Genomic DNA, 115,343 nt, shown 5'->3' with positions numbered 1-115,343 from the left:
TTCCACCATCTCCACTAAAGAGTGCTACTCCTTCTGTTACTACATTTCCCGTATCATCTGTCAGATACTGGAAACTTCCGTCTTTGATTACCGTACGGGTTTTCTCAACACCATTGATCATATATGAAATATCCTGTGTTTCGTAAAATCCCTTTGGTACAAGAAATGTCATAAGTGCTGCGACAACAACTACTAAAAAGATGATAATGTAGGTATCAGGCACTTGGAACCCCTTGTTAAAAGACTTTAACCCTTTTCCTTCGTTTTTGCTCATTTTTGAATCTCCCTCCCATTTTTGATATACTATATCAGTGTACCACAAAATGCTTAAAATCCAACTAAAACTTTACATATTTTATCAAATTTATTTGTTTTATAAGAACCTGTCAAATTATCTTAACCAAATGCAGATCCACACCTTTTTGAAACATGAAATAATCCCAGTATTTCCTGTATTTATGACACCAATAGCTACATCATGTCAGATTTTCAAAAAAACTGCTCTTATTTCCTGCAGCGTCCAAGTCTGCCTTTAAAATCTTCATACCCAAAATCAGTAAGACGTTCCATGGTTTTATCGCCATGTCTCAGCCATATATCAGGCAAAGGCATTCCATTAAAGGTATTGTTTTTGCAGGTTGTATAAATGGCCATATCACCAAACATGAGGATATCTCCGTACTTCAACGGCTCTGAAAAGCTGTAATCTCCTATGATATCTCCTGACAGGCAGGTTGGTCCTCCGAGCCGGATTGTGACTGCATTTTCTCCCGGTTCATCTGCTCCAAGAAGAGGAGGACGATAAGGCATTTCCAGAACATCCGGCATATGACAGGCAGCACTTCCATCCAAAATCGCAAGCCGAGTATCACCATTTTGCAGCACATCCAGAACAGTTGTCAAAAAGAATCCTGCATTTAAGGCCCATGCCTCTCCAGGCTCCAGATAAACATCTACCTTCCATTCTTCCTTTGCTGCTCTAATGCACTTCTCAAGCCGTGCAATATCATAGCCTGGTCTTGTAATATGATGTCCTCCTCCCAGGTTCAGCCATTTCATCTGAGAAATCAGATCTCCGAATTTCGTCTTTACTGCTGTAAGAGTAGTTTCCAGATCAGAAGAGTCCTGCTCACAAAGGGTATGAAAATGAATACCATCCAATAATCCGATCAGCTCCGGATGCTTTCTCACCGCTGTCTCCCACTGCGCTCTTGTGGTACCCATGCGGCTGCCTGGAGCACAAGGATCATAAATAGCATGTCCCTCCTGGGTAGAGCATTCCGGATTGATCCGAAGCCCTGCACTTTTCCCGGCCTCCTTCACTCTTTTCCCAAAGCGAAGAAGCTGAGAAGGTGAGTTAAACACTATATGATCTGCAAAGCTAAGCAGCTCCTCAAATTCATCCTCACGATATCCGGCGCAAAATACATGTACCTCTTTTCCAGGCATCTCCTGGGCACCAAGCCTGGCTTCGTACAGTCCGCTTGCTTCTGTTCCTGTCAGATAAGGTTCCAAAAGCTGATAGCAGTCATAATTACTGAAAGCCTTCTGTGCCAGCAGCATTTTGCAGCCAGTTCTTTTGGCAATATTCCCCATTAATTCTGCATTTTTTATAAGCGCCGCTTCGTCGAGAACATAACAAGGTGTTTTGATCTTCCGCAACTCCGGCGGAATAACTCCGCCGGACGCTGCAAAGGGTGGTCTTGTATCTATTCTTTCCATTAATCCACCAGCTCCGGATCATGATTTTCGCTGCGTGGAAGTCCATATTTGTCAAGTGCTTCCAGGAACGGATCCGGATCAAATTCTTCTACTGTGTACACTCCCGGGCGGATCCATTTTCCGGTAAGCATCATTAATGCTCCGCACATAGCCGGAACGCCTGTCGTATAGCTGATCGCCTGACTTCCAACCTCTTTATAACATTCCTGGTGATCACAAACATTATAAATATAATAGGTTTTCTCTTTTCCATCCTTTACTCCGGTGAAAATGCAGCCAATATTAGTTTTTCCCTTAGTACGTGGACCCAGGCTGGCCGGATCCGGGAGAAGAGCCTTCAAAAACTGGATAGGAACGATTTCCTGTCCGTTATAGTTGATCGGAGTAGTAGAAAGCATTCCCACATCCTCCAGACAGCGCATGTGATCCAGATAGCTCTGTCCGAAGGTCATAAAGAAACGGATTCTCTTTACTCCCGGAATTGTCTGGGCAAGGGACTCAATCTCCTCGTGATGCAGAAGATACATATCTTTATCGCCGACCTGATCAAAATCATATTCCCTCTTGATTGCCATCGGAGGAATTTCCACCCAGTGTCCATTCTCCCAGTAGCTTCCGGGCGCACTTACCTCACGAAGATTGATTTCCGGATTAAAGTTGGTTGCAAATGCATATCCGTGGTCTCCTCCATTGCAGTCCAGAATATCAATGGTATCGATCTTGTCAAACTCATGCTTTAATGCATATGCACAATATGCCTGGGTAACACCCGGATCAAAGCCGCAGCCAAGAAGTGCTGTAAGTCCTGCCTCTTCAAATTTCTTCCGGTATGCCCACTGCCAGGAATAATCAAAATATGCGGAAAATCCCTCTTCCTTACAGCGTTTTTCGTAAATAGCACGCCATTTAGGGTCATCCGTATCCTCCGGCTCATAATTTGCCGTATCCATATAGTTTACACCACATGCCAGACATGCATCCATGATGGTCAGATCCTGGTACGGAAGCGCAATGTTCATTACCAGATCCGGTTTGTAACTATTGATCAGCTGGATCAGCTGGTTTACATCATCTGCATCCACCTTTGCGGTGGTGATAACTGTTTTTGTTTTTCCTTCCAGTTTCCGGGCAAGTGCATCACATTTTTCTTTTGTCCTGCTTGCTATACACAGTTCTGTAAATACAGTATCTGCCTGACAACACTTCTGAATTGCTACACTGGCTACTCCACCGCAGCCGATTACAAGTACTCTGCTCATGTTTTTTGTCTCCTTTTTTATACTCAATTCTCGTAACTGTTTTTATTTTGCCAACGCCAGCAGCAGTTCCCTGACCACCTTACATGCTGTAGCTGTGGAAACACCGCTTGGATCCAGCATAGGTGCCAGCTCATTGACATCTGCTCCCACAATATTTAATTCTGATACCTTCCGGATAGCATCGAGCAATTCAAGGAAGCTTACGCCTCCTGCCTCCGGTGTACCGGTTCCCGGAAATACAGATGGATCCAGACAGTCCAGATCAATGGTAAAATATACCGGAACCTGCTTCCTGGCCAATTCCTGTACGGTTTCTTCCAGGCATTCAAAGGTAAAGGGATGAAAATCTGTATGCTCTTTTGCAAACCGGAATTCTTCTCTTTCCCCGCTTCGGATACAAAACTGATGTATCCGTCCATCTCCCAGAATATCATAGCATCTGCGGATAACACACGCATGACTTAAATGGGCACCAAGATAATCGTCTCTTAAATCTGCGTGCGCATCAAAATGAATAATATGAAGTCCCGGATATCTCCCGGCGACAGCTCTCACAGCAGCCAGTGTCACCAAATGCTCTCCCCCCAGGAGCAGCGGCATTTTTCCCTCCTTCAGGATTTCCTCTGCACGATCCTGTATGTCAGCAAGCGCCTTTTCACTGCTGCCGAAGCAAAGCTCCAGATCTCCACTGTCAAATACCTGGATATCCATAAGGTCACGATCCTGATAAGGGCTGTAGGTTTCCAGTCCAAAGCTTTCATGACGAATGGCAGAAGGACCGAACCTGGCTCCCGGACGAAAGCTTGTGGTCGAATCAAAGGGAGCTCCGTAAAGAACAATTTCTGCTTCCTCAAAACTGCTGTCACAACCGATAAAATTTTCAATATTTGGTAAGATCATAAATCAGTCCTCCACCTCCTGAAGCATTTCCTCAAGAAAAGCCGGAAGATAAAATGCACCTTTGTGAAGCCTTGTAGTATAGTAACGGGTGCGAAGATTCAGTGAATTCCATGCCTTCGGATCCAGGTCATCCACCGGATGATATTTCTTACTTGCAAAGCCAAACAGCCAGTAACCGGCAGCAAAGGTAGGAATGTGAGCCTGGTAAACACGGCTGATCTGGAAAGTACTGGCAATTCTTTTGTGACTGCGCTGCATGGCATGCGCATCTTCGGAATAAAAAGGACTTCCCTGCTGATTAACCATAATTCCATCCGCCTTCAGCGCATTATAGCAGTTTCCGTAAAATTCACGGGTAAATAATCCCTCCGATGGGCCAAAGGGATCCGAGGAATCTACAATAATAAGATCATATTTATTTTCGCAGCGGCGTATATATTTCAACGCATTTTCATAATGAAGATGCACTCTCCTGTCATCCAGCCTGCAGGCATTTCCCGGAAGATATGCGCGACAGGCTTCTACTACCATAGGATCCATCTCCACCAGATCAATATGGCTGACACGATCATACCTGGTCAGTTCACGTACAACTCCTCCGTCTCCTGCTCCGATCACAAGAATATCCTTAGCTTCTTTGTGAACAGCCATAGGTACATGAGTGATCATTTCGTCATAAATAAATTCGTCACGCTCTGTGAGCATTACATTACCGTCCAGTGTGAGCACCCTGCCAAATTCCGGTGTCTCAAAAATATCAATTCTCTGATAGTCACTCTGCTTTGAGTAAAGCTGACGGTTTACCCGGATACTATGCTTCACATCCGGTGTATGAAATTCCGAAAACCACATTTCCATTTTCTTTACCTCCCTGCCAGCACGTTCAAACGCAATATATCCGGATCTTCAGGGCCTGTCATATTGCATCCTTTTGCCTTGGCATATTCAATATAATCCAGGATTTCCGGAGTGATTCGTTCCCCCGGAGCCAAAATCGGGATTCCCGGAGGATAACACATTACAAACTCGCTGCATACTTTGCCTTCGGTTTCTCTGAGAGGAAGGCTGCATTTTTCTGCATAAAAAGCTTCCTGAGGACTTGTCACTACCTGAGGATCGATATATTCCTGATCCAGCAATCCTGATTTATCCTTCTGGAATCGCCTGCGGATCTCCGCAAGAGCACTTACCAGCCGCTCTATTTCCTGGGCACGATCTCCGATTGACAGATAAGCCAGAATATTTCCAATATCACCAAATTCGATCTGAATATCATATTCATCTCTCAATATATCGTAAACCTCGATTCCTGCAAGTCCGATGTCCAGGGTATGTACACTTAATTTCGTAATGTCAAAATCAAAAACCGAATCTCCATTCACCAGTTCTTTTCCAAATGCGTAATAGCCGCCAATAGCATTGATCTCTTCCCTTGCATACTCTGCCATATCTGCTACCTGGTGAAAAATCTGGCGTCCTCGCTGTGCAAGATTCCGGCGCGAAATATCAAGACTTGACATCAGAAGATAGCTGCCTGAAGTAGTCTGAGTCAGATTGATGATCTGACGGACATAACCGGCATGAACACCCTGTCCTGTAAGAAGAAGGCTGGACTGGGTCAGGCTTCCGCCGCTTTTATGCATGGATACAGATGCCATATCTGCACCGGCTGCCATTGCCGAAACCGGCAGACCTCCGCCAAAATAAAAATGGGTTCCATGTGCCTCATCTGCCAGACACAGCATTCCTGCTTCATGAGCCATACGTACAATTGCGCGAAGATCACTGCAGATTCCATAATAGGTGGGATTATTCACCAGCACAGCCACCGCATTTGGGTGCTCCTTAATTGCCTTTGCCACCTGTTCACGTCGCATTCCAAGAGAAATTCCAAGTCTCTGATCCACCTCCGGATTCACATAGACCGGGATTGCTCCGCACAGAACCAGCGCATTCAGCACACTTCTGTGGACATTTCGGGGAAGAATGATCTCATCTCCCCTCTTACAAGCAGTTAGCACCATAGTCTGCACTGAGCTTGTAGTTCCTCCAACCATAAGAAATGCATGAGCTGCTCCAAAGGCATCTGCTGCCAGCTCTTCCGCCTCCCGGATCACAGATACGGGATGACAGAGATTATCAAGCGGCTTCATGCTGTTTACATCCACACCTACACATTTTTGTCCCAGAAATTCAGTAAGCTCCGGATTTCCTCTTCCTCTTTTATGTCCCGGCACATCGAAAGGTACTACTCTCATACGCAGGAATTTTTCCAGAGCTTCATGAATTGGAGCATGATTCTGGTCCAGTTTAAAACGACTTCTGTTCATTGCTTCTCCATTTCCAGTTCCTTTATCCGCACAAAAAAAAGCAGGCCGATACAAAACCGTAAACCTGCTTAGATCATTCTTCCAAATTTTATTTTCATCGCATATAAATATGAGAATCCTCATATTTACATGAGATCAAAATCCGGATGATATATGTCAGAGTCTATATAGCAATCATACTTTTACTACTCTTATTGACCGTTTCACAAGTCTGCGCAACAGGCGCATGACGGTTATCAAAGGAACCAACTTATAAAATTTGAGCTTCTAACTCAATCAATAAGGCAACCAAAGTTACCATCAGCGGCAGTGGACCCGGCTGTCCGTATGGCCTTGACTCCAAAATGGAGTGGTCCAAAATAATTGCTTTGAAAAGACTCTTTCTTGTCCTTCAAAATCTTCATAAGCATAGCATATCTGAAAATTCATGTCAACTATCAAAATCGTTTAAATATTTTTAGTATGAACCATTTATAATAATGTCAGAAGGATATTCTTCTCTTGAATCCCTCATATGTCTTTTTTATTGTTATTTATAGATCCGGTAGCCATTCCTTCCGGAGCGTTTTACCTGATAAAGAGCAAGATCTGCTTTTTGATACAGTTCCATAAAGGTATCTCCATCCTGTGGTGCAAAAGCAATTCCTGCACTAAAAGTGAATGTATGCTCTCCCATTCCTTCCATTCGGATCTCCCTGAGATTTTCATGAAGATTTTTTATTCTGCTCTCCATATTTTCCCTGGAACCGATATTACAGAGCAGGATCACAAACTCATCCCCGCCGATACGTCCGATCACATCCTGTTCCCGGAACTGCTCTTTAAGAAAACCTCCCAGCATCCTTAAGACATTATCTCCCATGACATGTCCGTAAACATCATTCACTTCTTTAAAATGATCCATATCCAGGATCAGAAAGCCATGAAAGCCTTCCGGAGCTTTTTCTCTCAGAATAGCATCGATCATCTTCTGCGTATTCTCTCTGTTATAAACGCCTGTAAGCGCATCATGCTGGACAGAACGTACCAATTCCGCTTTCTCCTGATTATTTCTTACAACAATGTACAGAAGCAGGATCAATACCAGAATACAGAAGCTTCCCATAAATATAATTTCATAACCGGAAATAAATTCATACGCCTGCTGTGCATTTTTTACAGGAATTGCATAACAGATCATCCAGTCATTGTACCCAAGAGGCATATATGCCAGATATCGGTCCTCTTCTTTTCTCTCTTTGAGGCTAAGCTTCACCAGACCTCTTTCGCCAACTTTAAAATCTTCCTGAATGTCCTGAAGAGCATGCTTCCCTTTAAGATTTTTTTCTCCGTAATATTTAAAAAGATTGATTCCATATGTGATCTCCGTACCGGACGCCGAACCAATGTCAAAGGCAATGAGCTCTCCATCACTTGTGGCCAGAAAACTGTTTCCCGTTCCGTCAAAAAGATCATTAAAAAGCATATGACTCAGCGCTGTAACATTACAGGATCCGCCCAGAACACCGATCACTTTATGATCTTTGTATATCGGCACGCCTAAAACCACCCTCACTTCATGGTCCACACTGCTCTCCAGGGGATCGCTGATGGTCTGCTCTCCGCTGATGGCCTCCTGAAAATATCTGCGATGAGAAACATTCTTGGTTACTCCATTGTCGTAGTATGCATCTCCATTCTTATCAATAAGAGCAGCCCTCTCCAGGTCTGTTTTTTCATAAATGGATACCAGTCGTTCTTTATTTTCTTCTGAAAAAAGTTCTTCTGATCTTCCCATTGCAGAGGCAATCTCATTCAGATATTGATAATTAATATCCAGTATGGTCCGCAAGTGTTCACTTTGTCTCTGCACATTTATCTTCAAAGTATTCTGAGAATTCACCTGTACAGACCTCTGCACACACTCGAAAAAAATAAGAATCCCTGCTACAACCGCCAAAATAAAAACACCGGTTGCCATAACATAATTTTTTAATTCAAAGTGATTCTTTTTCATATGTTTTCTCCTAATTTGACCTTTTGTGTTATGCATTTTTATTTTACCATGATTTTTGTTTTTTCTCTACAACAAAAAATCTGCAGATTCCAATCATAAGATTGAAAAATGCAGATTTTTTTACAACGATATCTGATTATTATGCCTTATTATGCCACCTTCCGCGACTCACGTCCGGCTTATCTTGCTGCAATAAGAACAAGTTATTTATTTTTCTTTGTGCTTACGATCAGCGGAACAATTTCGCCTTTTTTTACATCCACCAGTCCCTTATCAGTCAGCTTCAGTGCCGGACTTACCGGTAATCCAAGTGTTCCCACTGACATGATCGGATTATTATGCACATATCCCAGATCTGTAAGGCTTTTTCTCACCGCCTTCAATGCAAGGCCATTCTCCCTGATCGATTTTTCGGATAAAAGCCCACATACCGGAAGTGCAAGCTCAGAAAGGATCCTTCCATCTTTTACTGTCAGAAATCCCCCCTGCAGTTCCCGGATCCTGTTTACAGCAAATAACATATCATCCGGAGAGCTTCCTGCTACAAAGAGATTATGATGATCATGAAAATATGTTGTTGCCACAGTTCCCTTTTTCAAGCAGGAGCCTGTAAGAAATCCATAGCCGATATTTCCGTTCTTCCCATGACGTTCCACCACCATAGCCAGAAGACATCCGCTGTTTTCCCAGCAGATCTTTCCGTCTTTCACCGGCATTTCCACCAGTTTTTCAGTAGTATGGGTACGATCCGGATTGACCTCCATCACACGAACCGTTGCATATCCTTCCTGAAAAGGAACATTCACCTGAAAATCCTTCAGAAAAATCTCCGGAAGCTGTACACTCCGGTAAAAATCTGCCGGAAATTCATATGAGGAAGCAGACAGCGGCAACTGCGGTTCATCCTTTACATAAATCGAAACACCATTTTTGAATACAGCTTCCGGTTTAAGAACGGACGGATCTTTAAGCAGCATAAAGTCCGCAAGTTTTCCCGGTGCGATAGCTCCTCTGTCATAAAAATGCATCCGCTGACATGGTGTATATGTGGCACAGTAGATCGCCTGCTCCATCGGAAATCCCATATCGATAGCTTTCTGTACCACTGCATTCAGCGGCCCCTGCTCATACAAAGCATCCGCCATGGTATCATCTGTTACAAAAGAACAATACTCGTAGAGCTGGTTCTGGCAGATATACTCCAGGATTTCCGGTTTCAACATTTTATCCTGGATCTCAAAAAACATTCCGTTTTCGATCCGCTGCTTTACTTCCTCCAGAGTATGTTCCGTGTGATCACCATTGATACCCAGATAAAGAAATTTTGCAAGATCCAGGTCCAGCAATGACGGACAGTGTCCCTCGATCACATATCCCGGATGTTCTTTTTTCAGATATTCCAGAAACCGGCTGATCTCCAGATCATTTTCCCGGATGATCTGCCGGTAATTCATGATTTCGCCTACACATACCACATCTTTTTCTTCCAGCAGATGCTTCATTGCACTGCAGTCAATAATTCCACCTGTTGTTTCCAGCTTTTCACTGGTTGACGGAACGCTGCTTGGAATCCCGTAAAAAATATCGATAGGTGCATTCTTTGCCGCAGAGATCATTTCCAGAATCCCTCGGATACCTTTGACATTGGCCATTTCGTGAGGCTCTGAAACCACCGTCGTCACACCATTTTCTCCTGCACATTTTCCAAAAAAAGCCGGTGTGGTCATAGAACTTTCGATATGCATATGAATATCTGTCAGGCCTGGAATCATGTATGATCCCTTTGCATCGATCACATTGTCAGTCTGAAAATCCGTATCCTGTTTTCTGTCTATGTAATAAAATTTTCCATCTTTCACCGCAACATTGGCAGATATGAATTTCTTAAGATAGGAATTAAATACCTTTGCGTTTTTGATCAGCAGATGAACCTGCTCCATACCATTTCACCATCCTTAGATAATTGAATAAAAATACAACAGACAGACTGCTACCAATACATACATGACCGGTTCAATCTTTTTGATCTTTCCTGCTGCGATCTTCATAACGAGATAAGCCGGAAGCGCCACGCAGATACCATTTGCGATATTATTTGCAAAAATCGTAAAGGTTACACATAAAAATGCCGGAATATACTCTGTAATATCCGAATAATCAATATTTCTCATAGCACCAAGCATATTGATGCCGATATAGATCAGCACCGGACCGGTTGCCGCAGATGGGATCACAAGAGCCAGTGGTGCCAGAAACAGCGAAAGTCCGAAGAAAATGCTTGTAAAAATAACCGTAAGTCCCGTTTTTCCCCCTGCTTCTACGCCTGCAGATGACTCCAGATAAGTAGTAAGACTCGGCATTCCAAACAATGCTCCAAAGCTTGTTGCAATTGCATCTACCTTAAAGCATTTATCAATACCCGGAAGATTTCCATCCTTATCCAGATAGCCTGCCTTTGCTCCCACTCCCAGAACTGTTCCGAATGTAGAAAAGAAATCCGGCACAAACAGAGCGATCAGAAATGGAATATAAGCAAAATTCAGCGCTCCCAGAAAATCAACTTTCAGGAACTGATGGCCGATACCTGCCGGAAATGCAAAAATGGATTCCGGAGCATGTGTAACACCGAAAGGAATTCCTGCCAGAGTGGTCAGCAGGATCGCAAGGATCATACCGCCCGGAATGTTTCGTACCTTGATCACCAGAAGGATCAGAAATCCGATCACTGCTACGATCACAGATGGAGATGCAAGATTTCCGAAGGAAAGACAGTTTTTTGCATCATTTGCCACGATCAGTCCACAGTTTTTTGCACCAAGAAGTGCGATAAACAGACCAATACCGGCACTAACCGCCTGTTTCAGGCTTACCGGGATCACACGTACCACTGCTTCTCTCAGACCAAAGAATGAAATTATGATAAAAAGAACACCACTCCAGAATATCACACCTGCTGCGATCGGCATACTTACGCCTTCATTAGTGATCATAGACGCGATGATTCCCACACTTCCGAGTCCCGGTGCCAAAGCAAACGGACGATTAGTGACCAAAGCCATTGCACAGCTAGTCAAAATGATCAGAAGGATCATAGCTGTCAGAGTCGTATGTTTGTCATAACCGGCACCTGCCAGAATATTTGGAATCGTGGCCAGCACATATGCCATAGTTACAAAGGTTGTCAGTCCTGCCAGAAGTTCTGTTTTTATATTTGTATTGAACTCAGACAGTCTGAACTGTTTTTCCAACCAGTTTTTCATTTGTTTTCCCCCTTGATATGATGATAGGAAGTATTGTAAAATACACATATTAGGAAGTCAAATTCATATTATACATAAAAATTATGCCAAAATGGAATAGTTGGAGGAAAACATGAACTATCATGAACTGAAGTACATTCTCTGCATTGCTAAATATCAGAATCTTACAAAAGCCGCACAGGAGCTTTATATTTCCCAGCCAACCCTAACCAAGCATCTCCAGAAGCTGGAACGGGAAATGGGGACCAAGCTATTCAGCCGCAGCGGAAACAGCTATACACCTACCTTTGCAGGCCGCAAATATATGCAGTATGCCCGAAAGATCCTGCAGATACGACAGGACTGGGAAAAAGAGCTGAAAGATCTTACAGAAAATAATGAAGGAGAACTGAACGTTGCTTTCCCACTGATGAGGAGTACCTGTATGGTTCCTCAGATCATGACCTCTTTTTTTCAAAAATATCCTAAAGTAAAGGTCAATATCTTGGAAGAGGCATATTCCATCCAAGAAAAACTTCTTCTCAATGATCAGCTTGATTTTGGCATTTTCAATGAAGTACATAAACACCCTAAGCTGGAATACGAACTGCTGAAAAAGGAAGAGATCCTTCTGATCATGCATCCGGAGCACCCATTGGCTGCTGCCGGCAGTGTATCCACTCACAGCATATACCCGAAGCTTGATCTCTCACTTCTGGCAGAAGAGCCTTTTATCCTGCATTTTCCGGAACAGACTACCGGACAGCTTTCGCTGGAAGCATTGAAAGCTGCCCATATCAAGCCTTATGTGCCAATTCAGAGCCGCAACACAGAAACCTGCGTCAAGCTCTGCATGCAAGGACTTGGTATGTGTTTCACCCCGGAAACTTATGTCCAAAATATGGACCTCCCTGTAAAACCAGCCTGTTTTTCCATTGGTGAAGATGGGGTTTTCAGCACACTGACAATTGCGTACCGAAGAGGTACCTATCTTCCACAGTACGCCCGGGATTTTATATGTACTGCGAGGAATGTCCTGTAGGGTTTTGATCTACATATGTTGAAGCAAAAGATCTTCTGTTCAGAAGGAATGTTTTTGTTGCATTATTCTGAATATTCCTGTAAAATCAGCACAATAATCAAAACTTAAGAGCGTAACGTACAAGGGCGTACAGCACATGTTTCCTATGTCGGTACTGCCATTGCTCTTGGTGATCCCGGTACATTCCTTGGATGGGCATATTATGGCGAGCGATGCGTGGAGTATTTTTCCGGTAAAAAGGGACTCATCCCTTATCGTGTGCTGTTTATAATACATCCTGCGCTTTCATCTCTTCGGACACAGCAATATATTCTTTGCTGTTTTCCACGATGCCAAGCTTCTCTTCCCAGGTAAGGTTTCGTTTGATCCTGGCCGGACTTCCCATTACCAGAGAGCCATCCGGGATCACCGTATTCTTAGTCACAAGGCTTCCGGCTCCTATGATACAGTCATTTCCGATTCTTGCACCATCCAGGATCACGGATCCCATTCCAATCAGTGTCCGGTCTCCGATAGTACATCCATGGAGCACCGCATTATGCCCTACAGTAACATTGTTTCCGATATGGACCGGCATGTTGTGGCTCACATGAATAGTACAATTTTCCTGGATATTGGTTTCTTCTCCGATTACTATCGGAGCATCATCTCCGCGGAGCACCGCATAATATAATACACAGCTGTCACGGCCGATCGTTACATTTCCAAGGATCACAGACTGCTTTGCGATCCTGGCACCTTCTGCGATCTTTACATTTTTATAATTCATTTTACCTCCTGAATCTGCTTTCCCTGTACAGGATTCTGCCATATGATATTTCTGATCATGGGTTCTATACGCAACAGCAATTCCTTTTTATCCCATATTATATTTTGTCCGGATCACAATATCTGTATACTGATATTCCTTTTCCGGTGCCTTGCTGTCAAAGAGAAGCTGGAACAAAATAGTCACCGGGGAATGTCCCTGTACAGCTGCATCCTGACCGATAAGGAAATTGATCGTCCCCTCTTTCAGCCATTTCAGATTTTCTTCCAGGAAATCATTGGCGATCACATGCATGGTTTTATCCTTTCCAAGCTTCTGCAAGGTCTGGCAGACACCCTTTACACCATGACCTGTAATATAGATACCGGTCAGCTCCGGATAAAGTTCCAGAAGTTCTTCCACGATCTTGGATGCCACCCATTCGTCATCATAGGAATACCTTATATCCACGATCTCAGTTCCCGGAAAGCTTTCTTTGATTTCTGTTGAAAATCCCTTCTGCCTGCTGATCAGGCCAGGATTGGCAACCTGTCCGGAAATTATGGCAACCTGCCCGGTTCCGCCTGTCATCTCTCCCATCAGGCCTGCTGCCGTACGACCGGCCTGAAAGGTATCCTGTCCCACAAAGCATAACCTCTTTGTATCTTCCAGATCTGCATTAAAGGTAACTACCGGAATTCCATACTCTTCCTGATACTGATCGATCCTCGCTCTCAAAAGCTGATCCTCTGATGGAGTCAGCGCAATTCCATTAAAGCCCTTTTCCCGGAGCTCTTCCATTGCAGCCATTACTTTTTCCGGTTCCACGCCTTCGATCTCATAGATCTTTACTGTTCCGCCAAAACTCTCCACTTCTTCTTTTGCTTCCAGGACCCCCTTTAAAACCTGCTGCATAAAAGGAGTCTCCATATACTGAAGAATCACACCGATACGGATCTTCCTCTTTGCCATGGCAAGGGCACGACCGGCACGGCTGGGCTGATATCCCATCTCCCGGGCGATCCTTTTGATCCTTTCCTCTACTTCCGGACGGATACGGCCTCTGTTATTCAGTGCTCTGTCCACAGTGCCCCTCGAAACTCCTGCTGCTTCCGCAATCTGTTGTAATGTTACTGCCATATTTTACCCTCCAAAACCTCTCCTGTGTGATTTGTGTTCACGAGCACGCTCTTTTATCTCATTATACACATTTACACTTTCTCAGGCAATCCCTGATTTCATTATTTTTATAATTTCCCTTTACGATCAGACATGCCCGGCATAACCAGGTGCATTACCTCAGCCAAAAATGCTTCCGAAAAAATCTCCGGAAGCATTTTTATCATTGCAAAACGGATCCCTTTGTCAGTCCAGAAGCTCCTGTACCATCTCAGGGGTAAAGGTTACAGCCTTCACATGATCTACCTCGATCTGATACAGGGCATTGGCTGCAATATGCTCCGCAGCCTGCTCCAGATCACGGATTCCTGTGGTATCTTCAAATTTCTTAATTACTGCGTCCAGCGCCTCATCCGTTACGATACATTCTTCCTGTTTCAGGCTCATACGTTTCAAAACCTTGGGAAGCGCAAATCTAGAAAAGATGATCTTCTTTTCCTCCGGTGTGTAATCCGGAATATCGATCACTGCAAAACGTGACATCAGAGGTGCGCTGATCTGTGCCTTATCATTGGCTGTGGCAATAGGATATACACCAACGGTCGGAACCATACATTCCATATAGTTATCTGTAAAACCAAGGTTATCCAGCAATGTCAGAAGCACGTCTGCCGGATTTCCGTTTCCTTTACCTGATGCAGCCTTGTCAAGCTCATTGATGATAAATACCAGATTGGATTCTCCTGCCATGGAAAAAGCCTCCATGATGATTCCCGGCTTGGCATTTGCATAGACACGAGAGCTTCCGGTAAGCTGTTCCGGATCATTGATAGAACTCATATCCAGGGTTGTCCACGGCATTTTCAGGATTCTTGCAACTGCATAAGCGATCTGAGATTTACCGGTACCTGCCGGTCCTACAAGAAGCAGTCCGTAAGCAGGAAGTGTATGGGTACGGTTGATCTGAATGATCGTCTCAATGATCCTCTGTTTTACACGCTCCATTCCATAAAGCTCCTCATCCAGGATACGGCGTGCTTCCTTCGGATCAATAGACTCAAAATAATTATGCTTCCACTGAATATTCATCATGATGGAAAGTGCTCTCTGGGCATGGCGTCTTTCCTCCTGAGAAACCTCATGAGAACGGGCAACTGCCAGATTTCTTCTTGCCCAGAGACGGATATTATCAGGCATAGTCTTTCCGGCACAGTTCATAAAGTCGGTGATACTCTGAATACTGGTAAGCTTCATATCGTCACCGTCTTCTTCCTCCTCATCGTTCTCATTTTCTTCTGCCGGCGCACTGCTTGCAAACAGACGCTCGATCATAAACTGAAGAAATCCGTCCTCAGCAGAAAGCTTGGTGCCTCCGCCAAAAGCGATCTCTCGGATTTTGTAAACGGCATATCCTTCTTCTGTATTCTGTCCGGAAAGACGGATGTTGATATGATTTTCTCCGAGCCATTTGATCAGGCTTGTAAAACGTGAATCGATCTTCAGGATGTCTGCCGGGAAAACACCGTCCTCTTCCTTAAACTCAAATGCAGTCCGCTTCGCAGGATTGGAAAAATATCCACAGGAATGATGTTTCCACTCTCTTTTGCTGTTGTCCAGGATCAGCACCGGTTTCTCCGGCGTGGCTTTTGTTTCATTGGAACGAAACGTTATATATGTGCACTGGCGTTTTGTCTCTTTTTTATCTGCCGGTGCTGCGCTGAAATCAAAAACTGGCATATTTTTTACTCCTCTTTCTCTGAAAAATATCTCCATTCAGTTTATCATGGATTGGAAATCTCAACAACCGCTGATACAATTTTTTACACATTTTTGTATTCGTCATTTTTCCGTAAGTTGTTTAAACAATTTTGCAGTTTGCCGATTGACACTGCCTGTAAACTATGTTATCGTGCAATCATGTCTGCTTTCATTTTTTACAAAAGCTGACACAGTTACCATATATGTGATTTACCGTTTTTCACATCATTGTAATTGTATTTTTTTGGAGGAGGAAATGAGGAATCAACTTTCACAGCGGGATGATTTTTATCCACAGATCGTTAAGCTTGTCATCCCCATCATCATTCAGAACCTGCTAAGTGCAGCGGTCAATTCTGCCGACGTTATCATGCTGAACTTTGTAGGTCAGTCGTCCATCTCCGCAGTATCCCTGGCAGCAAATTATTCCAATATCCTGTTTATGGTATATTACGGTCTTGGTACGGGAGCAACCCTGCTTTGTGCCCAGTATTATGGAAAGGGAGATTACAAAGCCATTCAGATCATCGAGGGGATCGCTCTTCGTTTTTCCATGATCATCTCTGTTCTCGTGGCGCTCGTTGCATTTACCATGCCACAGATGATGATGAAACTATTCACCAATGATCCGGAGCTTCTGGCCATCGGTTCTTCCTATATCCGCATTATGGGTATCACCTATATCTGCTGGGGTATGACAGAGGTTTATCTGGCTGTTCTTCGAAGCATTGGCCGGGTAACTACCAGCATGGCGATGAATATGCTGGCATTTGGACTGAATATCCTTTTGAATGCGACTTTTATCTTCGGATTGTTCGGAGCACCCAAGCTTGGTGCTACCGGTGTGGCTATCGCTACTGCACTTTCCAGAATGATCGAGCTGTTCGCCTGTTTTATTGTTTCTGCTTTCAGCAAAAATGTCCGACTGGATCTTCGATGTATGTTCATAAAAAACAAACTTCTGTTCAGTGATTTCGTGCGGCTTTCCCTGCCGGCTCTTGGTAATGATATTTCCTGGAGTATTGGTTTTTCCATGTACTCTGTGATCCTGGGGCACCTTGGTACGGATGCGGTTGCTGCCAATTCTCTGGTTGTAGTAGTCCGTAATATCGGCTCTGTTTTCTGTTTCGGTATTGCCAGTGCAGGAGGTATTCTTCTTGGCAATGTTATGGGGCAGGGCGATCTGGAACGTTCCAGGCGTTATGCTTCCAAAACACTGAAGCTTACTGTTATTGCAGGTTTTTTTGGCGGACTTATCGTTCTTGCCATCACACCGTTCGTAATGAGATTTGCGTCCCTGACACCCACTGCCATGCATTACCTGAAATATATGCTTCTGATCAACAGCTACTATATTATGGGGTCTGCCGTAAATACAACCCTGATCGCCGGTGTGTTCCGGGCAGGTGGTGATACAAAGTTTGGTCTGATCTGTGATACTATTGATATGTGGGTATATGCAGTACCCCTTGGATTCTTCGCTGCTTTTGTACTGAAGCTGCCGGTTATGTGGGTGTATTTTCTGCTCTGTACGGATGAATTCGTGAAGTGGCCATGGGTGATCAAAAGGTATCTTAGTGGGAAATGGGCTAAAAATATTACCCGTGAGAACATATTTGAAAATAAATAGAATATGATTGCCTTTTAGACGGCTGGAACCTGCGTTATTTTTCAAAAATTCGCTGTTTGAGCGAAGAAAGTCTCCGGACTTTTGAAAAGTAGCTTTAGCAGATTCCAGCCGTTCCTCAACTACATCTGCAGTCCTTCTATCACCTTCTCTGTCAGACACACAACACTTTCCTGTACCTCCCGGATCTCCTTCTCTGAAATACCCTCCTTATGAAATCCCCCGGTGCAAACCACTCTCTTTCCCAGCTCTTTCGAAACCTTCTCCGCCATCCACCGGCAGATCACCTCGTCCCTATGTCCCGGAAAATTCAAAACTGAAGAAGTTGCACTCACAGAACCATCTCCTGTCAGAGACACTCTCGGTTCCGTCTGCACCACACATCCCAGATGAGGCTTTTCTCCTCCTTTCAGGCAGATAAGCACATCCTCTCCGACAAATGCAGCACTGACCTCCAGTTCACAGTCTGCAGTCTCCACACACTCCATTACAATCCATTCCATCTGCGATACTCCTTTGCTTCAATCCCAAACGGTTCCAAAAGCTTTGCCGCAATATGATACACCATATCATCAATACTTTCCGGTTTATGATAAAACGTCAGCATCGGTGGAATGATACGCACTCCCGGAAGCATAGAAAGCTCATAAAGATTTCGGAGATGAATCCCGCTTAACGGTGTTTCTCTGGCTGCCAGCACCAGTGTTCTCTGTTCCTTGACCGTCACATCTGCCGCACGCAGAATAAGATTATCCGCATAGCCACTGTGGATCCCCGCGATCGTTTTCATGCTGCAGGGCACGATCAGCATCCCCTCTGTTTTGAAAGAACCACTGGCCGGTTTTGCCCCGATTTCTCCCGGTGCACATACATGATCTGCCAACCGTTTCACATCCTCCGGTTCCAGCTCCGTCTCCTGGCGAAGAGTCAGCTCTGCACTGGAACTCATGATCAGATACGACTCAAAATCCGAATTCTCCCGGATGATCTCCAGACATTTTACAAGAAGCGGCAGGCCGCTTGCACCTGTCGCACCAACTATAATTCTCTTTTTCATTTTTTCAGCCATTTCTCCGGATCCAGTTCCATAAAACGGGCTCTGTGAAAATCTTCCTTCAGATCATAAGGCACCGTACAGTCAAAAATAGTCTTGCATGCAATTCCATGATCACGGATACTTGGAGAAAATGCAGGATCGTTGGATGGATCAAGAGGATGACAACGGACACCCGGAATGGTGATCACATCCACATCCCCCTGGAATCTCGTATTCATCGCCCAAAGTACGTCATTCATATCAAAGCAGTCCACATCTTCATCTACCAGAAATACATTTTTCAACTCACTGAAGGCGGAAAATGCAAGAAGTGCAGCCTGACGCTGTCTTCCCTCATCACTTTGAGAAAGCTTTTTAAACTGAAGGACAGCCATATACTTTCCACCGCCGGCACTGCTGCAATATACGTTCTGAAGTCTTCCAGGCATTGCTTTTTCCACCATACCATAGATGCTGGCCTCTGTAGGGATTCCCGCCATGGATACGTGCTCCTCACTTGGCCCGATACAGGTCTGCATGATCGGATTTTCACGATGTGTCACTGCTGTAACCTTGATCAGCCAGCACTGGTCACTTGCAGGCCCTGTATATCCCGGAAACTCCGGCATGGCGTATCCGGTATTGCTGTTCTGATCTTCCTTTACACGCACACCTGGGATTACTTCTCCCTCGATCACGTATTCCGCATTGGCGATGGCACGCTCGTTAACGGTTAAACATTTACAGAGTTCCACCGGCTCTTTGCGCAGTGCGCCGGCTACAGACAGCTCATCATACCCCAGTGGTGTTGTAGGCGGCTCAAAACAGGAACCGATCTCAATAGCAGGATCAACTCCGATACTGATAGAAATCGGCAGCCTTTGTCCCAGCTCCTCAGCACGCTCTGCCATTGCTCCGATATGTCTGGCACCAGGTGTAAAGAAAATGGAAAGCTCATCTTTTCCCTGAATGCATAGACGGTGAATGGTCACATCGTGAACTCCTGTATCCGGATGTGTGGCGTAGCACATGCCAAGTGTGATATACGGGCCCGCATCATCTGGCGTATTCGTTGGCGCAGGAACCAATTTATAAAGGTCAAAATCCGGATCTGCAGCCTTATGCACCACCTGCTGACACGGTGCATCTCCTTCAATATCTACCGGTGGAATTGGATTCTCCACGCTTTTGCAGAGCATCTTTCCAAGATTTTCCGGCTGAGTGTCAAGTAAAGCAGCAACTCTTTTTCTGCTTGCCAGAAGACCGATAGCGACCCTTGCATCCGGGTGTCCTTTTATACGATTAAAGATCATGGCAGGCCCTTCCTTTGTAGGACGCTTCACCGTTCCACCGGCTCCTACATAACGATATACCCCTGCAAGCTCTGCCATCGGATCAACTTCCACCTCTGTTTCGATCAGCTGGTTCGGCATCTGCTCCAGAAGTGCCAGGGCACTTCTCAGATCTCTTACTTTTTCTGCCATAAAAACCTCCTGCATTATCTTTATTTTTTCATATTATTTTATCTCTTTTTAATATGGTGAATCAATTCTTTCTATGATATAATTGTTTCCAATATGGAATGATTCGTCACTATTTTCTAAAAGGCAGGTGTTACCATGACTCTTGAACAGATCGACTATTTTATCTGTACAGCTCAATCCCGGACTTTTTTTGATGCTGCAGAAGCTATGCATATCTCCCAGTCCTCCCTTTCCAAGCAGATCATGAAACTGGAAAAAGAACTGGAGCTTACCTTATGGGACCGCAGCAAGCGTACTGCTGTGCTTACTCCTGAGGGAGAGTTTTTTTACAAAGAAGCACTTAAGATTTCCAGACAGTATCATCGTTCTCTGGAAGCAGTGTACCATTTTAAGGATAGTAAGCTCCAGGCACTTCATATTGGAACACTTCCTTTTCTTTCTCAGTACCATCTTACTTCTGTGATACACAGTTTTTGTGATACACACCCGGAGCTTTCCTTTTCTCTGAAGGAGGTGGAAGACGAAGAACTTCTCTCCGGTCTTGAAAAAGACATTTTTAATCTGATCTTTGTACGAAAACATATGATAGACCCGGAGCTCTATACTTTTCACGCTCTCACAGAAGACCGTCTGGTTGCTGTTTTTCCTGAAGCTCATCCTTCTGCGTCCAAAAAATCGGTCACTCTTTCTGAACTGAAAAAAGAGACTTTTATCCTGATGCCTCCGCACACTTCCATTTACCGTTTCTGTATGCAAAGTTTTCATAATGCAGGGATCCACCCTCAGCTTCTGCGTACTGCCCGTGCAGAATCTATTGTCAGCGCAGTGGAAATTGGCGAAGGGATCAGTCTCCTTACAGAAAGCAGCTTTCAGTTCTTTCGTCAGCCTTCACTTGTTGCTGTCCCGATTAATGGACTGGAAAAGCTATCCGTTGGAATTGCCCATAAAAAAAATATGGCTCTCACAACCTCTGCAGAATGTTTTCTGCAGTTTGTGAAAAGCCATATGTAAGATATTTTTTCTATAATCCAAGCATCATTCCCACACCATGTACCGCAAATGCAACGATCCATGCAGTGGCACACTGTACTGCTACAATACCAGCGGCAGCTCTTACAGTTCCCATCTCCCGCCGCACAGTTGCAATAGCTGCAACACAGGGTGTATAGAGCAAGGTAAAGATCAAAAATACGTAAGCAGTAAACGGCGTAAACAAATCCTGAAGCAATGCCGTATTTCCGCCCAGAAGAACTGTCAGCGTAGACACAACACTCTCTTTTGCCATAAAGCCAGTGATCAATGCAGTGGATACTCTCCAGTCACCAAAGCCCAGCGGTGCAAAAAGTGGTGCCACGATGCTTCCGATCTGTGCCAGAAGGCTCTGATCTGTGCTGGCAACAAGGTTAAGACCTGCATCAAAATTCTGCAGGAACCACACGATCAGCGTTGCCGCAAAAATAATTGTAAACGCTTTCTGGATAAAGTCCTTCGCCTTTTCCCATATCAGCTGTCCTACACTTTTTGCAGAAGGAAGCCGGTAATTGGGAAGCTCCATTACAAACGGAACCGGCTCTCCCCTGTATTTCGTCTTTTTCAGGACCAGAGCATACAGGATCCCACAGAGAATTCCTGCAAAATAAAGGCTGATCATCACAACTCCTCTCCACTGCTTCGGAAAAAATGCACTGGTGAGAAGTCCGTAGATCGGAAGCTTGGCACTGCAGCTCATAAACGGCGTAAGCAGGATCGTCATTTTCCGATCACGTTCACTGGATAATGTTCTGGTTGCCATAATAGCCGGCACCGAACAGCCGAATCCGATCAGCATCGGCACAAAGCTTCTTCCGGAAAGTCCGATCTTTCGAAGAAGCTTGTCCATAACAAAGGCTACACGAGCCATATATCCGGTATCTTCCAGGATTGACAGAAAGAAAAACAAAGTAACGATCGTGGGAAGAAATCCGATCACGCTTCCGATACCGCTTAAAATTCCATCCACAACCAATGACTGCAGTACTGAGCTGACACCCGCTGTCTCCAGTCCCCTGCCAATAAGTGCAATTACCCAGTTCACGACCATGCTCATTCCGTCTGAAAGCCAGGCTCCCAGATAATTGAACGTCATCACAAATACAATGGCCATAATTCCCACAAAACAGGGAATTGCTGTATATTTTCCGGTAAGGATATGATCTATGGCGACACTTCGTTTATGTTCACGGCTTTCTGCCGGTTTTACCACAGTTTTCTCGCAAAGCTTTTCGATAAAATTGAAGCGCATGTTCGCAAGAGCTGCCTCACGGTCCAGACCGCCATCCTTCTCCATAACATGTACCAGACCATCAAGAACCTTTTTTTCACCTTCAGGCAAAGCCAGACGTTTTTCGATCAGAGAATCTTTCTCTACGATCTTCGTAGCTGCAAAGCGTACAGGAAGTCCTGCTTTTTTTGCATAGGGTTCGATCAGATGAACGGCTGCATGGATACATCTGTGAAGTGCACCTACCGGATCCTTCGGTGACTGATTGTCAGTACAGAAATCAATTCTTCCCGGTGCTTCTCTGTATCTTGCAACATGGACTGCATGATCGATCAGCTCATCAATTCCTTCATTCTTCGCTGCTGAAATAGGTACAACCGGAATTCCTAAAATCTCCTCCAGTTCATTGATCCGAACAGAGCCTCCATTTGCCCTTACCTCATCCATCATATTTAAGGCCAGCACCATTGGGATTCCAAGCTCCATTAGCTGCATGGTAAGATAAAGATTTCTCTCAATATTGGAAGCATCTACAATATTAATGATTCCTGTCGGCTTCTCATTCAGCAGAAAATCTCTTGTTACGATCTCCTCGCTGGAATACGGGGAAAGTGAATAGATTCCAGGAAGATCCGTTACCGTTGCCTCCGGATGCCTCCGGATGCTTCCTTCTTTCTTGTCAACAGTTACACCCGGAAAGTTACCAACATGCTGATTGGAACCTGTCAACTGGTTAAAAAGAGTTGTCTTTCCACAATTCTGATTACCTGCCAGTGCAAACGTGATCGGTTCCCCCTTGGGAATCGTATCACCGATCCGGTTCTTACGATAATCTCGAGCCTTTCCAAGTTCTCCCACACCAGGATGAGCAATCGGCTGATGCCGTTCATTTTCTTTCTTCGTCTCCGTCATGGATTCGATTGATACGATCTCAATCTTTGCAGCTTCCGCCAACCGCAATGTCAGCTCATATCCGCGCAGCACAAGCTGTACCGGATCTCCCATAGGAGCTGTTTTACGAAGAGACACTTCTGTCCCCGGTGTAAGCCCCATATCCAGAAGATGATGTCTCAGCTCCCCCTCGCCACGAACACTGATGATTCTGCCACATTCTCCAGTCTTTAATTTGTCCAGTGTCATATTGTCACCTCATCATAAGTACAATTTACATGGTCAATACATACATCTGTATTATCCACTGGTATAAATGTAACACAATTTAAGTTGTTTGACAATAACTGATTAATCTGATAAGTTTCGTATAAATAATGTTAATTCAAAAGTTATTTATCATTAACTTTTAATTATTTTCTCATTTTAGTGCAATTCGTATTTGATAAACAAGCACCTTCATCTTTTCTTGCAGACATACGATAACATGCATGTATATTCTCGTACTCAAAAAAGCACAGACGACATATTATTGTCGTCTGTGCTTTTTTATTGCTTTGAACCGCTTCGGTGAATCCTTACTCACCAATTAACCAATTGTACATTTCCTCATACTGACGTGCGGAATTATTCCAGGAAAAATCTGCAGCCATCGCGCGGTCTACCATTTTATTCCATTCACGTTTCTTGTCATAATATACACTCTCTGCATAACGGATCGTAGCAAGCATTTCATGTGCATTATAATTTACGAAGGAGAATCCTGTTCCGGTTCCCTCGAATTCATTGTACGGGACAACTGTATCCTTCAGACCACCGGTCTCTCTGACGATCGGAAGGGTTCCATAACGAAGGCTCATCAACTGGCTCAAGCCACATGGTTCGAACAGTGATGGCATCAGAAATGCGTCAGATGCTGCATAAATTCTGTGAGACATTGCTTCATCATAATAGATCTGTGCGGAAACCTTACCATGATACTTCCAGTCAAAATGACGGAACATATTCTCATAACGTTCCTCACCGGTACCAAGCGCAACGATCTGTACCGCATCCTGACACAGTTCATCCATGATATAAGCAATCAGATCAAATCCCTTCTGGTCTGTCAGACGGGATACAATGCCGATCATCATAGCTTTCGGATCCTGCTCAAGTCCAAGATCTTTCTGAAGCTGTATCTTATTCTTGATCTTCTCTTTGCGGAAGTTCTTTGCATTGTAGTTTCTGGTGATATTCGGATCTGTCTCCGGATTGAATTCATTGTAATCAATACCATTTACAATACCGCGCAGGCTGTTGGCTCTCGCATTGAGAAGTCCGTCCAGCTTCTCACCATAAAACGGTGTCTTGATTTCTTCTGCATAGGTATTACTTACTGTGGTAATGGCATCTGCAAATACCATACCGCCCTTCAGGAAGTTTGCGTCCTTGTATGCTTCCAGTTTATCCGGTGCAAAGTAGTAATCGGAAAGGCCTGTGATATCCTTAACAGTCTTAACATCCCATACACCCTGAAATTTCAGGTTATGTATTGTCATAACAGTCTTGATTCCACGGAAGAATTCATTCTCCTGGAAAGAATCGTGAAGGTAAACCGGAACAAGTCCTGTCTGCCAGTCATGACAGTGAATGATATCCGGTCTGAATCCGATCACTGGAAGAACCGATAACACAGCTTTGGAAAAGAAAGCAAATTTCTCAAGATCCCATGGTGCACTGTCATATGGTTTCGGACCGCTGAAATAATATTCATTGTCGATGAAGTAAAACTGGATGCCGTCATACTGCATCTGCATAATACCTACATAGCAGTTCTTAAATCCCAGATCCATATAAAAATGGGTCACATACTCCATTTTGTCTTTCCATTCCTGTTTCATGCAGGCATATTTAGGTAAGATCACGCGGATATCAAAATATTTTTTGTCAAAGCACTTAGGCAGTGAGCCGGCAACATCAGCGAGTCCTCCTGTTTTGATAAAAGGTACTGCTTCTGATGTAGCAAACAGAATTTTTTTCATCTGTATTCCCCTCCCTGGGTACACCCGTTTTTATTTATGATTATACTCCAAAATTCATCTAATTTAAAGACCGATTTTTATATTCCAGTCTGATTTTATCTGCGATCAGTGCTATAAATTCAGAATTCGTGGGTTTCCCTTTTCCGGTGCTTACAGTATATCCAAACAATTCATCAATGGTATCCATCTTTCCCCGGCTCCATGCCACCTCGATCGCATGTCGGATCGCCCGCTCCACTCTGCTCGGTGTTGTCTGATGGCGTTTCGCAATGGTTGGATATAATACCTTGGTAATGGAATTGAGCATTTCTATGTCATTGACAGACAAAATGATCGCATCCCTTAAATACTGATACCCTTTGATGTGTGCCGGAACTCCGATCTCATGAATGATATTCGTCACATCGGTTTCCAGATTCCTCTCCGGCTGAGGCTTTTTGGTTTCTGTGATACCTGGCCTTGCAATCTCCCGCACTCTTCTGTCCCCGATCTTCCGAATATGTTTGATCCGGTTTAAAAGTGTAGTGTTGTCAAAAGGCTTCAAAACATAATAGTCTGCTCCAAGACTGAATGCATCCTCTGTAATCCTCTCCTGTCCAATTGCAGATAATACGATAAACACTGGAACTTTTTTGACATTTGCGTTATGGGAAAATTTCTCCATAACGGAAAGACCGTCCATCTTCGGCATAATGATGTCGAGAATTACCACATCCGGCTCCTTATCTTTGATTATGTTACAGATTTCTTCTCCGTTGTGTGCTTTTCCGACCAGTTCAAGGTCTTTATCTTCTTCGATCATCTGACCGAGCATGTCTGTCATTTTCGCGTTATCATCAGCAATTGCAACATTTAATTTGTCCATGAGGACCCTCCTAACTTCTATCTCCTTGGGTTTCCAGACATACCCCCCGTCACCACGGCAGTAACCGACACTGTTAGCTGCCTGCGCTTTCCCCTTGCTGGCGACAAAATTATTATAGTAGAAATCCCGTAGTAAAATCAAGATAAAAGTAGTTATTTTATCACACTTTCGTACGATATTTTTCGACATTTTTTCTCTTATATATCACAAAATTCACCAAAATGCAGGTATTTCAATCTGTATCCGGCATTTTTCCCCATATAAAAAAGAGGCACTTTTCCCGGACTTTTTCCATGTTTTTTGTGCCTCTTTCCTCAACTGCAGATTATGCATTGCCTGTCATATTTTCAATAAAAATCCCATATCCGCCGGTAGAATCCTGCACGAATACATGAGTCACGGCACCAAAGAGTTTTCCATTCTGGAGCACAGGACTTCCAGACATTCCCTGAACGATCCCACCTGTTTTTTCCAGGAGTTCCTTATCTGTGATCTGGATCACGAAGCTTTTATTAGAATCCTCATGGTTCATATCGATCCTGGTGATCTCTGCGGCATATTCTTTTACTTCGCCGTCTGTGCAGCAGAGAACAGATGCGGGTCCAATTTTCAGATCCTGTTTGTAACCTACAGGAAGCTTCTTCAGATCCAGATTTTTCACCTGGTCAGCATCCACAGTTCCAAAAATACCGTTTTTACTGTTTTTGGAAATCTCACCCAGAATATTACCGGCTTCGTATCGGATCAGACCGGATAGTTCTCCGGGATTTCCCTTTTCTCCTTTCCGAATCCCCAGGATCTGGGCATTGTAAAGATTTCCATCTGCGATGCTTAAAAGTTCGCCGGTATCCACATCGCTGATCCCGTGACCAAGAGCACCGAACTCTCCATTTTCATCCACATAAGTCAGAGTTCCGATTCCCTGTGTATCGTCCCTCACCCAGATCCCAAGCTTGTATTTTCCTTTCTCATCTTTCACCGGAGTCAGGGACAGGGGAATCGTCTCTTTTCCCCGGCGGACTTTCAGCGTCACAGATCCTCCGCAAAGATCTGCCATATCCTCCAGAAGATCCTGCTTACACTGGATCCGGTTCTGATCAAAAGCCACAATATAATCTCCCGGCTTTACAATGTCCCGGGCCGGTTCTTCCATCTCGCCACTTTCCGAAAGGATCTCGCCTGTATCAATGATCAGAACTCCTTTCGTCTGCATATAAATGCCTACTGCATCTCCGCTTGCATATACTTCTTTCGCAGTTATATTTTTCACTTTCACATCCTTAAAAGGAATCACTCCCAGGAGTCTGCAGTGTAACTTATAGCTGTCTTTCCCTGAAACTGTAATAGCATCATCAAAGCTGATAAAAGGTCGCTTAAGAATACTAGCTACTTCCCGGCTGTCCTCATGATCCACCAGGATCTGATCCGGGATCTTCCTGTCCAGAAGCCGGTATCCCAGCCATCCCATCAGAATCAGATCTAGCGCAAGAAATACAAGTAGCAAACATCGGTATTTTCTTTTTCTGTTCATCTTACGTCACATCCTTTGTAATTTTCTGATACAAGCAAATCCCCTCCCACTGCTTATTGCTTTTCGCAATTGAAGCAGGGGACTGACTTGATTCGGTTAAAAAAGAGGACTGACCTTTCGGCCGTCCTCTCTTAGTATGTAACGTATAAATTATTTCAGTCTTGTATTTTTTTGTTGCTGTGCCAATTCCTTCATCTCTCTTGCATTTCCAAGAACAGCTGGAGTGATCTGGGCACCGCCCAGAAGTCTGGCAAGCTCACGGACAGATTTCTCTCCTTCCAGAGGATGGATCTGGGTGATGGTTTCAGTTCCCTCTACATGTTTCTCGATCTCAAAATGGGTATCTGCCATTGCGGCGATCTGTGGAAGATGTGTGATACAAAGCACCTGCCTGTGCTGTCCGATCACTGCCATTTTTTCAGAAACCTTCTGTGCAGTACGCCCACTGATCCCTGTATCGATCTCATCGAAGATCAGTGTATCAATCTGATCTTTATCTGCAAGGATTGCTTTGATGGCAAGCATGATTCTGGAAAGCTCACCACCGGATACGATCTGTCCCAGCGGTTTTCTGCTCTCACCTGGATTTGTGGAAATCTCATATTCCACCGAATCATAACCATTATCTGTATAATTTTTTCTGCGGTCAAAACGGATAGAAAAATCCACATCCTCAAAATTCAGTTCCTTCAATCCTTCGATAATCTTTTCATCCAGCTGTTTACTGTATTTTTTCCGGATTTCTGAAAGTTCATACGAAGCTTCCTCAAGAATCTTTTCTGCCTGCATAAGTTTTTCTTTCAGTAACCGGAAATTTTCTTCGAATCTTTGAAGTTTTTCTAATTTTTTCTGCTGTTCCTTCTGATAAGACAAAATTTCCTGGATCGTCTGTCCATACTTTGCCTTCAGATTATTGACCAGATCCAGTCTTTTTTCTGTTTCAAAAAAAGTTTCTTCGTCAAAAGTAAGACTATCCATATAAGAGGACAGATCACGGCAGAAGTCACCGAGAAGTGAATCGATTTCCACAAGAGCTTCCTGTAAAGGTGCAAGATCCTTATCGTAATCTGCAATTCTTGAAAACTCTTTCAAGGCATTTCCGGTCATATCTGCGGCGCCCTGTTCATATCCGGTCATCCCACGGACCATTTGTGCTGTTTCCATGATCCTTCTGGCATTGCTCAGCTTCCGGTAGCGGTCCTCCAGTGTTTCGTCCTCTCCCGGAATAAGAGCTGCCTCCTCGATCTCATTGATCTCAAATTCCAGAAAGGCTTTTTCACGGTTGCGCTGTTCCTCATCCATATCCAGTGCTTTCAGCTGATCCACACAGTCCCGATACTCCTGATAAGCTTTCCGGACCTTCTCTCTGGCAGGAAGGATCTGTTCTTTTCCGTATACATCCAAAATAGCCAGCTGGCGGTCTCCGTAAAGAAGCGACTGATGCTCATGCTGTCCGTGAATGTCCAGAAGACAGGCTGCTGCGGCTTTCATCTGGCTGACTGTACTTGTCTCTCCGTTGATCTTGTTGATACTTCTGCCGTCCATGATCTTACGGGACATCAGCACCTGTCCGTCTTCCGGATAGATGTCAAGCGCCGCAAGGGACTCTCTGGCTTTCGTGTTTTCAACCTGAAACAGCAACTCTACTAGGGCATAGGAAGCATTTTCACGAATCATGCTTCTGGAAGTTTTTCCACCCAGGATGAGCTGTATGGATCCTAACAGAATGGATTTTCCGGCTCCGGTCTCACCGGTTAAGATATTTAAGCCCGGTCCGAATTCCACCTCTGATTCCTCTATCAGTGCAAGGTTTTTTACATGCAGATGTACTAACATTGATTTCCTTTCTGGTATAAAGCATTTACATATTCTGTCATTTTATTTTCCTCTGGATAAGATCCCACCAAGCTTCTGAACTACACCCGGTGCCTGTTCAGAAGTTTTCACCACACACATAATGGTATCATCTCCGGCAATACATCCCAGGATTTCCGGCCATTTCATGGCATCAAGAGCTGCTGCTGCCGCCATGGCCATTCCCGGAATTGTTTTTACTACTACGATATTCTGTCCAATGTTCATAGCGATCACTGCATCTTTCAGAACTCTGGAATATTTATCACTTAACACATCCGGTGTATGTTCTTCCAGAATCGCATATCTGGACTTTCCGTTGCTGCCTGCAACCTTTGTCATTTTCAGAGCCCGGATATCTCTGGATACGGTAGCCTGCGTAACCTTAAAACCGGCCTCATTCAGTCTTGCCGCAAGCTCTTCCTGTGTATCGATCTCGTACTGACGGATCAGTTCGATAATTTTTTCATGTCTTGCTACTTTCAAAATTGAACCTCCTGCATCAGCTGTTACTCATTTTCTGTCTCAGAACCTCCACAAAGCTCAGATGATTCAGCTTGAGGATTTTTGTCCTGACTGTGGCTTTCCGGATCACGATCCGGTCACCGGTGACCATGGATATCTGGGTATCCCCGTCAAAAGAGGCCACTGCTTTCTCAATGGTATTATGCCTTCCCTCACCGATCTCTACTGTAACTGCCTCTTCCCCGGAAAGAATGATACTTCGGGTGTTCATGGTATGGGGAGCGATGGGGGTCATGATCATCATACTGGCACTGGGAGAAACCACGGGACCTCCCGCTGACAGACTATATCCGGTAGAACCGGTCGGCGTGGAAATGATGATACCATCTGCATTGTACGAATTCATATATGCATCATTAACATAATTCTTGAAACGGATCACACGGAGATGTCCTTCTCTTCCGATCACAATGTCATTTAATGCGATATCTTTTCCAATAAGTTCTTCTCCCCGATAGATCTTTCCTTCCAGCATCATCCGATCTTCCAGCTCATAGTCATCTGACAGAAGCCGATCCAGAGCCGGATACACGGAATTTTTGTCCACCTCGGCAAGAAATCCCAGAGTTCCCAGATTGATTCCAAGAAGTGGGATATCCAGATGCACCACATCCCTTGCAGCCTGCAGAAGTGTTCCGTCTCCCCCCAGTACAATAATGCACTGTGTATCCTGCGGAATCCCTTCCGGATCTGTATAATGATACGGTCCTTCCATTTTTTCGGTGATCTTCTGCACATGACACCTGGCACCATGCTTCTCCAGATAGGCAATGATCCTATTAGAAAATGTCAGTTCCGGATCCTTGGCACTGTTTGGAATTATATAAAATCTGTCCATATTGCTTCAGTCCTTTCCAAACATCAGTCCAGCTGTCCGTGGGCTTCCTTTACCACATCCTCTACGGATACTTCAAGACTCACAGGTACTTCTGTTCCTTCCGGATGTTTTTTCAGATGAAGGAGATATTCAATATTTCCCTCAGGTCCCTTGATGGGAGAAAAGGAAAGATGACAGGGCTCCATAGAAATACTCATGGCATAATCTCTGACTTTCTCAATAACTTCTTCATGGACCTTCGGATCACGGACAACACCTTTTTTTCCAACTTTTTCTCTGCCGGCCTCAAACTGAGGCTTGATGAGACATACAACCTCTCCGTCTTCTGTGAGAAGGTTTCTTACAGGAAGAAGTACTTTTGTAAGGGAGATAAAAGAAACATCGATCGAAGAAAATGCTGCCGGGCCTTCCAGATCTTCCGGTACTACATAACGGATGTTTGTCTTTTCCATACACACAACTCTCGGATCATTTCTGAGTTTCCAGTCCAGCTGTCCATATCCCACATCAATGGAATAGACTTTGACCGCTCCGTTCTGAAGCATACAGTCCGTAAAGCCGCCGGTGGATGCGCCTACATCCATGCACACCTTATCCTTCAGCGTCACACCGAAATTTTTCATGGCTTTTTCGAGTTTCAGACCGCCTCTGCTGACATAGGGAAGGGTTTTTCCTCTTACCTCCAGCTTGGCAGTCTCAGCAAACATGGAACCGGCCTTGTCTTCCTTCTGACCGTTAACATATACTTCCCCGGCCATAATATATGCTTTTGCTTTTTCACGTGACGGTGCAAGTCCCTGTTCCACCATCATGATATCCAGTCTTTTTTTCATATTATCCTCCAACAGCCCGGCTCTTTATGTGCCGGGCTGTAAAATACCTCACAGCTTCGTATTCTTCTGCAAAGGTTATGTCCTTTATTTTCTGTTATTCACAAGATCTTCCCAGCTCTGTTCTACCGCATCCAGGATTCCCTGTACATTTAAACCTGTTTTCATCCGCTGACGGTCCACCGTTCCATGCTCAATAAAATGATCCGGTATTGCCAGTGGAAGAACTCTTACTTCCGGATGACAGGCTTCCATATAAGCAGATACATGTTCTCCGAATCCACCGCTTTTTACGTTCTCCTCCACAGTAACCAAAAGACTGTGGTTCTGCGAAAGCCGGTCAAGAAGACCTGTGTCCAGCGGCTTTACAAAACGTACATTGACAAACGTAGCTCTTGCTATTCTGTGATCTCTTATTTCCTCACAGATCTTCTGACAGACAGAAACCATGCTGCCAACCCCAAGAACTGCAATCTCACTGCCCGGAGTGATCACTTCACTTCTGCCCTTCTTAAGTGCCTCATGACATTCTTCCATATCGGTACATGCCGGTCCTTTCGGGTATCGGATCGCACAGGGACCATCCAGCTCTTCTACTGCAAATTTCAGCATCTCCTCAAGCTCTTTTCCATTCTTGGGAGCCATAACTGTCATATTGGGGATCATGGACAAATAAGAAAGGTCAAAGCATCCATGATGTGTTTCTCCGTCTGCTCCGACAAATCCTGCCCTGTCAATAGCAAAGATCACATGCAGATCCTGCATACATACGTCGTGGAGGATCTGATCGATCCCTCTCTGAAGGAACGAAGAATATACCGCAAAAACCGGGATCATTCCCCCGAGTGCCAGGCCTGCTGCAAAGGTTACTGCATGTTCTTCCGCAATACCCACATCAAAAAAACGCTCCGGGAATTTCTTCCGGAATCGGTTCAGTCCGGTTCCATCTGGCATAGCAGCTGTAATAGCAACTACCTTTCGGTTCTTCTCTGCCAAAGAACATATTGCGCTAGAAAAATGATTCGTATATGTCGGCGCTGTTTTTGCTGCAAGGGGTCTGCCACTCTGAATGTCAAAAGGACCTGTTCCGTGAAAACGCTCCGGATGGGAAGATGCCGGTCCATAGCCTCTGCCTTTTTCTGTAAGGACATGGACAACAACCGGTCCCTCCACTCTCTTTGCCTCATTAAAAAGTTTCATCATCTGGCGCATATTATGGCCATCTACCGGTCCCAGATAAGTCAGCCCCATGTTTTCAAAAAGCATTCCGGGAATGATCAGCTGCTTGATGCTGCTCTTGGTCTTTCGGACCGTATCTACCACGGCGGTTCCAACATGAGGAATCTTTTTGAGTGTTTTTGTCACGCCGATCTTCATTCCTGTATAAGTCTCAGCTGTACGCAGAGCGCTTAAATAGGTGGACATTCCTCCTACATTCTTGGAAATAGACATGTTATTATCATTGATGATAATAATAAAATTAGTCTTCAGCTCAGCCGCATTGTTCAATGCTTCATAAGCCATCCCACCGGTAAGCGCACCATCCCCGATCACGGAAACTACATGGTATTTCTCTCCCATCAGGTCTCTGGCACGGACATAGCCAAGTCCTGCGGAAATGGAATTGGAGCTGTGTCCGGTATCAAACGAATCACAGTCACTTTCATTCCTTTTTGGAAAACCGCTTAAGCCTCCTTCTTTACGAAGATCCTTAAAACCGTCTTTTCTTCCTGTAAGGATCTTATGTGTATAAGCCTGATGTCCCACATCCCAGATCAGCTTATCCTGTGGAAGATCAAGCACATTATGCAGAGCAAGAGTCAGCTCCACCACACCCAGATTGGATGCCAGATGGCCACCTGTCTCACTTACACTCTGGATCAAAAAGCTCCTGATTTCCTCGGCAAGGCGCGGAAAATCCTCCAATGAAACTTTATGAATATCATTTGGCTTTTTAATTTTTTCCAGAATCATTCGTACCCTTCCTTTGTTCCTTCTATTTCCTGCGGCTGACAAGACTTTCCACAAGAAGATCCAGAAATCCGTTCTTCCTGTCAAGGCCTTCTAAAAGTTCTACCGCATGGTCAGAAAGTTCTTTAACCCTGCTGGCTGCTGCCGGGGTTCCAACAAGACTTACATAGGTAACCTTGTTGTTCTTTTCATCACTGTGGATCGGTTTTCCCAGTTCCTCCTGGGTGCTGGTCACATCAAGGATATCATCCTGGATCTGAAAAGCCAGCCCGATGTTTTCTGCAGCCTGTTCCACAACCTCAAGTTCTTTCTCAGATGCCCCTGCCAGCACAGCACCGGTCATCATGGAAGCCTCGATCAATGCGGAGGTCTTGTTTTTGTAAATGTAATCCAGCATCTCGTGTTCCAGAGGTTTACCATCATTTTCCACATCCACACTCTGTCCACCTAGCATACCGTTGATGCCGGTCTTATCTGCAATGATCCGCATGGCGGCTATCACACGGTCTTTATCCCCGGTCAGGTCAAAAGCGGAAAGCATCACTTCGTAAGCTCTGTTAAGGAGTGCCACGCCGCTTAAAACCCCCATGGCCTCTCCGTATACTTTATGCGTAGTCAGCCTTCCTCTCCGGTAATCATCGTTATCCAGTGCAGGGAGATCATCATGGATCAACGAATGTGTATGGATCATCTCCATAGCCGCCATAAAAGGCTCACAAAGCTTATCCTTTCCTCCAAACAGCTCGTAGGTTTCCCTGATCAGGATCGGGCGGAGTCTCTTTCCGCCTGCCGTCATACTGTAATTCATGGCCTCTGCCATGGTTTTTGCAAAACCGGATTCTTCCGGAAGATATTCCCGGATCACATGTTCTGCTTCTTCTGTTCTTCTTTTCAGTTCTTCTTTAAAATTCACGAAATGTCCCATCCTCATTCATCTGAAGCATCTTTTTTTCTACAGTATCCAGTCTTCCGTTCAGATTCTTAAGGAGCTCCATTCCCTGTCTGTAGAGACGGAAAGACTCCTCAAGAGGTGTTTCTTTATCCTCCAGCTTCCGGGCAAGCAGATCAAGCTCCCCAAAAGTATCTTCTATGGATTTCTCTTCTTTCTTTGCTTCTGTCTCTGCCATTATCGCTCTTCCTTCCTGATGCGATCCGCAACTGCTTCTATGACTCCATCGGTTACTGCAATGGAGATCCTGTCGCCTTTTTTTATCTGACTGATCTCTGTCACCGCATGTCCGTCTGAGTCGGACACAAATGCATATCCTCCATTTAGCTTTCTTAATGGAGAAAGTCCCTCAAACCGCTGGATCCATATTGCCAGTTCATGTCTTTTCTCTGTAAGCTTTTGTTCCATGGAAGAACGCAGGCATTCCTCCAGTTCCGATGCATACTGACGTTTTTCACGTAACATGGACTCCGGGCTCAGATACTGGAATCTGTTCTCATAGGCCTTAAGTTTTGCGGCAAAAAGTTCTGTCTTACTGTTCATAGCACGCTGCAGACGGTCTCCGTACATATGAAAGCTCTCCAGAACACTGCGAAAATCATCCACTGCCAGCTCTGCTGCAGCAGATGGTGTAGGTGCCCGCAGGTCTGCCACAAAATCCGCAATGGTAAAATCCGTCTCATGTCCCACTGCCGAGATCACCGGTGTACTGCACTCAAAAATAGCACGGGCAACGCTCTCCTCGTTAAAGGCCCAGAGATCTTCAATAGAGCCACCTCCACGGCCGACGATGATCACGTCCACCCCTGCTTCATCCAGCTTCCGGATTCCCTTTACGATACTCTGCGCCGCTCCCTCTCCCTGCACAAGTGCCGGATAAAGGATCACCTGCAGATATGGATTCCTTCTGCCTGCAATATTGCGGATATCCTGTACTGCTGCACCGGTAGGTGCTGTCACCACGCCAAGGGTATGAATAAAATGAGGAATGGGCTGCTTATATTCCTGGGCAAACATCCCCATATCCTCCAGTTCCTGTTTCAGTGCCAGATACCGCTCATAGAGGGCACCAGCACCCTCCAGTGTGATCTCTTTTGCATAAAGCTGATAACGCCCGTCTCTCTCATATACGTCTACAATTCCGCCTGCGACTACCTTATCCCCGTCCTTCATACGAAAAGCAAGACCCCTGCGGTGTCCCGCAAACATCACACAGCTTAATGTGCCTGTTTCATCCTTCAGAGAAAAATAAATATGTCCGCTGGTATGGTATTTACAGTTGGATACTTCTCCCTTTACATAGACTTTCCGGAGAAAGTAATCCTGGGTAAACATATTTTTGACATAATGGTTTACCTGACCGACAGAATAGACGTTTCTCATGCGTTCTCTTCCGGGGCTCCTGCTGACTTCTCTTCTGTATCAGCAGTCTCCTCCTCGTTTTTCTTCTCATCCTTCTCAGATGCGATCTTACCCAGTACTCCATTTACAAAAGAACCGGAAGCATCTCCGCCAAATCTTTTGGCGAGTTCCACCGCTTCATTGATAGCTACTCCTGTCGGTACGTCTGCATCATATTCCATCTCATATACTGCCAGACGAAGTGCCGCAAGATCCACACGGCTCATACGCTTTGTCTTCCATCCACGGCTTGCATTGTTCAGCTGTGCATCGATCTCTTCCAGATGTTCTTTCACATGTGCGTACTTCTTCTTCATATATTCCTGGTCCTGTTCTGAAAGTTCTCCAAGACCTTCAAAATAAAGAGAGAGCTGTTCTGTCATCTCTTCTTCTGAATTAAACTCTGTCATAAACATAAGTTTAAATACATGTTCTCTCTGTTCTCTTCTTCTCATAATTTCCTCCTAAGACGGAAAAAAGGAAAGGTTTACTTTCCTTTTTCGTTCTCCATATCCACGCTGGCAATATGAATATTTACATCTGCAACCTCAAGTCCTGTCATATTCTCAATAGCGGATTTAACCTTCTCCTGAACCTTCTTGCTTGTCTCAAGAATGTTTCTGCCATACTCGATATTCAGTGACAGATCCACGGTAACGACTCCTTCCAGAATGGTTACTCTCACGCCCTTGGACAGATTCTTCTTTCCAAGTTTACTTACCAGCTCATTGGTGATATTTCCTGCCATGGAAGCAACTCCATCCACATCTGTTGCTGCAAGTCCTGCAACGATCGCAACAACTTCATCTGCAATGTGAACTTCACCGATTCCACCCAGATCCTGTATCTTATATGTTGTTCTTTTTTCTGCCATGGGAAACCCTCCTACGGATATAATATTTTTGTTCGTAATTTTATACTATTATATCAAAAAAAGTTATGAAATAAAAGGGCTTATTTACTGAATTCTGTCAGTACCAGCTCAGGGTTTCTATCCTCAACCATGCCAACACTCCATGCATTGACAAAAAGCAGTAACGGATTTCCTTTAAGGTCTGTGACTTTCTTCATATCAGAAGTTCCCACGATCTTGTCTACTTTTACAGTCTCCTTGTTGGCGATCCAGCGGATATGCTCATATGGAAGTGTTTCCAGACGGATATCTACATTGTACTCATTCTCCAGACGGTATTTCAGGACATCAAACTGCAGAATACCTACAACACCCACAATGATCTCTTCCATACCGGTGTTAAACTCCTGGAATATCTGGATCGCACCCTCCTGGGCGATCTGGTTGATACCTTTTACGAACTGTTTTCTCTTCATGGTATCGATCTGGCGCACACGTGCAAAATGCTCCGGCGCGAAGGTCGGGATTCCCTCAAAAGCAAATTTCTTTCCAGGTGCGCAGATAGTATCCCCAATAGAAAAAATACCCGGGTCAAAGACACCGATGATATCACCTGCATAAGCCTCCTCCACAACATGACGGGATTCTGCCATCATCTGCTGCGGCTGAAGAAGTCGCATCTTCTTGTCTCCCTGCACATGATAAACCTCTTTTGTCGCATCAAACTTACCTGAACAGATCCTCATAAATGCGATACGGTCTCTGTGAGCCTTGTTCATATTCGCCTGGATCTTAAATACAAAGGCTGAAAAATCATCACTCATAGGATCTACCAGTCCGCAGTCTGCAGTTCTCGGAAGTGGAGAAGTGGTCATCTTCAGGAAATGCTCCAGAAATGTTTCCACACCAAAGTTGGTAAGAGCAGAACCGAAAAATACCGGTGTCAGCTGTCCTTTGCTGACCTCTTCCTGAGAAAACTCCGCACTTGCGCCATCCAGAAGCTCGATTTCTTCCATCAGCTGCTCTTTCTGCTCAGGATCCATGATCTCATCTGCACGGGGATCATTAATATCAATCTCCTCTATCACACCTTCCTTGGTGCCCTTCTGTGTATCGGAGAAGGTAAGGATCTTCTTTGTATTACGATCAAACACGCCCCGGAATTTCTTACCGGAACCGATTGGCCAGTTGATCGGACAGGTTGCAATACCAAGCTCTTTTTCGATCTCATCCAGAAGATCAAAAGTATCGTTGGCATCTCTGTCCATTTTATTGATAAAAGTAAAGATCGGAATGTGTCTCATAACACAGACCTTGAAAAGCTTACGGGTCTGTGCCTCAACACCCTTGGATCCATCAATGACCATAACTGCTGAATCCGCAGCCATCAATGTACGGTAGGTATCCTCGGAGAAATCCTGATGTCCAGGTGTATCCAGAATGTTTATACAATATCCGTCATAATGGAACTGAAGAACGGATGAAGTTACGGAAATACCTCTTTCCTTCTCGATTTCCATCCAGTCTGATACTGCATGGCGGGCCGTAGCCTTACCCTTTACACTTCCGGCCAAATTGATGGCCCCGCCATACAGCAGAAATTTTTCTGTTAATGTTGTTTTACCGGCATCCGGATGAGAGATGATGGCAAATGTTCTTCTTTTTTCTATTTCTTTCGTATACTTCGACACGTGAGCCTCCTGTATATTCTCTGATATCTCTATTTTACTATAACCTTTCCTATTCTAGTATAGACAAGGCTTTGCTGTCAAGGCAATTCAGTCGTAAATTCCCTCTGTATCAATAGTCTGATCGTTCTGGATATCTGCAGCCGTCTCTGCGTCCTCAGATGTTTGATCCGTCGGATCGCTTTCCACAGATGCAGCGGTATCCTGCACCTCATCACCTGTACTTTCCGCATTATCCTCTGCACCTCCCGTATTTTTTTCAGCTTCATCTGCAGTATTTATAACATCCGATGCATTTTTACTTTGGCTCAGAGGCGTGATCACAATGCTCTCTGCTGCCACACCGGTTTTCCTCTTTACAATATCCTCGATCTGTGCACGTTTTGCATCCTCCAGATCTGCATCCGGCACCACAACATCCGCAGTTTCGCCCGTCAGATTTACGATCACATTTTCAAAGCCCTTCGCCTCCAGAAGAAGCTCTGCAGCCGCCTCTTTTTCTGTAAAATCTGTCATGGAAACCATTGTGTTAATGGCATTCTGTTTTTCCTCATCGCTGATGTCTTTATTACTGATGATCGCCTGCAGGTCCGCTTTGTTCTGGGAACGCACCTGCTCCCTGCTGACTTTTGCCTGTGCTGCAAAATCCGAAGCACCGGTAAGTACGGCCTCGCCCGGGGATGCGGTATCCATCACCTCCGACTGGGTTGTGCCATCTGCCCCGTTCTCATCCAGAAGGGCTGTTTCATCGGTCAGGTCATAATTCACATCGTCCAGGATACTGCTGCTGTCCGTACTCGTCTCCTTATCCTTAAATCCCAGATCCACATCTGCGAAATTCAGATATCCGGCCACAGCAATGAGAATGGCCAGCGAGGTGATGATTACCTGATTTTTCTTCATGATCTTTTTCACTTCTACTCTCCTCATTTCATTTTCATTATTCTAATTTTAATGAAAATCTTCAAGAATCCTTTGTTTATGCGGTATTTCAGACTTTGTTTGTGACTAATTTGTGACTAACCGTGCAAATCTATATCTGTTCATAACATCGTAATTTGACGTAAAAAAAGAGAGCCGGGTTTTTAGGCCCGACTCTTTTCCTGACAGTCCACTCGTGCCGCTGCTAACAGTCCCCGAATTGGGACATACAGCTCTTTCATAAATGCACGGTGGAATCAGTCTGCACTCTTCACTTGTGCGTAGCCACACAGGAAACTTTACATCATAAGTTCAATCCCTGTGCGACTGTTAACAGTATAACTTGCTTTGAAGGAAAAATCAATCAGAACATAAATTTGGTTAAAAGAAAAAGCCCCAAGGATTAACTCCAAGGGGCTTAATTTGTCACTTAGTATTTGCTTTCATGTGCTCAATCACTCTCTTCCATGTATCAATGCCGCAAGTTCCATTTGCCTTTACACCAACATTTTTCTGGAAAACTTTGAGGGAATTATATGTGTCGTTCCCAAACTGTCCGTCAACTTCTACGCCCAGCATTGCCTGAAGCATCGCTACAGCTGTACCGGAACTGCCCTTTCTCAAAATCGGAAGCCTTGTCTGGAAGGTACCGGTAAGTGTGGTTGAAGGCGTACTTGCTTTTGCGCCGGTGGTAACAGCGATAGCCACGTGGTGATTATCGTTCAGAAGGATATCTCCTGCCTTTAAATAGTCACCAGATGTCAGATACTTACTATCCGTCAGTACTTTCGCACCGGCAGCCTTCATTGCGGCTCTCATGTTTCGTGTTGTCAGATAAATGCTGACTGCTTTGAGCTTTGCGTTATTCAGGCGATATCCAGCGCCCTTGACGATAGCTGCTGTACTTGCGCTGCAATCAGATTCGCAAGCTACCGTGATCTGCGCCGGATCGTAGTTGCTTGCCTTTAAGTGCTGCCAGAACGAATACCGGTCATTGCTGTTTCCGGCAGTGCCCTGATCGTACCCGATGAGATTGTTTCGTGCTGCTTTTGTCGCCATATCTGCAATCATGGCTGCGATTTTAGCATCATTAAATCTCAGGACGCAGAGCCACGGTCTGCTGTACCAGTTCATGATCTGATACTCTGTACCGGTCTGATCTCCTGCTTTTCCACCTGCATATCTTCCGTTTTCGTCATGTCCACAGTTACTGATTTTTACCATTGTTGTTTCTCCTTTCTGTGTCGTTCCTCTATAGTCCTTGTAGAATACATCCATATCAACGTTTCCGCTGATGCCAGATACTTTTCCCTTGCTGGAATACTGCCAGCCTACACCAACAGACGGACGTAACCTTTCTTGTACAGAACCATTATCATCCGCCGGATATCGTGCAATCCAGCACTCATACTTTCTGAGTTCATCAGTTAGAACGTTATTGTACCAATCCATGTTGCAGTATATACCAACCTTATAACCGGCTTTCTTCATTCTGGTCAGAAATGCAACTGCAATGTTCTCAATAGCTTGTTTGCCGAGTTTTCGCTGATTAGACCACTCAAGGTCGTAGAATACTGGAAAGTCCAGTCCACGTCCGTTCAGTGCGGCGATCACATCCTCTGCTTCGTCAATAGCCTGTGCCGGTGTCAGAGCGTATGAATACTTGTATCCGCCGATAAGGATTCCGTTGCTCTTGCATCCTTTGTAGTTGTACTCGAATGAGCCGTCAACGCCGGTTTTCTGATGTACTCTCAAGATTGCGAATTTGATACCGGTTTTAGCTACTTTCGACCAGTCCGGTTTTCCCTGATTGGATGATACGTCAATTCCTTTAATCTCCAATTCTGTCAACTCCTTTCACATTTTAATCCACGTTTCTGCGTGGAGAACGCACACTCCATTGGTAGCTTTTTATGAAATTTTTAATGAACTAAATGGGAAGACCAAGAATTAGCTACTGTTAATCGACTATATTATTTGCGAAGTCTTTCCATTTTGCCCAATTAGCCATTTTCCAGACTGGCTTCATTTCTTCCGGAAATAATACGATTTTGCATGAATTTGAATTACGGTAAAAAATAATTCCAGATCCATATTTATATTTCTCACTAATAGGAAGATCATTCCCTGCATAGTTAGCACCAGAGAGGTGGAACAGAATGCACGTGCCAGATGAAGCTTTGCTTATCAAGTCCTGTATATTGGTCACGTTTTCTTCCAAGGCAAGCTTTGAGGTTTTACTATTTAATTCATTTAAAGCCCCCACCACGGACTTGTTATTGGTCTGCAAGTTACTAATGACCGCATTGGTCAATTTACCGACAATCCAGTTCCAGATTCCGCTGAATGGTGAAAGCTTGTTTGCCTTCGCCGCCGCATCATAAATCATCAGTGTGTCGTTGTCCGCCGGTGTTGCTTTCTGTGTGTGCTCGTTAAATTTACCCATTACTGTAATCTCCTTTCTAATTCCTTGATACGTTTCTCTTGCTTGTCAACCTTTGCGCTAAGTTCCTGTATCGCTTTAATGGCGTACTCAGTCAGAAGCAATCTGTCAATCTGCTTTGCGTTTATGCTTCCATCTTCGTTATATCCGCCACCAAGTGCAAGCAAGGAGTCTATCTTTTCCAAATCATCCGCAACAAGTCCAAGTGGCTGATGAACGCCGTTTTCCTTCCAATCGAACGAACACACCGGCATTTTGCAAACTGCATCAAGAGCATTCACTTCGCAGTCTTCAAAATTTTTCTTTATTCCTTATCGGCAGAATCGGGATAAAAGTTTGTGATGTTTTCAATCAGCTGCATAGAACGGTTTGTTTTTTCTTCTTTTTCCTTTTCCTGCTCTGCTTTTTGAAATTCCTTTATGAATTCTTCTGCTATATGTTTTGCTTTCACAGTTTTCGCCCGGTCCATCAGCTTGAACTTGATTTCTGAGCGATCAATTTTATTTTTTATCGAAAAGAGTTCTTCATATAGCTGCTTTTCCATAAAGTCTTGCGCTTGTAAATTTCCAATATTTTCAAGAATTTTCCTCACCTCCTGACTTAACAGACAGTAATTCATGTCTGCTTTTTTCTTTCTCGAGATTAAACTGGCACATATACCACTCTTCTGAACCAGGAGGAAAGGTTTTTAGCGCTGTTTCGTACATAAGTATGTTCTTTTCTACCTGCTCAAGCTCATTAGGATCCTGAGCGGGATTACATTTTTTTGATTTGATATCTCGCACTTCATGTCTAATCTGGTTGCGGCTTTTACCTTTTTTTGATACATAAGTACCGCCCAGCTCAATAAATGCAGTGCTAAAAGGAACGGATTCATATTGCATCACGAAATCAAACACATCACCGCCGATTCCACAACCGAAACAATAAAAGGAATCATCGTAAATCTTGCATGACGCTGACTTTTCCTTGTGAAAAGGGCAACATATAAATCCTGCTCTGTTCTGTTTTAGTCCATACCTGGAAAGAATCTCAGACATTTTCACTGATTGCTTGATCTCATCTTTTGTCATGACAACAACTCCACGATTCGCCGTCCAGTCTCTTCTTTTGTACAGAATTCAAATCGAACACCGTATTTATCTCTGATCGTGCATAGAGATTTATATAACTGGCAGCCATCAACAGCCTTATCAGAAATTACAGTCTTTACTCTCTTACCGTTTACCGTCTTCCAGATGACTTTGTGTTTTCTTGGATTCTCCCAAAAATACACATCACCAACTGATTTGATATCTGGCCCGTGTTCACATAGAATAATCAGCTGAATACCTGCTTCACGCGCTCTGATAAGCTCTGCCTTGAATCTTTCGTGTTGCTGGCAGACATTTCCACATAGCTCCTGTAAATCCTTTTTACGGTCAATACAGAGCTTTGCATTGTCCAACGACTGATAATCTCCGCAGTATAACTTCGATCGGAAATACTGTACTCCAAGACTGTCAAACTGCTTTTGAATCCGTTCCCATTCCTTTTTATGTTCTCTTGTGTCTGTCTGTATAACCATTAAAAACACATCCTTTTAATTGAATGGAAGCTCTTCCTGTACACTATCCGGAATACTCATAAAATCAGTTCCTGCTGGACTCGCTCCCATGATAGCTTCTTCTTTGAGATGATCGTCATACGCTTTTGTTGTACGCTCTTCTGGAATATCTGCATCTTTGATTCCTTCCACACTGCGGAACCATGCAAGCTTGTGGCGTTTCACTTCTTTATTGTCGTACCAGTCTTTCTCCAGACGGAAGATGCCACCGATCAGCTTGCCTTTGAACTGCTGCCCGAAGTTATCTCCCCACTTAACAGCAAAGCCCGGATTTGACTTTTCTACGCATGTAATGAATGTTTTGAGATTACGAACACCATAATCTACACTCTCGTCAATAACCATGTAATTTGTGCCTGCATTCGGGTATTTCTTGTCTGGGCGAATATCATTCTCAAACTGCTTCATAAAGTAACCTGCCTGCTCGTCTCCATCTGCGAAATCAAACAGGACAACGATCATATTCAGTCCGCCCTGGGACTGACGTTCGGACACCTGTTTAATCACCATTTTATGACCGCCAAGCTTAATTGGTTCAAATTCTCCTGCTGCCTGTGTTGTATCATAGCTATTTGGTTTCTGCATTGTCTGCTCCTCCTAATTCGTAATAATCTCTAATAATCTTGTCTACTGCTGCCAGATCATTGTCTATGGTCAGTGAATCAAACATACCAATCGGTGATTTGCTGACAGCTCCCTGACTTGCTTGAGTGACAAATAAATGCTTTCCGCTTTCTTCAATGCAGCGGAGAACTATTGTAAACATACCCTCCACGCAAACTTTTTCATCCAAAAGTTTTCCTATTGTCTTTGGCTTTACGTCTCCAGAATCATCCTTATCTTCGTGCATCATAAGATATACAACTTTGCTTTCCGGAACCTTTGTCACAATGAACTGAATCAGATTCCAGAAATAATCACCAATGTCATTGTAAAGTGAGAATACTGCATTACCTTTTCCGGCAGAAGCGTGTCCTCTCATAAAGTGGTTGGTGATAAGATATCCAGCATCATCAATCACAATAGAATCAGCTTTTGATGCAATCAGGCACTTCATTACCTGCTGGTAATCATCTGTAAACCATCCGTCAATTTTCCCCTTGAATGGAAGTGGCTTGTTTAATATTCTGATAAGGTTCCAGTTTTTGTTTTGACAGTTTCTAAGACTGGTACTTTTGCCAGAACCAGATTTTCCAATAATCAATACTGGTGTTGCCATTGTTATTCCTCCTTATACGATTTCTGAGCCGCTAAAAGCCCATTTAGAGCCTGTACGTAGCTCGCCAGCGTCCTCGCCTTATACGAACTCTCGATGTAGTTATCAGCTACAAGGGAAAGCTGCTCGTCTATCAGAGCAAGGATTTCATTAATTCTCTCCTGCATCTTTTCTCACCTCGCTAAAGAAACAGTAAACATTGTCAGAACCATCTCCCCGTGCCGGATTCTGCTCGCCGCTCAAAAATGTCCCACCAGCGCAATGATACTCAAGGTGATTCAGATATATGTCCGGGTTCTCCCAGTCAAGAATGTACGCTTTCCGCCTGTTCAGCTCCTCCAGAAGCTCATTCGCTGTCGTTATCAGTTCCATTGTTGGCAGGAGTTTCAATTCCATTTGACTTAGCATTTAACGGGCACCTCCCATCTATCAGAAGTTCCAGCAGAAAAGTTTTGATTATCTTGAGCTTCTTGGATATTTCGCTTTCACAAAGATAATTAAAATTTATAGTCTGATACAAATCCCAATTGAATTTACTTCCGAGAATTCCGATAATTCCTTTATTTTTAACTCCTCTTACATTCAATCCGTATGATGAATATTCAAACGTAACATCAGCTGTCGGAACTTCATTCTCGACTCTTTTACAGAGTTCGTAAATTTCGTCAATCTCTTTCTCAAACATTCCCATTCTCCTTCCTCTCTGGCGTATCAATATCCCAGAGAATTCCATGTACGATTATCGTGGTCATTGCCGCCGCAAAAAGCTGTCTGCCCGGTCCACCCCACTGCCAGAAGGGTAGAAATGTGGAAAAGCTCCCGATCAGTGCGGCACAGATGATGTTTTTCAGATTATTCACTGATACCTCCTATGATCCACGCAAGGTTGCTTGCTACCAGTGCAGCGGCCGTCACAACCCACGCCGTGAACCACTTTCTTGATTTCTTCTTACTTTCTTCGACGATTTCAGTCGCAAGTGCTACTTCGATGTCAGCCCATGTTGGCTGATTTTCGTTTCTAATCTCACTCATATCTAGCTAATTTCTCCTTATTTTTTTTATTTGTCTTTACAATTAGCAGATAGAGAACTATAATGTATCTATCCACTAAGGTGCTTTAGTGGGTGCAAAGCTCCGGGGTGGAGGTGTCGACTCCCTCCGGGGCACTCACTTATTAAGAGCAGCTTTGCCTTTCCAGACATGACCAGTTACTTCGTAGACTTTCCTAGGGCTTATGATGTATGTGATTCGGCCACCGGAAAGGCTTTTTGCTGGTTTATTATTCTGCACAGCCACACCAATCGGCAACCATCCGTACACAATTCCTGCTCTAATTGATGTTACAGGAAGTCCGATCAGCTGACTTGCATCGGCTACCGTCATGTTCTCTGATGAAAACTCTGGCATCTGTGGGATACCTGATATGATTCTTGCCACTTCTGCGGCAAACTGATGAACCTGTGCATTCTGCTCTACGTAATTATCAACTGCACTCATATAAACCTCTTTTCTAACTGATACTCATTTGAGCGTTACAGTCACGTATCATCATTACTGTATTTGTACATGGATGCCAGTTCTTAACATATTCCATAGATTCTTTAAATCTCAGCTTAGGGATGTTATTACGGGCATTTACTGCGAAGTAAGTCTTTATATCTCTGTTGCATTCAGCAAATACTTTCTTGCCAATTTCCTTGTAAGCATTTGACTCTTTCCCACCAAGGTGAGCAATTACGACACTTGACACTAAGTCTCTAATAGATTCCTGCTGTGCGTAGTCAATAGTCATGGTATTTTCAAGTCTGTTAAGCCGCTCTTCGTGATCTAAGAATCCTGTCGCAATAACCTGTATCTGTTCAACTGTCGTCAGTGGCTTCTGGTATGAGCCTGTCTTTCTGATTGTCGGAAGAACTTCATCCATAACCCATGATTCAAATTTCTCTGCCGATGGAAGTTTCGATTTCATAATCAAGCGGTACAAATCTCCCTCATTTATGTATGACATTGACTGAATGCCACTAGATGTAGGGGTGTCACGTTTCGTTACTCCCTTACAATGGTCAAGAATGGCTTTCCTCGGATTACTGTATCCAAGTGCTTTCGCAACATCTGTTCCAACAAAATACGGTTTCCCGTCAATTTCTATTGTTCGAATTTCTCCGAACTCCCCTGAATTAAAAATCTGTAATTCGTTCATAAGTCTCCTTTCTTGTGATATACTCCCTATAGATGGGAGGTGATAATAATATGAAACCGAATATGGCAAACGGCTCCATAGTTCCGCACAGCGTCCTTGAACAGCAAATAAAAGAAGCTAAAGAAAAAGAATTACGGAAACAGCAATGGCGGCATGATTTCCGAGTAGCTTTATTTAGTGCTGTTGTTGGCGGATTTACTGGATTCCTGGCTACTGTAATCACTCAGATGTTACTTTAGCATCCACTGCGCGAGTAGGCTTCCGAGTACTCCACAGGTAGCCGAAAGCGCAAAGCAAAGAATCCAAAATGTGATTCTGTTTTTCAATTTGTTTTCACCTCCAAGTTAAGAACTTTGAACTTTTTCTTTAAAAAAATAGTCCTGTATATCATCGGCAGAAAGCTCCAACAGATTAACTGCTTTGCAAATATCTGACTGTTTCCAAAACAGCTTTCCGTTAAGCTTCAACGATAATGTACGCTCCGACCATTCCATAGCATTCGCAAAGGAACTCTGACTATCATATTTTTCAATGATTCTTCCCTTGAGTTTACTATAATCAAATGCCATATCTGCACTCCTTTCTAGTTCAATGTTTTGAACTGATTATAATATAACATCGCCATTACGCTATGTCAATACATTTTTTCAATATTTTTAACTTTTTTGTTTTAAGTCTTGAACTTTTGTTTCATATGTGATATATTATCATCAGAAAGCGAAAGGAGAATAATATAATGGAAAAAGTTAGTTCATCAGAAAGATTTAAGACTTTGATGAACGAACGTAATCTGAGACAGGTTGATATTCTTAATCTTGTTCTTCCATATTGTAAGAAATACAATGTGAAAATGAATAAGTCGGATATTAGCCAGTACGTTTCCGGAAAGACAGAACCTAGTCAAGAAAAACTGGTTGTCTTAGGAATGGCACTAAATGTTTCAGAGTCGTGGTTAATGGGATTTAATGTAGGACGTGCTAGAAAAGACACACCTAATCAGGCGAAAGAAGATTTTAATCTGATTTCAAAATTCTCATTATTAAGCGAACGTGATCAGAAAATTGTTTTAAGTCTAATTGATTCCATGCTTTCTAATTAAAAAAGTGGGGCCTAATCGCCCCACTTCTCCAGAAATAGTTTTATGAATGTGTACAGGTATTCTAATGTACCTGTCTTTTTTATTCCATTTATCATCCCGATAATCTCTTTCTTATAATCCATAAATAACCCTCCTTGTCACAACTATCACCTACATTACAGTATATGTGCGTTTTGTGGGAAATATAACCGAACATTAGTTTATTTTTTGCTATTATATTACTAATGTTTGCCCTTGGAAACTGCCAGATATACACCGATATGTTTATGATTGCATAGAAATTATTCGTAACATCAAAGATATAGTCTTTTCTGTTTAGTGGCAGGGCGAATAAAAACGGCGGCATGGTCTGCTTTATTTCATGGGCGCTATTCTTATGTAGGGTAGAAGATCTGTACGCATTTTGGACAGAATACACTTCTGACTCTTCGCGGATATAATCGTCTACGCACATTGGTAAATAAACAATGTAATTAAGCAAAAGCACAGCTCCTATTATAATTAGTATATTTTTGATTATTTTCATTTTACAAATCACCTAAAAATGTCTATTTACAACTAAATTTAACGATGCTATAATAAAAATAACATATTTAAACACTTTTTTTTGCAAACGGCGAAAACAACGCCCATAAGGGAATGATTTGAATGAAAATTGCGATTTGTGACGATGATAATTTACGAATTGAGATTTTCAAAAGTAGCATTGACCGATATTTAAAAGAGCATGGTGATGGTGGATATACATTAACTACCTACACCAGCGGAAAGCCTTTGATTGACGATGTTTCAGATGGTGAATGGTATGACATTATAATTCTTGATGTCTCCATTAACGGAGAAAATGGCATAGAGATTGCCAAAAGATTAAGAAAGATCGGATACTATGGAAATATCACTTTTTGGACAGAACGCAAAGAATATGTATTTGATGCACTTGATGTGCTACCGGTGCATTACATCATTAAAGGCTCCGAGCATGGAAGAATGTATTCAGTTGTTGAGCAGACTCTTGAAAATATCCGTGAAAAAACGCTTACCATCAAGAACAAGGACTACTTTCACAGAGCTGAATTCCGGCATATTGAATACATCGAAAGCCAGAACAAATACATAATGATCCATTGCACGTGCGGAATATCGCACAAGGAACGAGGAAAGCTCAATGATATCGAACAGAGTCTTGACGGAAGATTTTTGCGCTGCCACCAGAGCTATATAGTTAATATGGACGAGGTAAGCGAAGTAAGCCATTTTTTTACGATGGTATCTGGCGCGATCGTCCCGATCAGGCAAAGAGAACTTGCAAAAATAAGAGAAAAATATGAAAACTACGCCATTGGAGGGAGATAAAGCATGAGCGAAGAAAAAACCAAGAAGTGCAAACATTGCAAGATGGACATTCCAAAAGATGCAAAAATATGTCCACATTGTAGAAAGAAACAAAAAAGCGGAATATTAAAATGGGTTGTATTAATACTTATCATAGGAGTGGCTATCGGTGCTGTCACAGGCGAAAGTGATTCGGGATCAGATAAAAACACAGCAGCCACTACTTCTACAGAAAAGAAAGAAACTGCTACTAAGCAAAAAGAAGAAGCTACACCAATCGAGTACACTACTGTTTCCGTCAATGATATGATGTCCGATCTTGATAGCAACGCCATGGGTGCATCTGATAAATACAAAGGAAAATATCTTGAGATCACCGGAAATCTCAGTAACATTGATGCTTCCGGAAAGTACATCAGCCTCACAGCTGATGGTGACTTTGAGATTATTGGCGTACAATGCAATATCAAAAATGATGAGCAAAAATCAAAGGTAGCATCCCTTACCAAGGGCGATACCGTTACATTAAAAGGAAAATGTACAGATGTCGGAGAAGTGCTTGGATATTCTCTTGATATTGACGAGATAGAGTAGATAACACGGCTCCTGCTTAACGGCAGGGGCTGTTTTTATACAAGGAGGAAATTATGGCAAAAAGAAAGAAATACCCGAAGCTGCCGAATAGCTTTGGCTCTATCCGCTATCTCGGCAAGGGTCGAAGAAACTGCTATGCAGTGCACCCACCGGCAGCACTGGACGCAACAGGGAAAGCAGTTCGACCGCCTGCGATCTGCTACGTTGACGACTATCTGAAAGGGTTCGCTGTCCTGACAGCTTACAAAGCCGGGACGTACAAGCCGGGTATGGAAAAAGAGCTTGAGATTGCCCCTACAACGGACACAGACGCCCTTATAGGCCGCATATTGGCCGACTACAATACAATTAAGGGCACAGAGGAAAAGCACCCGGAAACGCACAAATTGACGTTCTCAGAAGTATATGAAAAATTCATATCATGGAAGTTTCCGGAAGACACTAATCTGTCGAAGTCTTCAAAGAACGCATATCACTGCGGGTATCTTAACAGCAAGCCTTTGCATAATCGTGCGTTTGAAGACCTGAAGGCGCCGGATTTGCAAAAGGTTATTGATGACTGCCCGCTCAAAAAGCAGAGTTTAAACACGATTCTGATGCTTTTTAAGCAGATGTATAAATTCGCAATCTATTCAGAGATAGTCGCGGAAAACAAGGCACTGTATGTTTCTGTCAAAACAAAAGATGATGTTGAGCACGGGACCCCGTTTTCTGATTTGGAGCTTCAGGTCCTCTGGCAGAACGCCGACGATCCGGAAGTGCAGCTCATCCTGATCATGTGTTACTCCGGCTGGCGAATTGGCGAAGTATTGAAACTCACGACTAATCTTGAAGAGAGATATTTCCAGGGCGGCATCAAGACCGCAGCTGGGAAAGACAGGATCGTTCCGATTCATCCGGCCATATATGAGTTTGTGGAGAACAAGGTCCTGACGCAAAACGGCAGGCTCTGCATCTATTCCCAGACGCAACACCGAAACGCCCTGTTCTACCCTACACTGGAACGGCTGGGAATAATCGGCAGCCCGAAACACACGCCACACGATTGTCGGCACACCTTTTCTGCCCTGTGTGAAAAATACGGCGTCCGGGAAAACGATCGAAAGAGGATGCTGGGACATTCGTTCGGGAACGATGTTACGAACGCTGTGTATGGCCACAGGACTCTGGAAGAACTCCGGGCAGAGATTGAAAAGATAAAAGTTCCGTTTGTGACTAACTGTGACTAACCGTTCCTATTTTTATCTTTTTTAAACTGTCTTAATTACTCTAACAAAAGTCTGCAAAGCCTTGATTTTACTGGCTTTTCCGCATTTTACAAGGGATTCCGAAAAAACATTCACAATAATCTAATTTTATTAGCGTCGATCTGAAATAATGCCATAATTGCCTGCTGAATATTCTGGACTGTCACTGCGCTGCCTGCTCCCTGGGCCGCCACCAGCACACCGGTAACTTCATTATTGCCGCTTATGGAAAAGTTTTCCGTATTTCCCTCATCCCCGGTCATAATGATCACTTCCACTTCGCCTACTCCTTCCACATTGGAAAGCAGTTCCTCAAGACGGCTCTCCAGGCGGGTTTTCTCCGCATTCTGATCCTCTGCTGTTTTACTGTTCTTTCGGGTTACCGGAAGCCCTGCCACCAGAAGAAGGATTCCCAGAAGAAGGAAAACTCCCCACTCCTTCCATCCCATCCTCAGAAGCCAGGATCTGATACTGTCCTTTCCTGAGTCCGCAGATTCTTTCGAGCTCATTTTTCACCGCCTCCCTCTGTTTTTCTGTGACTGTTCCATAAAGTGTTATGGTCAGCTGAAGCTCTTTTTCCATATCTACTTCTGTTTTTGCCGAAAAAATCCCTTCTTTCCTGAGGATACCCTGAACCTGATTCTTCAGCTCCTGTTCATATGCGCCTTTAAGAAATGTTTCCCTTATTCCTTCTGCTTCTGTCTCCATACGTACCTGTTCTTCTCTCCCATAATTATTGCTGAATCCGGACAGAAATTCCTCACTTTTTCCCACTACGGCAAATATAGGTGTACAGATCAAAAGCACTAACAGAAACCCCATAAACAGCCGTATATACTGCTCATAACGCTTGTCAGGCAGAATATGCAGAAGTGCTGTAGTAAGTACATGAAAAAAAGCCAGGCTTTTCATCCACTGATAAAGTTCTGTTCTCATCCCAATCCTCCTCCTGCCATCAGGATCAGAAATGTGAGCATACATAAAATTTCCGCAGTAAACAGGATTCTCATCAGAAGTGCACATCCCTCTGCCATGGTGCCAAACGCTTCTACCAGCCGTTTGTCTGATACAGGCTGCGCCGCAGCCGCCAAAAAGCGATAGGTCAGTGACAAAAGTCCATATCGGACCAATGGTCCCGCCCCCACCGCCAGGATCACCAGCAAAAGCGCAATACCCAGACTGTTTCTTACAAGAACAGCTGTGGTAAGGACTAGTTCCGTAACTGCATTTACCGCGCCCCCGATCCCAGGAAGAGCACCGGCAGTTTTTCCCACAGCACTCCGCTTCAGAGAATCCATTACCGGAGCTACAAGACCACGCACCACCTGCAGTCCTGCTGCCACTCCAAGTAATGTCCGGAGCCCCCAGGAGATCACAGTTTCGATCAGCTCAGCCATTTTTCCCAGCATTTCTTCCCTGGAAAGATGATTCACGAATCTCAGAAGAATATATAAACTCACTCCGGGAAGCAGTACTCGTTCCAGGATCCATTGAAAAAGCCACACCAGAAGCAGTACTCCCTGATAAAAAGCAGCTGCACTGGATGCACCTGACGCTGCTGCCACTGCCATAAAATACACCGGTGAGAGTTCCTTCATAAACTCCGTGATCCACGCAAGCATTGAAAGCAGTGATGCACTCAAACCGGAAAAGCTGTTCATCAGAAGAGTAAAAACAAGAAGATACACCACATAAAAACTGATTTCTCCCACCTGTCCGTTATCAAAGGCACCGGCAAACCCGGAAAAAACAGCAGCAAACAACAGCAGAAGCAACAACTTCAAAATCAGTTCTTTTTCTCTTTCAATACCATAAAAAAGGAGACTGTGCAAAAATTCCCGCACACTCTCCTCCGAAAGCACCTCTTCCCCTGACAACAGTCTGTGAAACGCTTCTGTAACAGAAAATGTTTTTTCTCCAAGCATCTCATCTACCATGGACTGCAGGTCGGTAAGCTCCATCTGATCTGTGATCTGGTTTTCCGCCGAAGAAGCATAAACGATCACTCCGCCAAAACAGCTTATAACTACAGCCAGAAGCAGGGCTGCACAAATCTCTGACCCATATCTTTTCATGCAAGAAATCCCTGTATGGTATCCAGCAGTGCCAGAAGAACCGGCATACTTAAAACCATTACAGATAACCGGCAGAACAGTTCGATCTGTGCACCAGTGGATGAATATCCTGCATCTCTGCATATCCCGGATGAAAATTGTCCGATATAGGTGATCCCGATCATCTTCAGCAAGGTAGTGATATAGCTTCCATCAATCGGAAGACTCTGTTTCAGTCTCTCCAGAGACTGGAACAGGTAGCTGATCTTCCCTACAGCTAATCCCAGTATCACAAGACCTATTCCCATCGTAACAAGGCTTACATACTCCGGTGCGCGGTCTTTCAGAAGAATCCCCAGAAGAACCCCCGCCGTTCCCAGAACAGAAATCTTCAGAATATCCACTGTTCTTTCCCTCCCCTACAGTACAAAAAGCTGCTGGATATTTTTAAAAAGTTCATAAATATACGGCACGATCCAGAACAGTACTAAAAGAAGTCCTGAAAAACTCACCAGAAAAGCCTGTTCCTCCCTTCCGCTATGTTTCAGAATCTGAGAAAGAACAGAGACCAGGATCCCTACTGCACCGATCTTAAATATGATACTGACCTCCAAATGATCCCTCCTTTTCTTCTGAACGCCTGTCCTTCTTACTACTGTCTGATAAACAATGCTATACCAGAAGGACCGCAAGCAGCAGGCCTCCAAGAATCCCAATTCCCTGGTACAGTTTTTTCTTTCCGGAAACCTCCGCTTTCCGCTTCAAAATCTCTGCTTCCAGATTATTTTCATACAGGGAAAGCTGTCGCATCTGCATTTCCAGATCCATATAGCCCAGATATTCTCCGAAAGAAAAAAAAGCGTCCTTTTCCCCATGGGTAAGGCAGCTTTTTTTCAGGGCGCTTTCCGCACATTCCCTGCATATCTGTGAAAGTTTTTCTCCTGTCCCCGCTTTCATCCTGTCCGCGGCACTGATGAGAAACTCTCTGTATTTTCCATTCATTCTTCCTGCTGCTCCATAAAAAGCATCCGGCAGTGATGCATTCCCGCAGCGGATCTCGCCTTTCAGGCAGATCACCATCTGAAGCAGTTTTTCCAGTATGCGGATCTGCTCCGAAAGTCTCATACTTCCGGAAAATCCCATACCAGCTCCTGCCGCCACTACCAGAATACATCCTACAATCCGGTACATAGGCATTTCCCATTTTCATCATAGATTCCTTCCACGATTCCTGCACGTTCATGCTTTCCCAGAAAAATATATCTCTGGAAAACCCGCGCTTCCCACAATTTCCGAAAAAACGGCTGGGATAATGTCTCTTCCATGGAAGCTCCATGTGCAGTTGCGATCAGACGACATCCACAGTGGATAACTGATTCCACGGCCTTGAAATCTTCTTCTTTTCCAAGTTCATCCACAGCAACCACAACCGGCGACATTGACCGGATCAGCATCTGCATCCCTTCTGCTTTCGGACATCCGTCCAGGATATCCGTACGCATTCCAAGGTCATTCTGAGGGATCCCCTGATAGCATCCGGCCAGCTCACTGCGCTCATCGACTACTCCTACCGTTACACCGGAAATATTTCCCCATCCATTACTCATCTGCCGGATGATATCCCGAAGAAGCGTGGTCTTCCCACATCTGGGCGGAGAAACGATCAGGGTATGCATGATCTGCTCTCTTGTCTGGATATATGGCAGCACTTCTTCTGCACATCCCTGGATCTCATGTGCCAGACGGACATTGATACAGGAAATATATTTCATCCCACGAATACGGTTTCCGTCCAGGATCACCTTTCCGGTAACTCCTACACGGTGCCCGCCCTGTACACTCAAAAACCCCTGGCGGATCTCATCTTCATAAGCATACAGGGAATAGCCGCTGACATACTCCAGTGTTTCCTTAAGATCTTCCCGAGTAACCAGATAAGGTTCTGTATCTTTTTGCCGGAGGAAACATTCTCCCCCATCATAAGTGAGGAACAGAGGTCTTCCCACGCGGAGACGTATCTCATATAATTTATCATAATCAAGGTCTGCATCCACCAGAAGCTGGCGGACATTACTGGCAAACAGGTTCTGGATCTGGTTTGCGTCCATGTTTTCACCTCTTACACTTAAATATATTGCGGACATGCCGGATTTAGTACCTGTTGTCTTTTTTGATGTTCTCTCGTTTTTCCTTTATTCCGACAGAAAAAAAAGGCTTTCTTCTTCGTCATAGGTTTCCATCTTCGAAAGATTCAGCTTCAGAACCCGATCCACAATATTTACGGAGGACGCACGGTATGCATAGGCGCAGGATTCAAACATCACATAAAGGCTGTCACCCTCCACCACGATCTGTTCCAGTCGTTCCGGAAAACGATAAGTTCTGGCAGAATTCTCGTTTACATACAAACGCTTATCGGATTGTTCATAAAACACCAGCCTGGATGGCAGGATTCCAAAAGAATGAGAGATCAAAAGCTTATCATTATAAAAAGCAATTCCCTGAACCTGCTCCGATATGTTGGAATAATCCAACGGAACTGCCATTTCAAAATCCATGCCCAGTTTCTCGTCCATGGTATTGATCAGTTTTCCCTCTTCGTCAACTCCGTATCGTGCAATTACACTTTCGTTATATTTTTCAAAGCAGCCTACATACAGACACCCCTCATAAAAGGTCATAAAAGAATCTCTCACGATCCCATAAAGACTGACTATCTGGAAAGTCTCCACCGGCAGATGGCTGTCATCATAATCATAGGCTTCTATTGTATCCATCTTTATACTCACTGCCTGGGCGATCCCGTTGATATTGGAGGAATACCATAATAACTTATGCTTCGGGTCATAGGCAAGTCCTCCCACATGAGGCTGTCCAGGCAGTATCACTTCTTTAATAAAATTATGTTTTTCCTTATCGATCACATAGATGACCGAACTATGTTTCTGTGTGCTGCAGTAAGCGCTGATCAGCACATAATCCTCTGTAACCGCCAGTCCCTGAGGCGTCATGGACGTACACATGGCAGGAGTGGCACCTTTTTCTGTGAGCAGCGTCCTGGTATTCTTCAGCCCGGGAATGACATATGTTCCATATTCCTTCTCTTTTTCTCTCCCATCAAAGGCAAAATAAGAAAAATCCTCTTTCTGGGAAAGCATCTGTTTCTGTCCCCGCAGTGTATACACTGCAGCACCTCGGTTTGTCACCACAGCTTTTGTGGGCAGCTCAGTTTTTGCACGGTAAACAAATGCATATAAAAAATAACATATGCACAGCACAAAAACAACTGCCAGGATCTTCAGAATGAAAATCCTGAAGCTGCGTTTCATCTCTTTGTTCATTTCATCGTCTCTATTTGCTATCTCAAAATGATGTCTTCGTATTCAAATCGTAATTCCAGGCTGTCTCTGGACCAGATCGCACCACTGTATCCCGGTTCCAGTTCCAGCATTATGTAATTTCCCTTGTCCATGGAAATCGTACGCAGATCCCTGGACAGTCCCTCTCCGGTCCATTTGATATATGCCTCTCTCAAAACCCACTGGGTAAAAAAAGCTTTCTCCATATCATCTGCATCCAGGATTTCCCGTATCATATCTGCCGGTACCATTCTTTCAAGGATCCGTTCGTAATTTACCTTCTTGTGGATCTGCACATCAATGCCCACCTCTTCTCCGGCAAACAGACACATCACATATTTTCCGGAATGTGTGATATTATAATGAATTCTTGGAAGCAGGGTAAAAAACGGTTTCCCATGTTCCCCCTTTGACCGAGGCTCAAAAGCAAGCTTCCGTCCAAATTCCCGCTCAAGTCCGATTTCCAGAAGCTTTTCCCCGATCATATGCTCCATGTTCTTGCTGTTATATTCATCTCTGATCTTCGTATAATAAATGATCCCGTTCATAATCCGGCCTCCTCAAGAAAACGGGACGGTTCCCGTTCCTTCTCATACTGCTGTCTTACATAATACAGGCAGAGTTTCTTCTTTGCCCGTGTCATACCAACGTAGAAAAGCCTCCGTTCTTCCTCCAGATGTGCCTCCAGGACTGCCTTCCGATAAGGCATGCTGCCTTCATTTACGTTCATGATATATACATTGTCATATTCCAGACCTTTGACCGCATGAAGAGTGGATATCACCACTCCTTCCCGTTTCACATCCTGTTTCTTCGCCTGTTCTTCCAGCTTTCTGGTATACTCATCCATATAGGCCAGCCATTCTTCCAATGTTTTCATTCCTCTGGCACTTTCATGGATCCGATTCAGGGTTTCCATAAGCTCTTCCGGTTTTATTTTACGATACCTTGCATATTCCTGCAAGTATTCTTCGTATCCCATGCCGTTCCGGATAAAATTAATAGCTGCATAAGGGGCCATAGTCTTTAAGATCCGAAGATGTGTCTCCATCGTTGTGATCCTGTCACACATCCAGTCCTTGTCTTTGTAAAACTCTCCCATTGCTTTAAAATCAATGTTTTTTTCTGTCAGAGCGTCTCTGGCTATGTATCGGTTTGGCCGGTTCATGATCTCCAGAAATGTACTGCGGCTCCGGTCTCCTTCTGCCATCTTCAAATAAGCGATCATATTCCGACAAATCCAGTGTCGGAACAGGTTGGGCAGTTTTTCCTTCATAGTAAAAGGAACCCCATACTCCATCAACGCAGCGACCAGTCCTTCGGTTTCCTGATTAGTCCTGAAAAGCAGCGCTGTATCTTCAATATTATCCCCTTCTTCCATACGGTTCCGCAGCAGGCCTGCAACTGCCATATATTCGTCTCTGGGATTTCGGAATTCTTTTATCTGCACCGGCTCTCCCGGTTCATTTGGTGTGGAAAGTTTTTTTGCATAACGGTTTTCATTGTAGTTGATCACCTTCATAGCTGTATCCAGGATATTTCCACTGCACCGGTAATTGATATTCAGGATCACCGTCTCCGCATTTTTAAAATCTTCCGGAAAATTCAACATGATCTCCGGGCGAGCGCCGCGGAAATGATAGATAGACTGATCATCGTCTCCCACCACAAACAGATTGTTCTCCGGTGCTGCCAGCATCTTCACGATATCATACTGAAGATGATTGATATCCTGAAACTCATCCACCAGAATATAGTGAAACTTCTTCTGCCATGCAGACAGGATATCTTTTCGCTTTTTCAGAAGTTCGTAACAGCTTAACAGCATATCATCAAAGTCAAGTTTTCTTCTTTCATTCAGGACTTTTCGATATCCCTGAAAGATCTGTCGGAATACTTCATCCGGGCAGCAGGAAGAATAATAATGTTCCAGAGAGATCCTTCCACCTTTTACAACACTGATCTCCTTGGCAATATCTTCCACAAAATCCCCTTCCTGGGACTGTTCCGCAGCACAATTTACCACCAATTCTCTTAAGATCGCATATTTTTCTTCTTCGGACAGGATATTTCCTCCATTCAGACCATAAGCCTGTTTGAGGATCCCGTAAAACACTCCGTGAAAAGTCCCGAAAGTAACGCCGGTTCGCTGAACACCGGTAAATTTCAGAAACCGTTCTTTCATTTCCACTGCTGCTGCCCTGGAAAAAGTCACAACAAGAACAGAGGAAGCCGGTATCTTCCCTTCCTGGATCATATGTGCTGTTCTTTCTACTATGACGGAAGTTTTCCCCGAACCGGGGCCTGCCAGAACCATCATAGGTCCTGACAGGTGGGCGATCGCCCTTTTCTGAGATGGATTTCGTTTCATAACTGGATTATCAATCACACACTTATTTATTTTCAAGCTTTTCGATTGCTGCATGTACACGTTTCAGTGTCTCTTCCTTGCCAATGATCTCCATGATCTCTGTTGCACCGGCCGGTGTCATCTGCTTGCCGGATACTGCTGTACGAAGCGGCCACATAACATAACCATTCTTATATCCGTGCTCCTTTACAAAGGCACTTAAAGATGCATACAGCGGATCATTGGTATACTCCTCCTGTGCTTCCAGTACCGGAAGCACTTCTTTGAGAACTGCAAGAGAAGTTTCCTCTGTTGTCTTCATTTTTTTGTGGCAATACATCGCACTGTCATACTCCGGAACTGCCTCAAAGAAATCTACAAGCTCCGGAATATCCGGGAATACTTCAATTCTGGTCTGAACCATTCCTGCGATCTTCTTAAAATCAAAGTCTTTTTTCAGAACTTCTTTCAGATACGGAAGTGCTCTCTCATAGAATGCCTCCTGATCCATCTTCTTGATATACTCACCATTCATCCATTTCAGCTTGGCAATATCAAAAACTGCCGGTGATTTGTTGATATGATGATAATCAAACGTCTCCACAAGCTCCGGAAGAGAAAAGATCTCACGGTTGTCTGCCGGGCTCCATCCAAGGAGTGCAACATAGTTGATCACTGCCTCTGTCACAAATCCCTGATCGATCAGATCTTCATAGGAAGAATGTCCACATCTCTTTGAAAGCTTCTGATGTGTTTCGTCTGTGATCAACGGACAATGAACATAGGTCGGGATTTCCCATCCGAATGCCTCATAAATACGATTATATTTCGGTGAAGAGGAAAGGTATTCGTTACCTCTTACAACATGTGTGATTCCCATAAGGTGATCATCAATTACGTTTGCGAAGTTGTAGGTCGGATAACCATCAGATTTGATCAGGATCAGATCCTCCATCTCCTCATTGTTAACAGTGATATCTCCGTAAATAACATCATGAAATGTGGTTGTTCCCTCTGTTGGCATATTAAAGCGGATAACATGTGGCTCGCCAGCATCCAGACGGCGCTGAACTTCTTCCCTGGAAAGATGGAGACATCTCTTGTCATAAATGGAGATCTCCTTACCTGCAACAGTACGTTTCATGCTTTCCAGTTCTTCCTTACCGCAGAAACAGTAATATGCATCTCCCTGCTCAATAAGCTGTTTGGCATATTTCAAATACATGCCTGTTGCCTGACGCTCACTCTGTACATACGGACCAAATCCACCATCTTTGTCCGGTCCCTCATCGTGAAGAAGTCCTGTTTTCTCAAGAGTACGGTAGATGATATCTACAGCTCCCTCCACATAACGTTCCTGGTCTGTATCTTCAATACGGAGGATAAAATCTCCGCCTTCATGTTTTGTGATCAAATAAGCATAAAGAGCTGTTCTTAAATTACCCACATGCATTCTTCCTGTAGGGCTCGGTGCAAATCTTGTTCTGATCTTTGTCATTTCTTTTCTCCTCGTTTTTGTTGTTTCTCTTTATAGGTGCTATTATATACCCAAATCCTTCAAAATGTCCATAGGTTTTCCGGCGGAATCCCCTGCCATACCGCTCCTGTATCTTCATATATACAGAAAAATCCCCTGAGACACTGTCGTCTCAGAGGATCATTAATTCCTGTTTATGCTTCTACGCCTTTGTTCTTAAGATAATCGATCACATCTCCAACCGTGTTCAGATCTGTAAGCTCCTCTGCCGGGATCTCAACATTGTACTCATCCTCAAGAGCCATAACCAGCTCAAACAGATCAAGAGAATCTGCTCCAAGATCATCCTTGAAAGATGTCTCCGGTGTAATTGTAGATGCCTCACAATTTAACTGCTCTGCAAGCATTTCTTTCATTTTTTCTAACATGTCTTTTTCTCCTTTAATCATTACAGATCGAATCTGTTTCCTCTTTTTGAGCAAAGTATATAGTCTGCAAAAACAGTTGTCAAGAGGATTTTCCCAAAAAATGGCTTCAGAGCAAAAATATTTTGATTTTAAAACTATTTTACTCTTGAAATTTTATCTGACGAGCCACACTGAGAGCTATTGCCATCTCCAGCATCAGGAACAAAATGGATGTTCCTCCGTAACTGATAAAGGGCAATGTGACACCTGTATTGGGCATCAGATTCAGTACAACGGCAATGTTAAGGATCACCTGCAGCGCAATATGTATAAAAATCCCGGTAACAATCAGTGAACCAAACAGATCCGGTGCATTCTGCGCAATAAAAAACAACCTGTACAAAAGATATCCGAACAGGATCAGTACAAAAATCCCTCCGAAAATTCCAAGCTCCTCACAGATAATAGAAAAGATCATATCATTTTGTGCTTCCGGAACACTTCCAAGCTTCTGGATACTATTTCCAAGCCCGCGGCCGAAAAGCCCTCCGGATCCGATGGCATACAATGCCTGCAGCGTCTGATAACCGCCTTCATCCGAATACTTCTCCGGCTGAAGCCATACAAGCACTCGCATAACACGGAAGCTGTCACTGTCCTTGGTCGTCACAACCAGGAAAAGTACTCCGATCACAATAAGGATCACTCCTGCCACTGCCACAACAATAAACGGACGCATATCCGGATGTGCCACAAATACCATTCCAACTGTTATTCCCAGAATGATCATGGCTGTACTCAGATTATCCGTAAGTATATAAGCCGCAAGCGCAAGTCCTGCCCCCGGAAGTCCCAGGATCATACAGCTCTTTAAAGTCTTCACCTTTCGTCCCATTTTTCCGATCATGTAAGCCATCATGATAATAACCGCGATCTTTGCCAGCTCGGCAGGCTGAAAGTTGATCGGTCCGATATACAGCCATCTGGTAGCACCATGAGAGGAATGTCCCAGCGGAGTCCGCACAAGTCCCATAAGGATCAGTGAAGCCACATACAGCGCAGTTGTAAGAGGAAGAAGGATATGATAATCCAGTATTTTTGAAATAAACAATGCTCCGATCAGACATGCCGAACTGATCAGTGCCTGTTTCTTAAAATAAAACATATCGTTGCCATAATTCACTTCTGCCATATATGAACTGGTGCTATAAAGCATGACCAGTCCAAAGCACACCAGCAGTACAATAACAGCTACCAGATTATAATCATAATAATCAGATTTCTTATTCTGCTTTTTTCTGTTAAGCAGAGTTTTTTTCATTCTATCACCATCGCTTTCTGTATCTGCGAAGAATTTCCTGATATCCACGAGTAATAACGAAAGTAAAAAAAATTCCCGGAAAGCCGCATAAATGCTGTCTTTCCGGGACGTTCCATAAATGGACCTGAGGGGAATCGAACCCCTGTCCGAAAGCCTATCCCTTAAGGCATCTCCCATCACAGTCGCTGATTTAACATTCCCTCAGCAGTACGCCCACCGACAGGCTTACTGCTTCAGTAGCTTCATGATACATCTACCGGGGCAAAGCTTACCCGGCAAGGTTTCTCACATGGTCGACGCCAGATTCCCGATGTGTGAGTGCAACGGGGCTGACGAGCAGCTTAGGCTGCTAACGCTAACTTTTCGTCTGCGTTTATATTTAGTTCCCGGTTGGTACGCAGTCCAGGAGTCTGCGGATGGCTTCCCTAACTTCAAAGCCCCCGTCGAAACCAGTACAAGCCCTTAAAAGACTTCTATGGGCGGATCATTTCCGGTCATCTCTGGTGGACAGACGAACTTCTTAGTCAGTTTTTTGACTGGGTTTAATTATACCAGAATGATTTTTCGTGTCAAGGATATTTCAAAAAAAGTCCAGACTGTACAGTTTTTTCGTTACCTGTGCAGTCTGGAATATAATTTCCTAACAGATCAGCCTTTTACTGCACCGGCTGTCATACCTGCGATCACCCACTTCTGTGCAAAAATGTATACCAGGATCACCGGCAGGGAAACCAGTACAACATCGGCACATACAAGATTCCAGCTTCTGCTGAACTGTCCGTAAAAATTGTATACAGAAAGAGGTAATGTCCATTTGGATGAAGAATTCAGAAGGTACATCGGAATCTGAAGTTCATTCCATACCCACATAAAATTCAGAACACCTGTTGTCGCAAGGACCGGCTTCAAAAGTGGCAGGATCACTGTGCAGAAAAGCCTTCCACCCACTGCTCCATCCATAACCGCTGCCTCGTCCAACTCTTTCGGGATTCCTTTGATAAATCCACTGAACATCATCGTTGTAAATGGCATATACAGAGAAGAATACACAAAACAGAGACCAATTCTCGATCCGTAAATCCCCATTTTCTGCATCAGCTGAATAGTAGGAAGTGCTGCAAAGGGTGCAATAATTCCAAGCGTAATGATCTTATATCCGATCCTGCATCCTTTTGTATCTCTTCTTACAATAATAAAACTTAAAAATGCAGAAAGAGAAACGATCAGCGCCACAGATATAAATGTAATGAACACACTGTTCCCAAGTGAGCGCATAAAATCTTTTTCCAGAACTGCTATATAATTTTCCGGATGCCACTCACTGGGCAGACTGATATTCATATAAGCAGCTTCTCCTTTGTTCTTAAAGGAAGTGAGAAGCACCATCAGCATCGGATAAATCGTCACGATACTCACAAGCCAGAGTATGATCTCCAGCAGCAGATTGATTCTAGTTTTTTTCTTATTCATACTATAACACCGTCTCCCATCTTGATGAAAACTTCTGATAAACAACTGAAACGATCACCAAAAGCACTGTAAATACAAGGTTGACAGCTACAGACTGCGCATAACGTCCTGCTGACATTTCATTCATCATCAAAGTACCAAAGCTCTCCGTTGCATTTCCGGGGCCGCCGCCTGTCATAACATAGATCAGGTCGAACATTTTAAGGCCATAGATCAGGCTGAACAGGATGTTTACATTTACGGTAGGCATGATCAGCGGCAATGTGATATGGCGGAAAAGCTGCCACTCAGATGCTCCGTCAAGCTTACCTGCTTCCAGGTAATCCGAAGATACTGACTGAAGGCCTGCCAATGTGATGATGATCGCATAACCTACGTTTCTCCATACCTCAGCTACACAAATAGCAAAAACAGCAGTTCCTCTCTGTCCTAACCACTGTATATTTGCAATTCCCATAAGATTCAGGATATTGTTGATGGTACCATGGCGAGTCTGGAATACAGCGCTGAAAATAAGTCCTACAACAAGGCAGGAAAAAATGGACGGAATAAAATAAACCGTTCTCAGAGCAGTACGGGTTTTGATCTCACGGTTGAGAATATAAGCAAAAACAAAGCCCAGAAGTGTTACGGTAACAGTTTTTACGCCTGCATAGATCAGCGTATTTACAAAAGCCACCGGAACTTTTGTACTACTGAGAACAGACATGATATTGTCAAATCCTACAAATTTCAGATTCGTTGTTCTGGCTGCACTCCAGTTTGTAAATGCATAATAATATCCAACTGTGGATGGTACAATAAAAAAGATAAAAAATACCACAGCCGGGATCAGTGCCAGGTACAGTGGATATATTTTTTTTCGATTCATAATTTCCTCCTTAAACAGTTTCAGGTTTGAAGTTTTATCCCCAAACCTGAAACCATCTTTAAAACGGATGTTTATTTACTGGGCAAAAGATTCAAGTGTTGCTACTCTGTCGTCATCGATCAGCTTCACACATTCTTCTACACTAATGTCTCCATTCATAAGCTGAAGCAGTGCTTTACCACCTTCCTGCTGGTTGAATCCTACGATCTTAGGCTGGGCGGAAGATGCACGAATCAGCTTATCTACGCTGTCTTTATTTCCGTCATACTGAGAAGAATTCACATTGGTTGTCTCCTGTTTGAAAACTGCTGCTGTAGAAACACCATCAAATGCCTGATTATAATTCTCAGGATCTGCCATAAAGTTTACGAAATCACTGGCAGCCTCTACATTATCACCATTTTTATTTACAAGCATCAGGTTTACGTTACCACCCTCATAAGTTCCTTCATCACAGGTTCCCATAAATACCGGCATGATTCCAAAATCATCGCCTACATAATCGTAGGATTCACTGTCATAATCTGTATCAAACCAGGTATCCCAGCAAAAGAGCATTGCTGCTTCACCGGTTCCGAGAACCTCACTTGTATAATCCCATGTATCAGATGCAAAGTTCTTTCCAAAGTATCCTTTATCTGCCGCTTCTTTAAACCAGGTACACATATCTGTGAATTCCGGGATATCTGCATAGGACATTTCTCCTGCATTCAGCTTCTCGATATATTCCGGATGCTCCTCAAGTACCGGATCCAGTGCGAACTGGTAGAGGATCGGCCATGCATCTGCTGCCGCAAGGTAGATCGGCTGCACACCATTCTCCAGAAGAGTATCACAAGCTGCATTGAATTCTTCCTGTGTCGTCGGCTGCTTGATTCCCAGCTCCTCAAAGATCTTTGTGTTATAGAAACAGCCTGAATTAGATGCTTCCCAGAACGGAAGTCCGATCACTTTATCATTATAAGTTGCCTGAGGAAGAACAGAATCCTGAATATCGGACACCCAGTCAGCATCTGACCAGTCTACAAAATTCTCTTCCGGATTGAAGTTTTTCAGATTGCTGTTTCCAAAATGAATATAAAGATCCGGGATATCACCTGTTGTAAATTTTGTCAGCGCGATAGTCTCTGCATTGTCTGTATCAAGACCCTGCTGATCGATCTTGTTTCCGGATGACTCTTCCCACAGAGAAATGATCTTCTGCATATACGGTTTTGCAAGGTCATCTGCATTTCCGTAAAGTGTCAGTGTCACTCCATCTGCTGCGCTGACTGTTGCCACGCTTCCGAATACGGATACTGTCATGCACGCTGCCATAAGTGCTGCAAACATTTTTTTCTTCATTGTACAAATCCTCCCTTTGTATAACTTTTTCTTTCGTTCTTAATATGTTCACATTATACAAATACATTTTCAGAAATACCATGGATATTTGTTTAATTCAACATGTACTTTTTTCCATCTTTACATTAATTCATCTATTTGCACAATCTTACTTGTTTCTTTCACGCACTTCATATAAAATAGATACAACACTTTCCCGGAGGTCCGACTATGAAATTTCATGAATTTCCTTTTCAGAAAAAGCTCTTTATATCCTGTATCATACTGAACTCTCTGCTGCTTGCCGGATTTTCATTGTTTTTCTATTATTATTCAGCAAACTCTCTGCGCGAAAATATGCGCAGTACCTTAAGTGGCAGCGCAGCCATGATACAGACTAATCTGGACACATTCCTGAACGATGCTGATAACACTCTGAAAGAATTACAGTTAAATACCACGCTTCTTGATACCGCCAGAAATATTCCAGAGGGAGAAAACAATTACCTGCCTACCCATATTACAGCAAGATTCGCTTTTCAGGACCGGTTTCGTACTGCTTTGATATCTTCAGATCTGGATATCTCTCTTAACTACGTAAGCAAATATTACGATCACCTGGGGATTTTTTCCCCAAACGGTACCCGCTACACAGAAAAATCCGTTTTGGAAAATAACCCTAATCTTACCGATGTTATGGATAACATTAACTATTTTTTCTATATCCCGCCCCATAAGGATTACTGGGGATACAATCGTACCGTAATTTCGGTTGTACGTTCCATGCGTGATATTTATCATCAATATGGACTTCTCGTTGCCGATTTTGATATGGATACCCTGACCAGTCAGCTCCTTTCTGACTTTGACACTCCGGAAGATTATGATATCACCATTCTGGACGGCAATCATAACCTTGTCTATACAAGCGGAACTTCAATGGATCGCAGGACTTTTCTGGACAGCTGGCACACTGCTGCTCAGGCTTCTCCTGACAGCGGGAGCTTTTCCAATGGAAATCTATCTGTTTCCAGCTATCATCTTTCTCCGCAGACCGGATGGACTGTGATCCTCAGCGAAAACTCATCCATATTTGCCGCGTCCATAAAACGGCTTCTTATGATCAGCACCTTGCTTTTTGTAATTATGTTTGCAGTTATGTCCGCCTTCCTTATGGGTCTGACACAAAATCTTACACAGCCGCTCCGTCAGCTAACGGATAAGCTGATCAGGCTCGAACCAGGTGAAAATATTCCTGCTCTCCCCGGAAGCGTCGACAATGAAATCATCTTTCTCACCAATGCGATCCAGGGATATCTTTCTGAAATTTATGACCAGAACCAGCGTCTTACAGAAGAACGGCACCGAACATTGATTGCCCATTATGATGCTATGGAAGCGCAGCTGAACCCGCATTTTCTTTATAATACCCTTTCTGTTATAGGAATGACCGGGTTAGCCTCCGGAAATACGGATGTCTCCGATATGTGCACAGAACTGTCTCAGCTTCTCCGCTACTCCCTTTCCTATACAGGGCAGTCTGTTCTTCTGTCCCAGGAGATCGACAACGCGAGACATTATCTCTATATTATGAAGATCCGCTACGAAGATGATCTGAAGTATGAATGGCAGCTGGATGATTCCCTAAACGATATCACTGTCCCGAAGCTGATTCTCCAGCCTCTGATTGAGAATTGCTTTCAGCATGGTTTTCATCAGGCCGGCACGGAAATCCTTCCCCCATGGAAAATACAGATCCGTTCTCACCACGACAAAAACAGATGGTATCTTTCCATTGCCAATAACGGGGCGCCTTTCCAGAAAGAAAAGCTTTCCAATTTACGCCGCAAGATTGCCGGCTTTACTTTTACCGGAAATCAGGATATGGATCACGAGTCCATTTTCCGGCATCAAGGATATGGTCTGGAAAATACCATTCTCCGCCTTCATATCTACTATCACGGTGAAGAATATTTCCATGTTTCCGGAAATGAAAATGAACAGACCACCGTAACTATTGGCGGCCCGTTAAAACCAGAAAAATCCTTCAGCCGGAATTCCCTCTGATACAAACCGAATAACTGCTCCGCAGCTTCGGTCAAAACATATGTAAAATTTTACTGATCTGCAAAGGAGGATTTATGATACGCGTACTTATTGTTGAAGATGAACCAGCACTTGCCAGAGGACTTTCTCTTCTCATCACAAAAAATTATACTGACTTTGAGGTTCTTGGCATCTGCAAAAATGGCAGAGATGGACTTCAGAATATCCTGGAGCTGGAGCCTGAACTGGTATTTACGGATATTACCATGCCTGTAATGAATGGTCTTGATATGATCGAGGAAGTACAGAAAGCTCATTTTCACACCCGTTTTGTGATTCTTACCGGATATGCTGATTTCGAATATGCCAGAAAAGCAATCCATCTCGGTGTTTCTGATTATCTTCTCAAGCCTATTGTGCCTAAAACATTGGAGGATATCCTGCATTCCTGCCTGGAACAGCAAAATGCAAAGATACATCTGCTTCAGAAAGAATATCTGCAATGTGCCCTGCGCAGCAATAATCCTGTGGAACCTGCCCCTGATTTTATGGACAGTACATCCTGTTCTTTTATTTTTGTTTTTCAGGGGCCACTGCGTCCCAGTATATACAGCGAGACCATTTCTAATTCGGATTTTGCACCGATTTCTCCTGAATATATGACCACGCTGGAAAATGAATTTCAGGTTTCCCTCATTCTTCTTCATGGAAGACATTTTAACGAACAGGTATATGCCGTCACTTACCCATCTTCCAGGCATCCGGATATAGAAGAACTTGCTGGCAAGATCCATAGCAGCCTTGATCTGTCAGCCCAGCATCCGGAATCATGGATCAACACGGTACTGTCACCGCGATCACCAGATTCCGGATCTGTTTCTGACATTATTAAAGACACTTATCTTTTTGCATTGTTCAAAAACGGATTCGGATCCAGTTCTTTACAGACATGTAGTATTTTATCTAACCAAAAGATGATCGTTTCTCCGGATGTCCAGCAGCTTTGTGCAGGGATCACCGCTCTTTCTGACCAGGAAAGCCTGTACCATATGATCCATTCTCTGATCATCATGCAGGATCAGAAAGAACTTTCCCAGTTCCAGCTAACTGCCAACCTGAGATATTTCTTCTCCGCCGTGATCCAGAACAGTCACAAAGATATCATTTATCCGGATGTATCTGAGATTGTTTCTACCAGCCATTCCTATGATGAACTGGAACGGGAACTTCAATACGAAGCTTCCAAAATCTGCGGTTTCCAAAATCCTGCTTTCGGAGAAGAACTTCCTTCTCTGGCCCGTCAGGTGCGCAATTATCTGGACAGAAATTTTACCCAACAGATCACCACGAAATCTTTTCAGGATATTTTTGGCTATAATGAGAAATATATTTCCACACTTTTCAAATCAGAATTCGGTATCTCTCCCAGTAAATATATCAGTGAACTTCGCCTGAAAATGGCTAAGACATTATTACAAAACAACCCTGATATTCTTACCAAGGATGTCGCAGAAATGGTAGGCTTTTCTGATGCCTTTTACTTCAGCCGGGTGTTTAAAGCTCATGAGGGGATGTCTCCCAGCCAATATCTGAAGCAGTTAAAAAAATGAGCTTTCTATTTTATGACACAAAAAAACCCGCTTACGCGGGTTTTTTGTTGCATTATACACGTGAGAGATACTCACCTGTTCTTGTATCGATCTTCAGTTTGTCGCCCTGGTTTACGAACAGAGGAACCTGAACCTGTGCACCTGTCTCAACAGTTGCCGGTTTGGTAGCACCCTGTGCTGTATTTCCTGCAAATCCTGGCTCTGTCTCAATAACCTCAAGCTCAACAAAAAGAGGCGGCTCGATTGCGAATACCTCGCCGTTATGAGAGCAAACCTTAACCATCTCATTATCCTTAACAAATTTCAGAGAATCGCCAACCTGATCCTCTGTAAGACCAACCTGATCATATGTCTCTGTATTCATGAAGTAATATAAACCACCATCCTGATACAGATACTGCATATCTACACGCTCAATACGTGCTGCCGGGAATTTCTCTGTAGGACGGAAGGATTTCTCTAATACAGAGCCTGTGATAACGTTCTTGTATTTTGTTCTTACAAAGGCTGCGCCTTTTCCTGGTTTTACATGCTGGAATTCAACGATCTGACATACGTTTCCATCAATTTCAAGTGTGATACCATTTTTGAAATCACCTGCTGAAATCATAAATATTTCCTCCTTAATATATGCGGTTCTTTTTCGCTATGGATTATTCTATAATACCTTTTGCCATTTTTCAACTGTTTTTTTGTTTAAGCCTTCAATTTTTCTTCAATTTCTGCGATCAGCTCATCAAAAGGCTTCACTCCTGTGACAACTTTAATGTCCGCAAACTTCTCATAAACCGGATCTCTCTGTTTCAGAAGTTTCTTGATCTTCTCTTCTTTATTCTCAGTTCCTTCCAGTGTAGGATTGTTGCTTCCTTCCAGACGTTTGATCAACGTTGCAGCAGAACCTTTCAGATAGATGATCGTTCCCATACTCTGGAGATATTTCTGGTTCTGCTCCTGAAGAGGCAATCCCGCACTTACAGAGATCACCTTGCGTTCACTGTCTGTGGACAGTTCCTTGACTGCCATAGTCTCCAACGCACGATAAAATGCTTCTCCAAAGCGTTCAAATACCTCCTTTACTGACATGTTCATTTTTTTCACGATCAGTCTGTCCACGTCAATAAACGGAAGCCCCAGGTCCTTCGCCAGTCTCTTTCCAACTCGTGTCTTTCCTGAACCCATAAAGCCGATGATTACAATATGGTTCATGAATTCTTTCCCTCCTCTTTTTGGTAAAAATGTAATACTATTTTTTCCAGATATCGCTTCAGCACGATCTGGATCTCCTCTTTTGGATGAATCGGTTTCACAAGGATCGTCCGGATCCCCGCCCTCTTTGCTCCATAAATATCCGTAAACAGCTGATCTCCTATAAAGATCGTCCTGTCAAGATCAATTCCAATCACCTGGCAGGCTTTCTTATAATTTTTTCCAGCCGGTTTATGGGCATTTTCTATAAAATCCCCCTCTACTGCTTTGGCAAAGGGTTCTACACGAGGTTTCTGGTTATTGGATACAAAACAGTATCGAAACCCGATAGCCCTTAGCTTTTCAAACAGTTTCTTTGCCCGGGCATCCGCCGGTGCCCCGTGGGGAACAATAGTATTATCGATATCAAAGAGCAGCCCTCTGTATCCTTCTCTGTAAAGCTTCTCATAATCGATACCATACGCAGAATCCAAATATTCATCCGGAAAAAAGCATCTGAACATCTATTCCACCTCAGTCCTTTCCTATCGCTCGCAAAGAGGAACATACTCTGCTTCCGGAAGGACATTCTTATATGCAGGACGGATGATCTTATCCACATTGATAAGCTCTTCCATACGATGTGCGCTCCAGCCTACAATACGTGCAATGGCAAACATCGGTGTATAAAGCTCCAGAGGCAGATCCAGCATGCTGTAAACAAATCCGCTGTAAAAATCCACATTGGCACTGACGCCCTTATAGATCTTACGTTCCTCTGCAATAACCTTTGGTGCAAGACGCTCTACTGTAGCATACAGCTGATAATCCTTCATTCTGCCCTTTTCTCTTGCAAGCTGCTCTACATAGCCTTTAAAGACTTCTGCACGTGGATCGGAAACAGAATAGATCGCATGTCCCATACCATAAATCAGTCCACGCTTATCAAAAGCCTCTTTATGAAGAAGCTTCTTAAGATATGCACTGATTTCCTCTTCATCACTGTAGTCATGTACATGTTTACGCATATCGTTAAACATTTTTACGACTTTGATGTTGGCACCGCCGTGTTTCGGGCCTTTCAAAGAGCCCAGTGCTGCCGCGATCGCAGAATACGTATCTGTCCCGGAAGAGGAAACCACATGTGTAGTAAAGGTAGAGTTATTACCACCGCCATGCTCCATATGAAGGATCAGAGCTATATCAAGGATCTCTGCCTCCAATGCCGTATACTTCTTATCTGGTCTTAACAGACGCAGGATATTTTCAGCTGTGGAAAGCTCCTTTTTAGGCTGATGGATATAAAGACTCTTGCCTTTCTCATAGTGGTTATAGGCCTGATACGCATAAACAGATAACAATGGGAAAACGCTGATCAGGTTGATACACTGACGGAGCACATTCTCCAGTTCAATATTATCCGGGTCTTTGTCATAGGAATAAAGCGTCAGCACGCTTCTTGACAGAGCGTTCATAATATCTCTGGACGGTGCCTTCATAATGACATCCCTTACAAAATTCCGCGGCAGCATACGCTGATTCGCAAGAATCCCGGAGAACTCATTCAGCTCTTCCTGATTCGGAAGCTTTCCGAAAAGAAGCAGATAGGTTACTTCCTCAAAGCCGAAGCGCCGGTCATTGATAAATCCATTTGTCAGATCCTTAATATCATACCCACGATAAGAAAGCTTACCTGCACAGGGAACCTCTTTTCCATCCACGATCTTTGTTGCCTGAACATTGGAAACCTGGGTCAGTCCTGCAAGGACACCCTTTCCATTCAGGTCACGCAAGCCTCGCTTGACATCGTATTTGCCATATAAAGACAGATCCAGTTTGTCATTCTCACGACAGATCTGGGTAAGTTTCTTAATCTCAGGTGTCACTTTCATGTTGAATTTGCTCATCAGTTATTTCCCCTTTCGATTTCTGTTTTATTGCTGTTCGATAACGGTCCCTCCTCATTCCCCTCTCAAGCAATTCTGGTCTTATTTGTATATCCCGGCATAGCTGGCCGGGATATTTCAGATATATTATAACATTTTTTTCTGTTCCGGTCTATGCCGAAAATATAACCGAATACCTGCTTTACAGTTTATTGGTTATGAACCGGCAGCGAATGTGGATCGCAAATCTCCTCTTATCTATCTGCGATCAGACCTGCTTATATGTAGCAAAAAACTCTTTCATCTTCTTCATTGCCTTGTCAAGCTGGCGTATATCCGGCAGATAAACAATGCGGAAGTGATCCGGCTGATTCCAGTTGAAGCCCTTGCCCGGAACAACAAGCACCTGTTTCTCATGAAGAAAATCCAAAGCAAACTGTTCATCATTGAAAATATTAAATTTCTCAGTATCGATCTTCGGGAATATATAAAATGCCGCATGTGGTTTTACAACGGAAATTCCCGGAATATCATTCAGTGCCTTGTAAATAAAGTCTCTCTGCTCATAAACACGTCCGCCCGGCTGAATATATTCATTGACACTCTGATATCCGCCAAGTGCGGTCTGTACAATGGACTGTGCCGGAACATTTGAACAGAGACGCATGGACGAGAGCATATTGATTCCCTCTATATAACCCTTTGCCTTACTTTTTGCACCACTTAAGATCATCCATCCGATGCGGAAACCTGCGATCATATGAGACTTGGACAATCCTGAAAACGTTACACAGAACACATCAGGTGCAAGGGATGCAATAGAAGTATGTTTATATCCATCCATAACAAGACGGTCATATATCTCATCAGAAAAGATGATCAGCTCATTTTCTCTTGCAATGTCTGCAATCTGTTCCAGGATCTCCTTCGGATATACTGCACCTGTAGGGTTATTGGGATTGATGATAACGATCGCCTTGGTCCTTGGTGTGATCTTGCTCTTGATATCCTCAATATCCGGATACCAGTCAGACTGTTCGTCACAGATATAATGAACTACATTTCCGCCTGCCAGTGTTGCAGTAGCTGTCCACAGCGGATAATCCGGAGCCGGGATCAGGATCTCATCCCCGTTATCAAGCAACGCCTGCATACAAAGGTTGATCAGTTCACTGACACCATTTCCCGTATAAATATCATTAATGGTAACTCCCGGGATCCCGCGAAGCTGTGCATACTGCATGATCGCTTTTCTTGCAGAAAAAATGCCCTTGGAGTCAGAATATCCCTGGGAAGTACGGACATTACTCAGCATATCCAGGATCACTTCCTGAGGTGCTGAAAACCCAAACGGATACGGATTACCAATATTCAGCTTCAGAATCTCCATTCCATCTTCTTCCATTCTGGCAGCTTCATCCACAACCGGTCCGCGCACATCGTACAGCACGTTGTCAAGCTTTGATGATTTCCCGAATGTTCTCATAAAAACCACTCCTCTTCTAATTTTCACTATTATTTAACCATTTTAATTTCATAGTCAAAAATATTTATTCTATATCATCTCACATTTAGGCTTTCAACGCAAGAAATAAAAATTTAAAAAAAATAAACTTAGCACTTCCCTTTTTTAGCATGTTAATGTATAATAGCACTCGAATTTAGTTTTCAACGCAATTTAATATGTGATGAGGAGGAAACAACAATGTCTTACACAGAAGAAGTTTATGAAAGAGTTGTAGCACAGAATCCTGGCGAGCCAGAATTCCATCAGGCAGTTAAGGAAGTTCTCGATTCCCTTAAAGTTGTAATTGACAAAAATGAGGAAGAATATCGTAAACTTTCCATCCTTGAGCGTCTTGTAGAGCCAGAGAGAATCATCTCCTTCAAAGTACCGTGGATCGATGACAACGGAACTGTACAGGTTAACAAAGGATATCGCGTTCAGTTCAACAGCGCCATCGGACCATACAAAGGTGGTTTAAGATTCCATCCTTCTGTAAATCAGGGTATCCTGAAATTCCTTGGTTTTGAGCAGATTTTCAAAAACTCTCTTACAGGCCTTCCGATCGGCGGTGGAAAAGGTGGCTCCAACTTCGATCCTAAGGGTAAATCTGACAGAGAGGTTATGGCATTCTGCCAAAGCTTTATGACCGAGCTTTGCAAATATATCGGCGCAGATACGGATGTTCCGGCCGGTGATATCGGTGTCGGCGGACGTGAGATCGGTTATCTCTTTGGACAGTACAAGAGAATCCGTGGCCTTTATGAGGGTGTCCTTACAGGAAAGGGTCTTTCCTTCGGAGGTTCCCTGATCCGTACAGAGGCTACCGGTTACGGTGTTGTATACATGCTCAACGAGATCGCCAAAGCTCACAATGATTCCGTAGAAGGAAAAACAATCGTTGTAACAGGTTCCGGTAATGTAGCTATCTATGCTGTTGAAAAGGCTACTCAGCTTGGTGCCAAGGTTGTTGCAATGAACGACTCCAACGGATACATCTACGATCCGAACGGAATCAACCTTGACGTCGTAAAGGATATCAAAGAAGTAAAACGTGGACGTATCAAAGAATATGCAGACCGTGTTGAGGGTGCTACCTACACAGAGGGACTTGGCATCTGGAACATCAAATGTGATATTTACCTTCCATGTGCTACTCAGAACGAACTTGGCCTTGACGGAGCTAAAACACTGGTTGCAAATGGCTGCAAATACGTCGTTGAAGGTGCAAACATGCCTACTACTCTTGATGCAACAACATACCTTCAGGAGAACGGTGTTCTCTTCATGCCTGGTAAAGCCGCAAACGCTGGCGGTGTTGCCACATCCGCGCTGGAGATGAGCCAGAACTCCATGAGACTTTCCTGGACAAGAGAAGAGGTTGATGAGAAGCTCCACAACATCATGATCGATATTTTCCACAAAGCTGATGACGCTGCTAAGCGTTACGGTATGGAAGACAACTATGTTGTAGGTGCAAACATCGCCGGCTTCGAAAAAGTTGTTGATGCTATGAAAGCTCAGGGTATTGTTTAATTAAGTTTTCTGAATCATTAACGTATATTTATAGCAGGGACCGCAGAGGATTTTTCTCAGGCGGTTCCTGTTTTTTTGTATCCACTTTTACGATCTTTAAAAAATCGAACATTCATGTTTCAAAAAAGGCCGACTGTCTTTTGACAATCGGCCTGGAATTTCCTGTACTTGCGGTCTGTTCATTTAATCTCTTAATTGATCAGTTTCTTCAGCTCATCCATAAAGGTACTGACATCTTTAAACTCTCTGTATACAGACGCAAAGCGTACATACGCTACCGCATCCAGATCCTTCAGATGTTCCATAACGATCTCTCCGATCTTGGTACTGCTGATCTCACGGTCTTCTGACCGGAAAATATCTCCTTCTATGGAATCGATCATCTCTTCCACTCTCTCAATGGGAATAGGGCGCTTATAACAGGCACGAAGAACACCATCCTGGATTTTGGAACGTTTATAGCTTTCCCGGTTCTGGTCCTTCTTGATCACAGTCAGCGGAATCGTTTCCACCTTCTCATAAGTTGTAAAACGCTTCCCGCAGGCATCACAGAGACGGCGGCGGCGAATGGAATTGGTATCCTCTACAGGTCTGGAATCTACAACCCTTGTATTATCCTGGTTACAGAACGGACATCTCACGGAACTCTCCCCCTTTCCGGATCAGTAAATCATTAATAAATTCATTTTTATTATAAAATAAATGCATATAATGTGTCAATAATCGGACTTGCATAAATTTTACAGATTTTCCATAAAATCATACCAGGTGATGAATTTATGCGCATCTGTGAGCTGAAACAAAAAGAAGTGATCAATATCCATACCTGCCGTAGTCTTGGCTGTCCTCTTGATGTGGAATTCTGCTGTGAAACCGCACGCCTGAAAGCCCTGATCATGCCAGAACCGGGGAAGTTTTGCTGGTGTTTTTCCAAAGAAAATGAATATTCCATTCCATGGGACTGCATCCGCCAGATCGGCGAAGATATCATCCTTGTCGATTTCCGTAATGAAAAACTGCTGTCCGGAGAATAAATGTTACTGTTCACTCCGTTCTCAGTAACACGCTTCGCGATGCACAGAATTTATGCTGATCGCATAAATTCGCGCGGTATGTCTCGGGTTTTCCGTGACCTTTGCTCACAAAAAACACCTCGCGGGATATCGCCAATGAACAGTAACGAATAAATACCTCCTTGTTGTCAAGGCCCTTTATTTTTTATATTTTCTCTGAAAAAGTATATTTCCATTGCCCTCTGAGAATCATCTTAATGTACCGACAAGACAAGGAGGATTCTAAGATGGCACTGAATAAAGTTGAAATCTGTGGAGTAAATACCTCAACCCTTCCCGTTCTCGATCAGGAAGAAAAGGTGGAGCTCTTTAAAAGGATCAAAGCTGGCGATGAGGAAGCCAGGGAATTGTACATCAAAGGCAATCTGCGGCTTGTTTTAAGCGTGATCCGGCGCTTTCAGAACAGCAGTGAAAATTCGGATGACCTTTTTCAGATCGGCTGCATCGGCCTGATCAAAGCAATCGATAATTTCGACACCTCTCTTCAGGTAAAATTTTCCACCTATGCAGTTCCCATGATCATCGGAGAGATCCGAAGATATCTCCGTGACAACAACAGCATACGGGTCAGCCGTTCTCTGCGTGATATCGCTTACAAAACCATCTATACCCGGGAAAACTATATGCGACAACATCTCAAAGAACCTACCATTGCAGAAATCGCTGATGAGATCGGTATCGACAAGGAAATGATCGTCTATGCCATGGATGCGATCCAGAGCCCGGTAAGCCTTTTTGAGCCCGTGTATTCCGAAGGCGGAGATACCCTATATGTTATGGATCAGATCAGTGATAAAAAGAATCTGGAAGAAAACTGGGTGGAGGATATTTCTCTCCGAGATGCCATGAACCGGCTTGGAGAGCGGGAACGGCACATTATCGATCTCCGCTTCTACGAGGGAAAAACCCAAATGGAGGTAGCTGATGAAATCGGTATCTCCCAGGCTCAGGTCAGCCGACTTGAAAAACATGCTCTTCGCAGTATGCGAAATTATCTCAGAAATTGATCCACCTCTTTTCAGACAAAAAGCTGCAGCAGAATGTCTATTATCCTGCTGCAGCTTTTATCTCTTATTTCAGCGCTTTCTCAATTTCTTCGATCACGATCCGAAGCGCCTTCAGCCTTGCATATTTCTTATCTACGGATTCCAGAATGTGCCATGGTGCATAAGCAGTACTGGTTTTCTGAAGCATCTCATCTACTGCTGTTTCATACTCATCCCATTTTTCACGGTTTCTCCAGTCCTCATCCGTGATCTTCCACTGTTTTTCAGGATTACTCTGGCGGTCGTTGAACCTGGCAAGCTGGGTGTCCTTATCAATGTGGACCCAGAATTTCACGATCACAGCGCCCCAGTCAGAAAGCTCCTTCTCAAATTCATTGATCTCATTGTATGCACGTCTCCAGTCATTCTCGCTGCAGAAGCCCTCCAGACGTTCCACCATCACTCTTCCGTACCACGTCCGGTCAAAGATGGCAATGTGACCATCCTTGGGAAGCCTTGTCCAGAAACGCCACAGATAATGACGGGCTTTTTCATGAGGCTCCGGACTTGCGATAGGATGTACCTCAAATCCACGGGGATCAAGAGCCTCGGTGATTCTCTTGATATTTCCTCCCTTTCCGGCAGCATCCCAGCCTTCATAGGTGATGATCACAGGCACTCTTTTTCGGTAAAGACGGTTATGCAGGCTTCCAAGCTTTGCCTGCAGTTCCTTAAGCTCTGCCTTGTATTCTTCATCCCCCACTTCTTTTCCGTCCAGAGGAATCTCGCTCAATCTGGGCATCTCCACCAGAGGAAAAACATTCTGTAGGATCGGCACGGCATGTTTGCTGTTTTCCATGGCAACCTCTATATTGCTGATCATGGTCTCCAGCACCTGCAGCTCTGCCCACTTCCGGTCACCTGCATCGACAATATACCATGGAGCCGCAGATGTATTGGTATCCTGCATATACTGGCCAAAAATCTTTCTGCACTTCTTATAATGATCATTCTGCCAGAGATCATATTCATTGACTCTCCATCTGGTATCCTTACTTTCCAGAAGGATACCCATACGTTTTTCCTGTTCTTTCCGGTCAATCTGCATAAAAAATTTCAGGAGCACATATCCGTTATCCGTCAGCTGACGTTCAAATCTCCGGATACTGTCAATTCGTTTTGCATAATTGTCACCCTTCAGTTTTTTATCCATACGTTCTCGACAGGTCTGATCCATCCATCCTGAATCCAGAAATGTAAACTTGCCCGCTTCCGGGATTTCCCTGAAATATCGGTAAAGAAATGGTTTCCGAAGGTCTTCCTCTGTAGGCGCTGACATAGTCGCAACTTTGAAGAAACGAGGATCGATATTCTTGATCACCTTACTTATGGTACTTCCTTTTCCGGAAGCTCCCCAGCCTTCAAACAGCACGATCACCGGAATCTTATGCTCTTTCAGAGCCATCTGCAATTCATATAATCTGGTTCTTGCAGCGCTTAAACGCACTTTGATATCCTCTTTTTCCGGAATTTGTTCCGGGTTCCAGTTTTTCAACATCTGCATCGTCCTTCCTTAAATTTTTTGAATATTCATATTATACCACGGAAGATCCTGTTTTACGATAATTTTTACATAATTTTAACCTTTAGTCCTCACAAAAGCAAACAAATTGCACAACCAAAATCATTACTGTTCACTCCGTTCTCAGTAACACGCTTCGCGGAATATTGCCAGTGGACAGTAACTCAAAAGCATTCATAAGCATCGAAAATCTTTTTAACCTCTTGACATTTTTGTCATCGCTCCATACAATAGACGCTGATTGTTATTTTTTTAACTTCATAAAAAAGCAATACCTGAAAACTGTTGAAATAATAAAGATCAAGGAGCTGATCATGAAACTCACAGAAGAACTTCTGCAGAAAATGGAACAGAAAAAAGAACTCTACGGGGATGGTATTATTATGCCGGATGGGGATTACAGACTGATCCAGGATGGACACTTAAAAACGCTCATGTCCCTTCTGCCATATTCAGAAAATGAAATCTGGAAAATGATCCCTGATGATGATTCCGCACTTTTCTGGCTGGTAGAAAAAACAAACTGCGTACTGACTGATGTCAATTCCACTATCGGAATGAAGATGACCCCCGCACAGCAGAAAACCTACGAAGCACTTTCCAGTCGCGGGATCATCTCTGATGAATATTATGATCTTACCAGACAGCGGGAAAAAGTAAAAGCTGCCCGGGCTAATGCCTGAGCAGCTTTTATTTATATCTGTCAGTCCTCATACCCTTCCAGGAAAGAATGTTTCACACCATCTTTCTTGTATGCGATAACTGTATGAAGATTAACATTTTCCACACTTCGGAAAATATTACTTTCTATATGAGGATTTACTTTCTTAAGTTCTGCAATCAGATTCTTGATCTCCATTCTCTTGGAAACACTGGTACCATCTGTCCGGCAGGTAGTACAGGTATCGGTAAATTTACATGCACACTGGATAAAATGAAGGTCATTATAATCTCTCCAGTGTTTGATATCTGCCTCCCGAATCAGATACATGGGACGGATCAGCTGCATTCCTTCAAAGTTTGTACTGTGGAGCTTCGGCATCATAGTCTGTACCTGCGCTCCGTAAAGCATTCCCATCAGGATCGTCTCGATCACATCATCATAGTGATGTCCAAGAGCAATCTTGTTGCAGCCAAGCTCCTTTGCCTTGCTGTAAAGATAACCCCTTCTCATACGAGCGCAGAGATAACATGGGGATTTTTCTATATTATAAACCGCATCGAAGATCTCAGTCTCAAACACTGTGATCGGAATCCCGAGAAGCCTGGCATTGTGCTCGATCACCGCACGGTTTGCCTCATTATATCCCGGATCCATCACAAGAAACACCAGCTCAAAGGGAAACTTGTTATGACGCTTCAGTTCCTGGAACAGTTTGGCCATCAGCATGGAATCCTTACCACCGGAAATACAGACTGCTATCTTATCTCCCGGCTTCACCAGCTCATAATCGTTGATTCCCCTGGCAAATCTGGAAAACAACTGCTTATGGAACTTTTTGCGGATACTCAGCTCGATATCCTTCCTCCGCTGTTCCATTGCTTCATTTTCCTCTTCTTCACTGTTCTCTTTACCGGATTCTTTCTGCATCTGCTGAAAAAGCCATCCTGTATATCCGCCTTTCAGACTCAGTGCGGGAATTCCTTTTTTCCGGAGCATCTCTGCACCTTCCTGGCTGAAAAGCCCTCTTGTACAGTAAAGGACCGGTATCTTATCCCCCTTCAGTTCTTCTGCCCGCTCTTCCAGTTCCTGTTCCGGAACAGAGATTGCTCCCGGGATCATTCCATATTCTACAGTTACTTTATCACGGGTATCTACCAGGAGATATTTTTCCCGTTCCTTCTCTATTTCATCAAAAGAAATCTCCAATGTTTCTTCACTCATGCTGTTTTTATTCCTTTCCTTACAGCTCCTCCCTGATCGTGCCGTCACAGGCAATGGTCACTACCTGCCATGGAATCATCTTTCCGCTGCGCTCCATGGCGCGGATCACTGCATTTTCGATACCTCCGCAGCAGGGAACTTCCATACGGACAATACGGATACTCCGGATGGAATTATTCCGTATGATCTCTGTAAGCTTATCCGCGTAATCTCCCTCATCCAGTTTGGGGCAACCGATCAGCGTCACATGATCTTTCATGAATTTCTCGTGAAAATCTGCATAAGCGTAGGCCGTGCAGTCCGCTGCGATCAGAAGCTGTGCATTTTCAAAATACGGTGCATTGACAGGAACCAGTTTGATCTGTACCGGCCACTGGGCAAGACGGCTTATCTGTTCTCCTATATTCCGGGGAACTTCTTTCTTCTCTGCCTGCACCGGCGGTTTCTGTTTCTTTTTCAGACTTCTTGCCATACTTCCGGGACACACGTGTGGCATCCCTTCTGGCATCGAAACCTCTGTTTTCTTAAGCTTCATTCTTTTTTCCACTGCCTCCGCATCATAATCTGCGGCTTCCCGCTCTATAATACGGATCGCATCGGCAGGGCAGGCCGGAAGACAGTCTCCCAGTCCGTCACAGTAATCATCCCGTATCAGTTTCGCCTTGCCATCTATCATGGCAATAGCCCCTTCGTGGCAGGCAGCTGCACAGGCACCGCAGCCGTTGCATTTCTCTTCCTCAATGTGTACGATCTTTCTTATCATGATATCATCTCTCCCTGATTTTTATATTTCTGCAAATGTTTTTTTGTTTTCACTGACATCATACAAAAATCCCGGAGATTCTTCGGTAACATATGTTACCTTACAGATATAACTCCATTTTTTCCTGATCTTTCACAAGGATCTGACGCCTGTCAAGTTCCAGGATTCCTTCTTCCTGCATCTTTCCCAGCTCTCTGGAAAGAGACGGCCTGGTGATGTTTAAATGATCCGCCATCTCTTCTCTGGACAGGTTCATATGGATCTTCCCTTCACTGTCCTGGCATTCCACAAGAAAACGGACGATCCTCTCACGGAGACTGCCACTTCCCAGGATCCGAAGCTTCTGGTTCATATTGTAAGCCTTCCCGGCAAAAACCTCAAGAAGATTTTCCCGCAGTTTCCGGCTTAAACTATTTTCTTCCCTGTACGTAAAGATCCTGCTGCTCATGATCAGGACAGAAGTCTGCGTCAGCGTCTCCACATACATATCATAGGAAGATTTTCCCATAAAGGCATAAACCTCCCCAAACAAAGCACCCGGATCTTCCAGTTGAGCCAGAAGGATCCTTTTTCCGGAAAATGTTTCTTTGGCAATGATCACACTTCCGCTAAGAAGCATATAAACCGAATCCGGCCGGTCTGTTTCCTGAAAGATCCGCTTCCCTCTGGAATAAGTCCGTACCGTTCCTTCCCGCTCCATGAGGCTTAGTAGCTCTGTTTCTTCCAGATTTCTGCAGAGCCGGCTTTTTCTTAAAACTGCCATCCACTCTTCTCTTTTTTTTTCTTCCACTTTTTCACCTCATCTCTGTACAGGTTTTTACCATATTTCTGCAATCTCTGTCAACTCCTGCGAACTTCATAAGACCCCAGCCTGTACTTTTTTCTGAAAATCAGTTATAATATTTTTTGTTTGTAAAAAATTCTACCAAGGAGGATACCGGAAATGAAAACACAGAATCAGACTATGCTTTCTGAGAATACACTGACATCCCGGCCCACAGATATTATCGCGGGATTTCCTGTACGTCCCGGTTTTTTTGAATTAAATGGCGCTACTCCTCTTTCCAACGGAGTCAACTTTACCGCACATACCCGTCACGGTACATCCTGCGAACTTCTTCTTTTCCACTCCGGAGAAGAGGAACCTTTCGCAGTTCTTCCTTTTCCCAATGCCTGTCGTATCGGTGATGTATATTCCATGGTCGTTATGGGACTGGACATCGAAGATCTGGAATACGGCTACCGCATTGACGGCCCTTATGAACCGGAAAAAGGCCACATCTTCGATAAAACAAAAGTTCTTCTGGACCCTTATGCCAAGGCAGTTGCCGGACAGCGTGAGTGGGGACAGAAAAAAGTCGGCAGCTATCACGCCCGTGTTGTACGTGATTCTTTTGACTGGGAAGATATGCCCCAATCCACCCGTAAGATCAGCGATCTGATCATCTATGAACTTCATGTCCGCGGCTTTACACAGGATCCGTCTTCCGGTGTCACACACCCGGGAACTTTTGCAGGTCTACGCGAAAAGATCCCTTATCTGAAAGGACTGGGAATCAACGCTGTAGAACTGATGCCGATCTTTGAATTCGATGAGAACATGAACGCCCGCACTGTAGACGGTAAACGTCTTCTGGAATACTGGGGATACAATTCCGTAAACTTCTTTTCTCCGAACACCAGTTATGCTTCCAAGGCAGAACATAACTGCGAGGGAACGGAGCTGAAAGAACTAATCCGTGAACTTCACGAAAATGGCATTGAAGTCATCCTTGATGTTGTATTTAATCACACCGCCGAGGGAAATGAGCTTGGAAAAACCTTCTGTTTTAAAGGATTCGACAATAAAGTTTATTATATGCTGACTCCGGAAGGAAATTACTACAATTTCAGCGGATGTGGAAACACCCTGAACTGTAACCATCCCATCGTGCGGCAGATGATCCTGGAATGCTTACGTTACTGGACGATCAACTACCGTGTGGACGGTTTCCGTTTCGACCTTGCCAGTATCCTGGGACGCCATGAGGACGGTTCTCCTCTTAACAATCCGCCGCTTCTAGAACTTCTGGCTTACGATCCGGTCCTTCGAAATGTCAAACTGATCGCAGAGGCCTGGGACGCGGGCGGACTGTATCAGGTCGGTTCTTTCCCTGCCAGCCGCAGATGGGCTGAGTGGAACGGCCGTTACCGTGACTGTCTCCGTTCCTTCCTGAAGGGAGATTTCTGGAACGCCTGGGATGCCGCATGGAGCATTTCCGGTTCCGGAGACCTGTACGGTGGTTTTTATTCCGATCACAACGACAACTATGCAGGATACAACTCCTGTGTCAATTTCCTTACCTGCCACGATGGTTTCACCATGTATGATCTTTATTCCTACAATGAGAAACACAACGAAGCAAACGGCTGGAACAATACTGACGGTTCCAACGACAACCGCAGCTGGAACTGTGGTGAAGAAGGTGACTCCACCAACCCGGAAGTTCTTTCTCTCCGCTTCCGCATGATCCGCAATGCCTGTGCAGTTCTCATGTCCAGCCGTGGAACTCCGATGTTCCTTGCAGGTGACGAATTCGGAAACACCAAACACGGAAATAACAACACTTACTGTCAGGATAACGAAACTTCCTGGATCAACTGGCATCTTCTTGAGAAAAATCATGATCTTTTCGAATTTTTCAAATTTATGATCCAGTTCCGAAAAAATCATCCGGTTATCTCCCGTAAGCTTCCAAATGCAGTGTGCGGTATGGAAAATATCCACACCCACAACGTTGATGCAAAGGATGTGACGATTCCACGAGACGCACACACCTTCGCTGTAAGTTTTGCAGGCTATGACAAGCGCAAAGGTGCCGACGATCTGATCTACATTGTCATCAATGCATACTGGGAAGATGTAACGGTTACACTTCCGGAGCTTACACGTCCTGGCGCATGGTATCTCTGTGTCAATACTTTTGGCGACGGAGAAGGTCGTTATTTCTATGAAGAAGGCCAGGAACCACGCATTGAGCACGATTTCTGCATGCGTCCAAGATCGGTAGCAATCTTTACAGGGCGCAATTATTAATCAGGGTATTCTCATCAAACAGAAATGGGGTATTGTATAATGGAACTGAAAAACAGAACTCTGTCCAATTTCGCAGAGCTTGTAAAAACAGGAGAATGCAAAAAATTCCGCGGACGCTTAAAAACAGGCATTGACCTCGGTACTGCCAACACCGTTCTTGCTGTCGTTGACCGGAACAACCGTCCTATCGCCGGAATTTCCGCACCTTCCCATGCCATCCAGGATGGCGTGATCGTCAATTACTATGAATCCGTCCAGCTTGTGACAAAGCTAAAAAATGAACTGGAGGAAAAACTTGGCACAGAACTTCTCTACGGTGCCGCTGCCATTCCTCCCGGAGTTTCCGAAGGCAGCATCAAAAGCATCGGCTATGTTCTGGAAGGTGCCGGTTTTGAAGTTACCAATATCGTGGATGAACCTACTGCTGCCGCTGCTGTCCTTAAGATCACAGACGGCGCAGTTGTGGATGTGGGCGGTGGCACCACCGGCATCAGTATCTTAAAAGATGGGAAAGTCATCTACACAGACGATGAAGCTACCGGAGGCAGCCACATGACCATGACGGTAGCCGGTCACTATAGGATTCCTTACGAAGAAGCCGAAGTTTTAAAAACCACTCCGGAAAAAGAAGAGGAAATTTTTCCTGTCATCAAAGCTACCGTAGAAAAAATGGCTGTGATCACTGAGAAATTTTTAAACGGATATCAGGTTCCTGCCGTTTATGTTGTAGGCGGATCTTCCATGTTTAAAGAATTTACCACTGTTTTCGAGAAGAAACTGAAACTCCCGGTATACAGACCGGTGCATCCTCTTCTCGTCACACCACTGGGTATTGCATATCACTGCGAACTCCCAAAAGCCTAAATTTTTTTCATATCGTGCACAGACAAAGCAGGCAGTTCCTGCAGGATCTTTTTCTGATTCCGCAGGAACTGCCTGTATATTATTTCACAATTTTATTTGCCAGATATTTTTTCATGGTATCGGAAACTTCCGAACCATCCAGTGGTTTGATCAGATGCTCATTCATTCCGGCCGCCAGGCTTTTTTCTATATCTTCTTCAAAAGCATTGGCACTCATGGCTATGATCGGTACTGCAAGCCCGTCTGCCCGGTTGGAACTTCGGATTTGTCTGGCTGCCTCCAGTCCATCCATGATTGGCATCATAATATCCATCAGGATAATATCATAAAATCCGATTTTGGATTTCATGAACATGTCCACAGCTTCCTGGCCATTTGTGGCAGTATAGACTTCCACTTCCTCCTGCTCCAAATAAAATTTTGAAATTTCCATATTCAGATTATTATCTTCTACCAGAAGAGCTTTTACTCCTTTCAGTGATACGGGCTCCTCTGTTTTTTTCCGGATAACAGGATCCGGATCGATCTTAAACGGAAGAAGGATCGTATATTTCGTTCCCTCATTCACTTTACTCTCCACCTTTATCCTGCCACCCATCCGCTCCACCATCTGTTTCACGATAGCCAATCCTAAACCAACTCCATTGATACTGTCAAGAGATGTATTATTTTTCTGAGCGTATGGTTCAAAAGCACGTTTAAGAAATTCCTCATCCATTCCAATTCCGGTATCTGCGTTTATATTCATAACCATATCCGCTTCGTTCACCATTTTCACCGGTAATATGGTAGGAATCCGGATACCAGCCTACCCTGACTGTTTTCGATTCTGTATCTGTCTTCATTTCCGAAGCAGCCACAGGAACCGAAAGCATTGTAAAGGTTATCAGCAGACATAACACCATCACCACATATCTGCATAAATTTCCCCTGTTCTTAATCATACTTTTCCCTCGATAATATTGTATTTTTTGTCAGGCTCTCCCGCCGTTTCGTTTCCCCGGACGGGTTCTGCGGTTTTCCAGGAGGCAGACGACCTCCACCGAATCGGTAACAGGGAACATGTCAACCGGCTGCATCTTTTTCACCAGGTAATCCCTCTTTGTGAGATATACAAGATCCCTGTCCAGGGTTTCCGGATTACAGGATACATAAACAATTTTCTCAGGAGAAAGACTCAAAAGAGAATGCAGGAATTTGCGGTCACTTCCCGCACGTGGAGGATCCATAAGGACAACATCAACTTTTTCCCCCTCTGCTGCCATACCTTCCATAAACCAGCCGGCATCCCCCGGAACAAAACGGACATTCCGGATCCTGTTCTCCCTGGCATTCATTCTGGCATCACGGATGGCGTCTCGGTTCAGCTCCACGCCAATGACATCCCTGGCATTTCTGGAAGCAATGATCCCAATGGTACCTGTACCACAGTAGGCATCGATCACCCGCTCTTTACCTGTCATTGCCGCAAACTCCATGGCCTTTCCGTAAAGAACTTCCGTCTGCACAGGATTTACCTGATAAAAAGAAGACGGGGAAATGCGGAAGCTCAGTCCCATAAGACGGTCTTTGATAAATCCCGGTCCGTAAAGTACAATATTCCGGTCTCCGAGAACCATGCTGGTCTGTCTGTCATTGACATTGAGGACCACTGTTGTGATCTCCGGATGCTCCTTGCGGAGAGCCTTTACAAAGTTATTCTTGGATGGAAAGATCGGGGAAACCGTAACCAGGACCACCATGATCTCGCCTGTGGAAAAACCTCTCCGCACCAGTACATGGCGTAGGAGTCCGTATCCGGTATCCTCATCATAAGTCTTGATCTTAAAAGATTTCAGCATGCCACGGATGGTACGGATGATCTCCTGGCTCTTTTTGTCCTCGATCATACAGTCATCCACAGAAACGATCCTGTGGCTCTTCTCCTCATAGATACCGGAGGTCACATTCCCTTTCCGGTCGCGGCCAAACGCCGCATGCACTTTATTTCTGTAATAATAAGGATCTTCCATTCCGATGATCGGCTCAACTTTACCGAATTTCTTCAGAAGGCCCTCTGTAATTTTCTGTTTCTTGCGAAGCTGATCCTGATAAGGTACTCCCTGATAACGGCAGCCGCCGCATTTCTTCGCAACTGAACAGACAGTCTCTTTCTGTTCCATTTTTATCTCTCCTCTTTTATGGGCACAAAAAAGATGTTCCCAGTTATTTTCACTGAGAACATCTTATCAGACCTTTTCTTTTTTTACAAGAAAATCCTTGGCCTACTCCTGATACGGTTCATTAAATACAAGAATATGTCTCTTCACATTCTCGTAAGTACCCTGTACCATAGCCTCATTGAGGTCAAAGAAATTATGCTTGTCTGTTGACTCCATATATTTCTCCACATGAGCTGTCAGGCTGTTAAAGCTTGCTGTGGCAATATTCACCTTACGGATGCCAAGAGAGATCGCCCTCTGGAAATCTTTATCAGTGATACCACTGCCGCCATGAAGAACCAGCGGAATATCCACTTTCTCATGGATCTTCTCCAATACATCAAAAGCAAGCGTCGGCGCTACCGGATAATTACCATGGGCATTACCGATGGCAACTGCAAGTGCATCAATACCTGTCTCTCTTGCGTAAACGACCGCATCATCCGGATCTGTGCAGCGGATACCGTGGTCACAGCTTCCATCCTCACTTCCGCCCACAAGTCCAAGCTCAGCCTCAACTGTAGCACCGTATTTACGTGCTTTCTCCACAACGGCCTTTACTCTGGCGATATTTTCCTCAAAAGGAAGCGTAGAAGCATCCAGCATAACCGATGTAAAACCAAGCTCCAGAGCCTTGTCAACTGTCTCAAAAGTAAGACCATGATCCAGATGGACAGCCACATCCACCTTGGCTTCTTTTGCAGCCTGTACCATCATCGGCCCCATCAGATGAAGCGGGGAATTCTTGAGACGAACCTCCGCGATCTGAAGGATGATCGGTGTGTTCAATTCTTCTGCAGCGCGGATCGCACCTTTCACCATCTCCATATTACCAACGCTGAAAGCACCACAGCCAATATTCTTCTCCTCGGCACGTTTCAGCAGATCTTTCATTTTCACAAGTGCCATGATTGATCCTCCTGTCCTGTTAATCGTACACTGTCTGCATCTTCTTACAGAAAAAAGCGGTGTCAAAGCACTACTGGCTGATACCGCTTTTCCTATGCAAAGCGGACATCTTTATTCCGCTTAACTGTACATCAGCATGCACCTATTTCCCTGTCGTAATTATAAGCCTGTCTTCTCGGCAATGAATTTTCTTGCACGGATCGCATACTCAAGCGGATTAGCCTTAGCCGGATCCTGCTCAGCCTCTACAACCATGTATCCTTCATAGCCAGCCTCTTCCAGAACTTTGAAGATCGGATCATAATTGATACATCCATCTCCAGGAATTGTGAACGCACCGGCTCTTACGCCTGCAAGAAAGCTCATGTTCTCTTTCTTAACCTGCTCAACAACTTCCGGACGGATGTCTTTCAGATGAACATGTTTGATTCTGTGAACATACTTCTTAACAACCTCAAGCGGATCCTCTCCACAGTATGTAAAGTGACCGGTATCAAAAAGAAGACTTACATATTCAGGATCTGTATTCTCCATCATACGGTCAACCTCAGCAAGGCTCTGTACAACAGTACCCATATGGTGATGGAAGGTAAGGGCAATACCATACTCCTCTTTTGCGATCTTACCAAGTTTGTTCATGCCTGTGCAGAAAGTATCCCACTCCTGGTCATTCATCACATATTTATGGCCGAAGATCGGAGTATCCAGCTGACCCTGAACACTGTGGCTCTGCTCAGATGCGCCGATCACTTTCGCACCCATAGCTTTCAGGAAAGTAAGCTGTGCACGAAACTCCTTCTCAACCTCCTCAAACGGTTTGGTGATCAGGAAGCTTGAGAACCACTGATTGCAGATCTCAACACCACGAAGCTCAAGAGCCTTCTTAAGAACCTCAGGATCCTTCGGATACTTGTTACCAACCTCGGAGCCTGTAAAACCGGCAAGAGCCATCTCACTGACACACTGCTCAAAAGTATTCTCTTTGCCAAGATCTGGCATATCATCATTTGTCCATGCAATTGGTGCAATACCAAGCTTTACTTTATTCTTATCAAACATTGGTCAATTCTCCTTTTTATTTGAATTATTCCATAATCTCAGAAATCTTAACCGGTCTGTGCTCCTCGCTGGATTTCTTAGCTGCAAGACCCATTAATACCGGTTTCAGACCATCATAAACATTAAGAGGTGTCTCTTTGTCATTAACGATCGCATCAATAAATGCTGCAACCTCTTTACCATAAGCATCCATGTATCTCTCAAGGAAGAAGAACATCGGCTTCTCACCTGTAACACCCTCAGCATTGCTGATCACTGTGGAAGACTGGCTGTCATTGGAAATAGCAGCCATACCATCAGAACCGAAAACCTCGGCTCTCTGATCATAGCCATAGGAAGCTCTTCTGCAGTTATCAATAACAGCAATAGCGCCATTCTCCATCTGAAGAGTAATAACAGCTGTATCAACATCCCCGGCCTCACCAATAGCCGGATCAACCAGATTTGCACTCTGAACATAAACCTCTGTAGCATCACAGCCTGCAAGATAACGAACCATATCGAAATCATGAATTGTCATATCCAGGAACATGCCACCGGAAACCTTAACATAATCAATGCTAGGCGGCTCAGGATCGCGGGAAGTAATCTTGATGATCTCCGGTTTACCAACCTTACCAGCTGCAACAGCCTGCTGAAGAGACTCAAAGTTATGGTCGAATCTTCTGTTAAAACCAACCTGATATTTCAGATTTGTACCCTCAAGAGCATCGATAACCTCTTTGATCTTGGCGATGTCATGATCGATCGGTTTCTCACAGAAAACATGCTTGCCAGCCTTAATAGCCTCTACAGAAATCGGAGAATGAGTATCTGTAGAAGAACAGATCAGAACTGCGGAAATCTCAGGATCATTGATGATCTCCTTATAATCCTTAGTCGTGTGCTCAACACCCATGCTCTTAGCCCATGCAGCAGTCTCATCATTTAAGAAAGGATCTGCAACCGTCTTGATCATCGCATCCGGCACCCTTGTTGTGATACTGGTGATATGAACTCTACCAATTCTACCTGCTCCGATAATACCAACTTTAATCATAGTTTTGATCTCCTTTTGATTTATTTTCCCAATGTAATCTCTTTGCGTGTCCGAACACGCTCTTTATGCTTAATATAATATCATCGCAACACACAAATCGCAACCCCTAATATTGTACAATATTACCATCTTTTTTCTATTAAAAATGACGAGAACTATTTTTAGCCACAATATGTAATATTTTTAGGTCAACTTCACTGAAAACATCTCCAACACATCCCCATACAATCACCCTAATCATCCCACGCCCCACCACCAAGCATCCAGCGCAGCATCACACCCCACCATCTCCAAGCATCCAGTGCAGCGCCGATGCCCACAACTCTCCCGGCAAACAGGTGCAAACTCAGCCCTTGCAGTCGTCCAGCGCAGCGCTGACGACCCACACCCTATCGTCAAACGACATTTTTTCTCGCTGGAAGCACCAGCCGCGGAAGGGGATGCTGTCTGGCTCTGCTTCTGCAGGAGGGGAGCTGATTCTTGGACGGCGGAAAGCTGCGTTGTTTTTCAAAAGTCCGCTGTCTGAGCGGCAGCAGGCCGCGAGTTCGGACTTTTGAAAAACGCTTTTAGCAGATTTCCGGCGTCCTAGAAGCCAGCCCCCGACGAAGCCGCAGACCAGACAGCATCCCCTTCCGCGGCGTCCCTCCGCACAAAAAAAGGAGACACCCCACTTCAGTGTCTCCCCTCCGGAATCGTATACTCATTCCTTATATATATTTCCGTAAAAATCTTCTCCCTCTCCGGCTTTTCCCCGTTAAACAGCAGCCGGAACAAAATCATCACCGGCTCATACCCTTGTATCCTGGCATCCTGCCCGATCAGAAAATGAATAAATCCTTCTCTCATCAGCTCATAATTCCGCCCCATAAAATCATTGGCAACCATCTTCACCTGACCAGCTTTCCCTTCTCCGGCAATCGCCTCACACACCCCCTCCTCACCATGAGAAGTAAGATATATCCCGTCAAGATTCGGAACCTCCTTAAATATCCCTTCCGTAATCTCCCTGGCCCGGCCATTCTCCTCAAAGCAATACTCCGGCCCAATGATCTCAATCCCTGGATACTTACGCACCATTTCCTCACGGAATCCAGTCACTCTGCTGCTCAGAGAAGTATTGGTACTATAGCCGGAAATCACAGCAACCTTTCCTTTTCCACCGGTCAGTTCCCCCATAAGCCCCGCAGCCGCACGACCACACTGCACACCGTTCTGCCCTACAAAGCAAAGCCTTTTCGTATCCTCCACATCCGAAGTAAACGTCACCACCGGGATCCGAAGTTCCTCCACAAACCGGTCAATTTCCCTTTTCACACTTTCCTCATCCAAAGGAACCATTGCAATACCACTAACCTCTTCCATCCGCATCTTCTCCATGGCACGAATAACATCCTCAGCATTCTGATGCTCGATCTTATGGACCAGGACTGTACCACCAAGATTATCCACCTCAGCGCACGCCTCCTGGATTCCCTTCAGAACCTCCTTCATAAAAGGGGTTTCCGCACCCTGCAGGATCACGCCAATCTTAATATTATTTCTGCTCATGGATAGAGCACGGCCCAGTTGATTCGGCTTATACCCCATCTCATCAGCGATGGCACGGATCCTCTCAGCAACCTCCGGCCGGATCCTGCCCCTGTTATTTAACGCTCTGTCAACAGTACCTCTGGAAACACCGGCAGCTTCCGCAATCTGCCTTATAGTAACTCCCATACTAAGCACCTCTTTCTATGATAATCCGGATTCTTTTCTGTATTCCGCAGGACTTAAGCCCGTAAACTTCTTAAATGTCTTGGAAAAATAATGATAATCTCCAAAACCGGAACGCAATGCCACATCCTTAACTTTACAGTTTGTTTCTGAAAGAAGCTTCTTTGCACAGTCGATTCGAAGTTCCTGCACATAATTAGAAAAACCGATCTTCATCTCCTGTTTGAAAAGATAACTGAGATAAGCAGGATTCACCTCCGCCGCATCTGCTGCATCCTGAAGGCTGATCGGTGCTTCATAATGTTCCCGGATAAACTCCAGTGCTTTTTTCACAGCAGCAGAGATCCCCTCCGGAACAGCATCCTCTTCCCCCACAAAAAGCTGTGAAATACAGGCACTGCCCTTTTCCCTGAATTTCTCAAAACTTTCGATATCTCCATACCAAATGGGCTCTTTCTCAATTCCGGCTGTCTGATTCAATTTTTTAAGCCACTGTACCAGAAGTCTTCCATCGGTATAGCGGTCCTGACAGTCAGCGAGAACCTGTGTCCAGAGTTCCTCCGCTTTCTTTCGGTCTTTCCCTGCCTTCAGCCTGGAAATCTGCCCTTCCAGCTTCTCAGCACTTTCCGGTAAAACACTGTCCGCTTTCTTCCTTCCTTCAAAATAAAGGATCTCTTTTTTCTCATAAAAATGAAGTTTCATCATTTCTCTGGCCTGCTGATAAGCCTGACGGATTCCATCTTCTCCCATGCAGACACTGCTGACGCTGATGCCGAAATCCCAGAGTTCCTCCTGGCAGTGTCTGTAACAGATTGCAGCAGACTCTGTCAGCCTCTGCTGCATGGCCGATGTCCTGCAATCTCCGGAAAGATCAAGAAAGCAGCAAAAGATTCCTGCGCCAAGATAGATCACTTCCGTAAATTCACTTTCTGTCCCAAGAAGCTCCTCCGTACGTTCCAGCAATCTGTGGCGAAAATGATGGGAGTACTGTTCTACTTCCAGCGGCGTCCACTGCCTTTCACGCTCCGCCCATTTCTCCATAAACATACAGATCACAGCACTGTTAAAATATTTCCCGGCGATTCCGGCTTCCACACGCTTTTCCTCACGTGCCTGATTTTTCAGCATTCCCGAGATCAGTCCGTTAAAAAAATAATACTTCAGAGCGTGACTTCCCAGATGGATCAGCTTTCTCGTCCGGGCCTGTTCCTGGCTTTTTTTTCTGCGGTTCTCGATCAGTCGGGCTGATTTTTCCAGAGTGTCATAAAGACTGTCCTCATCCAGACTGTTCTTTAATACATATTCATCCGCCCCAAGACGCATGGCCTCTTTTACATATTCAAAATCATCGTGACAGCTGAGCACGATAATATAGATATCTCTGTTTTCCTCACGGATCTTTCTGATCAGCTCAATTCCATCCATCACAGGCATGGTAAGATCCGTCACAAGAACATCGATTTTTTCTTTCTGAAGAAATCCATAAGCTTCCTCCCCGTCTTCTGCATCATCCACGATCTCATATCCTGCTTTTTCCCAGGAATCCAGGGTTTTGAGATAGCTCCTTACAAGAAAATCATCATCTGCCACCAGTGTTCTGTACATTAATTTTTTCTCCCTTCTTCAGGCATATCATAGATCGCAGGCAGAAATACCGTGACCTCCGTACCGTTTCCACTGCTTGCGTATTCCATTCCTCCCTGTGTCCCGTAATAAAGCTCCAGGCGTTCTTTTACATTTGGAACCCCCACTGCGGAAAGTCCATTTGTTTTTTTTGCATGGCTGTTAAAGAGATCTCGGATCTGCTCTTTTGTCATTCCTCTGCCGTTATCCTTTACTATGAGGATCAGCTTTCCTTCACTTACGTTTCCGCTGATCCAGATCTTTCCTGTTTGCCGCTTGATGTCGATCCCATGAAGAAGAGCATTCTCCACAAGCGGCTGAAGGATCAGTCTCGGAATATAGCACCGGTATGCATCCTCAGAGATCTCATATTCCACCTGAAAGCTTCCCTGATAGCGAAAATCCTGCAGATGGATATAATTTTTCAGTATATGGATCTCATCGGCAACAGAAAGGAAGCTTCCCTTTTTGTTGATGCTGGCCTGCAAAAGCTCCACAAAATCTCCGATGAGCCCTGCCAGCTCTTTTTCCCCTTTCAGAAATGCAGCAAATTTAATGGAGTTCAATGTATTATACATAAAATGCGGTGTGATCTGATACTGCAGTGCTTCCAGTTCTGCGTCTTTTTTCTGCTGTTCCTCTTCGATCACCTGGGCGATCAGAGCTTCGATATAATCCAGCATGTGGTTGAATTCTTTTCCGAGGGTTCCGATCTCATCAGCAGTAGTCACTTCTGTACGGAGACTCAGATCTCCTTCACCAACCTTCTCAACAGTGCCAGTCATGGATCTGAGCGGGCCGCAGACTACTCTGGAGAGCCACAGTGCCAGCAGCACAGCTGCCACAAAAACTGCACCAAATATTCCGATCAGAAAGAGCCGCATCCCGGAAAGTCCGCTTAAAACTTCTTTTTTCGGTACTTCCAGATATAAGCCGCAATCTGAAAAGCTGCCTCTGCTGAAAAAAGAGATCACACCGTTTTTTTCTGCATAGCCTTCCATATTTGGAACATCATGATCCGTAATCTCCGGAAATGTTTTTCCAATGTCACTGTAGTCTCCGGATGTCACGATTTCATCATTTCTGTCTACCAGAACTATTCTGGTGATCTTTTCATCATTGACAGCTTCCAGATATTCGTAATAAATTGCCCGTTCCCTGATATCTGCGACAACATAACCCAGAATCTCTCCGTTATCATCCTCTACCTTCTGGATCACAGAAAGAAAGCTGCTGCCTTCATGGATCGGAGATTCCACAAGAACCGGAAAGGAATCCAACTCCTGTATTTTTTCCAATCCCTCGATATGTTCTCCTGAAATCCCCTGCTTGTTTACCGGAAATTCCTCAGAAGTCACAGCCGTTTTTTTGTCTGGAAAGACAAAGTAAAGGGAGTTGATATCTTTGTATTCCCGACTGTGTTCCCGGAGAAGCCCGGCCATATTTTCCAGGCTGTTTTCATTTCCGGTACGGCTGTACTCCTTCGCATTATTCCGTATACCTGTATCCCAGGCAGTTCTCGTATTCACATAATAAATCTCTTTCAGGGATTCGTCCAGATCTTTTATGGTCTGCTGCATCCGTCCGTACAGGATACCTGAATAATTTTCTTCGATCATCCCTGCTGCCCGAAAATAAAATACCACCGTAAGAGAACAGGCAGTAAACATGGTTACTGCCAGGATCGCCAGTAATATCTTTGCCCGGATACTTTTTAACATAGAACTCCTCCCTTCCGTAAAGCGGATATACGCCTCCCTCTATGCTATATGCCCATAAACGCAGGAAACAGCAGGAGTATCCTACCCCTGCCTGATTTCCTGTTTGCGGTTGAATATATGTTTTACAATAAAATGTTTATAACTGTCCGTGTGCCTCGCGCTCGGTAAGCTCCTGCATGATCGCCGGATACATTTTGTCAAGCTTATATCCGAAAAGCGTTACAATGATCACTGCTGCAATGAGGATCGGTCCAAATTTATAAAGAGAAACGATCATCTCCAGTGCTGTTTCCGGCTGTGCAGTTATTCCTGCAGATGAGCTTACATATCCGGAACTGCTTAAAAGACCTGTGATCACTGCGGAGGCAAGACCTGCACCAACTTTTGTTCCGATGGAACCGCCTGCAAAGATCAGGCTTTCCTGACGGATATGGTTTTTCCACTGTCCGAACTCTACTACATCACCAACCATACTGAATACAACTGCGTTCAGTGGAGCAAGTCCGATGGCACGTGTGACACAGCTCATAACCATGAAACCGAAGCTGTATGGATTCAGGAAAAACAGAACCTGTCCGCCAAGTGCAACAAATCCGCCGACAAATGCGATATTTCTTTTTCCGAATTTCTTGATCAACGGTGAGCAGATAAAGATTCCCGCTACCAGAACCAATGTTTCTGTAAGGAACAGTGCGCTGTACATCCATGTGTCATTGTTAAAAATATATTTGCAGTAGTACGGAAGAATGGTTCCTGTGATCGTAAAGGATACACTCTGTACTGTCCACAGAAGCATTACTGCCCAGAAATACTGATTTGTAAAAAGCGCCTTCAGCATTGTCAGAATCGGAAGCTTCTCATCTTTCTTTCTTGCTTCGATCTGAACCTTCTCCTCACATTTGAAGAAGCAGAGAAGCAGAAGTGCAAGTGCAAGCACTGCCCATACACTCATAACCTTGATCCATGCAGCCTGGTCATTCCCCATAACCTTAACAAGCGGCAGTGTACAGGTTGCTGCAACGATCTTTCCGAGAGGTGACAGTCCCATTCTCAATACACTGAGTTTATCTCTTTCTGATGATTCACGGATCATCATTGAAGAAAGACTTCCATATGGAAGATTGATCGCTGTATAGCATATGGTCGTACAAAAGTTATAGGTTACAAAGAGATACAGAAACTGAAGCATCCCTGTTGTACGCGGCACTGTGAAAAGCAGTACTGCTGACAGTGCAAACGGAATGCTCATCCACAGAAGCCAGGGTCTTGATTTTCCCCATTTGGAATTGGTCCTTTCTACAATGACACCCATGACCAGATCGGAAAATCCATCAAAGCATCTGGAAAGTAACATTACCAGTCCTACTGTTGCTGCGCTTATCCCCACATAATCTGTGTAAAACAGCGTCAGCAGTGTTCCGATCATTCCGAACACGATATTACACCCTACATCTCCTCCAGCATAACACAGCCCTGTTGATACCGAAAGTTTTTTCTTCTCCATCTTATTATCCCGCCCTTTCATTTCTTTTCGTTTTTTTATTTTCGCTTTCCTTTTGATGATTCTATTTTATCGAAAATACGGGATTATCAAAGTATGAGAAATTTTAGTTTTTTCGGTATTATTTTTACCTGACTGTTAAATCTGTACCAAAGTTTTTCTGATTCTGCTATCTCTACATCCTTCTTTTGTCCTATTTTTATGTTTTGTGTTTTATTTTTGGATGGAAACCTGCTTGTATCAGGGATGAGAATGTCTGTCATCCTTCATATATGTATCAATATTTTCTTCGGTAAGCACCTGGGAATCCAGAATCTCATCTTCTCCTGTTCCCTCTCCCTCCAAATCCTTCACAATATACCGGATGGTTTCGTAACCGATCTGATAGCCGGACTGCGCACCAAGCGCCACGATGCGCCCATCCCGAACCGCTTTCAAGGCATCTTCCTGAGCATCTACGGAAACAATGGAAATCTCCCGTCCTTCAGTTGCCTCTGAAAGCCCCAGAGCCGTCACTGCACTTGTGGTCATGATTCCGTTAAGATCCGGATATTTCCCCAGGATCTCATCCACATCCTTCTGGGAAACCCGCATATTACTGTATCCGCTCCGAACCATCTCAATGGTGATCCCAGGCTCTTTTTCCATATATTTTTCAAAACCGGTAACACGCATCCGGTGACCCGCCTGTTTAAAATCACCTGCGATCACACCGATCTTTCCTTTATGATCAAGCGCCTTTGCAAGCTGCTCACCCAGCTCATAACCCAGCTTTTCATTGTCAATACCAATATAAGGGATTTCTGAATCCTCTATGGGAGTATCACAGGCATATACAGAAATCCCCTTTTCTCTTGCAAAATTTAAATAATCTTCGCATTCATAGGAATCTATAGGAGAAACTGCTATCGCCTGGATATCGGTTTTCAGAAGATCCCGGATCATATTTTTCTGAACCTCTTCTTCTGTTTCGGAATCCGGGGACAGAATCACCACATCTGCATGATATTTTTCTGCCGCATCTTTCATTCCGTCACAGACAGACAACCAATATTCACTGCTTTTAGATTTTGTAACAACACCGATCGTTACCTGCTCTTCTTCTGTTTTCTTTGCAGAAGACCCGCATCCGGAAAGGCTGCAAAATCCTATAACTGCCGCCAGAATACAGATATATTTTTTTCTCACGAAGGATATGCCTCCTTTTCTTTTGCTGCTGTATTTGCCACGGGAAAAAAGACTCCGGAGCCTTTTTCTCCGGTCCGGAGTCTTTTCTTATCTGGCAACGCAAGGTTTGCATTTGCATTTTACCAGAGTTTTCTGTAGATTTCTTTTACTTCTTCTTCTGTTACATCACGCATGGTATTCTGAGGACTTCCACTGTCCATAGCATCATGTGCCATTTTGTCGATAACGTTGAAGAACTCTTCTTTATTGATACCGAACTGTTCCAGAGTCGGAGTATCCAGCTCATTTACAAGTGCCTCTACTGCTTTCAGGAATTTCTCAGCTGCTTCCTGATCAGAATCAGATGCATCTGCCACACCGATATCACGTCCCAGAGCTCCGAATCTGTCGTATGCTCCAGGAAGTGCAAAGGTAAGGCACTCTTTCAGAAGCATAGCATTGGAAAGTCCATGTGCTACATGGAACAATGCTCCGATCGGACGGCTCATTCCGTGGATAATGGTAACAGATGCGTTGTTGAATGCGATTCCTGCCTCAAGAGCAGCTACAGACATCTGTACACGGGCTTCTTCATTCTTTCCGTCTTTGTATGCAACCGGAAGATATTTAAAGATTCTCTTTACTGCAGATACTGCAAAAGTATCGGAAAGTGTCTGTGCTTTTCTGGATGTATAAGCTTCCACACAGTGACAAAGTGCATCAAGACCTGTTGCTGCTGTGATCTTTGGAGGTGCAGTCATAGTAAACTGCGGGTCGATAATTGCAAGATCCGGCATGAGAACTTTGCCTTTAAGAAGCATCTTGATGTCTTTTTTGGTGTCAGTGATGATCGTGAACTGTGTTGCCTCAGATCCCGTTCCTGCTGTGGTAGGGATCGCTGCCATTGGCGGCATCTTTACATCGATCACTTTTCCCATATAGTCGGAAATGCTTCCACCATTTACTACCAATGAGCCGATGGCTTTCATAGAGTCAATGGGGCTTCCGCCTCCCAGAGCTACCAGGAAGTCACAATTCTCATCTTTATAGATCTGTAAGCCTTTTTCGATCATGGTATCTGTCGGCTCACCGCAGATGTCAGAATAAATGCTGTATGCAATGCCCTGATTTGTCAGCGCCTTCTCAACTTTTGCACAATTTCCCAGGTCGATCATTACTTTATCGGTTACGATCAGAGCTTTTTTACCAAGGAGTTTCAGTGCGTCTTCTGCCATGTCCAGTGCTCCGGAACCGGAAATAATTTCTCCAGGTACAATAAATTCTCTTGCCATTGTCAAAATCTCCCTTCAGTCAGTACAATTTTTTTCATAATAGCAGCAGGTCTACTGCCTGCTATTTACAACCCAGTATCAGTATCTCCGCATCCTTAAAACTCGGCGTCATGAAGCCAGGTATATCTCTCATCCTCGCAACGGTCTGTCTGCAGCCACGGATTTCCGTCAATGTGGCGGATCATCCAGCATGTATACATCTGATATCCAGGTGCAACTGCCTGCGGATGAAGCTCTCCCCCTGGAATTGCGGAAAAGCTCTCATCTGTGCTCTTAAATACCTGGTCACCGACAAAGCTTGCTCCGAATCCCTCCGGATGATCAAATTTGAAGAAGTATGTCTCAGGCTGCGGATGTCTGTGCGGCAGGTATCCGGACCAGTTTCCTCTGTCATTGAGAACCTCACCAAGTACCATATTGGATTCCGGTGAAATGTCGTGATCAAAAATCGTATTTACTCTTCTCTTTGCCACGTTTCCGAATTTTCCTACACTGGAATATCCCCATGGAGCGTCTTCCGGTTTGTAAAGCCTTGCACCGAAATCTTTCTCATTCTTTGTGCACTGGACAAGGATCTGTGACTCCGCATTTGCCACAACTGCGATCTCAGTTCCTGTACATCCATGAACGCACCAAGGTCCCTCTGTGAACACATCTTTTCTGGTTGCTGCTGCTTCGTTTCCGTTCCATTTATAGGTGATATTTCCGGAGAGGAGGAGAACTGCTGTCTCCTCACCCTCTCTTAAAAATGTTCTTGTCTCCCCTGCCTTCATACGGTAAACACGGATGTCCATCATCATGGCCTTGTACTCATTATCGTATGTTGTAAGAATCTTTTCACCTTTTTCGTCATATTCAGGATAACCAAATACTTTACTCATTTTCTTACCTCCCAGATTAGTACAGTCTTGCCTCTTCACGGCCTTTCATAACTCCCTCGCAGGCCTTTCTTACACTTTCTTTCTCAGATGTTGTTGCGATTCCTACATCCCACCAGGACTCATATCCGTCTGTCATGGTCTTCGGGATAACCTTCAGATCAAAGAGGCATGCAATCTCCTGCTTTTTGGCATCTTCCAGAGCATCTACCAGTTCCTGGATAGTGCGGCAAGTATAAGTCTTCAGACCATAGCCTTCGCCAATCTTTGCATAATCTACAGGGATCAGGTCTCCGGTCGGTTTCTTGCCGTCTGTATAACGGAACTCCGTTGCAAGGCTTCCGATTCCGTGATTCATCTCAAGGTTGTTGATGCAGCCAAATCCGCAGTTATCAAATACCATGATATTGACTTTCTGTCTCTCCTGCATGATAGTCATGATCTCACTGTGGAGCATCTGGAAGCTGGAGTCTCCAACTACACAATATACTTCATTATCAGGCTCTGCAAATTTCACACCAAGGGTAGCGGCAACCTCATATCCCATACAGGAATATCCGTACTCTGCGTGATATCCGCCACGTTTGTCTGTTCTCCACATACGCTGCATACAGCTTGGAAGGGAACCGCCTGCTGTGATGATGGTTGCATCTTTGTCGATAGTTCTGTTGATCGCTGCAAGTGCTGCTGTCTGTGTGATCTTTCCGTTTGTAAGCTTTACATATTCCGGGATTGTACGAGGATCTCTTGCCTTGATCAGCGGCTCAAAATCATCTCCTGTGTACTCGATACTTCCAAGGCGCTCCATTTCTTTATCCCATACAGCTTTTGCTTTCTCGATCTCATCTGTATATGCAGATTTATATCCTCTTGCACGAAGCTTCTCCGCAAGTGCTTCTACGGTAGCTTTTGCATCGCCCACAGCTTTTACTGCATCCATCTTGTATGCGTGGAATCTGCAGTTGTTGATGCTTACAAACTGAACATCCTCGTTCTGGAACAGATGCTTGGAGCTTGTTGTAAAGTCAGACATTCTTGAACCGATAGAAATTACCACGTCTGCGTCTTTACCGATGATGTTGGAAGCATAGGTTCCTGTTACACCGATACCGCCAAGGCAGTATGGATTGCCGGACTGGCAGGCACTCTTTCCGGCCTGTGTCTCGCCGAATGGGATCTTGAATTCCTCGCAGAATTTCTCAACAGCTTCTCCGGCTTCTGAGTAACGGACACCACCACCAACAACGATAAGCGGCTTCTTTGCTCCTGCGATGATCTCTGCCACATCCTCAAGCTCTTCCTCTACTGCAACCGGTCTTGTGATCCTGTGTACTCTCTTCTTGAAGAAGTACTCCGGGAAGTCAAAGGACTCACCCTCAACATCCTGACAAAGTGCGATGCAGCATGCACCTGTTTCAGCCGGATCTGTAAGAACTCTCATTGCGTTGATCAGAGCTGTCATAACCATCTCCGGTCTTGTGATTCTGTCCCAGTATTTGCAGACCGGTTTGAATGCATCGTTCGTACTGATAGCAAGGCTGCTGCTCTGCTCCAGCTGCTGGAGAACCGGGTCAGGCTGGCGGGATGCAAAAGTATCTGCCGGGAATACAAGAAGCGGAATGTTGTTTACAGTTGCTGTTGCACATGCTGTTACCATGTTTGCAGCTCCAGGTCCGATGGAGGAAGCGCATGCAATGATTTTTTTGCGGTTGCTCTGTTTTGCAAAAGCGGTAGCAACGTGGCACATACCCTGCTCATTTCTTCCCTGAAGAACCTTCAGCTGTCCCGGATTTGTATCCAGCGCCTCGCCAAGTCCTACAGCAATACCGTGTCCGAAGATCGTGAAAAATCCTTCTACAAATTTTGTCTCCACTCCGTCCATGGAAACATACTGATTATCCAGGAATTTTACAATTGCCTGTGCAGTTGTCATTCTTACTGTCTTTGCCATTTTTTCCACTCCTTTTCTTTATACTCTTGCGATCATTTCGCCGAATTTTTCTTTTTCATCTTTAATAAATGCGTGAACCTCATCCGGTCCCGGAAGGGAATCAGAACAGTTGTTGCTCTTAACCATCATGGATGCCTCTGCTGAACCGAACTCCAGACAATCGATGATCTCCCAGCCCTGATACAGTCCATACAGGAATCCGGAGCCGTATCCGTCGCCGCCTCCGAAGCCTTTTCTTGCCTCAACCGGAAATGGCTTGATACTGAACTTCTGTCCGTCAACTGTGTAGGCTGTGGAACCCTTCATACCGTGTTTGATGACAACGATCTTTGCATTTTTTGCCTGCCAGTAAGCTGCGCTCTCCTCATCAGTCATACCCTCTTTGATCAGCTTCTCTGTAAGATCAAACTCTTCTCTGGAGCCCATGATGATGTCAGCTTCCTTAGCTACGATGGAATAGTAGATGGAAATCTCATCCGCATTCTTCCAGTTGTACTCTCTGTAATCAATATCAAAAATGATCTTTGTGTTTACTTTCTTAGCAAGCATAACCGCTTTGATCGCTGCTTCTCTGGAAGGGCTCTCTGCAAGAGCAGTTCCGGAAATGAGGATTGCTTTTGCATTTTTGATATAATCCTCGTGGATGTCGTCTACATGAAGCTGCAGATCTGCGATACGGTTACGATACATGAGGATACTGCTTTCCTTTGGAGAAAGCATCTCGGTAAAGGTAAGTCCCAGCTTCTCTCCGTTTGTACATTTGGTGATCTGTGAGGTATCGATTCCTCTCTCATCAAAATAATCTACAACATACTCACCGAACTGATCATCAGAAACCTTTCCGATGAATCCTGCTTTCAGGCCATGTTTGGTGACACCTACAGCGATGTTTGCAGGAGATCCTCCTACAAATTTCTCAAACATATGTACCTTTTTGAGGGGTTTGAACTCCTCCTTCACCTGATCGTTGTAAGCAGGATTGAAATCAATGGCAACTCTTCCAAGGAGCACCAGGTCCATTGGTCTGGATTCATCAAATTCGATATACTTCATGATCTTACCTCCGTCTGTTTGATGGTTTATTTTTTACTTCTTTTTTTGTGTGCTTTTTTGTTTTGCGTGCTTTTCTTTTATTCAGCGTGCTTTCTTGCGTGTTTCTTATGATGTTAATATAGCACTGTTTTACAGTTTGGGCAAGTGCTTCTTTTCATTTTCCTCTATTTCTGTTATTTTGTACAATTTTTGCAGTTTCCTTTTGTTTAAATTGGCTATTACATTAATGTGCTTTTGTGTGCATGCAATTTTAGCACGCATCACGCACGCATTTTAATTTCTTTTTTCCCATCAGCGGATTTTCAGATTTTCTGCAACAAAAAAGCCTGCAGTTTTTTTCATCCTGCAGACTTTCCTTACTTTTTTATATGTTCTTTCGTTTAATGCATCATTTAAAGGTTATATTTCGTTTTGATCTTGATATCTGTAAAGAGATATTCTCTCTCCGGCTCCTGTCCTTTTGTCAGGATATCCGCCAGGATCCTTGGCGGTTCATACCCCTGGACATATCCATTCTGGTCGATCAGAAAATCCACATGATCATTCTTCAGAGCCCGTTCGTTCTTCGGAGTCTGATCATAGATCACAACGTAGGGCCTGCGGTCAAGTCTCAGTTTTTCAAATGCCTTTCCTACTCCTGCCTGGCCTCCTGATACCACCAGGATCCCGCTGATCCCCGAAGTATTCATCATGGCATTTTCTATAATGTGCTCCACCTCAGCTGCTTCATCAAAGCTCCCGTGAACACCTGCGATCTCCAGATGAGGAAAAGCCCGCTTGGCTTCCTCCACAAAGCCATCCACCCGCTGATTATCAACATGATTGCTGAAATATCCGGTGATGATCAGAATCTTTCCGATTCCTCTTGTCAGCATTCCAAGGAGTCCTGCCGCAGTACGTCCGCTCTTGCGGTTATCCATTCCCACAAAACAGGTTCTTCTCGTTCCTACAATATCAGAATTAAAGGTTACCACTGGGATATTCTTCTCTTCGATCAAAGCATTCAATTTCTCCCGGACAGCCTCACTGTCCACAGGCATGACCGCAAGTCCCCTGATTCCTTCCTGTTCCAGTTCTTCAATGGCCTGCAGCTGTTCCTCTTCATCAACAGAAAGACCCTCTTTCAGAATCAGCTGGATCCCTTTTTCTTTTAGTTCCAGGGCCGCCTTCACAATACCACGGTTTACTTCCTGCATAAAAGAAGATCTGGCAAGCTGTGTCACCACTCCGATCTTCAGTCTTTCATCTTTAGCTGTTCTGGAATGTTTCCGTTCTTTCTGTACATATCCCATCTCGTCCGCCAGACGGCAGATTCTCTCTGCCACCTCCGGATTGATCCGTCCTCTGTGGTTCAATGCTCTGTCCACGGTTCCCCTGGAAACCCCTGCCTGTTCGGCAATCTGCTGTATTGTTACCGCCATAAATCCTTCTCCTGCCTCTGCCTTACTGTATCATTGCCAACTGTTCTGTTCGGCAATGATCTTTCTATATACATTTATATAGTTTTTTCGAAAAGGTGTCAATATGTAAGTGCATTATACGCGGCCCCTCCGATCTTATCCCCGAACAGCCATATGATATGCTTCTTTATAGGAAATCCCTGTTTTTTCACAGAGTTTTTTTACGCTTTCGTATTCCGGATAAAAATATTCCTGTCCGTCAAAAGTGCAAACCTTCACTTCTACCTCCCCAAGCGGAGTTGTAACCGCTCTTTTCTCTCTTTTCAGAATGGTTCTCCCCATCTCCTGGCGACGGATCCCAATGGTTGTTGTTTCTCTGAAAATAATCTGCTCCATCACTGAAACCTGTTCTTCTTTACATAGAACGGTAAGCAGCCATGCCGGACGGTTTTTCTTCATAAATACAGGCATGTAATTGGCCTCTCTGGCTCCTGCCTCATACAGAAGCTCCATAACATAGCCAAGCGTTTCTCCTGTACAGTCATCAATGTTGGATTCCAGCTTTATAATGGTATCTGTTTCCGTACAAGCATCATTGCCTGAAGCCTCCTCCCCGGATCCCCGGATCAGCATGGCACGGAGAATTCCCGGGCACTCATACTGGCGCTTGCCTGCTCCGATACCGATCTTCCTCACCGTGAAATCTTCAGGCAGTTTTTCTGATGTAAGGAATGCCGCCACAATGGCTGCTCCGGTAGGCGTTATCAGTTCACCCTGCACCGATGTGATATGCAGCTTCAGCTGATGAGCACTTACAATATTACTTACCGCCGGTACCGGTACCGGAAGGATTCCGTGCTGACAGCGAATCGTTCCGCTACCCTCACAAAGTCTTGGAACGATCACTTCCTCCACATCCAGATCATCCATACAGATCGCAGCAGAAAGAATATCCACAATGGAATCCACTGCACCCACTTCATGGAAATGGACCTGATTCACCGGTACATTATGGGCTTTCGCTTCTGCCTCGGCAAGAATCTTAAAAATCCTTTTTCCATAGGATTTTGCACGATCTGTCATATCTGTGTGGTCGATAATCTCCATGATCTCGTCAAGGCCACGGTGCTCGTGATGATGGTGTCCATGCCGGGAACCCCCATGATCATGATGATGTTTTTCATGATTATGACCGTGAAAATCCCCATCATCTCCATGCAGATATTTCATATCATGATCATGATTCTCGTGATCATGATCCAGCAGTACATCAAAATCACAGGCATCGATCCCTGATTTCATCACACGGCTGATCTTTATGTCGAAACCTTTTACCGGCAGACTTTTAAGAGTTCTCACCAGTTTTTTCTGATCTGCACCCAGATCCAGAAGAGCCGCAACTGTCATATCTCCGCTGATCCCAGAGGTACACTCCAGATATAATTTGTTTCTCATTTATTTCCCCTCCGCAAGCCGATTGATCTGGGTTGCCAGATATCCTGCCCCAAATCCGTTGTCAATATTTACTACTGCAATTCCGTTGGCACAGGAATTGATCATTGTCAGAAGCGCTGACAATCCATGAAAGCTGGCGCCATATCCCACAGAAGTAGGTACCGCAATCACCGGACGTTTCACAAGACCACCCATAACACTTGCCAGTGCACCCTCCATTCCTGCTACTGCAACCACGCAGTTAGCCTCCTGGATGGTATCCAGCCTGGAAAAGAGTCTGTGCATACCACTAACTCCCACATCATAGATCCTCTCCACATGTGTGCCGAAATACTCTGCTGTCTGGGCAGCCTCCTCCGCAACAGAAATATCTGCTGTTCCGGCTGTACACACTGCCACTTTTCCGATATACTCCTTCTCTTTTTCAATCTTCAAAATTCCGGAAATCGGATCGTAGACCACATTGGGAAGAACCTTTTTCACCAGTTCATACTGATATTCTGACGCCCTTGTTCCAAAGACTTCTCCATCTTCCTCATAAAGCTTCTGATAGATATTCAAAAGGTGTTCGTCTGCTTTTCTCGCACAGTAAACTACCTCTGCAAAACCGGTCCTCGCTTTTCGGGTAGTATCCAGTTTCGCATAATCCATTTCCTCATATCCCTCTTTTTTCAGAAGGCCCTCTGCATACTCCACAGAGAGCTGGCCATTTTTTACCTCTTCAAGAATCTGCTGTAAAGTCATCTTTTTGCCTCCCTGTTTTCTATAATAGAATAACACAATAGCCAGACATTTGCCTGCACTTTTGCAAATAGTCTGGCTATCCGCCATTCGGACCTTTTACTGCCCGGTTTTTTATTTATGCAGCTACTTTGGCCGCCTTCTGTTCTTTATCTGATCATCTCTGCATATTTGGCCGAGATCTCATCAATATCTCCATATGCGATCAATTTTCCTTTTTCAAGTATCATTGCTTTATTGCACAGGCGCTGTACCTGTTCCAAAGAATGGGATACAAACAGTACCGTAACGCCCTTATCAAACATACTTAAGACTTTCTTTTCACTCTTTTTCCGGAATTTGGCATCTCCTACAGAAAGGACTTCATCAAGGATCAGGATATCCGGTGATACCAGTGTGGCAATGGAGAATCCAAGCCTTGCCTTCATACCGGAAGAATAATTCTTAATAGGGACATCGATAAATTCTTTCAGCTCAGAAAACTCAACGATCTCATCAAATTTCGATTCCAGAAACTTCTTGGAATACCCGAGCATCGCACCATACAGGAAAATATTCTCACGTCCTGTATACTGCGAATCAAAACCGGCTCCCAGTTCCAGAAGAGGGACCAGACGTCCGTTTCGGACCACCTTGCCTTCGGTAGGCTTGAATACACCGGCAATTACTTTGAGCAGAGTACTTTTTCCCGCTCCGTTAAGTCCCAGGATTCCTACACGGTCACCTTTTTTCACCTCAAAATCAACATTCTGAAGAGCCCAGAATTCATTATATTTAATTTCTTTTTTTAAGAATTTAATCACGTAATCCTTCAGGCTGTCTACCTTTTCTTTACTGAGATTAAACTTCATACTTACGTTATCTACAACTACTGCAGGTTTTTCCATATTTTTCTCCTGTTAAATATAAAGGATAAAATCATCCTGTTTCTTCTTGAAACAGAACATTCCGATGGCGATCGTCACAAGACTGAATACCAGTGCGTATGCCGCATAATGAAGATTCATCGGCTCTCCGAACATTCCTGAACGAAAAACATCGATGGTACAGTACAGCGGATTATATTTCAGGATCCATGAAAAACCGCTCTTCAGCAGTCTGGACGGATAATAAAAGATCGCACAGGTATACATGATCAGCATCAGCGCTACTGACCACAGATATTCCATATCTCTGAAAAAAACGCCAATCGTAGCAAGGATCATTCCGCAGCCATAGGACAGCAGAAATACCAGGATCAACGCGATCGGGATCTGGAGCATATAGAGTGTCGGCTCCACACCAAGTACTGCTCCTACCGGAACCAGCACGATCAGCGAGATCAGGAAGATCACGTAGTTAAAAAGCACACTTGACAACGGATAGAGATATTTTGGCACATAAACCTTCTTGATCATTGCCGAATTCGCTCTTACTGATTTCAATGTCGCTTTTGTGGCACTGGAATAGAATGTGTACAAAAGACGTCCTGTCAGGATATATACAGGAAATGTCCGATCCTTGTTTCCAAACAGGGTACCGAATACGATCGTCAGTACGATCATGGTAAGCAGCGGCTCAAGAAGAGACCATATGATACCAAGATAGGAACGTCTGTACTTCAGTTTGATTCCTTTTTTTACAAGCTCTCCCAGAAGAAACCTGTAACGTATAAAAGTATTTACGTATTCTTTCATAGCATCTCCAATATTCAATTTTATTTTTTCACACGGCTGTAAATCATAATATACCATTTTTAGAAATCTGGCAACCTTATTTTCGCCAAAAAAAGAGGCTCCAAAGGGCGCCTTTTTGAAAAATATGCTACTTATCCAGCATCTCTTCCATCTGTCTGTGGTCGCATTCCGCATTCGGTCAAAAAACCAGGGCCGGAACAGGATTTCTCCCATACCGACCCTTTGGTACTCTTGGCTTATTTGTAACAAACAAATTTTATGGAAAACTTTTCTTATCTCTTAATATTGAAAGCCTGAAATCCCGGATATACTGCTGCATCACCAAGCTCTTCCTCAATACGGAGAAGCTGGTTATATTTTGCCACACGTTCGCTTCTGGAAGGAGCTCCTGTCTTAATCTGGCAGGTATTCAGTGCTACTGCAAGATCTGCGATGGTTGTATCCTCTGTCTCACCGGAACGATGAGAGGAAATCGCTGTATAACCAGCTTTATGTGCCATTTTGATAGCTTCCAGAGTCTCGGATACGGAACCGATCTGATTCAGTTTGATCAGAATGGAGTTTCCGCAGCCAAGGCTAATACCTTTCTCAAGACGCTCTGTATTTGTAACGAACAGGTCATCACCTACAAGCTGTACTTTTTGGCCAAGCTCTTTTGTCATGATCTGCCATCCTTCCCAGTCTTCCTCGTCAAGGCCGTCTTCGATGGAATAGATCGGGTATTTCTCGATCAGGGTCTTCCAATGCTCAACAAGCTCTGCAGATGTGAATTTCTTTCCGCATTTCGGAAGAACATACTCGCCTTTCTGGCTTCCTTTCCACTCGCTGGATGCTGCATCCATGGCAAGAACGAAATCTTTTCCCGGTTCATATCCTGCTTTCTTTACTGCCTCAAGAATGTACTCGATGGCTTCCTCGTCGCTTCCAAGGTCTGGTGCAAAACCACCCTCATCACCAACACTTGTTGCAAGACCTTTCTCTTTCAGAAGTGCTGCAAGTGCATGGAACACCTCTGTGCACCAGCGAAGTCCTTCTTTGAAGCTCGGTGCTCCCGCAGGCATGATCATGAATTCCTGAACATCAACAGTATTCGCAGCATGTGCACCACCGTTTAAGATATTCATCATCGGAACCGGAAGTCTGTTTCCGTTCACCCCACCAAGAAATCTGTAAAGGGGAATGTCAAGAGAAATCGCAGCTGCTCGTGCGCATGCGATAGATACTGCAAGAATAGCATTTGCGCCAAGTTTGGATTTGTCCTTTGTTCCGTCTGCATTGATCATGGCAGCGTCCACTGCATAAATGTCAGATGCATCCATTCCTGTCAGTGCATCGTTAATTACAGTATTGATATTTTCAACGGCCTTGGAAACACCTTTTCCTCCGAAACGGCTCTTATCCTGATCCCTCAGTTCAAGTGCCTCGAATTCTCCTGTGGATGCACCACTTGGAGCTGCTCCTCTTCCGATAGTTCCATCTGCCAGATAAACCTCTGCCTCTACGGTCGGATTTCCTCTTGAATCAATGATCTCTCTTCCAATGACTTTCTCGATCTCTAAATATTCCATTTGATATTTATCCTCCTGTCTGGCTTTTTCGCCCTGTCCGCAAATTTGCCCGAGCCGCATTTTGCCAGGGGATACGGCCCGCCACAATTATTTACGCAATAGTTAGAACCTGCTAACTATATACAAGTTTACTGTATCTAACTTTTATGGTCAAGGGGAGTTATTGTCATTTTTTTCTCATTAGAGCAGCTCCGTCTATTTTCAGAAAGCTTAATAAAAATGTGCAAATTTTACATATTGACATCCTTACGCTGATTATGATAATATAATCGCCGGACTTAAAACTAAATATGGTTTATGACAAAATCCTGTCATATATTGGAAACGCACATTCTCCTGAATGATTAACGAACAACACATGCTTTACGGTTTTACATCACCACTTAATCATTTTAAAGGAGGATTTTTTATGCCAAAAAACAAATTTCAGGAAGTTATCTTTACCATTATCATGGTATTTTTCATGGTTTACGCCATGATCTGCTACAACATTTCTCTGAACACTGGGAGTATGACAAACCATGTGTTCCTTGACGCTTTTCATGAGCTGGTGATCATGGGACCGATTGCATTTATCCTTGACTTCTTCCTTGTATCCAAACTTGCTTTTGGTTGTGCAATGCGCATGGTAGATTTCAAAAACTGCCATCCGTTCAGCAAGATTCTTGCAATCTCCGTTCCTTCTGTTGCTTTCATGTGCCCGTTAATGAGTCTTGCCGCAACCATTCTCTTTAAGGATGCCGGAAATCAGTTCGTAGCTGTATGGCTTCAAACAACCGCCTTTAACTTTCCGATGGCATTCTTCTGGCAGCTGATCTATGCAGGTCCGATCGTACGTTTTATTTTCAGACATATCTTTCCTGAAAAACAAAACGTAAAAGAAGCGACAGCAAATATGTAAAATAAAGAAAGCACATTGCCATGGTTGAACCACCCCAAAAGTCATATTTTCCGGTGGCGGCTCATTCCATACAATGTGCTTTTTATTTTTCACACGGATCTTTCTCATCTGATTTTCGGATCTCTCAGACTGTTCTCTTTAATTCCGACATCCTAAGGATCTTCACGATCAGCGGGATCACCATAATGACCCAGACTATCGGTTCTGCCACGATCACGCCGGTATATCCGAGGAGCGGCACCAATGTCACTGCGATCACCACTTTTCCGATCATCTCCAGCGCACTGGAAGTCAACGGGATCACCATTTCTCCAAGTCCCTGCATAGCATTTCTGAGTACACTGATCACAGCCGTTACAAAATAAAAAAGCGTATCGAATTTAAGATAATTGGTGGCGTTTAGGATCACCGTCTCATTGTGGCTTCCTGTGACCAGATAGATCAGCTGTTTTCCAATGGTAAAACTGAAGATCACAGTCATCACGGACCAGATGCAGGTATACAGAACTGCAAGACTGATTCCCTGGCGCACCCGGTCCATACGCCCTGCACCTGCGTTCTGTCCGCAGAAGATTGCCATAGTCTGCCCGAACACGCCAAACATGATCATAAACATTTCCGTGATCTTACGGGCCGCTGTATGTGCCACGATGATATCTCTTCCAAGTCGGTTGATGGAGGTCTGCAGTGCCAGTGTACCAAGATTTACCAGAGAATTTACAAGTCCCATGGAAAGTCCTGCACTCAGCATATTTTTCATCATATTTCTGTCAGGATCAGAAAAATCCTCTTTTTTCAGCCGTAGGATCTCATACCTGCGGATCATGTAAAACCAGCATACCAGAAAAGCCAGCGTCTGTGAAAGTACTGTGGCAATGGCTGCTCCCTGAACTCCTGCTTTTACTACCAGAATAAAAAACAGATCTCCTGCGATATTTAAAGTTACAGACACTGCCAGGATCACAAGGGGCGTCACCGTATCCCCAAGTGCACGCAGAGATGCCGCACAGGTATCATAAAGAAATGTTGCCAGCATACCTGCAATAATGATAAAGATATACTGTCTGGCGATTCCCGTCAAATGATCAGGAACATTCAAGAACCTCAGGATCGGATGCAGAAACAAAAGTCCCAAAACAGTCAGAATCAGAGAAAGCACACTGCCCATTACAAGAGACAGCGCAAAGGATTTTCGCACTTCTTCCCGGTTTCCGGCACCGAATTTCTGTGCGGTGACGATGGCAAATCCATTTGCAAGGCCCATCAGAAAACCGATGATCAGCCCGCTTAAAGGACTGGTGGCCCCTACTGCAGCCAGCGCATCTTCTTTCAGAAAGCTCCCCACGATCCTAGTATCTGCCAGGCTGTACGTCAGCTGCAGGAGATTTCCCAGAAATACAGGAAGTGCAAAGGACAGGATCAATGTGGAAGGTCTCCCTTTTGTCAAGTCTTTCATGTCATCCTCCCTCAGTCAACGATATCATTCTGAAAACGGGAAAGATGCTCATAAGGAAGAATCATCCTTCCGCGGAACAGTCCGCAGCCATCATTGATCAGGCTATTATTTACCGCACCAAACATATTGACATCCAGTTTTGCAAGATCCAGTCCAAGAAGCCGCATCCCCCGCTCATAGGCCTCGTCAAAATAGATACATTCCCCCTGGGGAATCGCGTCCCTTCTCCTGCGTTCACTTTCCTGTTTTTTCTCATAGCTTAAATGGTTGGCGGAACCAATCTCCGCAACATCATCCATGTCTTTGGTCCGCAGCTGTACTTCCATATAGCTTCGGGAACTGTTATCATAAAACGTGATATGCAGGGACTGATAATCATCCTCACTGTTGTTACAGATGTAATCTCGGTAATAAGGTCTGACCTCCTCACTGAGCAACGGAGAAGTGCTTTCCTGTACCCCTCTGGCCGGCTCTGCGGTAAATCCTCTTTCTTCCAGAAATCCCGGAAGTATATTGGCAATTTCATAAAGATAACGAAGCTCTTCTTCTCTGACATTCTCTCCATTTTTCAGATGACATCTGGGCATGGCGATAACGATCCTGTACGCAATAAAATCCCGAAAACAACTTAAGCGCTCCTTGATCTGTGACACGGAAGGATATTCACCGTGTTCTTTGTAATAGTCATAAATAAACTCCACTACATATCCATTAAATTTTTCCTCCGCACGAATCAGAGATTTGATCCTTCCCTTGAAGGTAAACGCCAAAAACGGATATTCCCCTGCCATGTATTTATAAAATTCCCGGATTTTCTGAGACTGGGCAGTAAGGAAATCATTATGCTCCAGAAGCTCCTGGATCTGGATCAGAAAATTACAGTGTACCAGATCGATCTCGTTGTGTTTTTCCTTCGCCTCTGTTCTAAGATCCCGGATGTATTTCTTCAGTATCCGGAGAAGAGTATCTCCGGAATACAGATAATCATTTAATGTTATCATTTGTGTTTCTCTTTTCTACTTTTAGTCTTTTCAGGATCACATATTTACAACAACTGCCGGATGATCTGTGCTCCTGTCTTTTATTTATTTCAGTTTTTCACGGAAAAATTCCGCAATCCGGTTCCATACCTCATCCTGAAAAAACTGGATATCTGCATGGTCTGCACCATCCAGTGTCAGCAAAGTGACATCACAGCCATTTTCTTCAAGAAGGACATATAAAGTTTCCGACTGAACATAAGGAACGACCTGATCGCAGTTGCCATGAATGATCATAAATGGCGGTGCATCCTTCGTAACCTTGGAAACCGGACTGCTCTGGTATGCCATTTCTTTATTTAACATGGAATTAAATCCAAGCAGAAGGGATTCTGCGGAAGAAGCACATTTTTCTGCAGATTCACACGGAAATGCAGAAAGATCCGTAGGCGGGTACCATGGGCAGGCAGCCTGTACCTTACTGGATTCTTCCAGATACTCTCCCACATCCAGAGCCGGATCATTGTCCAGCGCAGCCATACATGTAAGATATCCTCCGGCAGACTCTCCCATAACTCCTATCTGCTCTTTGTTGATGCGGAACCGGTCTGCATGAGCTTTCAGATAGCGGATGGCTGCCTTTACATCCTGCAGCGGCATCGGATACGGGCCCTGATTGGAAGTACGATACTCCACACTTGCCACTACAAATCCATCCGATGCCAGTCTGCTCAGATAAAGATTATGTGCGGATTTATCCATCATCAGCCATGCACCTCCGCAGATCCAGAGGATGCAGGGATAGGTTTTTCCATCTTTTGTTTCCGGGTAGATTATATCCAGTTTCAGATCCCGCCTGCAATGTCCGAACCAGGAATCCACCTGTGCGTAAGTAATATCATTTACTGTAATATACTGAGGCTTCTCTGCCGGAAGCTTCAGTGTCTTTTTTTCTGCTTTTGTCATAATCTATTTTCCTCTTTTCTTCTGATCATTTTATCTTTGAAATATTTTTCTTTTATTTTATCACAAC

General features: G+C 44.3%; 113 protein-coding genes and 1 other RNA gene (1 of these 114 running past the window's edge). 17 read left to right on the top strand and 97 right to left on the bottom strand.

What is annotated here, in order from left to right; all coding sequences use genetic code 11:
* The 9 genes from yfcC to MUB50_RS03760 all read right to left on the bottom strand — a co-directional run.
* Positions 1 to 274 carry the 5' end (the start) of a putative basic amino acid antiporter YfcC gene (yfcC, locus tag MUB50_RS03800; RefSeq protein WP_118513288.1) on the bottom strand. The gene continues 1,247 nt to the left of window position 1, outside the view, so 274 of the gene's 1,521 nt are visible here — the first part of the coding sequence; it begins with the start codon at positions 272 to 274; its stop codon lies off the left edge, out of view.
* A 230-nt stretch (positions 275 to 504) separates the two neighbouring features.
* Complete coding sequence (locus MUB50_RS03795; protein WP_118513289.1) at positions 505 to 1,722, bottom strand: carboxynorspermidine decarboxylase; 1,218 nt, start codon at positions 1,720 to 1,722, stop codon at positions 505 to 507.
* Positions 1,722 to 2,981, bottom strand: a complete 1,260-nt coding sequence (locus MUB50_RS03790; RefSeq protein WP_118513290.1) for a saccharopine dehydrogenase family protein — start codon at positions 2,979 to 2,981, stop codon at positions 1,722 to 1,724. Before MUB50_RS03790 ends, MUB50_RS03795 begins: the two co-directional genes overlap by 1 nt.
* Before the next feature lie 42 nt (positions 2,982 to 3,023).
* Positions 3,024 to 3,881 carry an agmatinase gene (gene speB, locus MUB50_RS03785; RefSeq protein ID WP_118513291.1) on the bottom strand — a complete coding sequence of 286 codons (858 nt, stop codon included), beginning with the start codon at positions 3,879 to 3,881 and terminating at the stop codon, positions 3,024 to 3,026.
* Between the two features lie 3 nt (positions 3,882 to 3,884).
* Entirely contained in the window at positions 3,885 to 4,739 is an 855-nt protein-coding gene (gene speE, locus MUB50_RS03780) for a polyamine aminopropyltransferase (protein ID WP_118513292.1), read from the bottom strand.
* Between the two features lie 5 nt (positions 4,740 to 4,744).
* Positions 4,745 to 6,211, bottom strand: coding sequence for an aminotransferase class I/II-fold pyridoxal phosphate-dependent enzyme (locus MUB50_RS03775; protein ID WP_118624593.1), 1,467 nt, complete (start codon positions 6,209 to 6,211; stop codon positions 4,745 to 4,747).
* A 529-nt stretch (positions 6,212 to 6,740) separates the two neighbouring features.
* Positions 6,741 to 8,207 (bottom strand): sensor domain-containing diguanylate cyclase, encoded by a 1,467-nt coding sequence (locus tag MUB50_RS03770; protein WP_118513293.1) that lies wholly within the window; start codon positions 8,205 to 8,207, stop codon positions 6,741 to 6,743.
* Positions 8,208 to 8,410: 203 nt separating this feature from the next.
* Positions 8,411 to 10,147 carry an adenine deaminase C-terminal domain-containing protein gene (locus tag MUB50_RS03765; protein WP_118513294.1) on the bottom strand — a complete coding sequence of 579 codons (1,737 nt, stop codon included), beginning with the start codon at positions 10,145 to 10,147 and terminating at the stop codon, positions 8,411 to 8,413.
* A 15-nt stretch (positions 10,148 to 10,162) separates the two neighbouring features.
* The gene (locus MUB50_RS03760; protein WP_118513295.1) at positions 10,163 to 11,467 is read right to left on the bottom strand and encodes an NCS2 family permease; all 1,305 of its coding nucleotides are present in this window, start codon (positions 11,465 to 11,467) and stop codon (positions 10,163 to 10,165) included.
* Positions 11,468 to 11,579: 112 nt separating this feature from the next.
* On the opposite strand from MUB50_RS03760, the gene MUB50_RS03755 reads away from it, so the two are divergent.
* Positions 11,580 to 12,488 (top strand): LysR family transcriptional regulator, encoded by a 909-nt coding sequence (locus MUB50_RS03755; RefSeq protein ID WP_118513296.1) that lies wholly within the window; start codon positions 11,580 to 11,582, stop codon positions 12,486 to 12,488.
* Between the two features lie 265 nt (positions 12,489 to 12,753).
* Here MUB50_RS03755 and MUB50_RS03750 read toward each other — a convergent pair whose 3' ends face one another.
* The 3 genes from MUB50_RS03750 to MUB50_RS03740 all read right to left on the bottom strand — a co-directional run bounded on the left by MUB50_RS03750 (position 12,754) and on the right by MUB50_RS03740 (position 16,092).
* Positions 12,754 to 13,257 carry a gamma carbonic anhydrase family protein gene (locus MUB50_RS03750; RefSeq protein ID WP_118513297.1) on the bottom strand — a complete coding sequence of 168 codons (504 nt, stop codon included), beginning with the start codon at positions 13,255 to 13,257 and terminating at the stop codon, positions 12,754 to 12,756.
* 87 nt (positions 13,258 to 13,344) lie between these two features.
* Positions 13,345 to 14,376, bottom strand: coding sequence for a LacI family DNA-binding transcriptional regulator (locus tag MUB50_RS03745; protein ID WP_118513298.1), 1,032 nt, complete (start codon positions 14,374 to 14,376; stop codon positions 13,345 to 13,347).
* Between the two features lie 225 nt (positions 14,377 to 14,601).
* Positions 14,602 to 16,092 (bottom strand): AAA family ATPase, encoded by a 1,491-nt coding sequence (locus tag MUB50_RS03740; RefSeq protein WP_118513299.1) that lies wholly within the window; start codon positions 16,090 to 16,092, stop codon positions 14,602 to 14,604.
* Positions 16,093 to 16,369: 277 nt separating this feature from the next.
* Between MUB50_RS03740 and MUB50_RS03735 the strand changes: the two genes are divergently transcribed.
* Positions 16,370 to 17,743 (top strand): MATE family efflux transporter, encoded by a 1,374-nt coding sequence (locus tag MUB50_RS03735; protein ID WP_118513300.1) that lies wholly within the window; start codon positions 16,370 to 16,372, stop codon positions 17,741 to 17,743.
* Positions 17,744 to 17,862: 119 nt separating this feature from the next.
* On the opposite strand, the gene MUB50_RS03730 is transcribed toward MUB50_RS03735, so the two are convergent.
* From MUB50_RS03730 to MUB50_RS03720, 3 genes are read right to left on the bottom strand one after another with little or no spacing between them, the layout of a single operon-like run.
* Positions 17,863 to 18,243 carry a prenylated flavin chaperone LpdD gene (locus MUB50_RS03730; RefSeq protein WP_118513301.1) on the bottom strand — a complete coding sequence of 127 codons (381 nt, stop codon included), beginning with the start codon at positions 18,241 to 18,243 and terminating at the stop codon, positions 17,863 to 17,865.
* Positions 18,228 to 18,797, bottom strand: a complete 570-nt coding sequence (locus MUB50_RS03725; protein ID WP_182466175.1) for a UbiX family flavin prenyltransferase — start codon at positions 18,795 to 18,797, stop codon at positions 18,228 to 18,230. Before MUB50_RS03725 ends, MUB50_RS03730 begins: the two co-directional genes overlap by 16 nt.
* Complete coding sequence (locus MUB50_RS03720) at positions 18,794 to 20,260, bottom strand: UbiD family decarboxylase (protein ID WP_118624491.1); 1,467 nt, start codon at positions 20,258 to 20,260, stop codon at positions 18,794 to 18,796. The genes MUB50_RS03725 and MUB50_RS03720 overlap by 4 nt, the downstream gene beginning before the upstream one ends.
* A 135-nt stretch (positions 20,261 to 20,395) precedes the next feature.
* On the opposite strand from MUB50_RS03720, the gene MUB50_RS03715 reads away from it, so the two are divergent.
* Positions 20,396 to 21,271, top strand: coding sequence for a LysR family transcriptional regulator (locus MUB50_RS03715; protein ID WP_118624489.1), 876 nt, complete (start codon positions 20,396 to 20,398; stop codon positions 21,269 to 21,271).
* A 10-nt stretch (positions 21,272 to 21,281) separates the two neighbouring features.
* Here MUB50_RS03715 and feoB read toward each other — a convergent pair whose 3' ends face one another.
* From feoB to MUB50_RS03565, 30 genes are all read right to left on the bottom strand, one after another.
* On the bottom strand, positions 21,282 to 23,660 hold the full coding sequence (gene feoB, locus MUB50_RS03710) for a ferrous iron transport protein B (RefSeq protein WP_118624487.1): 2,379 nt from the start codon (positions 23,658 to 23,660) through the stop codon (positions 21,282 to 21,284).
* Positions 23,661 to 23,989: 329 nt separating this feature from the next.
* Positions 23,990 to 25,435 carry a glycogen synthase GlgA gene (gene glgA, locus MUB50_RS03705; protein ID WP_118513306.1) on the bottom strand — a complete coding sequence of 482 codons (1,446 nt, stop codon included), beginning with the start codon at positions 25,433 to 25,435 and terminating at the stop codon, positions 23,990 to 23,992.
* A gap of 58 nt (positions 25,436 to 25,493) precedes the next feature.
* Positions 25,494 to 26,300 (bottom strand): sporulation transcription factor Spo0A, encoded by an 807-nt coding sequence (spo0A, locus tag MUB50_RS03700; RefSeq protein ID WP_118513307.1) that lies wholly within the window; start codon positions 26,298 to 26,300, stop codon positions 25,494 to 25,496.
* Positions 26,301 to 26,625: 325 nt separating this feature from the next.
* The gene (spoIVB, locus tag MUB50_RS03695) at positions 26,626 to 27,831 is read right to left on the bottom strand and encodes a SpoIVB peptidase (RefSeq protein WP_118513308.1); all 1,206 of its coding nucleotides are present in this window, start codon (positions 27,829 to 27,831) and stop codon (positions 26,626 to 26,628) included.
* A gap of 150 nt (positions 27,832 to 27,981) precedes the next feature.
* Positions 27,982 to 29,667 (bottom strand): DNA repair protein RecN, encoded by a 1,686-nt coding sequence (gene recN / locus MUB50_RS03690; protein WP_118624485.1) that lies wholly within the window; start codon positions 29,665 to 29,667, stop codon positions 27,982 to 27,984.
* Positions 29,668 to 29,709: 42 nt separating this feature from the next.
* Positions 29,710 to 30,171 (bottom strand): arginine repressor, encoded by a 462-nt coding sequence (gene argR, locus MUB50_RS03685; protein ID WP_021650687.1) that lies wholly within the window; start codon positions 30,169 to 30,171, stop codon positions 29,710 to 29,712.
* A gap of 16 nt (positions 30,172 to 30,187) precedes the next feature.
* Positions 30,188 to 31,048: an NAD(+)/NADH kinase gene (locus MUB50_RS03680; RefSeq protein WP_118624483.1), complete on the bottom strand. Its 861-nt coding sequence runs from the start codon at positions 31,046 to 31,048 to the stop codon at positions 30,188 to 30,190.
* 23 nt (positions 31,049 to 31,071) lie between these two features.
* Positions 31,072 to 31,881: a TlyA family RNA methyltransferase gene (locus MUB50_RS03675; RefSeq protein WP_244790151.1), complete on the bottom strand. Its 810-nt coding sequence runs from the start codon at positions 31,879 to 31,881 to the stop codon at positions 31,072 to 31,074.
* 84 nt (positions 31,882 to 31,965) lie between these two features.
* Positions 31,966 to 33,852, bottom strand: a complete 1,887-nt coding sequence (gene dxs, locus MUB50_RS03670) for a 1-deoxy-D-xylulose-5-phosphate synthase (RefSeq protein WP_244790149.1) — start codon at positions 33,850 to 33,852, stop codon at positions 31,966 to 31,968.
* 22 nt (positions 33,853 to 33,874) lie between these two features.
* Positions 33,875 to 34,762 (bottom strand): polyprenyl synthetase family protein, encoded by an 888-nt coding sequence (locus tag MUB50_RS03665; RefSeq protein ID WP_118513311.1) that lies wholly within the window; start codon positions 34,760 to 34,762, stop codon positions 33,875 to 33,877.
* Positions 34,752 to 34,976, bottom strand: a complete 225-nt coding sequence (gene xseB, locus MUB50_RS03660) for an exodeoxyribonuclease VII small subunit (protein WP_118624479.1) — start codon at positions 34,974 to 34,976, stop codon at positions 34,752 to 34,754. The genes MUB50_RS03665 and xseB overlap by 11 nt, the downstream gene beginning before the upstream one ends.
* A complete protein-coding gene (xseA, locus tag MUB50_RS03655; RefSeq protein ID WP_244790147.1) occupies positions 34,976 to 36,181 on the bottom strand; it encodes an exodeoxyribonuclease VII large subunit in 1,206 nt (401 codons plus the stop codon). The genes xseB and xseA overlap by 1 nt, the downstream gene beginning before the upstream one ends.
* Positions 36,178 to 36,654 carry a transcription antitermination factor NusB gene (gene nusB / locus MUB50_RS03650; protein WP_138277307.1) on the bottom strand — a complete coding sequence of 159 codons (477 nt, stop codon included), beginning with the start codon at positions 36,652 to 36,654 and terminating at the stop codon, positions 36,178 to 36,180. Before nusB ends, xseA begins: the two co-directional genes overlap by 4 nt.
* Before the next feature lie 32 nt (positions 36,655 to 36,686).
* Positions 36,687 to 37,073 carry an Asp23/Gls24 family envelope stress response protein gene (locus MUB50_RS03645; RefSeq protein WP_015524453.1) on the bottom strand — a complete coding sequence of 129 codons (387 nt, stop codon included), beginning with the start codon at positions 37,071 to 37,073 and terminating at the stop codon, positions 36,687 to 36,689.
* An 80-nt stretch (positions 37,074 to 37,153) separates the two neighbouring features.
* The gene (locus MUB50_RS03640) at positions 37,154 to 38,743 is read right to left on the bottom strand and encodes a peptide chain release factor 3 (RefSeq protein WP_118624473.1); all 1,590 of its coding nucleotides are present in this window, start codon (positions 38,741 to 38,743) and stop codon (positions 37,154 to 37,156) included.
* Positions 38,744 to 38,830: 87 nt separating this feature from the next.
* A complete protein-coding gene (locus MUB50_RS03635; protein ID WP_118513315.1) occupies positions 38,831 to 39,655 on the bottom strand; it encodes a SpoIIIAH-like family protein in 825 nt (274 codons plus the stop codon).
* Between the two features lie 432 nt (positions 39,656 to 40,087).
* Positions 40,088 to 41,503, bottom strand: a complete 1,416-nt coding sequence (locus tag MUB50_RS03630; RefSeq protein WP_244802503.1) for a GH25 family lysozyme — start codon at positions 41,501 to 41,503, stop codon at positions 40,088 to 40,090.
* Positions 41,504 to 41,621: 118 nt separating this feature from the next.
* Entirely contained in the window at positions 41,622 to 42,107 is a 486-nt protein-coding gene (locus MUB50_RS03625) for a hypothetical protein (protein WP_244802502.1), read from the bottom strand.
* Complete coding sequence (locus tag MUB50_RS03620; protein ID WP_330637653.1) at positions 42,107 to 42,412, bottom strand: tail fiber domain-containing protein; 306 nt, start codon at positions 42,410 to 42,412, stop codon at positions 42,107 to 42,109. The genes MUB50_RS03625 and MUB50_RS03620 overlap by 1 nt, the downstream gene beginning before the upstream one ends.
* A complete protein-coding gene (locus MUB50_RS03615; RefSeq protein ID WP_244802500.1) occupies positions 42,409 to 42,648 on the bottom strand; it encodes a hypothetical protein in 240 nt (79 codons plus the stop codon). The genes MUB50_RS03620 and MUB50_RS03615 overlap by 4 nt, the downstream gene beginning before the upstream one ends.
* A 31-nt stretch (positions 42,649 to 42,679) precedes the next feature.
* Positions 42,680 to 43,177 (bottom strand): CHC2 zinc finger domain-containing protein, encoded by a 498-nt coding sequence (locus MUB50_RS03610; protein WP_244802499.1) that lies wholly within the window; start codon positions 43,175 to 43,177, stop codon positions 42,680 to 42,682.
* Entirely contained in the window at positions 43,174 to 43,671 is a 498-nt protein-coding gene (locus MUB50_RS03605; RefSeq protein WP_244802498.1) for an ERCC4 domain-containing protein, read from the bottom strand. The genes MUB50_RS03610 and MUB50_RS03605 overlap by 4 nt, the downstream gene beginning before the upstream one ends.
* A gap of 15 nt (positions 43,672 to 43,686) precedes the next feature.
* The gene (locus tag MUB50_RS03600; RefSeq protein WP_244802497.1) at positions 43,687 to 44,295 is read right to left on the bottom strand and encodes a hypothetical protein; all 609 of its coding nucleotides are present in this window, start codon (positions 44,293 to 44,295) and stop codon (positions 43,687 to 43,689) included.
* Complete coding sequence (locus MUB50_RS03595) at positions 44,279 to 44,929, bottom strand: AAA family ATPase (RefSeq protein ID WP_244802496.1); 651 nt, start codon at positions 44,927 to 44,929, stop codon at positions 44,279 to 44,281. The genes MUB50_RS03600 and MUB50_RS03595 overlap by 17 nt, the downstream gene beginning before the upstream one ends.
* A gap of 2 nt (positions 44,930 to 44,931) precedes the next feature.
* Positions 44,932 to 45,093, bottom strand: a complete 162-nt coding sequence (locus MUB50_RS03590) for a hypothetical protein (RefSeq protein WP_244790140.1) — start codon at positions 45,091 to 45,093, stop codon at positions 44,932 to 44,934.
* Between the two features lie 179 nt (positions 45,094 to 45,272).
* A complete protein-coding gene (locus MUB50_RS03585; protein WP_244790138.1) occupies positions 45,273 to 45,611 on the bottom strand; it encodes a hypothetical protein in 339 nt (112 codons plus the stop codon).
* A complete protein-coding gene (locus tag MUB50_RS03580) occupies positions 45,604 to 45,786 on the bottom strand; it encodes a hypothetical protein (RefSeq protein ID WP_244790136.1) in 183 nt (60 codons plus the stop codon). The genes MUB50_RS03585 and MUB50_RS03580 overlap by 8 nt, the downstream gene beginning before the upstream one ends.
* Positions 45,779 to 45,958: a hypothetical protein gene (locus tag MUB50_RS03575; protein WP_244790134.1), complete on the bottom strand. Its 180-nt coding sequence runs from the start codon at positions 45,956 to 45,958 to the stop codon at positions 45,779 to 45,781. The genes MUB50_RS03580 and MUB50_RS03575 overlap by 8 nt, the downstream gene beginning before the upstream one ends.
* A 135-nt stretch (positions 45,959 to 46,093) precedes the next feature.
* The gene (locus MUB50_RS03570) at positions 46,094 to 46,423 is read right to left on the bottom strand and encodes a hypothetical protein (RefSeq protein WP_244790132.1); all 330 of its coding nucleotides are present in this window, start codon (positions 46,421 to 46,423) and stop codon (positions 46,094 to 46,096) included.
* 13 nt (positions 46,424 to 46,436) lie between these two features.
* Entirely contained in the window at positions 46,437 to 47,126 is a 690-nt protein-coding gene (locus tag MUB50_RS03565; RefSeq protein WP_244790130.1) for an ORF6C domain-containing protein, read from the bottom strand.
* Positions 47,127 to 47,176: 50 nt separating this feature from the next.
* Here MUB50_RS03565 and MUB50_RS03560 point away from each other — a divergent pair, with 50 nt between their 5' ends.
* A complete protein-coding gene (locus tag MUB50_RS03560) occupies positions 47,177 to 47,365 on the top strand; it encodes a hypothetical protein (RefSeq protein WP_244790128.1) in 189 nt (62 codons plus the stop codon).
* Between the two features lie 105 nt (positions 47,366 to 47,470).
* Here MUB50_RS03560 and MUB50_RS03555 read toward each other — a convergent pair whose 3' ends face one another.
* Positions 47,471 to 47,695: a DUF739 family protein gene (locus MUB50_RS03555; protein WP_244790125.1), complete on the bottom strand. Its 225-nt coding sequence runs from the start codon at positions 47,693 to 47,695 to the stop codon at positions 47,471 to 47,473.
* A gap of 167 nt (positions 47,696 to 47,862) precedes the next feature.
* Here MUB50_RS03555 and MUB50_RS03550 point away from each other — a divergent pair, with 167 nt between their 5' ends.
* From MUB50_RS03550 to MUB50_RS03535, 4 genes are all read left to right on the top strand, one after another.
* Positions 47,863 to 48,225 carry a transcriptional regulator gene (locus MUB50_RS03550; RefSeq protein WP_244790120.1) on the top strand — a complete coding sequence of 121 codons (363 nt, stop codon included), beginning with the start codon at positions 47,863 to 47,865 and terminating at the stop codon, positions 48,223 to 48,225.
* A gap of 648 nt (positions 48,226 to 48,873) precedes the next feature.
* Complete coding sequence (locus tag MUB50_RS03545; protein ID WP_244790117.1) at positions 48,874 to 49,578, top strand: LytR/AlgR family response regulator transcription factor; 705 nt, start codon at positions 48,874 to 48,876, stop codon at positions 49,576 to 49,578.
* A 3-nt stretch (positions 49,579 to 49,581) separates the two neighbouring features.
* Entirely contained in the window at positions 49,582 to 50,151 is a 570-nt protein-coding gene (locus tag MUB50_RS03540; RefSeq protein WP_244790113.1) for an OB-fold protein, read from the top strand.
* Between the two features lie 53 nt (positions 50,152 to 50,204).
* The gene (locus MUB50_RS03535; protein WP_244790111.1) at positions 50,205 to 51,380 is read left to right on the top strand and encodes a tyrosine-type recombinase/integrase; all 1,176 of its coding nucleotides are present in this window, start codon (positions 50,205 to 50,207) and stop codon (positions 51,378 to 51,380) included.
* Between the two features lie 110 nt (positions 51,381 to 51,490).
* Here the strand turns inward: MUB50_RS03535 and MUB50_RS03530 are convergent, their stop codons facing one another.
* From MUB50_RS03530 to MUB50_RS03450, 17 genes are all read right to left on the bottom strand, one after another.
* On the bottom strand, positions 51,491 to 51,847 hold the full coding sequence (locus MUB50_RS03530; protein ID WP_244790109.1) for a hypothetical protein: 357 nt from the start codon (positions 51,845 to 51,847) through the stop codon (positions 51,491 to 51,493).
* Positions 51,762 to 52,334, bottom strand: coding sequence for a stage III sporulation protein AF (locus tag MUB50_RS03525; RefSeq protein ID WP_173753244.1), 573 nt, complete (start codon positions 52,332 to 52,334; stop codon positions 51,762 to 51,764). The genes MUB50_RS03530 and MUB50_RS03525 overlap by 86 nt, the downstream gene beginning before the upstream one ends.
* The gene (locus MUB50_RS03520) at positions 52,331 to 53,473 is read right to left on the bottom strand and encodes a stage III sporulation protein AE (RefSeq protein WP_118513317.1); all 1,143 of its coding nucleotides are present in this window, start codon (positions 53,471 to 53,473) and stop codon (positions 52,331 to 52,333) included. Before MUB50_RS03520 ends, MUB50_RS03525 begins: the two co-directional genes overlap by 4 nt.
* The gene (locus tag MUB50_RS03515) at positions 53,470 to 53,856 is read right to left on the bottom strand and encodes a SpoIIIAC/SpoIIIAD family protein (RefSeq protein WP_022426372.1); all 387 of its coding nucleotides are present in this window, start codon (positions 53,854 to 53,856) and stop codon (positions 53,470 to 53,472) included. Before MUB50_RS03515 ends, MUB50_RS03520 begins: the two co-directional genes overlap by 4 nt.
* Before the next feature lie 15 nt (positions 53,857 to 53,871).
* Positions 53,872 to 54,066, bottom strand: coding sequence for a stage III sporulation protein AC (gene spoIIIAC / locus MUB50_RS03510; RefSeq protein ID WP_021650700.1), 195 nt, complete (start codon positions 54,064 to 54,066; stop codon positions 53,872 to 53,874).
* Positions 54,067 to 54,124: 58 nt separating this feature from the next.
* Positions 54,125 to 54,643 (bottom strand): stage III sporulation protein AB, encoded by a 519-nt coding sequence (locus MUB50_RS03505; RefSeq protein WP_021650701.1) that lies wholly within the window; start codon positions 54,641 to 54,643, stop codon positions 54,125 to 54,127.
* Positions 54,628 to 55,560: a stage III sporulation protein AA gene (gene spoIIIAA / locus MUB50_RS03500; protein ID WP_015524435.1), complete on the bottom strand. Its 933-nt coding sequence runs from the start codon at positions 55,558 to 55,560 to the stop codon at positions 54,628 to 54,630. The genes MUB50_RS03505 and spoIIIAA overlap by 16 nt, the downstream gene beginning before the upstream one ends.
* A gap of 84 nt (positions 55,561 to 55,644) precedes the next feature.
* Entirely contained in the window at positions 55,645 to 56,793 is a 1,149-nt protein-coding gene (locus tag MUB50_RS03495) for a hypothetical protein (RefSeq protein ID WP_244790107.1), read from the bottom strand.
* A 17-nt stretch (positions 56,794 to 56,810) separates the two neighbouring features.
* Positions 56,811 to 57,359, bottom strand: a complete 549-nt coding sequence (locus MUB50_RS03490; protein WP_118513319.1) for a 4'-phosphopantetheinyl transferase family protein — start codon at positions 57,357 to 57,359, stop codon at positions 56,811 to 56,813.
* The gene (locus MUB50_RS03485) at positions 57,356 to 59,182 is read right to left on the bottom strand and encodes an ATP-dependent helicase (protein ID WP_244790105.1); all 1,827 of its coding nucleotides are present in this window, start codon (positions 59,180 to 59,182) and stop codon (positions 57,356 to 57,358) included. Before MUB50_RS03485 ends, MUB50_RS03490 begins: the two co-directional genes overlap by 4 nt.
* A gap of 22 nt (positions 59,183 to 59,204) precedes the next feature.
* Positions 59,205 to 60,659 (bottom strand): glutamate--tRNA ligase, encoded by a 1,455-nt coding sequence (gene gltX, locus MUB50_RS03480; RefSeq protein WP_173753252.1) that lies wholly within the window; start codon positions 60,657 to 60,659, stop codon positions 59,205 to 59,207.
* 173 nt (positions 60,660 to 60,832) lie between these two features.
* Complete coding sequence (gene acpP, locus MUB50_RS03475) at positions 60,833 to 61,066, bottom strand: acyl carrier protein (RefSeq protein ID WP_015524431.1); 234 nt, start codon at positions 61,064 to 61,066, stop codon at positions 60,833 to 60,835.
* A gap of 139 nt (positions 61,067 to 61,205) precedes the next feature.
* Entirely contained in the window at positions 61,206 to 62,366 is a 1,161-nt protein-coding gene (locus tag MUB50_RS03470; protein ID WP_118513371.1) for an FtsW/RodA/SpoVE family cell cycle protein, read from the bottom strand.
* Between the two features lie 116 nt (positions 62,367 to 62,482).
* Positions 62,483 to 62,828: a transfer-messenger RNA gene (gene ssrA / locus MUB50_RS03465) on the bottom strand.
* A gap of 186 nt (positions 62,829 to 63,014) precedes the next feature.
* The gene (locus MUB50_RS03460) at positions 63,015 to 63,836 is read right to left on the bottom strand and encodes a carbohydrate ABC transporter permease (protein WP_118368414.1); all 822 of its coding nucleotides are present in this window, start codon (positions 63,834 to 63,836) and stop codon (positions 63,015 to 63,017) included.
* 1 nt (position 63,837) lies between these two features.
* Positions 63,838 to 64,707, bottom strand: a complete 870-nt coding sequence (locus tag MUB50_RS03455) for a carbohydrate ABC transporter permease (RefSeq protein ID WP_118368415.1) — start codon at positions 64,705 to 64,707, stop codon at positions 63,838 to 63,840.
* Positions 64,708 to 64,782: 75 nt separating this feature from the next.
* On the bottom strand, positions 64,783 to 66,051 hold the full coding sequence (locus MUB50_RS03450; protein ID WP_118368416.1) for an ABC transporter substrate-binding protein: 1,269 nt from the start codon (positions 66,049 to 66,051) through the stop codon (positions 64,783 to 64,785).
* A 210-nt stretch (positions 66,052 to 66,261) separates the two neighbouring features.
* On the opposite strand from MUB50_RS03450, the gene MUB50_RS03445 reads away from it, so the two are divergent.
* Positions 66,262 to 68,097, top strand: a complete 1,836-nt coding sequence (locus MUB50_RS03445; RefSeq protein WP_118368417.1) for a sensor histidine kinase — start codon at positions 66,262 to 66,264, stop codon at positions 68,095 to 68,097.
* A 74-nt stretch (positions 68,098 to 68,171) separates the two neighbouring features.
* A complete protein-coding gene (locus MUB50_RS03440) occupies positions 68,172 to 69,686 on the top strand; it encodes a response regulator (RefSeq protein WP_244790102.1) in 1,515 nt (504 codons plus the stop codon).
* Between the two features lie 52 nt (positions 69,687 to 69,738).
* Here MUB50_RS03440 and efp read toward each other — a convergent pair whose 3' ends face one another.
* The 5 genes from efp to MUB50_RS03415 all read right to left on the bottom strand — a co-directional run bounded on the left by efp (position 69,739) and on the right by MUB50_RS03415 (position 74,243).
* A complete protein-coding gene (gene efp / locus MUB50_RS03435) occupies positions 69,739 to 70,296 on the bottom strand; it encodes an elongation factor P (RefSeq protein WP_118368419.1) in 558 nt (185 codons plus the stop codon).
* An 86-nt stretch (positions 70,297 to 70,382) separates the two neighbouring features.
* Complete coding sequence (locus MUB50_RS03430; protein WP_015524429.1) at positions 70,383 to 70,892, bottom strand: shikimate kinase; 510 nt, start codon at positions 70,890 to 70,892, stop codon at positions 70,383 to 70,385.
* Positions 70,889 to 71,395: a YqeG family HAD IIIA-type phosphatase gene (locus MUB50_RS03425; protein ID WP_118513322.1), complete on the bottom strand. Its 507-nt coding sequence runs from the start codon at positions 71,393 to 71,395 to the stop codon at positions 70,889 to 70,891. Before MUB50_RS03425 ends, MUB50_RS03430 begins: the two co-directional genes overlap by 4 nt.
* 21 nt (positions 71,396 to 71,416) lie before the next feature.
* Positions 71,417 to 72,778: a citrate/2-methylcitrate synthase gene (locus MUB50_RS03420; RefSeq protein WP_244790100.1), complete on the bottom strand. Its 1,362-nt coding sequence runs from the start codon at positions 72,776 to 72,778 to the stop codon at positions 71,417 to 71,419.
* Between the two features lie 247 nt (positions 72,779 to 73,025).
* Positions 73,026 to 74,243, bottom strand: a complete 1,218-nt coding sequence (locus MUB50_RS03415; protein ID WP_118624461.1) for an aminotransferase class I/II-fold pyridoxal phosphate-dependent enzyme — start codon at positions 74,241 to 74,243, stop codon at positions 73,026 to 73,028.
* Between the two features lie 219 nt (positions 74,244 to 74,462).
* Between MUB50_RS03415 and gdhA the strand changes: the two genes are divergently transcribed.
* A complete protein-coding gene (gene gdhA, locus MUB50_RS03410) occupies positions 74,463 to 75,797 on the top strand; it encodes an NADP-specific glutamate dehydrogenase (RefSeq protein ID WP_118513324.1) in 1,335 nt (444 codons plus the stop codon).
* Positions 75,798 to 75,988: 191 nt separating this feature from the next.
* Here gdhA and nrdR read toward each other — a convergent pair whose 3' ends face one another.
* A complete protein-coding gene (nrdR, locus tag MUB50_RS03405; protein WP_021976805.1) occupies positions 75,989 to 76,438 on the bottom strand; it encodes a transcriptional regulator NrdR in 450 nt (149 codons plus the stop codon).
* Positions 76,439 to 76,576: 138 nt separating this feature from the next.
* Between nrdR and MUB50_RS03400 the strand changes: the two genes are divergently transcribed.
* Positions 76,577 to 76,831 carry a YlmC/YmxH family sporulation protein gene (locus MUB50_RS03400; RefSeq protein ID WP_015524424.1) on the top strand — a complete coding sequence of 85 codons (255 nt, stop codon included), beginning with the start codon at positions 76,577 to 76,579 and terminating at the stop codon, positions 76,829 to 76,831.
* Between the two features lie 266 nt (positions 76,832 to 77,097).
* The gene (gene sigG, locus MUB50_RS03395; protein WP_118513325.1) at positions 77,098 to 77,877 is read left to right on the top strand and encodes an RNA polymerase sporulation sigma factor SigG; all 780 of its coding nucleotides are present in this window, start codon (positions 77,098 to 77,100) and stop codon (positions 77,875 to 77,877) included.
* Between the two features lie 64 nt (positions 77,878 to 77,941).
* Here sigG and pap read toward each other — a convergent pair whose 3' ends face one another.
* A complete protein-coding gene (pap, locus tag MUB50_RS03390; protein ID WP_118624585.1) occupies positions 77,942 to 79,414 on the bottom strand; it encodes a polyphosphate:AMP phosphotransferase in 1,473 nt (490 codons plus the stop codon).
* 338 nt (positions 79,415 to 79,752) lie between these two features.
* On the opposite strand from pap, the gene MUB50_RS03385 reads away from it, so the two are divergent.
* Positions 79,753 to 80,121 carry a hypothetical protein gene (locus MUB50_RS03385; RefSeq protein ID WP_118513326.1) on the top strand — a complete coding sequence of 123 codons (369 nt, stop codon included), beginning with the start codon at positions 79,753 to 79,755 and terminating at the stop codon, positions 80,119 to 80,121.
* 20 nt (positions 80,122 to 80,141) lie between these two features.
* On the opposite strand, the gene MUB50_RS03380 is transcribed toward MUB50_RS03385, so the two are convergent.
* From MUB50_RS03380 to MUB50_RS03370, 3 genes are all read right to left on the bottom strand, one after another.
* On the bottom strand, positions 80,142 to 81,323 hold the full coding sequence (locus MUB50_RS03380; RefSeq protein ID WP_173753263.1) for an ATP-binding protein: 1,182 nt from the start codon (positions 81,321 to 81,323) through the stop codon (positions 80,142 to 80,144).
* A gap of 19 nt (positions 81,324 to 81,342) precedes the next feature.
* The gene (locus MUB50_RS03375) at positions 81,343 to 82,086 is read right to left on the bottom strand and encodes an ATP-binding protein (protein ID WP_244790098.1); all 744 of its coding nucleotides are present in this window, start codon (positions 82,084 to 82,086) and stop codon (positions 81,343 to 81,345) included.
* Between the two features lie 100 nt (positions 82,087 to 82,186).
* Positions 82,187 to 82,876, bottom strand: coding sequence for a Crp/Fnr family transcriptional regulator (locus tag MUB50_RS03370; protein WP_147419218.1), 690 nt, complete (start codon positions 82,874 to 82,876; stop codon positions 82,187 to 82,189).
* Between the two features lie 153 nt (positions 82,877 to 83,029).
* Between MUB50_RS03370 and MUB50_RS03365 the strand changes: the two genes are divergently transcribed.
* Both MUB50_RS03365 and eutJ read left to right on the top strand, forming a co-directional pair.
* Positions 83,030 to 85,162: a glycogen debranching protein gene (locus MUB50_RS03365; RefSeq protein ID WP_118513330.1), complete on the top strand. Its 2,133-nt coding sequence runs from the start codon at positions 83,030 to 83,032 to the stop codon at positions 85,160 to 85,162.
* Between the two features lie 39 nt (positions 85,163 to 85,201).
* Positions 85,202 to 86,026 carry an ethanolamine utilization protein EutJ gene (eutJ, locus tag MUB50_RS03360; protein ID WP_118513331.1) on the top strand — a complete coding sequence of 275 codons (825 nt, stop codon included), beginning with the start codon at positions 85,202 to 85,204 and terminating at the stop codon, positions 86,024 to 86,026.
* Between the two features lie 79 nt (positions 86,027 to 86,105).
* Here eutJ and MUB50_RS03355 read toward each other — a convergent pair whose 3' ends face one another.
* The 21 genes from MUB50_RS03355 to eno form a co-directional block, all read right to left on the bottom strand.
* A complete protein-coding gene (locus MUB50_RS03355) occupies positions 86,106 to 86,774 on the bottom strand; it encodes a hybrid sensor histidine kinase/response regulator (RefSeq protein WP_182466177.1) in 669 nt (222 codons plus the stop codon).
* Positions 86,737 to 86,970 carry a hypothetical protein gene (locus MUB50_RS03350; protein ID WP_244790095.1) on the bottom strand — a complete coding sequence of 78 codons (234 nt, stop codon included), beginning with the start codon at positions 86,968 to 86,970 and terminating at the stop codon, positions 86,737 to 86,739. The genes MUB50_RS03355 and MUB50_RS03350 overlap by 38 nt, the downstream gene beginning before the upstream one ends.
* A 30-nt stretch (positions 86,971 to 87,000) precedes the next feature.
* The gene (gene rlmD, locus MUB50_RS03345; RefSeq protein ID WP_244790093.1) at positions 87,001 to 88,188 is read right to left on the bottom strand and encodes a 23S rRNA (uracil(1939)-C(5))-methyltransferase RlmD; all 1,188 of its coding nucleotides are present in this window, start codon (positions 88,186 to 88,188) and stop codon (positions 87,001 to 87,003) included.
* A 102-nt stretch (positions 88,189 to 88,290) separates the two neighbouring features.
* The gene (locus MUB50_RS03340) at positions 88,291 to 89,136 is read right to left on the bottom strand and encodes a class II fructose-bisphosphate aldolase (RefSeq protein WP_244790092.1); all 846 of its coding nucleotides are present in this window, start codon (positions 89,134 to 89,136) and stop codon (positions 88,291 to 88,293) included.
* A gap of 159 nt (positions 89,137 to 89,295) precedes the next feature.
* Positions 89,296 to 90,195, bottom strand: a complete 900-nt coding sequence (gene iolE, locus MUB50_RS03335) for a myo-inosose-2 dehydratase (RefSeq protein ID WP_244790089.1) — start codon at positions 90,193 to 90,195, stop codon at positions 89,296 to 89,298.
* A gap of 25 nt (positions 90,196 to 90,220) precedes the next feature.
* Positions 90,221 to 91,234 carry an inositol 2-dehydrogenase gene (gene iolG, locus MUB50_RS03330; RefSeq protein ID WP_118513335.1) on the bottom strand — a complete coding sequence of 338 codons (1,014 nt, stop codon included), beginning with the start codon at positions 91,232 to 91,234 and terminating at the stop codon, positions 90,221 to 90,223.
* A 672-nt stretch (positions 91,235 to 91,906) separates the two neighbouring features.
* Positions 91,907 to 92,950, bottom strand: coding sequence for a LacI family DNA-binding transcriptional regulator (locus MUB50_RS03325; protein ID WP_244790087.1), 1,044 nt, complete (start codon positions 92,948 to 92,950; stop codon positions 91,907 to 91,909).
* A gap of 15 nt (positions 92,951 to 92,965) precedes the next feature.
* Positions 92,966 to 94,552, bottom strand: a complete 1,587-nt coding sequence (locus MUB50_RS03320) for a response regulator transcription factor (protein ID WP_244790086.1) — start codon at positions 94,550 to 94,552, stop codon at positions 92,966 to 92,968.
* Complete coding sequence (locus MUB50_RS03315) at positions 94,552 to 96,291, bottom strand: cache domain-containing sensor histidine kinase (protein ID WP_244790084.1); 1,740 nt, start codon at positions 96,289 to 96,291, stop codon at positions 94,552 to 94,554. The genes MUB50_RS03320 and MUB50_RS03315 overlap by 1 nt, the downstream gene beginning before the upstream one ends.
* 136 nt (positions 96,292 to 96,427) lie before the next feature.
* Entirely contained in the window at positions 96,428 to 97,795 is a 1,368-nt protein-coding gene (locus tag MUB50_RS03310; RefSeq protein WP_244790082.1) for an MFS transporter, read from the bottom strand.
* Positions 97,796 to 98,032: 237 nt separating this feature from the next.
* Positions 98,033 to 98,980 carry a substrate-binding domain-containing protein gene (locus MUB50_RS03305; RefSeq protein WP_244790080.1) on the bottom strand — a complete coding sequence of 316 codons (948 nt, stop codon included), beginning with the start codon at positions 98,978 to 98,980 and terminating at the stop codon, positions 98,033 to 98,035.
* Positions 98,981 to 99,099: 119 nt separating this feature from the next.
* Positions 99,100 to 100,251 (bottom strand): iron-containing alcohol dehydrogenase, encoded by a 1,152-nt coding sequence (locus tag MUB50_RS03300; protein WP_118513341.1) that lies wholly within the window; start codon positions 100,249 to 100,251, stop codon positions 99,100 to 99,102.
* Positions 100,252 to 100,346: 95 nt separating this feature from the next.
* Positions 100,347 to 101,132 carry a 5-deoxy-glucuronate isomerase gene (locus MUB50_RS03295; protein WP_118513342.1) on the bottom strand — a complete coding sequence of 262 codons (786 nt, stop codon included), beginning with the start codon at positions 101,130 to 101,132 and terminating at the stop codon, positions 100,347 to 100,349.
* 16 nt (positions 101,133 to 101,148) lie between these two features.
* The gene (gene iolD, locus MUB50_RS03290) at positions 101,149 to 103,080 is read right to left on the bottom strand and encodes a 3D-(3,5/4)-trihydroxycyclohexane-1,2-dione acylhydrolase (decyclizing) (RefSeq protein ID WP_118513343.1); all 1,932 of its coding nucleotides are present in this window, start codon (positions 103,078 to 103,080) and stop codon (positions 101,149 to 101,151) included.
* Between the two features lie 18 nt (positions 103,081 to 103,098).
* Positions 103,099 to 104,133, bottom strand: coding sequence for a 5-dehydro-2-deoxygluconokinase (gene iolC / locus MUB50_RS03285; RefSeq protein ID WP_015524405.1), 1,035 nt, complete (start codon positions 104,131 to 104,133; stop codon positions 103,099 to 103,101).
* 392 nt (positions 104,134 to 104,525) lie between these two features.
* Positions 104,526 to 105,554, bottom strand: a complete 1,029-nt coding sequence (locus MUB50_RS03280) for a LacI family DNA-binding transcriptional regulator (RefSeq protein WP_244790078.1) — start codon at positions 105,552 to 105,554, stop codon at positions 104,526 to 104,528.
* Positions 105,555 to 105,689: 135 nt separating this feature from the next.
* Positions 105,690 to 106,988: a nickel pincer cofactor biosynthesis protein LarC gene (gene larC / locus MUB50_RS03275; RefSeq protein ID WP_244790076.1), complete on the bottom strand. Its 1,299-nt coding sequence runs from the start codon at positions 106,986 to 106,988 to the stop codon at positions 105,690 to 105,692.
* On the bottom strand, positions 106,989 to 107,732 hold the full coding sequence (gene larB, locus MUB50_RS03270; RefSeq protein WP_244790074.1) for a nickel pincer cofactor biosynthesis protein LarB: 744 nt from the start codon (positions 107,730 to 107,732) through the stop codon (positions 106,989 to 106,991).
* Between the two features lie 146 nt (positions 107,733 to 107,878).
* Positions 107,879 to 108,616, bottom strand: coding sequence for an ABC transporter ATP-binding protein (locus tag MUB50_RS03265; protein ID WP_092072899.1), 738 nt, complete (start codon positions 108,614 to 108,616; stop codon positions 107,879 to 107,881).
* Between the two features lie 12 nt (positions 108,617 to 108,628).
* A complete protein-coding gene (locus MUB50_RS03260) occupies positions 108,629 to 109,405 on the bottom strand; it encodes an ABC transporter permease (RefSeq protein ID WP_244790072.1) in 777 nt (258 codons plus the stop codon).
* Between the two features lie 272 nt (positions 109,406 to 109,677).
* Positions 109,678 to 110,973: a phosphopyruvate hydratase gene (gene eno / locus MUB50_RS03255; protein WP_138277291.1), complete on the bottom strand. Its 1,296-nt coding sequence runs from the start codon at positions 110,971 to 110,973 to the stop codon at positions 109,678 to 109,680.
* 409 nt (positions 110,974 to 111,382) lie between these two features.
* On the opposite strand from eno, the gene MUB50_RS03250 reads away from it, so the two are divergent.
* On the top strand, positions 111,383 to 111,874 hold the full coding sequence (locus tag MUB50_RS03250; protein WP_118513348.1) for a DUF2798 domain-containing protein: 492 nt from the start codon (positions 111,383 to 111,385) through the stop codon (positions 111,872 to 111,874).
* Between the two features lie 124 nt (positions 111,875 to 111,998).
* On the opposite strand, the gene MUB50_RS03245 is transcribed toward MUB50_RS03250, so the two are convergent.
* The 3 genes from MUB50_RS03245 to MUB50_RS03235 form a co-directional block, all read right to left on the bottom strand.
* Positions 111,999 to 113,330 (bottom strand): MATE family efflux transporter, encoded by a 1,332-nt coding sequence (locus tag MUB50_RS03245; protein ID WP_138277289.1) that lies wholly within the window; start codon positions 113,328 to 113,330, stop codon positions 111,999 to 112,001.
* An 11-nt stretch (positions 113,331 to 113,341) separates the two neighbouring features.
* Complete coding sequence (locus tag MUB50_RS03240; RefSeq protein ID WP_118513350.1) at positions 113,342 to 114,331, bottom strand: guanosine polyphosphate pyrophosphohydrolase; 990 nt, start codon at positions 114,329 to 114,331, stop codon at positions 113,342 to 113,344.
* 84 nt (positions 114,332 to 114,415) lie between these two features.
* Positions 114,416 to 115,276 carry an alpha/beta hydrolase gene (locus MUB50_RS03235; protein ID WP_244790068.1) on the bottom strand — a complete coding sequence of 287 codons (861 nt, stop codon included), beginning with the start codon at positions 115,274 to 115,276 and terminating at the stop codon, positions 114,416 to 114,418.
* Between the last annotated feature and the right edge of the window lie 67 nt (positions 115,277 to 115,343).

Origin of the sequence: Blautia sp. NSJ-140, assembly GCF_022868965.1 — a bacterium.
GTDB lineage: Bacteria > Bacillota > Clostridia > Lachnospirales > Lachnospiraceae > Blautia_A.
The sequence above is the reverse complement of the archived record's forward strand: the minus strand, read 5'-3'. Positions and strand labels throughout refer to the sequence as shown.

Coding starts and splice junctions, on each gene's coding strand:
- MUB50_RS03795 (WP_118513289.1), bottom strand. CDS start 1,722: ATGGAAAGAATAGATACAAGACCACCCTTTGCAGCGTCCGGCGGAGTT.
- MUB50_RS03790 (WP_118513290.1), bottom strand. CDS start 2,981: ATGAGCAGAGTACTTGTAATCGGCTGCGGTGGAGTAGCCAGTGTAGCA.
- speB (WP_118513291.1), bottom strand. CDS start 3,881: ATGATCTTACCAAATATTGAAAATTTTATCGGTTGTGACAGCAGTTTT.
- speE (WP_118513292.1), bottom strand. CDS start 4,739: ATGGAAATGTGGTTTTCGGAATTTCATACACCGGATGTGAAGCATAGT.
- MUB50_RS03775 (WP_118624593.1), bottom strand. CDS start 6,211: ATGAACAGAAGTCGTTTTAAACTGGACCAGAATCATGCTCCAATTCAT.
- MUB50_RS03770 (WP_118513293.1), bottom strand. CDS start 8,207: ATGAAAAAGAATCACTTTGAATTAAAAAATTATGTTATGGCAACCGGT.
- MUB50_RS03765 (WP_118513294.1), bottom strand. CDS start 10,147: ATGGAGCAGGTTCATCTGCTGATCAAAAACGCAAAGGTATTTAATTCC.
- MUB50_RS03760 (WP_118513295.1), bottom strand. CDS start 11,467: ATGAAAAACTGGTTGGAAAAACAGTTCAGACTGTCTGAGTTCAATACA.
- MUB50_RS03755 (WP_118513296.1), top strand. CDS start 11,580: ATGAACTATCATGAACTGAAGTACATTCTCTGCATTGCTAAATATCAG.
- MUB50_RS03750 (WP_118513297.1), bottom strand. CDS start 13,257: ATGAATTATAAAAATGTAAAGATCGCAGAAGGTGCCAGGATCGCAAAG.
- MUB50_RS03745 (WP_118513298.1), bottom strand. CDS start 14,376: ATGGCAGTAACATTACAACAGATTGCGGAAGCAGCAGGAGTTTCGAGG.
- MUB50_RS03740 (WP_118513299.1), bottom strand. CDS start 16,092: ATGCCAGTTTTTGATTTCAGCGCAGCACCGGCAGATAAAAAAGAGACA.
- MUB50_RS03735 (WP_118513300.1), top strand. CDS start 16,370: ATGAGGAATCAACTTTCACAGCGGGATGATTTTTATCCACAGATCGTT.
- MUB50_RS03730 (WP_118513301.1), bottom strand. CDS start 18,243: ATGGAATGGATTGTAATGGAGTGTGTGGAGACTGCAGACTGTGAACTG.
- MUB50_RS03725 (WP_182466175.1), bottom strand. CDS start 18,797: ATGAAAAAGAGAATTATAGTTGGTGCGACAGGTGCAAGCGGCCTGCCG.
- MUB50_RS03720 (WP_118624491.1), bottom strand. CDS start 20,260: ATGGCAGAAAAAGTAAGAGATCTGAGAAGTGCCCTGGCACTTCTGGAG.
- MUB50_RS03715 (WP_118624489.1), top strand. CDS start 20,396: ATGACTCTTGAACAGATCGACTATTTTATCTGTACAGCTCAATCCCGG.
- feoB (WP_118624487.1), bottom strand. CDS start 23,660: ATGACACTGGACAAATTAAAGACTGGAGAATGTGGCAGAATCATCAGT.
- glgA (WP_118513306.1), bottom strand. CDS start 25,435: ATGAAAAAAATTCTGTTTGCTACATCAGAAGCAGTACCTTTTATCAAA.
- spo0A (WP_118513307.1), bottom strand. CDS start 26,300: ATGGACAAATTAAATGTTGCAATTGCTGATGATAACGCGAAAATGACA.
- spoIVB (WP_118513308.1), bottom strand. CDS start 27,831: ATGAACAGAAAAAGAAAATACCGATGTTTGCTACTTGTATTTCTTGCG.
- recN (WP_118624485.1), bottom strand. CDS start 29,667: ATGTTAGTACATCTGCATGTAAAAAACCTTGCACTGATAGAGGAATCA.
- MUB50_RS03680 (WP_118624483.1), bottom strand. CDS start 31,048: ATGGACAGATTTTATATAATTCCAAACAGTGCCAAGGATCCGGAACTG.
- MUB50_RS03675 (WP_244790151.1), bottom strand. CDS start 31,881: ATGAAAAAAAGACTGGATATCATGATGGTGGAACAGGGACTTGCACCG.
- dxs (WP_244790149.1), bottom strand. CDS start 33,852: ATGATTCTGGAAAAAATTAAAAAGCCAAATGATATTCATAAAGTTTCA.
- xseB (WP_118624479.1), bottom strand. CDS start 34,976: ATGGCAGAGACAGAAGCAAAGAAAGAAGAGAAATCCATAGAAGATACT.
- xseA (WP_244790147.1), bottom strand. CDS start 36,181: ATGAGAAACGTCTATTCTGTCGGTCAGGTAAACCATTATGTCAAAAAT.
- nusB (WP_138277307.1), bottom strand. CDS start 36,654: ATGAGAAGAAGAGAACAGAGAGAACATGTATTTAAACTTATGTTTATG.
- MUB50_RS03645 (WP_015524453.1), bottom strand. CDS start 37,073: ATGGCAGAAAAAAGAACAACATATAAGATACAGGATCTGGGTGGAATC.
- MUB50_RS03625 (WP_244802502.1), bottom strand. CDS start 42,107: ATGGGTAAATTTAACGAGCACACACAGAAAGCAACACCGGCGGACAAC.
- MUB50_RS03615 (WP_244802500.1), bottom strand. CDS start 42,648: ATGGAAAAGCAGCTATATGAAGAACTCTTTTCGATAAAAAATAAAATT.
- MUB50_RS03610 (WP_244802499.1), bottom strand. CDS start 43,177: ATGACAAAAGATGAGATCAAGCAATCAGTGAAAATGTCTGAGATTCTT.
- MUB50_RS03605 (WP_244802498.1), bottom strand. CDS start 43,671: ATGGTTATACAGACAGACACAAGAGAACATAAAAAGGAATGGGAACGG.
- MUB50_RS03600 (WP_244802497.1), bottom strand. CDS start 44,295: ATGCAGAAACCAAATAGCTATGATACAACACAGGCAGCAGGAGAATTT.
- MUB50_RS03595 (WP_244802496.1), bottom strand. CDS start 44,929: ATGGCAACACCAGTATTGATTATTGGAAAATCTGGTTCTGGCAAAAGT.
- MUB50_RS03590 (WP_244790140.1), bottom strand. CDS start 45,093: ATGCAGGAGAGAATTAATGAAATCCTTGCTCTGATAGACGAGCAGCTT.
- MUB50_RS03585 (WP_244790138.1), bottom strand. CDS start 45,611: ATGTTTGAGAAAGAGATTGACGAAATTTACGAACTCTGTAAAAGAGTC.
- MUB50_RS03575 (WP_244790134.1), bottom strand. CDS start 45,958: ATGAGTGAGATTAGAAACGAAAATCAGCCAACATGGGCTGACATCGAA.
- MUB50_RS03570 (WP_244790132.1), bottom strand. CDS start 46,423: ATGAGTGCAGTTGATAATTACGTAGAGCAGAATGCACAGGTTCATCAG.
- MUB50_RS03565 (WP_244790130.1), bottom strand. CDS start 47,126: ATGAACGAATTACAGATTTTTAATTCAGGGGAGTTCGGAGAAATTCGA.
- MUB50_RS03560 (WP_244790128.1), top strand. CDS start 47,177: ATGAAACCGAATATGGCAAACGGCTCCATAGTTCCGCACAGCGTCCTT.
- MUB50_RS03555 (WP_244790125.1), bottom strand. CDS start 47,695: ATGGCATTTGATTATAGTAAACTCAAGGGAAGAATCATTGAAAAATAT.
- MUB50_RS03550 (WP_244790120.1), top strand. CDS start 47,863: ATGGAAAAAGTTAGTTCATCAGAAAGATTTAAGACTTTGATGAACGAA.
- MUB50_RS03545 (WP_244790117.1), top strand. CDS start 48,874: ATGAAAATTGCGATTTGTGACGATGATAATTTACGAATTGAGATTTTC.
- MUB50_RS03540 (WP_244790113.1), top strand. CDS start 49,582: ATGAGCGAAGAAAAAACCAAGAAGTGCAAACATTGCAAGATGGACATT.
- MUB50_RS03535 (WP_244790111.1), top strand. CDS start 50,205: ATGGCAAAAAGAAAGAAATACCCGAAGCTGCCGAATAGCTTTGGCTCT.
- MUB50_RS03530 (WP_244790109.1), bottom strand. CDS start 51,847: ATGGGATGGAAGGAGTGGGGAGTTTTCCTTCTTCTGGGAATCCTTCTT.
- MUB50_RS03525 (WP_173753244.1), bottom strand. CDS start 52,334: ATGAGAACAGAACTTTATCAGTGGATGAAAAGCCTGGCTTTTTTTCAT.
- MUB50_RS03520 (WP_118513317.1), bottom strand. CDS start 53,473: ATGAAAAGATATGGGTCAGAGATTTGTGCAGCCCTGCTTCTGGCTGTA.
- MUB50_RS03505 (WP_021650701.1), bottom strand. CDS start 54,643: ATGTACCGGATTGTAGGATGTATTCTGGTAGTGGCGGCAGGAGCTGGT.
- spoIIIAA (WP_015524435.1), bottom strand. CDS start 55,560: ATGGACGCAAACCAGATCCAGAACCTGTTTGCCAGTAATGTCCGCCAG.
- MUB50_RS03495 (WP_244790107.1), bottom strand. CDS start 56,793: ATGAACAAAGAGATGAAACGCAGCTTCAGGATTTTCATTCTGAAGATC.
- MUB50_RS03490 (WP_118513319.1), bottom strand. CDS start 57,359: ATGAACGGGATCATTTATTATACGAAGATCAGAGATGAATATAACAGC.
- MUB50_RS03485 (WP_244790105.1), bottom strand. CDS start 59,182: ATGAAACGAAATCCATCTCAGAAAAGGGCGATCGCCCACCTGTCAGGA.
- gltX (WP_173753252.1), bottom strand. CDS start 60,659: ATGACAAAGATCAGAACAAGATTTGCACCGAGCCCTACAGGAAGAATG.
- acpP (WP_015524431.1), bottom strand. CDS start 61,066: ATGTTAGAAAAAATGAAAGAAATGCTTGCAGAGCAGTTAAATTGTGAG.
- MUB50_RS03470 (WP_118513371.1), bottom strand. CDS start 62,366: ATGAAAAAAACTCTGCTTAACAGAAAAAAGCAGAATAAGAAATCTGAT.
- MUB50_RS03460 (WP_118368414.1), bottom strand. CDS start 63,836: ATGAATAAGAAAAAAACTAGAATCAATCTGCTGCTGGAGATCATACTC.
- MUB50_RS03455 (WP_118368415.1), bottom strand. CDS start 64,707: ATGAATCGAAAAAAAATATATCCACTGTACCTGGCACTGATCCCGGCT.
- MUB50_RS03450 (WP_118368416.1), bottom strand. CDS start 66,051: ATGAAGAAAAAAATGTTTGCAGCACTTATGGCAGCGTGCATGACAGTA.
- MUB50_RS03445 (WP_118368417.1), top strand. CDS start 66,262: ATGAAATTTCATGAATTTCCTTTTCAGAAAAAGCTCTTTATATCCTGT.
- MUB50_RS03440 (WP_244790102.1), top strand. CDS start 68,172: ATGATACGCGTACTTATTGTTGAAGATGAACCAGCACTTGCCAGAGGA.
- efp (WP_118368419.1), bottom strand. CDS start 70,296: ATGATTTCAGCAGGTGATTTCAAAAATGGTATCACACTTGAAATTGAT.
- MUB50_RS03430 (WP_015524429.1), bottom strand. CDS start 70,892: ATGAACCATATTGTAATCATCGGCTTTATGGGTTCAGGAAAGACACGA.
- MUB50_RS03425 (WP_118513322.1), bottom strand. CDS start 71,395: ATGTTCAGATGCTTTTTTCCGGATGAATATTTGGATTCTGCGTATGGT.
- MUB50_RS03420 (WP_244790100.1), bottom strand. CDS start 72,778: ATGAGCAAATTCAACATGAAAGTGACACCTGAGATTAAGAAACTTACC.
- MUB50_RS03415 (WP_118624461.1), bottom strand. CDS start 74,243: ATGAGAACATTCGGGAAATCATCAAAGCTTGACAACGTGCTGTACGAT.
- gdhA (WP_118513324.1), top strand. CDS start 74,463: ATGTCTTACACAGAAGAAGTTTATGAAAGAGTTGTAGCACAGAATCCT.
- MUB50_RS03400 (WP_015524424.1), top strand. CDS start 76,577: ATGCGCATCTGTGAGCTGAAACAAAAAGAAGTGATCAATATCCATACC.
- sigG (WP_118513325.1), top strand. CDS start 77,098: ATGGCACTGAATAAAGTTGAAATCTGTGGAGTAAATACCTCAACCCTT.
- pap (WP_118624585.1), bottom strand. CDS start 79,414: ATGTTGAAAAACTGGAACCCGGAACAAATTCCGGAAAAAGAGGATATC.
- MUB50_RS03385 (WP_118513326.1), top strand. CDS start 79,753: ATGAAACTCACAGAAGAACTTCTGCAGAAAATGGAACAGAAAAAAGAA.
- MUB50_RS03380 (WP_173753263.1), bottom strand. CDS start 81,323: ATGAGTGAAGAAACATTGGAGATTTCTTTTGATGAAATAGAGAAGGAA.
- MUB50_RS03375 (WP_244790098.1), bottom strand. CDS start 82,086: ATGATAAGAAAGATCGTACACATTGAGGAAGAGAAATGCAACGGCTGC.
- MUB50_RS03365 (WP_118513330.1), top strand. CDS start 83,030: ATGAAAACACAGAATCAGACTATGCTTTCTGAGAATACACTGACATCC.
- eutJ (WP_118513331.1), top strand. CDS start 85,202: ATGGAACTGAAAAACAGAACTCTGTCCAATTTCGCAGAGCTTGTAAAA.
- MUB50_RS03355 (WP_182466177.1), bottom strand. CDS start 86,774: ATGAATATAAACGCAGATACCGGAATTGGAATGGATGAGGAATTTCTT.
- MUB50_RS03350 (WP_244790095.1), bottom strand. CDS start 86,970: ATGATTAAGAACAGGGGAAATTTATGCAGATATGTGGTGATGGTGTTA.
- rlmD (WP_244790093.1), bottom strand. CDS start 88,188: ATGGAACAGAAAGAGACTGTCTGTTCAGTTGCGAAGAAATGCGGCGGC.
- MUB50_RS03340 (WP_244790092.1), bottom strand. CDS start 89,136: ATGGCACTTGTGAAAATGAAAGATCTGCTGAAACGTGCCGAGGAGAAG.
- iolE (WP_244790089.1), bottom strand. CDS start 90,195: ATGTTTGATAAGAATAAAGTAAAGCTTGGTATTGCACCAATTGCATGG.
- iolG (WP_118513335.1), bottom strand. CDS start 91,234: ATGATTAAAGTTGGTATTATCGGAGCAGGTAGAATTGGTAGAGTTCAT.
- MUB50_RS03325 (WP_244790087.1), bottom strand. CDS start 92,950: ATGGGAGTTACTATAAGGCAGATTGCGGAAGCTGCCGGTGTTTCCAGA.
- MUB50_RS03320 (WP_244790086.1), bottom strand. CDS start 94,552: ATGTACAGAACACTGGTGGCAGATGATGATTTTCTTGTAAGGAGCTAT.
- MUB50_RS03315 (WP_244790084.1), bottom strand. CDS start 96,291: ATGTTAAAAAGTATCCGGGCAAAGATATTACTGGCGATCCTGGCAGTA.
- MUB50_RS03310 (WP_244790082.1), bottom strand. CDS start 97,795: ATGGAGAAGAAAAAACTTTCGGTATCAACAGGGCTGTGTTATGCTGGA.
- MUB50_RS03300 (WP_118513341.1), bottom strand. CDS start 100,251: ATGGCAAGAGAATTTATTGTACCTGGAGAAATTATTTCCGGTTCCGGA.
- MUB50_RS03295 (WP_118513342.1), bottom strand. CDS start 101,132: ATGAGTAAAGTATTTGGTTATCCTGAATATGACGAAAAAGGTGAAAAG.
- iolD (WP_118513343.1), bottom strand. CDS start 103,080: ATGGCAAAGACAGTAAGAATGACAACTGCACAGGCAATTGTAAAATTC.
- iolC (WP_015524405.1), bottom strand. CDS start 104,133: ATGAAGTATATCGAATTTGATGAATCCAGACCAATGGACCTGGTGCTC.
- MUB50_RS03280 (WP_244790078.1), bottom strand. CDS start 105,554: ATGGCGGTAACAATACAGCAGATTGCCGAACAGGCAGGGGTTTCCAGG.
- larC (WP_244790076.1), bottom strand. CDS start 106,988: ATGAGAAACAAATTATATCTGGAGTGTACCTCTGGGATCAGCGGAGAT.
- larB (WP_244790074.1), bottom strand. CDS start 107,732: ATGACTTTACAGCAGATTCTTGAAGAGGTAAAAAATGGCCAGCTCTCT.
- MUB50_RS03265 (WP_092072899.1), bottom strand. CDS start 108,616: ATGGAAAAACCTGCAGTAGTTGTAGATAACGTAAGTATGAAGTTTAAT.
- MUB50_RS03260 (WP_244790072.1), bottom strand. CDS start 109,405: ATGAAAGAATACGTAAATACTTTTATACGTTACAGGTTTCTTCTGGGA.
- eno (WP_138277291.1), bottom strand. CDS start 110,973: ATGGAATATTTAGAGATCGAGAAAGTCATTGGAAGAGAGATCATTGAT.
- MUB50_RS03250 (WP_118513348.1), top strand. CDS start 111,383: ATGCCAAAAAACAAATTTCAGGAAGTTATCTTTACCATTATCATGGTA.
- MUB50_RS03245 (WP_138277289.1), bottom strand. CDS start 113,330: ATGAAAGACTTGACAAAAGGGAGACCTTCCACATTGATCCTGTCCTTT.
- MUB50_RS03240 (WP_118513350.1), bottom strand. CDS start 114,331: ATGATAACATTAAATGATTATCTGTATTCCGGAGATACTCTTCTCCGG.
- MUB50_RS03235 (WP_244790068.1), bottom strand. CDS start 115,276: ATGACAAAAGCAGAAAAAAAGACACTGAAGCTTCCGGCAGAGAAGCCT.